Below are 115343 nucleotides of genomic sequence, written 5' to 3' on the forward strand. Positions count from 1 at the left end.
CGGCTGTAGAGCGTCTTGTGCGGACCATAGGCGGCAGGCGCATCCCGCCAGCGCAACCCATTGCGATTGATGAAGATAATCCCACTCAGAGCCCGCCTGTCATCAACCCGTGGCTTGCCGTGCGACTTCGGGAAGAAAGGGGTGAGCTTGGCCATCTGCTCGTCAGTCAGCCAGTAGAGGTCGCTCATGTCACCGCTCCATTTTCTGAGCCGTGAATCACGCCGTGCGACCAAAATCAATGCATCCTGATCCTAACGCCGCTTCAGCGATTGGCGGCGCGCCGGCAGCTGGTCGATGATCTCGCGTTGGGCGGCGGGGGCCATGCTGCCCCAGGATGCGATCTCGTCGAGGCTGCGGAAACAGCCCACGCACAGATCGCGCGTCTTGTGCATGACGCAGATGTTCACGCAGGGGCTGGGCGGGCTGTGCGGCGGGATCGCGCGACGATCAGACATGACCGCTTTGGCCCAGATGCCGCAGCCGATCCAGTGCGCCTTGCAGAATATAGCCTGCCGCGACCTGATCTATCACCTCGGCCCGTCTTGCGCGCGATGTGTCGGCCTCCAGCAGCGCGCGTTCGGCGGCGACGGTGGACAGGCGTTCGTCCCAGAACCCGATGGGCAGATCGGTCAGCCGCGACAGGTTGCGGGCGAAGGCGCGGGTGGATTGCGCGCGGGGGCCCTCTGACCCGTCCATGTTGCGCGGCAGGCCAAGGATCAGGCCGGTCAGACTGCGCTCTGTCACGATCTTTAGCAGGTCTTCGGCATCCAGCGTGAATTTGCGCCGCTTGATGACCTTCAGCGGCGAGGCGACGCTGCGCAGGCTGTCGCTGACCGCGACACCGATGGTCTTGGTGCCCAGATCCAGACCGGCCAGGGCGCCCATCCGGGGCAGGTTTTCGGCCATTTCGGTGATGTCTTCGAAGATCATTGGATCAGTCCAGCCTGTTCTGCGGCAGTGTTGATGGGGGCGATCGCCTCGGGGGCGTCGCCGAAACGGGATTGGGCCTCGGCATAGATCGCCCTGGCGCGGTCGGTCTGGCCCAGCACGGCAAGCGAGCCGATCAGCCGGGCCCATTCCTGCGGCGTGCCGCCCTGTTCGGCAAGCCGGCCTTCCAGCCGCGCGACCATGCCTTCGATCATCTGCTGACGATCCTGCGGCGACATGTCCTCGGCGGCCTGCATCTGATCGCCGTCGGGGCCGGGCAGCGCGGGCGCGGCCTCGGGCGGGACGTAATCGGGTTGGCCGGCCAGCCATGCCAGATCGCGGATGCTGGCCTGAATGGGCTGGTTCCAGGGCGCGTCGGGTGGGCCTTCTTCCAGCAGGCGGCGCCAGACGGGAAAGGCGCGGTCGGGACGGCCATTCTGCAATTGCAACAGGCCCAGCATATAGCGGCCCTGCGGCAGGCGCGGGTCCTTTTGCAGCGCCCGTGCCAACACCTCTTCGGCGTCGGGCGTGATCAGCCCGCCCGCGGCCTCGGTCATCAGCGCGGCCAGTTGCAGCAATTGCCCGGCCGACACCTTGTCGCCCAGATGATCGACCAGTTTCTGCTGTGCTTCGCGGGCGGCGGTCATGTTGCCCAGCCGCGCCTCGCTGGTGGCCAGCAATGTCAGGCCCTGCGGATCATCGGGGCGGGCCGCGACCGCATCGCGCAGATCCTGCACCAGCGTCGCGTAATCCTCGTCCACCTCGGGGGTGGGGACGGCCGGGGCGGCGGCCTCGGCGGCGGCCTGATCGGGGCGCGAGTCATAGGCCCGTTCGGCCAGCGCGATCCGGCGGGCGATGGGCAGGTCGGGCGATCCGGGCTGACCCTCGCGCAGATACAGCGCAAAGGTGCCCGCCAGCAGCAGCCCCAGCATCGTCAGCGCGGCCAGCGCGTTGCCGGTGCGGCGCCGGGTGGCATCGGTCTCCATGCGGCGATCGGCATCCAGAACCTTGCGGCCGATTTCGGTTTTCAGGCGTTGGGCTTCGTCAAGGCTGATGATGTCGCGTTCCAGATCGCGATCCACCTCGCGCAGCTGATCGCGATAGACCTGCAGATCAAAGGCGGCCGCCGAATCCTGTGCGTCGGTCGCGGCTCTGCGCAGCAGTGGCGCGGCGATGGCGGTACCGACCGCCAGCGTCAGGAATGCGCAGAAAAGCCAGAACATCATTCGCCCTCCGTGGTCTGCGCACGGGTTATCCGGTTTCACGCGACGGCGAAAGCCCAACGGGTCTGACAAGCCTGCGAGACGGTGTCGCATTTTGGCGTGATTAGGCCGCTTGACGTGTTGTCAGGTCGCGCGCGGGGCGGCATGGTTGCGACAAGTTTCGATGGGGTGATCATGCCGACAGCACCGCGTTCCGGCCGCTATTCCGTTTTTGCCATCGCCCGCGAGGCGTTGCGACAGCACACAGGCTGGCAGCGTGCCTGGGCCAGTCCCCAGCCGCGCGACAGATACAAGGTCGTGATCGTCGGGGCAGGGGGGCACGGCCTGGCGACGGCCTATTACCTTGGCAAGAATTTCGGCATCACCGATGTCGCGATCATCGAGAAGGGCTGGCTGGGCGGCGGCAATACCGGGCGCAACACCACGATCATCCGGTCGAACTATCTGCAGGACCCGTCGGCGGCGATCTATGACAAAGCGCTGAAACTGTATGAAAACCTGTCGCAGGACCTGAATTATAACGTGATGTTCAGTCCGCGCGGGCTGATCATGCTGGCGCAGACCGAACATGAGGTGCGCGGCTACAAGCGCACCGTCTATGCCAACAACCTGCAAGGCGTCAGCACCGAATGGGTCGATCCCCAACGCCTGAAGGAACTGGTGCCGATCATCAATCTGGACGGGCCGCGCTATCCCGTTCTGGGCGGGCTTTATCAGGAACGCGGCGGCACCGCGCGCCATGATGCCGTGGCCTGGGGTTATGCCCGTGCCTGTTCCGACATGGGCATGCATATCATCCAGAACTGCGAGGTCACCGGGGTCGAGACCGAGGGCGGGCAGGTCCGCGCCGTCAATACCAGCAAGGGGCGCATCGGCTGTGACAAGCTGGCGATGGTCGTGGCCGGGCATTCCAGCCAGCTGGCCGAAATGGCCGGGTTCCGCCTGCCCATCGAAAGCGTCGCCCTGCAGGCGCTGGTCAGTGAGCCGATCAAACCCTGCATGGATGTGGTCGTCATGGCGAACACCGTTCACGGCTATCTGTCGCAATCCGACAAGGGCGAGATGGTCATCGGCGGCGGCACCGACGGGTTCAACAACTTCACCCAGCGCGGCAGCTGGCACCATGTCGAGGAAACCGTCCGCGCGCTGGTCGAGACCTTTCCGATGATCAGCCGCCTGAAGATGCTGCGCCAATGGGGCGGGATCGTGGACATGACGGGCGACCGCTCGCCCATCCTGTCGACGACGCCGGTCGGCGGCATCTATGTGAATTGCGGCTGGGGCACGGGCGGGTTCAAGGCGATCCCCGGTTCTGGCTGGGCCATGGCCGAACTGGTCGCCAATGGCCGCCCCGGCCCGCTGGCCGAGGAATTTGGCCTGAACCGGTTCCGCGAAGGCCGCTTTATCGACGAATCCGTCGCCGCCGGCGTCGCGCATTAGGCACGGATCCGCCGAATGACCTCTGCGTGTGGAACTTGCCCCCTGCCTTCGGGATTGGTCGGACATCAAATGTTCAACCAAGAGGATCCCTCATGGCCGAAGGCAGCAATAACAACGGATTGTATTTCATCGTCGGCGGTATCGTCGTCGTCGTGGCGCTTCTTTTCTTCTTCATGTCCGGCGGTGACGTGGACACGGCGGCCGATGCCCCGGCTTCGGAAGAAACCAATGTCACCATCGACGCCGCACCCGAGGCCCCGGTCACAGATGCAGCACCGGCAGATGCCGCGCCTGCCGATGCGGGGACCGAACCCGCGTCGAACTGATCCGCATGCGCCGGGGACAAGCCCGGCCGCACCGAATGATTGCAAGGTCCGGGGGCGCCGCCCTCGGGCTTTTGCATGTCTGCGTCCGACAAGGACGCGCACGCCGACCACCATTTGCCCAAGGACGACGCCATGCTGATCCTGACATGCCCCTATTGCGGCGTTAAGGCCGAGGAAACCGAACTGCAACCGGGCGGCGAGGCGCATCTGAAACGGGTGGGGCCCGCAGGCTCGGACGATGAGTTCGAGGATTACATGTTCGCCCGCAAGAACGCCAAGGGCGTACATTTCGAACGCTGGCGCCATGCCTATGGCTGCGGCAAGTGGTTTCTGGCCGCGCGCGATACCGCCACGCTGCAGGTCTATGGCACCTATTCCGCCCAGACGCCGCACCCCCCCGCCCGGATCGTCGCGGCCATCCGCGATGTTCATCCCGACTGGCAGCCCGACTGGACCGAAACCGCAGGAGCCGACGCCGAATGAGCCATACGCCCCCTTTCCGACTGGCCCGCGGCGGTCGCCTGATCGATCGCGCCTTCCAGGTTCCGTTCCGTTTCGACGGTCGCCATCTGCGCGGGTTGCAGGGCGACAGTCTGGCATCGGCACTGCTGGCCAATGGTCAGATGCTGATGGGTCGGTCCTTCAAATACCACCGCCCGCGCGGCCCGATCGCCAGCGGCGCCGAGGAACCCAACGCCCTGTTCGGTCTGGGGCAGGGGGGGCGGTTCGAACCGAACCAGCGCGCCACCACCACCGCGCTGCTGCCCGGCATGATGCTGCGCAGCCAGAACTGCTGGCCGTCGCTGGATGCGGATATCGGGGCGGTCAACAGCTGGCTGTCGCCGATTTTCCCGGCGGGCTTCTATTACAAGACCTTCATCCACCCGCGCCCCTTCTGGAAGCATGTGTTCGAACCGATCATCCGTCACAGCGCGGGTCTGGGCCGTGCGCCGACCGATCCCGACCCCGATCGTTACGAACAGGCCTATGCCCATGTGGACACGGTCGTCGTGGGCGGCGGGATCGCGGGGCTGCTGGCTGCGCAGCGTGCGGCCGATCAGGGCGGCAGCGTTCTGGTTCTGGAACAGACTGCCATCTGGGGCGGGCGCACGCCGGTCGATCATCCGGGCGGTCAGGCGCGGATCGACGATCTGCTGGCCGATCTGCGCGGGCGCGGCAATGTCACCCTGCGCCGCAACACCATGGCGACGGGCCTTTACGATCACGGCTATCTTCTGGCGCGCGAGGCGCTGGCCGATCACGACCCCAATCAGGGCATCCCGCGTCAACGCCTGTGGCGCATCCGTGCCGGTCATGTCGTGACCGCCACCGGTGCGCTGGAACGCCCGCTGGCCTTTGCCTGCAACGATGTGCCGGGTGTTATGCTGGCCTCGGCGGTGCGCGACATGATCGTGGATTACGGCGTCGCGCCGGGTCAGCGGGTCGTGGTCGTGACGAATAACGACGATGCCTATCGCACCGCCCTGATCGCCGCCGATGCCGGTCTTGAGGTCAGCGTGATCGATGCCCGTCGTACCGCCGATGGCGACCTGCCGCAGGCGGCCCGCGCGCGCAATATTCCTGTGCTGATGAACACCGGCATCGCCAAGGTCAAAGGTGGCCGCCATGTCGAGGGCGTCGTGCTGTGCGACGCCGAGGGCGAGGGCAAGGCAACCGGCGGCATCGATTGCGACGTGGTCGCGATGTCCGGCGGCTGGTCCCCCGTTGTCCATCTATGGAGCCATTGCGGCGGCAAGCTGACCTGGGACGAGCCGCAGGCCATGTTCCGCCCGAACCCCGAACGTCCGCCCTTGGGGGCCGACGGTCAGGGCAATGTCAGCGCCACGGGTGCCGCCAATGGCGATCTGCGCTGTGCGGGTGATCTGGAACGCGCCGAACAGCCGACCATGCCCGTCTGGTGCATGCCGCGGAACGCGCCCTACAAGCTGCGGTCCAAGATGTGGCTGGATTTTCAGAACGACGTGAAGGTCAGCGATGTCGAACTGGCCGCCCGCGAAGGTTATGCCAGCGTCGAACATACCAAGCGCTATACCACGTTGGGCATGGCGACCGATCAGGGCAAGGTCAGCAATATCAACGGGCTGGCGGTCCTGTCCAAGGCGCTGAACCAGCCGATCCCACAGACCGGCACCACCACCTTCCGCCCGCCCTATACGCCGCTGACGCTGGCGACAATCGCCGCCGATGCGCGGGGCGAGGCGTTTCAGCCGCTGCGCAAGACGCCGATGCATGACTGGCACGCCCGCAATGGCGCGTCCTGGGAACCGGTTGGCCATTGGCGGCGGCCCTATTGCTATCCCAAGGGTGGCGAGGACCGTCACGCCGCCGTCAACCGCGAGATCCTGGCCGTGCGGCGCGGGGTCGGCACGCTGGACGCCTCGACCCTTGGCAAGATTCTGGTCAAGGGGCCGGATGCGGGGCGGTTCCTGGACATGATGTATACCAACATGATGTCGACGCTGCCGGTCGGAAAATGCCGCTATGGCCTGATGTGCAGCGAGAACGGCTTTCTGATGGATGATGGCGTCGTCGTGCGCCTGACCGAAGACAGCTGGCTGTGCCACACGACCACGGGCGGCGCAGACCGGATCCATGGGCATATGGAGGACTGGCTGCAATGTGAATGGTGGGATTGGCAGGTCTATACCGCCAACCTGACCGAACAATACGCCCAGATCGCCATTGCCGGTCCGAAGGCCCGCGAGGTTCTGGAACGCCTGCCGGGCAGCATCGACCTGTCGCAGGACGCGCTGCCCTTCATGACCTGGGCCGAGGGCGACATCGCGGGCATTCCCGCGCGGGTCTATCGGATCAGTTTTTCGGGCGAGCTTAGCTATGAAATCGCCGTTCCGACCAGTCGCGGGCTGGAATTGTGGGAACGTCTGCACGAAGCCGGGCGCGATCTTGGCATCACCCCCTACGGGACCGAGGCGATGCATGTGATGCGGGCCGAAAAGGGCTTCATCATGATCGGTGACGAAACCGACGGCACGATCATCCCGCAGGATCTTGGCCTTGGCTGGGCGATCAGCAAGAAAAAGACCGATTACCTGGGGAAACGCGCGCAGTCCCGCAGCCATATGAAGGATCGGTCCCGCTGGCAGCTTGTGGGTCTTGAAAGCCTTGACGGACGGGTGATCCCCGATGGCGCTTATGCGGTCGATGAGGGCGTGAACCCGAATGGCCAGCGCAAGACGCAGGGACGCGTCACCTCCAGCTATCATTCCCCGACGCTGGACCGTCCGATTGCCATGGCGCTGGTGCGGCATGGCACCGAAAGGATGGGGCAGGTGATCGAATTCCCCATGCCTTCGGGCGAGGTGCTGAAGGGCCGCATCTGCGATCCGGTGTTCTACGACAAGGAAGGAGCCCGTCTGAATGGCTGAGGCGCTTGCAACCGTGACCCGTGTCGACGGGCTGGGCATGATCTCCATTCGCGCCGATCTGGCGCGGGCAGGCGAGGCGATCGCCGACGCGGCGGGACTTGCCCTGCCGGACATGACCCGGATCACCACCGACGGCAGCCGCTGGTTGGGCTGGATGTCGCCGGACGAATTGCTGCTGATCCTGCCGGCACAGGACCACCGCGAGGCACAGACCGCGCTGGAACAGGCATTGGCGGGCGAACATGCCCTGGTGGCCGATGTGTCCGATTTGCGGGCTGTGTTCGATGTGATCGGACCACATGCCGATGATGTCATCGCAAAGCTTAGTCCCGCCGATCTGGCGGCGATGCCCGCGGATGGGTTGCGTCGCAGTCGGGCGGCCCAGACCGCGGCAGGGTTCTGGCGCGTCGAGGGCGGGTTTCGCGTGTTCGGCTTCCGCTCGACCGCGGATTACCTGCACCTGATCCTGCGGAACGCAGCCATTCCGGGCAGCCAGCTGGCCCCGCGCTAGGGCCGTCAGGGGCGGATATCCTGTGGCGGCAGCCCCGCGCGGCACCGTGCCACGGTCGTTGCATAGCCCGCCTCCAGTTTGCGGGTATAGCGGGCGGTGTCGAACAGGGGCGATGTGTCGCGGGCGGTCAAAACGCGCCCGCGCAGCGCGCGCAGGCGGTCTGGATTTCGCAGCAGGTCCCGGGCCTTGGCCTGGTAGTCGTCAACCGACCCGGCGATCAGATCGGGCAGGCCCGCCGCCGTCAGCAGGCTTGCCGAAACCCTTGCGGCAAATTGGCGACCCTGCAGCGTCAGGACAGGCAAACCCATCCACAGCGCATCGCTGGCGGTGGTGTGGGCCGTGTAATTGAAACTGTCCAGAAACAGATCGGCGTGCTGCTGCCGTTCCAGATGCGCCTGTTGCGGGACTTTGGGCGCAAAGATCAGGCGATCGCGGTCCAGCCCCCGCGCCGCCGCCTCGCGCCGCAGGTTCTGTTCGGCCCAGGGGTTCGACGCCAGCAGCCACAGGACAGTGTTCTGACTATCCCGCAAAAGCGCCGCCCAGATATCGAATTCGCGGGGTGACAGCTTGTAGGGGTCGTTGAAACAGCACAGCACGACCGCAGTGTCGGGCAGGCCGTGATCCGCGCGGCTGGTGGTCAGGGGCGGGGCCGCGCGGCGATTGTCGGTGGGCTGATAACTGTCGGGAAGGTAGATCACGGCCTCGTCATAGCATCCGCGCCAGTCTGGCGGGATCAGCACCGAATCGGCGATCAGGTAATCCCAGCCAGACCCGGCCAGCGTGCCCGGATAGCCCAGATAATTGATCTGCACCGGCGCGATACCGGTACAGAACAATTGCGGCCTTGCGTCCTGCGTGAACCCTTTCAGGTCCACGGCGATATCCAGATGCAGCCCGCGCAGCAGATCCAGAATCTGGTCATCTGACTGACCGTTCAACTGATGCACCCGTGTCGCAGCCATGGCGCGGCGCGTGATCGCGGCATTGTCGGGCGCGTTCAGCGCGATCAGATGCACCTCGAACCGGGACGGGTCGTGATGTTCCAGTACGCCGGTCAGCAGGTGCAGCGTGGCATGGTCCATCACGTCGCTGGTGACATAGCCCAGCCTGATCCGGCCATCCGCCGGGCGTGGCTGCGGTCTGTGGCGCAGGGTCGCGAAGCTGTCGGCATGGGCGCGGGCCTGCTGGCGGGCGGCTGCGGGATCATCGGCCAACGCCAGCAGGGACCAGGGATCGGCGGGCTTGCCGCAGGTCGCGCGATCCGCCCGCCACGCGCGGAAATCGTCATGGGCGGACCAGTCGGCAATTTTCTTTTTCAGGTAGATGCGGGTGGTCAGCAGGTCGTCATCCTGCGGATCCAGGCGGATCGCATGTTCGCAGGATCGCAGCGCCCTTGGGTAATCCCGCCGCGCCATATATGTCGACATCAGGTTCACCCGCGCAGGCAGATAATGCGGCGCCGATTTTGCCAAGGCCTGCCAGGTCGCCAGAGCCGCGTCCTTGTTCCCCATCGCATCCTGCACCACGCCCAGAAGGTTGCGCGGCACGGCCTCTTTCGGGTTCAGGCGCCGTGCCGTTTGCAGGGCCTGTTCTGCGGCGGGCAGATCGCGCAGGGTCCACAGCGCCAGGCCAAGCCCGGCATGATGCGCCGCATCGCGCGATTGCAGCACGCTTGCCTGCCGATAGCAGCGCACGGCAGCCTTGGGATCACCCTGCAACAGGCACAGCGCACCCAGTTGGGCATGGGCGGCGGCGTTGTCCGGCAACAGCGCGACCGCCTGAAGTGAAAAATTCATCGCCAGTTCCGCCGCGCCCAGCTGTTGTGCGGCAGCGGCGGCCAGATACCACAGGTCGCCATTTCCCGGCTGATCCGACAGCGCTGCATGGGCGCGGCTTAGCGCCAGCCGGAATTCCCCCGCGTTCAGAAGGTCGCGCAGATGATCCTGCATCGTCATGTCTGTGGCGGCCATTCGTAATCCCCTTCGCATCTGGCGCCAGGGTAATGTGCAAGGTTTAATCCTTGGTGAAGGGTCGGTCGATTGTCCGCGTGCCGGAACCTGCGTGCCCCCCTTGCGTTGAGGGCGCGAATGCGGGACTGTGCGCCCGACCTCAGAGGCTCAAACCTTTCAGAAAGGAGAGGAAAATGGCTTTCACCCTTCCCGATCTTCCTTACGCCCACGACGCACTGGCCGGTGCAGGCATGTCGAAAGAGACGCTGGAATACCACCACGACAAGCACCACAACGCCTATGTCGAGAAGCTGAACGAGCTGATCTCGGGCACCGAGTGGGAAGGCAAGTCGCTGGAAGATATCGTTAAAGGTACCTACCAGAAGGACGCCGTGGCGCAGAACGGCATCTTCAACAATGCCAGCCAGCATTGGAACCACGCCCAGTTCTGGGAAATGATGGGCCCGAACAACGCCGCCATGCCGTCCGAGCTGGAAAAGGCGCTGGCCGAAAGCTTTGGCTCGGTTGACGAATTCAAGAAGCAATTCTCGGCAAAGGGCGCGGGTCAGTTCGGTTCCGGCTGGGCATGGCTGGTCAAGAACGCCGATGGCTCGCTTGCCGTCACCTCGACCGAGAACGGCGTGAACCCGCTGTGCTTCGGCCAGACGGCGCTGCTGGGCTGCGATGTGTGGGAACACAGCTATTACATCGACTTCCGCAATGCGCGTCCGAAATACCTGTCGAACTTCCTCGACAACCTGGTGAACTGGGAAAACGTCGCATCGCGCATGTGATTGCGGATCGCCAGATCGTTTCAGGCCCGCCCACCCGTCGGTTGGCGGGCCTTTTCATGCGCTGACGGCAACCCTGCGCAAGATGTTGATGCGGCCAAAGCTTGCGGCATTGGCAATTCACGCGCACGCGGTATAAGACGGCGGACGACTTGCTAACGACCGGAAGGCGCCGATGGCCAACCAGAATGACAGCTTTATCGACGAGGTGACAGAAGACCTGCGCCGCGACCGCCTTTTCGCGGCCTTCCGCCGCTATGGCTGGATCGCGGGGGTGGTGATTGTCGGCATTGTCGGCGGCGCGATCTGGCGCGAGGTCAGCGTGGCGCGCGAAAAGGCCGCCGCGCAGGATTTCGGCGATGCGGTTCTGGCCGCCGAGGCCTCGGGCGATCCGGCGGCCTTGCTGAAGGTCGATCCGCAGGGATCAGAAGCGCGTGAAGCCCTGCTGCGGCTTCTGGCCGCCGGTGAATGGGCCGAGGCCGGTGGCACCGACGCCGCCGTCGAGGCGTTGCAGAACCTGTCCGACACGGGCGAGGGCGATCCGGTCCTGCGCGATCTTGCACAGCTGAAACTGGTGATGTTGCAGGGCGGCAAGATGGACCCGTCGCAGCGTGACCAGATCCTGTCGCAGCTGTCGCGCACCGGGGCCCCGTTCGAACTGCTGGCCCTTGAACAGAAGGCCATTGCCCTGATCGAGGCGGGCCGGACCGAGGATGCCATCAGCCTGATCCGTCAGATTCAACAGAAATCGGGCCTGAGCGAGCCCTTGCGTCGCCGTCTTTCCGAGATGATGATCGCGCTGGGTGTCGAACCAGACCTGACCGACAATCTGCCGTCGAACTGACGGCCAAGGACAAGACGCGAGGGAGAGCAAGGATGACCGCCACGCTTCGACTGACGATGGCTGTTTCGGCGTTGCTGGCCGTGGCCGCCTGCGGAGATCGTGAGATCATTCTGCCGGGCGAACGGCTGGACCCGCTTGCCGTGACCTCGCCCGATGGTCCCGCCGTCGAAGGCCCGGCGCCGGTCAGTTCGACCGCGCTGTCGCTGGCCGCGCCGCGCGGCAATGCCGAATGGACCCATCGCGGCGGCAATGCCGCGCATCAGCCCGGTCACGTTGCCCTGGGCGCGGGCACCCAGCGGATCTGGTCGGCCCCGATCGGTGCGGGGAATGGCAAGCGGCATCGCATCAGCGCCGATCCCATCGTGGCGGCAGGGCGCGTCTTTACGCTGGACAGCCGCGCGACGGTGACCGCGACCGCGCAGTCGGGCGGCACCGCATGGTCGACCGACATCACCCCTGCGGGCGAAAACGCCAACAGCGTGTCGGGCGGCGGCATCGCCTATGAGGGCGGGCGCGTCTATGTCACCACCGGCTTCGGCCAGCTGGTCGCGATGGACGCGGCCTCGGGCGCGGTGCTGTGGCGCCAGCGGGTCGAGGCCCCGATCGGTGGCGGTCCGGCGGTGCAGAACGGCGTCGTCTATATCGTGGCGCGCAACAATGTCGGCTGGGCGGTGCGCGCCTCGGACGGCAAGGTCCTGTGGCAGACGACGGGCACGCCGTCCTCGTCGGGGATCATGGGCGTCGCGGTGCCCGCGGTGCAGGGCGATACGGTGATCTTCCCCTTCTCGTCGGGACAGTTGCTTGCCGCCGATACCGAAACCGGCGAAACCCGCTGGACCGCGCAGGTCGCGGGCAAGCGGGTCGGCCGCGCCATATCGCTGATCCGCGATGTGACCGGGGATCCGGTGATTTCGGGCGGGCAGGTGTTCAGCGGCACCTCGTCGGGGCGAATCAGCGCCGTGGGGATGGCCGACGGGCTTAGCAGCTGGAACAGCCGCGACGGAGCCAATGGTCCCGTGGTCGTGGCAGGCGGGTCCGTCTTTGCCGTCAATGATCAAGCGCAGTTGATCCGTCTGGACGCCGCCACCGGCGGAGTCATCTGGCGGATCGAGCTTCCATACTATACGGACCAGAAAACCAAACGTCAGGACAAGATCTATGCCCATTACGGGCCGGTTCTGGCCGGGGGGCGGCTGTTCGTCGCATCCTCGGACGGTATCCTGCGTGCTTTCGATCCGGCCTCGGGCCAGCTTGTCGGGCAGGCCGCCATTCCGGGCGGCGCTGCGGCAGCGCCTGTCGTGGCCGGGCAGACCCTTTACGTCGTCTCTCGGGACGGCCAGTTGAACGCTTACAGATGACCTTTACTCTCGCCATCGTCGGTCGGCCGAATGTCGGCAAATCGACCCTTTTCAACCGCCTCGTGGGCAAGAAGCTGGCCTTGGTCGACGACCAGCCGGGCGTCACGCGCGACCTTCGCGAGGGTGCGGGCCGCCTGGGCGATCTGCGCTTTGTCGTGATCGACAGCGCCGGCCTGGAAATGGCCGAAGACGATAGCCTTCAGGGCCGGATGCGCCGCCTGACCGAACGCGCCGTGGACGAGGCCGATATCTGCCTGTTCGTCGTCGATGCGCGGGCCGGTGTTACCGCGGCAGATGAATATTTCGCCGATATCCTGCGCCGCCGCGCGAAACACGTGATCCTTGCCGCGAACAAGGCCGAAGGTCGCGCCGGTGAAGACGGCGCGATGGAGGCATTCGGGTTGGGACTGGGCGACCCGCTGCGCGTTTCGGCCGAGCATGGCGAAGGCATGGACGACCTGTATCGCGCGCTTGTCCCGCTGGCCGAGGTGGTCGAGGCGGAACGCCCCGCGCCCATCGCCGCCGAAACCGATGTCGAACTGTCCGAAGAGGATGCCGAAAGCGGTGAGGGTGCCGAGGACTGGCGGCCCAGTGCCGCGCGTCCGCTGCAACTGGCGGTGATCGGCCGTCCGAATGCCGGAAAGTCCACCCTGATCAACAAGATCATCGGCGAGGATCGTCTGCTGACCGGCCCCGAGGCCGGGATCACGCGCGATTCGATCAGCGTGACGACCCAGTTCATGGATACGCCCATGCGGATCTTTGACACGGCGGGAATGCGCAAGCGGGCCAAGGTCATCGACAAGGTCGAAAAGCTGTCGGTCGCAGACGGTTTGCGCGCCGTGCGCTTTGCCGAGGTGGTCGTGGTGCTGCTGGATGTGGCGATTCCGTTTGAACAGCAGGATCTGCGCATCGCCGATTTCGCCGAGACCGAGGGCCGTGCCGTCGTGGTCGCCGCGAACAAGTGGGATCTGGAAGACGACAAGCCGCACAAGCTGAACGAATTGCGCGCCAGCTTTGAAAAGCTGCTGCCGCAGTTGAAGGGCGCGCCCCTGGTCACGGTTTCGGCCAAGACAGGCAAGGGGCTGGATCGTCTGCACAACGCGATCCTGAAGGCGCATGAGGTCTGGAACCGGCGCGTGTCGACCGCCAAGCTGAACCGCTGGCTTGAGGCGATGACCGAAAGCCATCCGCCCCCGGCGCCGGGTGGCCGACGCATTCGTCTGCGCTACATGACGCAGGTCAAGACGCGCCCGCCCGCCTTCGTGGTCAAGGCGACGCATACCGACAAGATCCCAGACAGCTATCAGCGCTATCTGATCAACGGGTTGCGGCAGGATTTCGACATGCCGGGCACGCCGATCCGTCTGTTCCTGCGCGATCAGGGGACCGTGAACCCCTATCGGCACAAGGCCGACAAGATCAATCAGTCGGGTGCGCTGTCCAAGCACAAGAACCGGCAGAAGCCGAAAGGCAGCTAACTGGCTGCGTGAATCAGCACGATGGCCATTGCGGAAATCCCTGCAATGGCCGCCAGCGCGATGATCGGGTTGGTGCCCATCGTGGTCACGGCCAGCCCGCAGAACCCCCAGATCATCGCGGCGGGAAAGCCGATCGAGGGACCGATCTGTGCCTGAACGGCGATGCCAAGCGCGGCGCCGGGCAGGATCGCCATGATCGCGGCTTCGCCGATGGACAGCCCGAACATGGTGCCGACCAGTCCGGCCATCGCGGCGGTCACCACCCCGGTCGTCCAGCCTGCCAGAAAGCTGATTGCCGGACGCTGCCGTCGCCGCGCCTGTGTCGCGGCAAACAGGGCCGCCGCAAGCGCCCCGATGGCGACCAGCGTAGACAGCAGCGGCAGGTCGCGATATAGCCAGGGCCAGATCGCGCCCAGAACCAGCGTCGCCACCAGCGGCGCCCAGACCGGCGAGCTGTTCGGATCGGGATCGGCCGGGTCAAGCATCTGGCCCACCGCATCCAGCGCCACCACCGCCCACAGGGCAAACAGCAGCAGCCACATCAGCAGGTTCTGGGGACTGATATACAGTTGCGGCAGATCAATCGCGTTCTGCCACGTGCCGCCCGCGTCGCTGAACATCGACAGTGACGCGCTGGAGGGGGGCGACATGACCGCCTCGGCCCGCCGATCGTTCAGCAGGCCAAAGCCCAGACCGCTAAGCATGAAGGCGGCGGAGGCGGCAATGTGGACGATGTGGCGCGACTGTTTCATGTCGACCAACGCCGTCCCCGTCGAACAGGTTGCGCGGGCCTTGCGGCGGGGCCGCAAGAATCCGCGCAGCCGGTCAGATCAGGCGGCCATCGGCGCCCAGGACCGTCGCCCCGGCCAGATAGGGATGCAGGGCCGCAGGCAGGATCACCGACCCGTCGGCCTGCTGGCCGTTTTCCAGCACGGCGATCAACGCGCGTCCGACGGCCAGCCCGGACCCGTTCAGCGTATGCACGAATTCCGGCTTGCCGCCGCCGCCGGGACGATAGCGCGCATTCATGCGGCGGGCCTGAAAATCGCCGCAATAGCTGACACTGGAAATTTCGCGATAGGCGTTCTGACCGGGCAGCCACACTTCCAGATCATGGGTGATGCGCGCGCCAAAGCCCATATCGCCGGTGCATAGCGCGATGGTGCGATAGGGCAGGTCCAGCGCCTCCAGCACGGCTTCGGCGCAGGCGGTCATGCGGGCATGTTCCGCGACCCCGCCTTGCGCGTCGGTGATCGAGACCATCTCGACCTTTTCGAACTGATGCTGGCGCAGCATGCCGGTGGTGTCGCGCCCCGCGCTGCCCGCCTCGGACCGGAAGCACTGGCTGTGGGCGACCATGCGCCGGGGCAGGGTGGCCTGTTCGACAAGATCGCCATGAACGGTGTTGGTCAGTGTCACCTCGGCCGTGGGGATCAGCCACCACCCCTCGCGGGTCTGATAGCTGTCCTCGCCGAATTTCGGCAGCTGACCTGTGCCGCGCATCATGTCTTCCAGAACCAGAACCGGGGTCCAGGTTTCTTCCAGTTCGTGCTTGCTGACATGCAGGTCCAGCATGAATTGCGCCAGGGCCCGATGCACCCGCGCCACGCCGCCCTTCAGCAGCACGAAACGGCTGCCCGACAGCTTGGCCGCGGTTTTGAAATCCATGCCCGGCTGGACGCCCGCGATCTGGAAATGTTCGACCGGCTCGAAATCGAAGCTGCGTGGGTTGCCCCAGCGTTTCAGTTCGACATTGTCGTCCTCGTCCTTGCCGTCCGGCACCTGATCCAGGGGCAGGTTGGGAATTTCCATCAGCATTCTGGTCAGACGCTCGTCCATCTGCGCGGCTTCGGCCTGCAACTGGGCGATATCGGCCTTTTTCCGGGCCACCAGCGCGCGCAACCGTTCGAATTCGGCCTCGTCGCCGCGACCCTTGGCGGCGCCGACCTCTTTGCTGGCCTTGTTCTGTTCGGCCTGCGCGGTTTCGGCCTGCGCAATCCGCGCGCGGCGATCCGCGTCCAGCGACAGGATCTGCGAGGACAGCGGGTCCAGCCCGCGACGGGCAAGGCCACGATCGAAGGCTTCGGGGTTTTCACGGATGGCACGGATATCATGCATGACTGTCACCGTCGCAAAGAAATGGTCGGACAGTGCCTAGCGCAACGCGCAAGGCGACAAAAGCCCGAGGATGCCGATTGTCGTGTGAAAGGTCGATGGCGGACGATCTGCGCTAATTGGCGCAGAACAGCCGATACATCAGGCCGACCACCTCGGCCGCGCGCGGATCCGATACCGTATAAAGCCGCGCCTTGCCCGCGCGTCGGCTGCTGACCAGACCTTCGGCCCGCAGACGGGCCAGTTGCTGACTGACGGCGGCCTGCCGTTGTCCCAGCAGTTGTTCAAGCTGACCCACGGTTTTCTCGCCACCCGACAGGTGGCACAGGATCATCATGCGGCCTTCATGGGCCAGCGCCTTCATGAAGGATGCTGCCTCGGCGGCACGGTCAAGCATGTCTGCCGTGGCGATCTGTTCGCATTGCTGCCCCGGCGCATCGGCCGGTTCCCGTTGGTGCTCTGCCTCTGCTCTGTCTTGCACGTGGATCAACCCCCAAACCCCTTAGTCATATTCACTTGTGATACTCTATCCAGCATGTCGTCAATCAGCGGATAGAAATATTGCGCGCCCGGATATCCCTCCAGACGCGATATTTCCTGGCCATTTCGCAGCAGTATGAAGGTCGGCGTCATCGTCGGCCTGCGCGCCAGCGCCAGCCCGTCGGGCCAGGGACCGTCGATATCCACGCGCATCAGCGGCGCGCGGCGTCCTTCCTTGCTGTGATCATAGCCGGGACCGATTTCACGGTCCCATCTGGCGCAATAGACGCAGCCCCGCTGATCGATCATCAGCAATCTGACCGGCTGTTCCGTCCAGTTCGCCACGGTCATGTCCGGCGCCTGCGCACGCGCGGCGATCGGGCCGGCCGCAGCCCCGATCAGCAGCGCCAGAAAGAAAGCGCGAAGGTATTGGACAAAACAGTTTGACATTTTCGCAACTTAAATCGCTTTGCGGTATCGGGCAAGCTGGTGGAATAGCGCATTTTTTTCCGCCATGCTTTTCCAGCGCGACGAAATGCCGATAATTTCGCGCCTGCATCCGGGTCGGATTGTCGGGATAATTCGCGTGCAAGGCGCGAAACCGGGCGGGGTCTTGGCAATCGTCGCCGTGCTGACTAACCACGGGGGGCAGGGGCATCGCCGCCCCGACAGCGACGGAGTGTCATGGACGATCTTCTGCAGCCGCTGACCGAAGGGAACCGCCGCGCCTTGTCGCGGGCGATCACCCTGATCGAATCGACCCGCCGCGATCACCGCGCCCGTGCCGTGGACCTGTTGTCGCAACTGCCCGACCGTCAGGCGCTGCGGATCGGGCTGTCGGGCACGCCGGGGGTCGGGAAATCCACCTTCATCGAGGCGTTCGGCACGATGCTGACCGAACAGGGGCTGCGGGTGGCGGTGCTGGCGGTCGATCCGTCCTCGGCCCGGTCGGGGGGCTCGATTCTGGGCGACAAGACCCGGATGGAGCATCTGTCCCGCAATCCGATGGCCTTCATCCGGCCATCGCCCTCGAACACGGAATTGGGCGGGGTGGCGCGGCGGACGCGCGAAACCGTCCGCCTGTGCGAGGCCGCAGGCTATGATGTGGTCCTGATCGAGACGGTCGGCGTCGGACAGTCCGAAACGCTGGTCGCGGAAATGTCGGATCTGTTCGTCCTGCTGCTGGCGCCTGCGGGCGGGGATGAATTGCAGGGCGTCAAGCGCGGCATCATGGAAATGGCCGATCTGATTCTGGTCAACAAGGCCGATGGCGATCTGCTGGGCACAGCGCGGCGCACGGTCGCCGATTATGCCGGCGCATTGCGCCTGCTGCGCAAGCGCCTGCAGGATCCCGAAGGGTTTCCCAAGGCGCTGCCGGTTTCCGCGGTCGAAGAGATCGGCCTGGACACGGCCTGGGCAGAGATGACCACGCTGGCCGATTGGCGCCGCGATCACGGGCATTTCGACGCCAATCGTGCGGCGCAGGCGCGGCACTGGTTCATGGCCGAACTTCGCGCCGGATTGCTGGCGCGACTGGATTGGCCTGACGCCAGGGCGCGGCTGGCCGATCTGGGCGATGCGGTTGCGCGTGGCGATGCCGCACCCGGACAGGCGGCGGCCGACATGCTGGACTATCTGCGATCGACGCAGGTCACAAAACCGGATTAGACGCCCGTTTTCGCGCCCCATTCATCCATGGATCGGGTAAACCGGGTCATGGAAAGGAGGCCGCCATGCTTGGACTGCCCGATGATCAGATCCTGTATCGGGCGCTTGTCGCCCGCGATGCCGCCTATGAAGGGCGGGCGCTTGTCGGGGTGACGACGACCGGCATCTTCTGTCGTCTGACCTGTCCGGCCCGCAAGCCGCGACCGGAAAACTGCCGCTGGTTCCCCGACGCGGATTCGGCTGTCGCGGCAGGGTTCCGGCCATGCCTGCGCTGCTCACCGACCGGCACCTCGGCCTTGGGCGAGGCAAGCGTGGCCCGTCTGCTGCCCTTGCTGGAGGCCGATCCCGGTCGCCGCTGGTCCGAGGCGGATCTGCGCGATTTGGGGCTGGACCCATCGACCGTGCGCCGCGGGTTTCAGCGGCAATTCGGTCAAAGCTTCCTGCAGATGGCGCGGGCCGCGCGGCTGGGGCAGGGGTTGAAAACGGTATCGAAGGGGGCTGCCATGATCGACGCGCAACTGGATGCGGGCTTCGAATCGGCATCGGGCTTTCGTCAGGCCTTCGCCCGGCTTTTCGGCCACAAGCCATGCGAATTGCGCAAGGACGCCGATCTGCGCGCCGACTGGATCGATTCGCCGCTTGGCGGCATGATCGCGATTGCGGATCAGACGCATCTGCATCTACTGGAATTCGTCGACCGCAAGGCGCTGCCGGACGGGCTGCGCAAGCTGTCGGGCTTTGTCGAGGGGCGCATCGGTCTGGGCCGCAGCGCGGTGACCGACCGAACCGAGGCGTGGCTGGACGCCTTTTTCAACGGGCGGCAGGGTCAGGTTGATGTCACGGTGAAACTGCACGGGACCCCTTTTCAGCAACGTGTGTGGCAGCAATTGCAGCGGATTCCGGCGGGCGAGACGCGCAGCTATGCCGCCTTGGCGCAGGAAATCGACCGCCCCGGCGCGGTCCGGGCCGTTGCCCGTGCCAATGCCACGAACCGTCTGGCATTGATCGTCCCCTGCCATCGCGTTATCGGCGCGGATGGCAGCATGACCGGCTATGCCGGCGGGCTGTGGCGCAAGGAACGCCTGATCCAGATCGAGGCGCAGTATCGCCAAGGCACCGAAGCCGCCACGGGCGATTGCGGGGTTGACGGACAGTACCGGCTTGTGTAATCACCCGCGAACGGAATTTCCGGGCGCTGCCTCGCGGCGCCCTTTCACATTGGGTTGGACCCTCCCGCCGGGGACGCCCGTTACAAGCTGAGACGAAGGATAATCACATGTCGCGCGTCTGCGAACTGACCGGCAAAGGCCCGATGACCGGCAATAATGTCAGCCACGCCAACAACAAGACCCGTCGCCGGTTCCTGCCGAACCTGAACGAGGTCACGCTGACTTCTGAAAAAATGGGCCGCAGCTATGCGCTGCGCATTTCGGCCGCTGCCCTGCGCTCGGTTGATCACCGCGGTGGTCTGGACGAGTTTCTGGCAAAGGCGAAAGATGCCGAACTGTCGGATCGCGCCCTGAAGATCAAGCGCGAGATCGCCAAGAAAGAAGGCCCGGCCGAACTTCAGGCCTAAGCCTTTCGGCACGACCGGCATTGCGCCCCGCCTTGGCGGGGCTTTTGCATGTGTGTTGCCGTTTCCGTCCTGTCGTGAAAGGCTGCGCCGATGATGCTGCATGTGACCACGACCTGCCCCGATCTTGACAGCGCCCGATCCCTTGCGCGGGCGGCGCTGGATGCGCGTTTGGCGGCCTGCGCGAATATCAAGCCCGGTCTTGTCAGCCTGTTTCACTGGCAGGGCAGGATCGAAGAAGAGGCCGAGGTTCAGCTGGTTCTGAAAACCAGCGACCTTCGCCGCGCCGGGTTGGTCGCGCTGATCGAGGCGCAGCACCCCTATGATGTGCCGGTGATCACATGGGACGCCGTTGCCACGACGCAGGCTGCGGCAGATTGGCTTCTGGCCGAAACTCTGTGATCGGATAGCCTGCACCGATGACCCCGCTGCTGCGCCTTTCCCTGATTCTTGTCCTGATGCTGACCGGCATCGGGCTGGGCGCTGCGCGTGGAACGGTGCAGATCGGCGGGCGGGTGGTCATCTGCACGGGCGAAGGCGTGGTCACGCGCCAGATCCCCGGCGCACCGGCACCGGTTTCCCATGTCTGCCCGGATATGGCGCTTGCGCTGATGGCCGGTTTGGCGCCCGAACAGCCGCAGCCCATGGCGCGGCGTGGTACGACAGACATCCAGTTCACCCTTGGCGACGATCACGGTCATTCCCGGCCTGTTCCGTCCTCGCGGGCACGTGGCCCGCCCGCCATTGCGGTGCCCGACGACATATCCCTGATTTGATGAACTGGAAGAAACCGATGAAATTTTTCGCTATTCTGGCGACTGCTGCCGTTCTGTCGCCCATCGCCGCCGTCGCCCATGATGCCATCGACGTCGTCGATGCCTATGCGCGCGGGGCCAATCCCAAGGCCGGAGCCGCCTTCATGGTTCTGGACAACCACCGCGAGGTTGCCTGCACGCTGGTCGGTGTGTCCTCGGACGCGGCGGCCAAGACCAAGCTGCACACCCATACCGAGGTCGAGGGCGTCATGAAGATGCATGCGATCGAAGGCGGGATCGAGGTGCCGCCCGGGTCAAAGCACGCGCTTCAGCGTGGTGGCGATCACGTCATGCTGATGGGCCTGACCGCACCGCTTGAGGATGGCATGACCGTCGCCCTGACGCTGGATTTCGGCGATTGCGGCACGCAGAAGATCGATGTGCCGGTCGATAATCAGCGTGCGGATGATCACGCGCAGACGCCGCATGACGATCACGCGGCCCATGAGGGGCATGAGGGCCACGAAGGCCACGCGGATCACTGATTTCCGGCGCGGCGGTTCCCGGATCGCCGCGCAGCCCCGCGCGGGATTGTGACCTGATCGCACCCAACTTGGCGTGAACTGTCCGGCATTGTTGCGGTTGAGTTGCCATCTGACCGCTATTCGCGGTATTTATGGACCAAACAGGAACACGAGTAGTTAGCAGGACAATCCGATGAACCGTCGTCAGTTGATGTCGCTGGCCTTGCCGCTGATCGCAGCCCCGTCGCTGGCGCTTGCGCAGGTCGAACAGGTCACTCAGGCCGCCGCCACCCGCGATCCCTATGCCCCGACCGAAGTCTCGATCCGCAAGGATTTTGAAGTCGGCAGTATCGTGGTCGTCAGCAAGGATTTCTTCCTGTACCACGTGATCGCGCCGGGCCGGGCTATCCGTTATGGCGTGGCCGTAGGCCGCGATGAGCTGGTCTGGAAGGGCAAGGCCACGATTGGCCGCAAGACCGAGTGGCCGGGTTGGACCCCCACGCAGTCCATGATCGAACGGAATCCCGGTGCCTATGCGAAATGGGCCAATGGGATGCCCGGCGGTCCGCGCAATCCCCTGGGCGCGCGCGCCCTGTATCTTTATGACGCCAAGGGCCGCGATACCGCGATCCGCATTCATGGCACGACCGATCCCGGTTCGATTGGCCGCGCGGTCTCGAATGGTTGCCTGCGGATGCGCAACGAGGCTGTCATGAGCCTTTATGACAAGGTGCCGGTCGGCACGCCCGTCTACGTTTATTGAGGCGGGCTTGAAGGTCAGCAGCGTCACGGACCCCGCATTCGCGGGGTTCGACGACATTATCGACGTTCGTGCACCGTCCGAATTTGCCGAAGATCACCTGCCCGGCGCGATCAATCTGCCGGTGCTGGATGATGCAGAGCGAGCGTGCGTGGGCACGATCTATAAACAGGTCTCGCCTTTCGATGCGCGCAAGGCCGGCGCAGCCCTGGTTGCAGCAAATGCGGCCCGGCATATCGCGGGTCCCTTGGCGGATCGCGATGGCGGCTGGAAGGCGCTGATCTATTGTTGGCGCGGCGGTCAGCGGTCGGGCAGCTTCAGCACCATCCTTGGTCAGATCGGCTGGCGCGTGCAGCGGCTGGAGGGTGGCTACAAGGCGTGGCGCGGGCTGGTGGTGGATCTGGTCCAGAACGGATCGATCGCCGCGCCGGCGGTGGTACTGGATGGCAATACCGGTAGCGCAAAGACCGCGATCCTGCACCGCCTTGCGGCGCGTGGCGTCCAGATTCTGGACCTGGAGGGGCTGGCCCGGCATCGTGGCAGTCTGTTCGGCGCGGTCGAGGGAGGTCAGCCCAGCCAGAAGATGTTCGAGGGTCGGTTGGCGGTTGCGATGCAGCAATTGGACCCGGCGCGACCTGTGGTGATCGAGGCGGAAAGCAGTCGTATCGGGCAGGTGACGGTGCCGAAGGCGGTGTGGAAATCGCTATGCGAGGCGCCGCGGATCCGGTTGGAAATTCCGGTCGAGGCGCGGGCCGAATATTCGGCCCATGATTACGCCGATGTTGCGGCCGATCCGGCACGTTTGCAGGATATCATTGCGTTACTGGCGCCACTGCATCCGCGCGACAGGATCGACGCCTGGCAGGATCTGGCCCGCGAGGGCGCGTGGCGCGAACTGGCCGAAGATCTGATGCGCATGCATTACGACCCGCGCTATCTGCGGCATCGGTCCCGCTATGCCGCGCGGGAAAAGGCCGTGGTGCGCCTGCATGATCTGCGCGATCTGGAGGCGGCGGCGGGGCAGGTCGAAGGCGCGATGTCGCGCGTGATCTGCGGCTGACATGCGAAACCGCCGGGGCAGGGCCTCCGGCGGGGGTATTTCGGCAAAGAAGAAGCGGTCAGCCGTCGCGGAGAAAACGACGCAGCACGGCCTCGAGTTTCGACGCGCCGATCGGGGCCATGGCCTTGGTATGGTCATGGCTGATCGATTCGTCGCTGAGCCCCGCGCCCATATTGGTGATCACGGAAATCGCGGCACAGCGCAGGCCGAGGAAGCGGCCAAGGATGATTTCGGGCACGGTGGACATGCCGACCGCATCCGCGCCAAGGGTGCGGGCCGCGCGGATTTCGGCTGGGGTTTCGAAACTGGGGCCTGAAAACCAGCAATAGACGCCATCGGGCAGCTGAATGTTTTCAGCCAGGGCCGCGGCGGTCAGCGCGTCGCGCATCTGGCTGTCATGGGCCTGCGTCATCGGCACGAAACGCGCGTCGGATCTTTCGCCGATCAGGGGATTGGTTCCGGCGAAGGCGATGTGATCGCTGAGCAGCATCAGATCGCCCGGCGCGATATCGGGGCGCAGGGATCCGGCGGCATTGGTCAGGATCAGCTTGTCGGTGCCAAGCGCGGCCAGCACCTCGAGCGGGAGGCGCATGGCGTCGGCGCGACCGGATTCGTAATAATGCGACCGTCCGCCGAACACGGCCACCCGGCGGCCTTCCAGTGTGCCGATGACAAGCTGGGGCACGTGGCCCGACACGCCTGCATGCGGAAAGCCCGGGAGATCGTCATAGGGGATCGCGACGCCGTCGATCTGGGCGGACAGGTGTCCGAGGCCCGATCCCAGGATCAGGCCGTATTCGGGGGCGTCCGATCCGGCGCGGTCGCGGATCAGTTGGGCAAGCTCAGCGCTCTTTGACATAGGGCTCTCCTCCGGCGCGCGGGGGAATGGCGCGTCCGACGAAACCGGCCAGGATGATGACCGTCAGGATATAGGGCAGGGCGTTCATGAACATCGAGGGGATGGTGATGACGCCCAGATCGAGATTGGGATAGCGGTTGGCGATGGCCTCGAGCAGGCCGAAGAGAAAGGTCGCGCCAAGTGCGCTGACCGGGCGCCATTTGGCGAAGATCAGCGCGGCCAGGGCGATGAAACCGCGACCGGCGGTCATTTCCTTGACGAAGCCCGCCGAGAGGCCGGTTGCCAGATAGGCCCCGGCCAGGCCACACAGCACGCCCGCGATGATCACCGCGACAAACCGCAGGCGCGTCACCGAGACACCGGCGGTATCGACCGATGCGGGGTTTTCGCCGACCGCACGCAGGCGCAGGCCGAACCGGGTCCGGAACAGCACCCACCATGTCAGCGGAACGCAGAGGAATGCGACATAGACCAGGATCGTGTGACCCGAGATCAGGTCGGCATAGATCGGTCCAAGCAGCGGCACATCGCGCAGCGTTTCCGCGAAGGGCAGGGTGATTTCACCGAAACGGCCGCCCCCGGTCAGCGCCGGGGTCCGCCCGCCAAGGCCGAAGATCTTGATGCCCAGCAGCACCGTCATGCCTGAGGCAAGAAAGTTGATCGCCACGCCCGAGATCAGCTGATTGCCGCGGAAGGTGATCGAGGCCAGCCCGTGGATCAGCGACAGCAGCATTGCCCCGCCGATCCCCGCAAGAAGACCCAGCCAAGGGCTGCCGGTGACAAAGGCGATCGAGGCCGAGGTGAAGGCGGCCATCAGCATCTTGCCTTCCAGCCCGATATCGAACACGCCCGAGCGTTCCGAATACAGCCCGGCCAGACAGGCCAGCAGCAGCGGCGTCATCAGGCGGACGGCGGAATCCAGGATCTGGATGATCGTCGGGAAATCCATCAGCCATTCCCCAGTTTGCGCATCGACAGGAAGATCCGTTCCAGAGGCATGCGCACCATGTTGTCCAGCGCGCCGGTGAACAGGATGACCAGAGCCTGAATGACGACGATCAGTTCACGCGGGATCGAGGTCCACAGCGCAAGCTCGCCCCCGCCCTGATAGAGAAAGCCGAACAGCAGCGCCGCAAGGAACACGCCGAACGGGTGATTGCGGCCCATCAGCGCCACGGCGATGCCGATGAAGCCCGCACCCTCGACCGCGTTCAGGACCAGACGCTCGGCCTCGCCCATGACATTGTTGATGGCCATCAGACCGGCCAGCGCGCCCGAGATCAGCATGGTGATGACGATGATGCGAACCGGGTTGATGCCCGCATAGCGCGCGGCGGGTTCGGACCGGCCGAAGGCGCGGATCTCATAGCCCAGACGCGTGCGCCAGATCAGCAGCCAGACCAGGACGCAGGCCAGCATCGCGATGAAGAAGGTGATGTTGACCGGCGTGTTCTTGCCCCATTCGATGCCGAGCCCGGCTGCCATGTCGGCAAGCGAGGGCAGGTGCGCACCCTCGGGAAAACGGGCCGAGGCGGGGTCCATGCTGCCCACGGGGCGCAGGATGTTGACCAGGACATAGTTCAGCAACGCGGCGGCGATGAAGTTGAACATGATGGTCGTGATCACGATATGGCTGCCGCGCTTGGCTTGCAGCCAGGCGGGGATCAGTGCCCATAGCGCGCCGAACAGGGCCGCGCCGATCATCGCGGCGGGCAGGGCGATGCCCCAATGCGGCCAAGGCAGCGCCAGTGCGACCAGCGCCACGCCAAGGCCGCCCAGCATCGCCTGACCCTCGCCGCCGATATTGAACAGGCTGGCGTGATAGGCGACCGCGACCGCGAGACCGGTGAAGATAAAATTGGTGGTATAGTACAGCGTGAAGCCCCAGCCATAGCTGGAGCCAAGCGCCCCATCGACCATCGTCTTCAGGGCCTCGGTCGGGCTTTCCCCGATCGCCAGGATCACCAGCGCCGAGATCGCCATCGCCAGCACCAGCGAGATCAGCGGCGTCAGGATGACATCGGCCCATTTCGGCATCTTGTCCATCAGCGCGGCTCCTTGGGCAGGTCTTCGACATGGTTCTGTTCGGGCGGGATGCCGTCGCTGGCAGGGTGATTTTCCGTATCCGTCACCCCGGCCATCAGCAAGCCCAGCTCGCCGGTCGTCGTTTCGGCGGGCAGGCGTTCGCCCATGATGCGTCCGTCGAACATCACCGCGATGCGATCCGACAGGGCCAGAATCTCGTCCAGTTCGACGCTGACCAGCAGCACGGCCTTGCCGGCATCGCGCAGCTCGACGATGCGTCTATGTATGAATTCGATCGCGCCGATATCGACGCCGCGTGTCGGCTGCCCGATCAGCAGCAGATCGGGGTTTCGCTCGATCTCGCGGGCGACGACGATCTTTTGCTGGTTGCCGCCGGAAAAATTGCGTGCCGCCAGATGCGTGTTGCGCGGGCGGACGTCGAAATCCTCGAAGTACTTTTCCGCATCCGCCTTGATGCGGGCGTTGTCCATCAGCAGGCCGCCCTGATATTCGGGCTGATCGTGATAGCCGAACGCGACGTTTTCCCAGGCCGCGAAATCCATGATCAGGCCTTCGACCTGACGATCTTCGGGGACATGGCCGATGCCGCGTTCGCGACGGGTGCGGGCGTCGGATCTGGTGCCGGTCAGGTCAAGTTCCTGACCATTCATGCGGATGCTGCCACTGACCGTCGCGCCTTTTTCGGGGTAACCGCCCAGCAGTTCCAGCAGCTGTGTCTGGCCATTGCCGCTGACCCCGGCGATGCCGAGGATTTCGCCCGCGCGGATGTCGAAGCCGATGCCGCGCAGGCGTTCGACGCCCTCGTCATCGACCAGCTTCAGGTCGCGCACCTCCAGAACCGGTGCCTGAGGCGCGGCCGGGGCCTTTTCGACATTCAGGATGACCTTGCGACCGACCATCAGCTCGGCCAGTTCTTCGGGGCTGGTCTCGGCCGTCTTGACCGAGGCGACCATCTGGCCGCGCCGCATCACGCTGACATTGTCGGTGATGTCCATGATTTCACGCAATTTATGCGTAATCAGGATGATGGTCTTGCCCTCGGCCTTGAGGCCTTCGAGGATGCGGAACAGGTGGTCCGCCTCGGCCGGGGTCAGAACGCCGGTGGGCTCGTCAAGGATCAGGATATCGGCCTGGCGATACAGGGCTTTCAGGATTTCGACGCGCTGCTGATGGCCGACCGACAATTCGTCGATCGTCTCATCGGGGTCGACGTTCAACTGATATTCCTGGGCCAGCTGTTTCAGCACATCGCGGGCCTTCGACAGCGAGGGCCGCAGCAGCGCGCCGTCTTCGGCGCCGAGGATGATGTTTTCCAGGACGGTGAAATTCTGCACCAGCTTGAAATGCTGGAACACCATGCCGATGCCCGCGCGGATCGCGGTCTGACTGTCGGCGATGGTGATGGGCTGTCCATCGATCAGGATCTGGCCCGCATCGGGTTTGTAGAACCCGTACAGGATCGACATCAGCGTGGATTTCCCCGCGCCGTTCTCGCCGATGATGCCGTGGATCGTGCCGCGCGGCACGCGCAGGTCGATATCCTTGTTGGCCTGCACCGGCCCGAAGGATTTCGAGATCCGCTTCAACTCGATGGCATAGGGGGCAGCCGTTTCCGGCCGCCCCCCCTGTTTCGCTGCGGCAGCCATTATTCGACCGGGCAGGCGTTGTCGGTCATGTAATCATGGACCGCGATTTCACCCGAGGCGATCTTGGCCTTGGCTTCATCCACGGCGGCCTGCATTTCGGCGGTGACCAGATCGGCGTTGTTCTCGTCGATGGCGACGCCCACACCGTCGGCGGCCAGATCCATGATCTTCACGCCCGGCACCATGTCGGTGCCTGCGACAAAGGCGTCATAGACGGCATTGTCCACACGCTTGACCATCGAGGTCAGCATCTGGCCCGGATGCAGGTGGTTCTGGTTGCTGTCCACACCGACGCCCAGCTTGCCCGCATCGGCCACGGCCTGCAGCACGCCGATCCCGGTGCCGCCTGCGGCCGCATATACCACATCGGCGCCCTGGCTGATCTGGGCCTTGGCCAGTTCGCCGCCCTTCACCGGGTCATTCCACGCGGCCGGGGTGGTGCCGGTATAGTTGATCAGCACCTTGCCTTCGGGCTGGGTCGCCTTGAAGCCCTGCGCATAGCCGCATTCGAATTTGTGGATCAGCGGAATGTCCATGCCGCCGATAAAGCCCGCCACGCCGGTTTCCGACGCCATGCCGGCCATCACGCCCGCCAGATAGCTGCCCTGTTCCTCGGTGAAGACGACTGACTGCACGTTGGGCTGATCGACGACCATGTCGATGATCGCGAATTTGGTGTCGGGATAGTCGGGTGCGATCTTGTTCAGCACGTCACCGAAGGCAAATCCGGTCATGACGATCGGGTTCGCGCCGGTTTCCGCCAGTCGGCGCAGCGCCTGTTCGCGCTGTGCCTCGGACTGCATTTCCAGTTCCTTGTAGCTTCCGCCGGTTTCCTCGACCCAACGGGTCGCGCCGTTGAATGCCGCCTCGTTGAAGGACTTGTCGAACTTGCCGCCCAGATCGAAGATCAGGGCCGGGTCGGCCAATGCGGCGCCTGCCGTCATGGCGGTCACGGCGCATCCTGCCAGAAGCGTTTTTTTCAAGGTCATGGTCAGCCTCATCCTGTTTGAGCAGGCGATTCAAGCCGCCTGCGCTGATGGCCCGATTAGGGCGCATCGACCTCGGGTGGTCAACCGTCTTCTGCGTGATTTCAAAGCCCAAGCCGCAGGATCAGCGCATCTGTCGTCGGTCCGTAATAGCGCGGTCGCCGTCCCGCGATGCGCCAGCCCTGGGCCAGATACAAGGCCTTGGCCGCATCATTGTCGGCGGCGACCTCCAGAAAGGCCTCGCAGGCCTGCATCCGGCGTGACGTGGCGGCAAATTCGGCTGTCAGCGCCCGGCCAAGCCCGTCGCGGCGATGTTCGGGCGCGACCGCCAGAGTCAGCAGCTCGGCCTCGTCCGCGATCACCCGGGCCAGCAGAAACCCCGCGCCCCGTGTCAGCAAGAAGCAGCGGGGCGAGGCAAGAAGTTCCGCGAACTCATCTGCGTTCCAGGGGCGCGGCACGGTAAAGCAACGCGCGTGCAGGGCGGCAAGGTCGTCAGGTGTCATGGCGGGTCAGGGCAGGATGACGGGGGCGGGCATCGATGAGGGCGCGGCGTCGGCAGGGCGCAGATAGATCGGCGCCGGTCGCGGCTGCGGGCGGTCCATGCGCGACAGCGCCAGCCGCGCGATCCCCGTGGCCAGCGGAACCGCCGGCGCAGCCGGCGCGGGGCCGGGCGGCAGCTGGCCGGTCACAGCCTGCTGTGGCCGGCTCGCCCGTTCGGGACAATCCTCGGCGTCGAAATCTTCCCAGATCACCTGATCTCGACGGCCTTCGATGACCACGCGGCACGGCCGGGGCAGATCGCAGGCCGTGGCCTCGGTCACGCTGATCCCGATGGCGGGGCATCCCAAGGACAGGGACAGCCCGCGTGCCGCGGCAACGGCCACGCGAATGCCGGTGAAATTGCCCGGTCCCGTCCCGACGCCGATCACATCCAGATCCGCCCATGCCAGACCGGCCTCGGCCAGCATCTGTTCCAGCATCGGGAACAGCCGCTCGGCCTGACCTTTGGTCATGTGCTCAAGGCGCTCTGCCAGCACCTGCCCGCCGCACAGCAAAGCGGCCGCGCAATGCGCGGCCGATGTGTCAAAGCCCAGGGCGACGCGATCAGGCAACAGGCCGGACCTCGACGACCTCGGGGATATAGTGGCGCAGCAGGTTCTCGATCCCCATCTTCAGCGTCAGGGTCGAGGACGGGCAGCCCGCGCAGGCGCCCTGCATGTGCAGATAGACGACACCGCGATCAAAGCCGTGAAAGGTGATGTCGCCGCCGTCCTGTGCAACGGCGGGGCGGACGCGGGTGTCCAGCAATTCCTTGATCTGCACGACGATCTCGGCATCGGGGCCTTCGTGATGGGCGTGGCCGCCGCTGTCCTGCCCGGCATCGCCTTCGATGGCCGCCGCGCCGGACTGGAAATGCTCCATGATGGCGCCAAGGACCGAGGGTTTCAGGTGATCCCAGGGCGTATCATCCGCCTTTGTGACGGTGACGAAATCGCGGCCCAGAAAGACGCCGCTCACCCCCTCGACCGCAAAGATGCGGCGGGCCAGCGGCGATTTGGCAGCCGTGTCCGCATTGGGGAAATCGGCGGTGCCGCTGCCCAGAACGGTCTCGCCGGGCAGGAATTTCAAAGTCGCCGGGTTCGGCGTGGTTTCGGTCTGAATGAACATGGCGCGCTCCTTTGCGCTTGATATGGCGATCGGACCCTGCCGGGTCAAGCAGCACGGCCGCCGCGCCGGGGCGGGGCCTCAGGTGATGGCTTCCAGACGTTCCTTGGACATTTCGCCGGGAACGATGGTGATCGGGCAGGCCAGCGTTCCGGCCTCGCGCATCAGCCGGGTCAGGACCGGGTTTGCCGCGGACTTGTCGCTGTTCAGGCCCAGAACGACGACGCCGATCTGCGGGTCGTCAGAGATCTGCGAGATCAGTTCCTCGGCCGGATCGCCCTCGCGGATCACCAGTTCGGGTTCGACCTTGGGCTTGGCGCGCATCCATTTCGCGAACACCTCGAAATGCGCCTCGATCCGTTCCTGTGCCTCGGCGCGCATGACATCGGCGACGCCAAAGCCGTGCTGGATGTCCTCGGCCGGGATGACCGACAGGATGACCACGGCCCCTCCGGTATTGGCGGCCCGCATCGCGGCAAAGCGCATCGCGTTCAGGCATTCGCGGCTGTCATCCAGCAGCACCAAGAATTTGCGTGTTCCCACAGGGTTCCCAAAGCTTGTTTCTTCGTCGGACAGTGGCCGAATTGCCATGCTTGTGCAAGAGATTGCGCATGCCGCGGGCCGGTCTGTTCACTTGCGCCGGCCGATGTGTTAGCCCCGTTGACGCGCTGTAACTCGTTGACCGGATGGCATTGTGACGATTCACCATGACTGGGACAAAGCCGAGGCATCGCGCCTGACTACTCTGCAAATGCCGAAGATGGCATGGTTCATGGGTGAGGCGTCAGGTGGCAAGGTGACGGCCATGCCGCTGTCTAAGCGATTGTTTGACGTGTGTTTTGCGACGCTGCTGTTGCTTCCGCTGTCGATCGTCATGCTGGGGGTCGCGCTGATCCTGCTGGTCGCGCAGGGTCGCCCCATCCTTTACAGCGCCGAGCGGATGAAATCGCCGGGTGATTCGTTCAAACAGCTGAAATTCCGCACCATGCTGTTGCAGGAAGATGATTTTGGCGCCACCGGCGCACATAAACATTGGCGGATCACGCCGATCGGCCGGTTCCTGCGCCGTTCGCGCATCGATGAGCTGCCGCAGCTGTTCAATATCCTGCGCGGCGACATGAGCTTTGTCGGCCCGCGCCCGCCCCTGCGCGAATATGTCGAGCGTTTTCCCGCGATCTATGGTCAGGTTCTGCAAAGCCGTCCGGGTGTGACCGGGCTGGCGACGCTGATCTATCATCGCCACGAGGACCGCATTCTGGCCGATTGCCGCAGCGCCGAGGCAACCGAGGCCGCCTATTACCGCCGCTGCCTGCCGGCCAAGATGAAGATCGACCTGATCTATCAAAAGCACCGCGACACCGGGCTGGATCTGTGGATCCTTCTCAGCACGGTGATGATCGTCGTCTCGCGGCGCGACGAACGTCCGCGCCGCCGCGGACGCCGCTAGACATCCTTTGCCCAACCATGACGCGTCTTGTCAGCCGCCCTGGCGGTGGCGCTCGGCGATGGTGAATTCGATGCTGATGCGCAGACCGTCGGCATTGGTGTGGATGTTCAACTCTCCCTGCAACTCGGCCGAGATGACGGCGGCGATCTGCATGCCCAGCCCGCCATCGCTGCTGTCGGCCAGATCGGGCAGGCCGATGCCGTCATCCTCGCAGATCAGGCAGATCGTATCGTCCTGACTGCCGCGTTCGGCGGTCACGCGCACGGTGCCCTCTTGCCCGTCGGGGAAGGCGTGCTTGAAGGAATTCGCGACGAATTCATTGATCAGCGTGCCGACCGCGACCGCCTGTGCCGAGGCGACGGGCAGCTTTTCCGTCTGGACCTTCACCGCGACATTCGCGGGCGCCAGCTTGGCCAGATGCCGGGTCAGGTTCTCGATGTAATGGCCCAGATCCACGACCGGCCCGGCATCGGTGCGATACAGTTCCTCGTGCAGGCGCGCGACGGCATCGATGCGGGAATTCAGCGTCGACAGCGCCTCGACCGTTTCCTCATGCTTGGCGCGGCGCGATGCCAGCCGCACCAGAGAGGACAGCGATTGCAGCGAATTCTTGACCCGGTGATCGACCTCGTGGCGCAGCATCGCCGCGTGGTTCAGCGCCTTGCGCAGTTCTAGCCGCGACATGATCTGTCCCGCCAGAACCCGCAATGTGTCGCGCTGCAACGGTGTCAGTTCACCCGGTTTGCGATCCAGGACGCACAGCGTTCCGATCGGCAGATTGTCCGGGGTTATCAGCAGGGCGCCGGCGTAAAAGCGCAGCCCGTCCTCGCCCTGGCACAGCGGGTTGTCGGCGGTCCGTGGATCGGCCAGCGTGTCGGGAATTTCCAGAAAATCGTCGGTCAGCAGCGCGTGCGAGCAGATCGACTGCGACAGTGGCGTCTGCGGAACGCCCAGCCCCTGTTCGGATTTGAACCACTGCCGATCCTTGTCCACCAGACTGATCAGGGTGATCGGCTTGCCGCAGATCGCCCCGGCAAGGCGCACGATCTCGTCGAATTCGCGCTCGGGATCGGTGTCCAGCACCTCATAGGCGCGCAGCGCGGCAAGACGCTCGCTTTGAAGCGGGTGGGGGGCGGCAGAAACCATCGGGGCAGTATTTCATCCTGTCATGTGCGGGGGCTTCTATACATCGAAACCCGGGCCTGTCGCCGCTAATTTTTGATATTCCTTCGGGGTTACTGGATTTCGGCCAGAAAAATATAGCCTGCGCCATAGATCGTCTTGATCAGGCGCGGGTTTTTAGGATCTTCGCGCAGCTTGGTGCGCAGGCGCGAAATACGCACATCCATTGCCCGATCAAAGCTGTCGCCCGCCGCCCCGCCCAGGGTTTCCAGCATCTGGGCGCGGGTGATCAGGCGGCGGGGATTGTCGGTGAACATGCGCAGCACCTCGGCCTCGGCGTGCGACAGGGGGGTCTCGCTGCCATCGGGGGCGGTCAGGCTGTAGCGGTCGAAATCGGCGGTCCATCCGGCAAAGCGCAGGGTGGTCGCACCGCTGCGGGGGGATTGGGCCGGGCGGCGCAGGCGGGCGCGGATACGGGCCACGACCTCGGCCGGTTCAAAGGGCTTGATGATATAGTCGTCGGCGCCCAGTTCCAGGCCGGTCACCCGATCCTGCACCTGCGCCCGTCCCGAGATGATGATGATCGCCGCGCCCGATTCCGTCGCCAGCCGATGCACCAGCGCCAGCCCGTCGCGGTCGGGCAGGCCCAGATCGATCAGGCAGGCTTCGGGGGTGATGCGGCGCAGCGCGGCTTCGAATTCGGTGGCGCGCGAAAAGCTTTGGGTGCGAAAGCCCGCCTGTTCCAGCGCTTGCGACAGAAGGCGGCGGATTTCGGGTTCGTCATCCAGAATGGCGATCAGCGGGGCATCGGTCATGGGGCATCCTTGGCGGCGCAGGCAAGGGCGGTGGCAAGCCGCGCGGGGGTGAAGGGTTTCGTCAGCACCGGACCCGTGGCACGTTCGCGCAACGGATCGCCCGGCGGCAGCGATGTCATCAGCACCGTGGGCAGATCGGCGGCCAGATCCAGACCCAGACCGTCGCCCAGCTGGATATCGGACAGGACTAGGGTCAGCCCCGGCAGGTCGGTCAGGGCGCGGGCCTCGGCCAGGCTTGCGGCCTCGATCACCGCATGGCCAAGCGCGATCAGCATGTCGCGGGCATCGGCGCGGATGGTATCGTCATCCTCGACCAGCAGCACCATCTGACGGCTGACCGGGCGCAGCGGCAGGCGCAGCGTGACCCGCGCGCCGGTGTCGCCGTTTTCCAGCCGCATCGTGCCGCCCACCAGCTTGGTCTGGTCATAGACCATCGACAGCCCCAGCCCCGATCCCTGACCCTTCTTGGTGGAAAAGAACGGTTCGGTCCCGCGGCGCAGCGCCTCGGGGGTGAAGCCGGGGCCGGTATCCTCGATCAGCAGCTCGATCCATTCGCCCGAGATGCGGGCGGTCAGCGTGATCCGCCCCGGTCCGGCCATCGCGGCGTTGGCGTTCAGGATCAGGTTCAGCGCGCTGTCCTGCAAAGCGCCGGGATCCAGCAGCAGAGGGTCCGATTGCAGGTCGATCCGCATGTCCAGCACGACACCATCGCCCAGGCTTGGCCGCGCCAGAACCGCCAGATCGCGCAGCAGCGCGGGCAGATCGGTCGGCTGCAACGACACGTCGCGCGCGCCGCTGATCTGTGCCAGACGGTTCAGCAGATCGGCCCCGCGCCGTGCGGCGGCCAGCGTCGCCTGAACATCCTCGGCCGCGCCCTGTGGCAGGTCTTGCGCAGCCAGCCGACCCTGAAGGCCAAGGATGATGGTCAGCAGATTGCCGAAATCATGCGCCATGCCAGATGTCAGCTGCGCGGCAAGGCTGCGCTTGCCGGCATGGGACAGCGCCTCGCGGGCCTGCACCTCGGCGCTGACATCGGTGGACAGCACATAGACGCCATGTTCGGCCCCGTCAGGCGTCAGCGCGATGCGGATGCGCCGCCCCGATGTGGGATGCGTGATCTCGAACACCTGCGGTTCGCCCGACAGGGTGGCGTCGATATGGGGTTTCAGCGTGGCCCATGTCGATGCGCCAAGCGCCTGTTCGACGGTCAGCCCGACGATCGGATCGGACGCCCCCGGAAAAATCGAGGGCAGCCTGCGGTTCGAAAAGCTGTAGCGATAATCGCGGTCGATATGGGCGATATGGGCGGGGACCATTTCGGTGACCTGCCGGGTACGCGCCTCGATCCGGGTCAGGACGCGCTGCGCCTCTTGCAGGGCGGCGTTGCTGGCGGCCAGTTCCCTGTTGGTGGCGGCCAGACGTTCGGCATTTTCCAGAACCTGCTCGGACAGTTCGGCCGAGCGTGCGCGCAGCAAGGCTTCCTGCCGCTTGATATCGGTGATGTCGGTATAGACGGTGATCCAGCCGCCTTGCCCAAGCGGTGCGCCCTCGACCCCGATCCAGCGCCCATTGGCACGCTGGCGTTCGAAATAATGCGGCTGAAAGGCGCGGGCCTGATCGACGCGCAGGGTCACGGCCTGATCGGGGTCGTCCTGCGGACCGTATTCGCCACGCGCGACCAGATAGCGGATCGTCTCTTCGAAGCTGGTGCCGGGACGGGTCAGGCAATCGGGCAGGTCGAACATCGCCTGGTACTGACGATTGGCCACCGCCAGTCGAAGGTCGGCGTCGAAAATCGACAGCGCCTGACCGATCAGATTGATGCCTGACCGCATCAGCTCCGCGCTTGGATCACGCGCCCCTACCATCGCCACCCGTCGGTTTCCATCTGATGCCTCCTGCTGCCCGTCTTGCCTAGCATCGGGCGCAGCGGGGCAAAAGCGCTGAAACATTTCGTTGGATTCTGGCAAAACTGCGGCAAAGATTGGCGGCAAAGGTCAAGGTATTCGGGACACGGAGGAGGTGGCCCGGATGACGCGGGCAACGACCCGCGACAGGGGAGGAAACATGACGGACCCGCAGGCGCCGCAGGGCGAATTGCATTCCATACCCGCGCTGCTGGCGCGGAACGTGGCCCGTTTCGGCCAACGGCCCGCCTATCGCGAAAAGGAATTCGGGATCTGGCAAAGCTGGACCTGGGCGCAGGCTGCCGAAGAGATTCGGGCCCTGGCCCTGGGCCTGTTGGCACTGGGGCTGAAACCGGGCGATTACGTGGCCATCATCGGTCGCAACCGGCCCGCCCATTACTGGGGCATGATCGCGGCCCAGATGTGCGGCGCGATTCCCGTGCCGCTGTATCAGGACGCCGTCGCCGAAGAGATGGCCTATGTGCTGGGCCATTGCGGCGCGCGCTTTGTCCTGTGCGGCGATCAGGAACAGGTCGACAAGGTGCTGGAGGTCGAAGAGACCGTCACAGGCATCGACCAGATCATCTATACCGACAAGCGCGGAATGCGGAAATACGACCATTCCCGCATGAACGCGCTGTCGGACGTGCAGTCCGAAGGCCGCGCCGCCGCGCAGCGTCTGGCCCCCGAACTGGACGCCCGCATCGCCGCGCTGGATTACGACAGCACCTGCGTGATGCTGTATACCAGCGGCACCACCGGCAAGCCCAAGGGCGTCGTGCTGTCGAACCGCAACATTATCGAAACCTCGAAGAATACCGCCGAATTCGACCATCTGACCCATCGCGAAGAAATCGTGGCCTATCTGCCGATGGCGTGGGTCGGCGATTTCATCTTCTCGGTCGGGCAGGCGATCTGGTCGGGCTTCACCGTCAACTGCCCCGAGGGCGCGCATACGATGATGACCGATATGCGCGAAATCGGCCCGACCTATTTCTTTGCCCCGCCGCGCGTCTTCGAAGGTCAGCTGACCACCGTGATGATCCGGATGGAGGATGCGGGCCGGTTCAAGCGCTGGCTGTTCAACCGCTTCATGAATGTCGCCCGCCGCGTCGGTCCCGATCTTCTGGACGGCAAGCCCGTCGGTTTCGCCGACAGGATGTCCTATGGGTTGGGCAAACTGTTCGTCTATGGCCCGCTGAAGAACACGCTGGGCTTCAGCCGCATCCGCGTCGGCTATACCGCGGGCGAGGCGATCGGCCCCGAAATCTTTGATTTCTATCGCAGCCTCGGGATCAACCTGAAACAGCTTTACGGCCAGACCGAGGCCTCGGTTTTCATCACCCAGCAGCCGGACGGGCAGGTCCGTTCCGATACGGTGGGCGTGCCCAGCCCCGGCGTCGAGGTGAAGATCGCCGAGAATGGCGAGGTGTTCTATCGCAGCCCCGGCACCTTCGTCGAATATCTGAACAACCCCGACAGCACCGCCAGCACCAAGGACCCCGAAGGCTGGGTCGCGACAGGCGATGCGGGCTTCTTCGAAGAGGCGACCGGCCATCTGCGCATCATCGACCGCGCCAAGGATGTCGGAAAGATGGCCGATGGCAGCATGTTCGCGCCCAAATATGTCGAGAACAAGCTGAAGTTCTATGCCAACATCCTTGAGGCCGTCGTGCTGGGCAATGGTCGCGATTACTGCACCGCGATGATCAATATCGACCTGAACGCCGTGGGCAACTGGGCGGAACGCAACAACATCGCCTATGCCAGCTATCAGGAGCTTGCCGGCCATCCGCAGGTCTATGCCACGATCAGGGACCATGTCGAGGCGGTGAACAGATCCGTCGCCGAAGACCCGATGCTGGCGGGCTGCCAGATCCACCGTTTCCTTGTCCTGCACAAGGAACTGGACCCCGATGACGGCGAAATGACCCGCACCCGCAAGGTGCGCCGCGCGGTCATCAACGAGAAATTCGCCGATCTCGTTGACGCGCTCTATGACGGATCGGGCAGCATCTACACCGAAACCGAGGTGACCTACGAGGATGGCCGCAAGGGCCAGATCAAGGCGACGCTGCAGATCGCCGATGTCCAGGTCTTCGGCGATGCCGGACAGCAGAAGGTGGCGGCAGAATGAACCAGCTTGCAACAGAGGAAGGTTACGTCACCGCGGATGGCCGCCAGATCGGCGGCACCCTGATGGAGATGAAGAACATCACCCTGCGCTTTGGCGGCGTGGTCGCGATCAAGGATATCAGCTTCGACATCCGCCAGGGCGAGATCCGCGCGATCATCGGCCCGAACGGGGCGGGCAAATCCTCGATGCTGAACGTGATTTCGGGCTTCTATGTCCCGCAGGAAGGCGAGGTCTGGTTCAAGGGCTATCGCCGCGGCCCGATGAAACCCTACGAGGTCGCCCGGCTGGGCATCGCCCGGACCTTCCAGAACATCGCCCTGTTCGACGGGATGAGTGTGCTGGACAATATCATGACCGGGCGACTCAATCGCATGAAGGCTGGGTTTCTGTCGCAGGCGCTGTGGTGGGGTGCGGCCGAGCGCGAGGAGATCGCCAATCGCGAACAGGTCGAAAAGATCATCGACTTCCTCGAAATCCAGAACATCCGCAAGACCCCGGTCGGCCGCTTGCCCTATGGCCTGAAGAAACGCGTTGAGTTGGCCCGGGCGCTGGCGGCCGAACCGCAATTGCTGCTGCTGGACGAACCGATGGCCGGCATGAATGTCGAGGAAAAAGAGGACATGAGCCGCTTCATCCTGGATGTGAACGACGAATTCGGCACCACCATCGCCCTGATCGAACACGATATGGGCGTGGTCATGGACCTCAGCGACCGGGTGGTCGTGATGGATTATGGCCGCAAGATCGGCGACGGCACCCCTGACGAGGTGCGCAACAACCAGGAAGTCATCGACGCCTATCTGGGGGTGTCCCATGACTAGGAAGGGAATGGCGTGATGGATCAACTTGTCTTCGCCGCCGAGGTGTTTCTGAACGGTCTGATGACCGGGGTGATGTATGCGCTTGTCGCGCTTGGCTTCGTTCTGATCTTCAAGGCCTCGGGTGTCTTCAACTACGCGCAGGGCGTGCTGGCGCTGTTCGCCGCGTTGACCCTGGTCGGGATTCAGCAGGGGCAGGTGCCGTTCGCCCATCTGATCAACGCGATGCTGGGCACCCATATCAGCAGCTTCGGCTGGACGGTGCCTGCGCTGCTTGCGATCCTGCTGACCGCCGGCGTGATGGTGCTTTTGGCCTTCCTGATCGAAAAGCTGGTGCTGCAACATCTGGTCGGGCAGGAGCCGATCATCCTGTTCATGGCAACGATCGGCCTTGCCTATTTCCTTGAAGGACTGGGCGATGTGATGTGGGGCGCGGATATCAAGACATTGGATGTCGGCCTTCCGCAGGGCATCTCGGACGGCATCGAGGCTGTCACCGGCGAATGGTTCGGCTATGGCTTCTTCATCGACCGACTGGATATCTGGGCCACGATCATCGCCGCCCTTCTGGTCGCCGCCCTCGTCGCCTTCTCGCAATACACGAAACAAGGCCGAGCCATGCGCGCCGTGGCCGACGATCACCAGGCCGCATTGTCGGTGGGCATCAGCCTGCGTTTCATCTGGGTCATGGTCTGGTCGATCGCGGGCTTCGTCGCCTTGGTCGCGGGGATCATGTGGGGCACCAAGTCGGGCGTGCAGTTCAGTCTGTCGCTGATCGCACTGAAGGCGCTGCCGGTTCTGATGCTGGGCGGTTTCACGTCGATCCCCGGCGCCATCATCGGCGGACTGATCATCGGGGTGGGTGAAAAACTGTTCGAATTCCTGATCGGGCCGATGGTCGGCGGCGCGACGGAGAACTGGTTTGCCTATGTGCTCGCCCTTCTGTTCCTCGTCTTCCGGCCCCAAGGCCTGTTCGGCGAGCGCATCATCGAACGGGTGTGACGATGGGAACCTATGATGCCTCCGGCAGGGGTATTTGGACAAAGAAGAATTCTGGCCCCAGCGCGCTTCTTCTTTGGGAAAATACCCCGCGGGGGTGCGGGGGCGCGAAGCCCCCGGTGCGAAACGCTGAAAAGGAGCGCCGCGATGCTGTATCGTGAGGCAGGGGATTTCAAGACAAGCTACCGCGACGACGGACAGACCTTTCCGATCCGTCTGGACCGCTGGGGATATTATATCGTGCTGGCGGTGGCGTTCGGGATCATTCCCTTCATCATCAACGACTATTGGGCCAGCGCGGTCTTTGTACCCTTCCTGATCTATGCGGTCGCGGCCCTGGGACTGAATATTCTGACCGGTTATGCGGGTCAGGTCAGTCTGGGGACGGGGGGGTTCATGGCGGTTGGGGCCTATGCCGTCTACAAGCTGATGACCGCTTTTCCCGATGTCAGCATCGTGATCCACATCCTGCTGGCGGGGGGCGTGACGGCCATTGTCGGAATGCTGTTCGGCCTTCCCAGCCTGCGGATCAAGGGGTTCTATTTGGCGGTCGCCACACTGGCGGCACAGTTCTTTCTGGTCTGGCTGTTCAACAAGGTGCCGTGGTTCTACAACTATTCCGCCTCGGGCCAGATCAACGCGCCTGAACGTACGGTGCTGGGTTGGGCGGTGACCGGGCCCGCGACCAGTGCGACGGCGAAATATCTGATCTGCCTGTGCTTTGTGGTGGCACTGGCCTGGGTTGCGCGCAATCTGACGCGCGGGACGCTGGGTCGGAAATGGATGGCCATTCGCGATATGGACATCGCGGCCGAGATCATCGGCGTGAACCCTTTGACCGCGAAACTGTCCGCCTTTGCCGTCAGCAGTTTCTTCATCGGCGTCGCCGGGGCCCTGCTGTTCGCGGTTTATCTGGGCGCCGCCGAAGTCGGTGAGGCCTTCGGCATCAACAAGAGCTTTCTGGTGCTGTTCATGATCATCATCGGTGGGCTGGGCAGCATCTTTGGCGCCTTTGCCGGGGCGGCCTTCATGGTGATGTTGCCGGTGTTGCTGAAGAATGTGCTGGTTGGTTCGCTTGGCTGGCCGACCGATCTGGCGGCGCATATCGAACTGATGATCGTCGGGGCGCTGATCGTTATCTTCCTGATCGTCGAGCCGCATGGGCTGGCACGCCTTTGGGCGCTGACGAAGGAAAAGCTGCGGCTGTGGCCGTTCCCGCACTGAAGCTGAAAAAGACCGGGCAACCGGCGCATTTGAACCTTGGGGAGGAGACCCGAATGAAGACCAAGCTAACTGCCCTTGTCGCAGCCGGGATGATGGCTGCGGCCCCCGCGATGGCCGATCTGGTCGTGCCCAATCTCAGCTATCGCACCGGGCCTTACGGCGCGAACGGCACCCAATATGCCGATGGCTTCAACGACTATTTCGCGCTGCTGAACGAACGCGACGGTGGCATCGGCGGCGAGATGATCCAGGTGCCGGAATGCGAAACCGCCTATAATACCGAAAAGGGGGTCGAATGTTACGAATCCACCAAGGACAGTGGCGCGCTGGTCTATAACCCGCTGTCGACCGGCATCACCTATCAGCTGATCCCGAAGGTCAGCGTCGACAAGAAGGTGCTGTATACGCCGGGCTATGGCCGCACCTCGGCCAAGAATGGCAAGGTGTTCGAATGGGTTTTCAACGCGCCCGCGAACTATTGGGACGGGGCGTCGGTCGCGATCAAGTATCTGCTGGACGAAAATGGCGGAGATCTGTCGGGCAAGAAGGTCGCGCTGGTTTTTCACAACAGCGCCTATGGCAAGGAGCCGATCCGCACGCTGGAAGGCCTGGCCGAAAAGCATGGTTTCGAACTGAGCCAGATCCCGGTCGATGCACCGGGCCAGGAACAGAAGTCGCAATGGCTGCAGATCCGCCGCGACAAGCCCGATTACGTCATCATGTATGGCTGGGGCGTGATGAACCAGGCCGCCATCCAGGAGGCCGCCAATATCCGCTTCCCGATGGAGAATTTCATCGGCATCTGGTGGTCCGGTTCGGAGGTCGATGTTCTGCCGGTGGGTGAAAAGGCGAATGGTTACAAGGCGCTGACCTTCAACGGTGTGGGCATGGACTATCCGGTCTATGACGACATCAAGACCCACCTGATCGAGACCGGCAAGGCCTCGCAAGGGGGCGAGCATGTCGGTTCGGTGCTGTATTCGCGCGGCATGTATGCGGCGGTCGTGATTTCCGAAGCGATCCGCAAGGCACAGGAAGTCGCCGGCACCTCGGCAATCAGCCCCGAACAGCTGCGTGAGGGTTTCGAACAGCTTGAAATCACGCCGGAACGTCTGGCGGAAATCGGGCTGCCGGACTTTGGCCCCGAAATCAAGATGAGCTGCGACAACCACGGCGGCAGCGGCATGGCCCGTCTGCAGCAATGGGACGCCAGCGCCAAGCAGTGGAACCTGATCACCGAGTTCACCGAGCCCGATCAGGAAATCATCGCGCCGCTGATCCAGCAGGACAGCGAAGCCTATGCCGCTGAATCCGGCATCACGCCGCGCGATTGCTGAGACCCGGCCACCGGCGGCATCCGTCGCCGGTGGCACCCATGAACCGGAGATCCGCCATGTTCGACGCCGAGTCCCGCGAGACGCTGCTGGAAGTCAACAATATCGAGGTGATCTATAATCACGTGATCCTTGTCCTGAAGGGCGTCAGCCTGTCGGTCCCCAAGGGCGGCATCACCGCGCTGCTGGGCGGCAATGGTGCCGGCAAGACCACGACCCTGAAGGCCATTTCCAACCTTCTGGCCAGCGAACGCGGCGAGGTTACCAAGGGCAGCATCACCTATCGCGGCAGCCGTGTGGCCGATCTGAACCCCGCCGCCCTGGTCAAGCGGGGCGTCATTCAGGTGATGGAAGGCCGCCATTGTTTCGAGCATCTGACCGTCGAGGAAAACCTGCTGACCGGCGCCTATACCCGCAGCGACGGGCAGGCGGCGATCAAGCGCGATCTGGAAATGGTCTATGATTATTTCCCGCGGCTGCGCGAACGCCGCAAGTCGCAGGCAGGCTATACCTCGGGTGGGGAACAGCAGATGGTGGCGATGGGCCGTGCGCTGATGTCGCGGCCGGAAACGATCCTGCTGGACGAACCCTCGATGGGGCTTGCCCCGCAGCTGGTCGAGCAGATCTTCGAGATCGTCAAGGCGGTCAACGAAGGCGAGGGCGTGACCTTCCTGTTGGCGGAACAGAACACCAATGTCGCGCTGCGCTATGCCCACTACGGCTATATCCTGGAAAATGGCCGTGTGGTGATGGATGGTCCCGCCGCTGCGCTGCGCGAGAACCCCGATGTGAAGGAATTCTATCTGGGCATGTCCGACGAAGGCCGCAAATCCTTCCGCGATGTGCGCAGCTATCGCCGGCGCAAGCGCTGGCTGGCCTGAGGAACGCGTCATGACCTATTTCGACGAACTGGAAACCCGTGACCACGAGGCACGGGCCAAGGCTCTTGCATCCGATCTGCCGGCTGCGTTGCAGCGGGCGCGCATGGCCCCGGCCTTGGCGCGGTTGCTGCGCGAGGTCGAGCCCGATCAGGTCCGCGACCGGGTCGCGTTGGCGCGGCTGCCGGTGATCCGCAAGGCCGAACTGTCCGAGGCGCAAAAGAAGTCACCGCCTTTCGGCGGCTATGCCACGCGCCGAGCGTCGGAATTCGATCATATCTTTCAAAGCCCCGGCCCGATCTATGAACCGGGTCGTCGCGATCAGGACTGGTGGCGGCTGGGGCGGTTTCTGCATGCCTCGGGGGTGGGGCGGGGCGATATCGTCCAGAACTGCTTTGGCTATCATCTGACACCGGCGGGGATGATGTTTGAAAGCGGGGCGCGGGCGGTCGATGCGGCGGTGCTGCCTGCCGGGACCGGCCAGACCGAGCTGCAGGTGCGCGCCGCGGTCGATATCGGCACCACCTGCTATGCGGGGACGCCCGATTTCCTGAAGGTGATCTTGGATCGCGCCGATGAGATGGGCGAATCCTTGTCCCTGACCAAGGCCGTGGTCGGCGGCGGTGCACTGTTTCCGTCGCTGCGTCAGGCCTATGCCGACCGCGGGATCGTGACCCGGCAATGCTATGCCACCGCGGATCTGGGCAATATCGCCTATGAGACCGATGCGGTGGACGGGATGATCGTCGATGAGGGGGTGATCGTCGAGATCGTGCGCCCCGGCACCGGCGATCCGGTTCCCGATGGTGAGGTGGGCGAGGTTCTGGTCACCACGCTGAACCCTGATTATCCGCTGATCCGCTTTGCGACGGGCGATCTGTCGGCGGTGCTGTCGGGCGACAGCCCTTGCGGGCGCACGAACATGCGTATCAAGGGCTGGATGGGCCGCGCCGATCAGACGACCAAGATCAAGGGCATGTTCGTGCGCCCCGAACAGGTCGCCGCCTTGGTATCGCGCCATCCCGAAATCGCCCGCGCCCGCGTGATCGCCGACCGCGAGGGCGAGATGGACGTGCTGACGGTGCAGTTGGAATCCCCCGCCGACAGTGGCGATGCCTATGCCGCCAGCGTCGCCGATACATTGAAGATGAAGGGGCGCGTCCAGATCGTGCCGCCCGGCAGCCTGCCCAATGATGGCAAGGTGATCGAGGATCGCCGCAGTTATGACTGAATAGGGCGCATTTGATGCGTTAACTTGTTTCATTTCCGCGGTGCCGCGACATTCAGGGTCACATTGGAATCGCGGGGGACATCATGGCTGCGGGAAATGGCCCTCAGGGGTCGACCATTATCATCAAGCGCAGCACGGGTGGCGGCGAACACGGTCATCACGGCGGGGCCTGGAAGGTTGCCTATGCGGATTTCGTGACCGCGATGATGGCATTCTTTCTGCTGATGTGGCTGCTGAACGCGACCACTGAAAAGCAGCGTTCCGGGCTGGCCGACTATTTCAATCCCACCGTGGTCCAGCAACCCGGCGCGTCGGGGGACGGGGTCGAGGCCGGTGTGCGTCACGCGGTCCGGCAGGACCTGACCGACGCGCAACGCGCGGCCGAGTTCGACGATATCGCCCGGCAGATCCAGTCGCAGCTGACCGGAACGGGCGCCGAATCGATGCAGATGACCAATATCCTGCGCCATGTCGTGACCCGCATGACGGATGAGGGGCTGGTGATCGAATTGGGCGATCTGACCGACGCGCCGCTTTTCGTGGATGACACCGCCCAACCACATCCGGCCCTGAAGGAACTGACCGCAATCGTGGCACGTGTGCTGGCCCATACGCGCAATGATCTTGCCATATCGGGTCATGTGCGTTCTTTCCCCGAGATCCTGAAATCCTCGCCGGTCTGGGCCTTGTCGGATGCGCGTGCCCATACGGTCCGCAACCTTCTGGAACGCGGTGGTCTGCCGGACCAGCGCGTTCAGCGGGTCAGCGGCTATGCCGATCGCAAGAACCGGTCGGGCAATCCGATGGATGCCGCGAACAACCGGATAGAAGTGATTTTACTGAGATAGCATTGGAGCCGGGGCCGCCATTAGGCGAATCTTAAGCTGTCGCAGGCAAGGATCGGACCAAGAATTCATTCAGAAAGGTTCGCTTCTATGTCGATGTCTTCCGCGATGAGCGCCGGTGTCTCTGGTCTGGCCGCGAACTCTACCCGGCTTGCCACGATCTCTGACAACATCGCGAATTCGGGTACCTATGGCTACAAGCGCATGGAGACCGAGTTCGACAGTTTCGTGCTGAACCAGAACCGGCAGGCGGGGCTGTATTCGGCGGGCGGTGTCCGCGCCTCGACCCATCGCGTGATCGAAGAGGATGGCGCCCTGGTGCCGACCTCGCATCCGATGGATATCGCGATTTCGGGTCGGGGTATGCTGCCTGTGACCTCGGCCGTTGATCTGGATAACGGGTTTGAAACGCTGCCGATGATGATGACCCGGACGGGGTCGTTCCGCACCGATTCGGACGGCATCCTGCGGACCGAATCCGGGCTGGTTCTGCTGGGCTGGCCCGCGCAGGCGGATGGCAGCGTCCCCACGATGCCGCGCGATACGATGGGGACGCTGGAACCGGTGCAGATTGCCGCGAACCAGACCGCAGGCGACCCGACGACCCGCGTCAATCTGGGTGTGAACCTGCCTGCGACGGAAACCGAACCGACGGCATCCGGCGACCCCCTGACCCTGAAGGTCGAATATTTCGGCAATCTCGGAACCTCGGAATCGCTGGATATCACCTTTATCCCCGATACCTCTGATCCGACGGGCATGTCGCATACCTGGACGCTGGAAATTCGCGATTCCGCGTCCGATCCGGCCGCGAACCTGATCGGTACCTATCAGATCGAATTCGATTCATCGATGGCGAGTGGGGGCAGCATCCTGTCGGTCAATCCGCCGCTTGGCTATAATGCGACGACCGGAAATCTGGCGTTGAATGTCGCGGGTGGACCGATGGACCTGTTCATCGGCGTGCCCGGCGGCACCACGGGCCTGCGCCAGCTTTCCGCCAGCTTCGCACCGACCAACATCACCAAGAACGGATCGCCTGTCGGCAATCTGACGGCGGTCGAAATCGATGAGAACGGCTATATCAACGCAACCTATGACACCGGCTTCATCAAGACGCTGTATCAGGTGCCTTTGGTAGATGTGCCGAACCCCAATGGCCTGATGTCGGTCGACGGGCAGGCATTCAAGATCTCGCCCACCTCGGGCAATTTCTTCCTGTGGGATGCGGGCGATGGACCGACCGGCGCGGTGCAGGGCTACGCGCGCGAGGCATCGACGACCGATGTGGCCGAGGAACTGACCCATCTGATCCAGACCCAGCGGGCCTATTCCTCGAACGCCAAGATCATCCAGACGGTCGATGAGATGTTGCAGGAAACCACCAATATCAAGCGCTAAGCCCGAAGCAAGAGGACAACGGATATGAGCATCGCGAAGGCGTTATCGAATGCCGTTTCGGGGCTGACGGCGACAGCGCGCGGGACAGAAACGGTCGCCTCGAACCTGGCGAATATCATGACGCCGGGATATGCGCGGCGCGAAATGGCCGTCAGTGCCCAGACCATGGGCGGGGCTGGCGGCGGCGTGCGGATCGACGGCATTACGCGGGTCGTGAATGCCGGTCTGATGGCAGAAATGCGTGCCGCCGGTTCCGCGCAGGCCGAAGCCGCGACCCGGCTGCAGTTTCTGAACGCAGCCGAGGACCTGATCGGTCTGCCGGGCGAGGCCGGCGGCCTGGGTTCGGCGCTGTCGGGATTTCAATCCGCGTTGCTTGAAGCCGGGGCGCGTCCGGATGACGAACTGCGTCTGGCGAATGTCCTGTCCTCGGCGCAGGGGCTGGCGTCACGATTGAATGCGGCATCCGATGCCGTTCAGGCCATGCGCGGCGAGGCCGATCATGCCATTGCCCGCGATGTCGCAGCCCTGAACACGGGGCTGGAGCGGGTGGCCTATCTGAACAAGCGCATCTCGATCATCACCGCCGAGGGGAACGATCCGTCTTCTCTGGTCGATGAAAGGCAGGCCGTGATCGACCAGATCAGCACGATTGTCCCCGTGCAGGAAATCGCACGGGAACATGGCAAGGTCGCGCTGTTCACGACCGAAGGCGCGACGCTGTTGGACGGCAGCACCCCGGCACAGTTCGGCTTTGCCGAAATGCCGCAGATCGCGGCCGGACAGACGCCGGACAATTCCTTGATGAGCCGTCTTGTCGTCAACGGCGCGGAACTGTCGGCCAGCCAGATGCGGCTGTTTGCAGGCGGCTCGTTGCAAGGGCATTTTTCGGTGCGTGATGAGCTTGCGCCCCAGCTGCAACAAGAACTTGATACGCTGGCACTGGATCTGCACGACCGCCTTGCAAGCGCGGCTGCGGATCCGACCATCGGGGCGGGCGGCGCGGGGTTCTTTACGGATGGCGGCAGCCGCGCGGATTTGTCCACGGTGGTCGGCCTGGCGGGCCGGCTGTCGGTCAATGCGGCGCTGGATCCGACCCAAGGTGGCGATCTGTGGCGTATCCGCAGTGGCACCGGGGCCGCCACCGCCGGACCAGCGGGCGATACTGCGCAGCTGAACCGTCTGACTGCGGCGCTGGACAAGGCGCAGGCTGCGCCCGCGACCGGGGTCCTGTTGGGAAACGCTACCCTGGCGCAGCGGATCGCAGGGCTTGAATCGCTGACTTCGACCCGCCGTGTCTCGGTCGAGGCAGACAGCGCCATCCGCAACAGCCGGTACGAGACGATCTCGGGGCGGTTCATGGCCGATGGCGTCGATAGCGATGCCGAGATGCAAAAGCTTCTGGAATACGAACAGGCCTATGCCGCGAATGCGCGCGTCATTCAGGCGATCGAAGAAATGATGGATCAGATTCTGAGGTTGTGAACATGGCACTACACTCGATCGGAGATCAGGCGCGTGCCTTCGCGATGAAAACCGCGACCACCCGCGTGAAAAATCAGCTGGATGTGCTGACCAAGGAATTGTCCAGTGGCGAGGTCGCCGATCTGGGACAACGTCTGGGCGGCAATACCAAGGCGATCAACCAGATCGAAACGCGGCTGACGACACTTGCGCAGATGCGGCAGAACGGCGCCGAGATCGCGGCATATACAACGGGGCTGCAGGATGTTCTGGGAAAGCTGCACAGCGATACTTCGGCGCTTGCGGTGGCTTTGCTGACCGAACCTGTGTCCCCGACCCCCGACCTGCTGGCCACCCGTTCGGCCGAGATTGGCGACAGTTTTGCGACGACGGTCAGTCGTCTGAATGGGGAGGTCGCGGGTCAGTTCCTGTTTTCGGGCCTGAACACGCAACAGGCGCCGCTGGACAGCAGCGAAGCGATGCTGGCCAGCTTGGTGACGCTGACCGCAGGCCTGACAACCGCGGCGGATGTCGCACAGGCAGTCAGCGATTGGTTCGACGCGCCTGTGGGCGGCGGCGGATTTCTGGACAATGCCTATCACGGCACCGTCGGTGCCGAGCGTCAGATCACCGTGGGCGAAAATCGTCAGGTCTCTGTTTCCACGGACGCCGCATCGCAGGGTGTTCGCGATGCGTTGAAGGGGATGGCGATGGGCGCGCTTGTTTCCAAGGGTATTCTGGCCGGTCAATATGATCAGCAGCTACAGCTGATGTCCCGTGGTGCGGAAACCCTGCTGAACAATGAAACGCGGCTTCTGTCCGAGGTCTCCAGCGTCGCGCAGGCGCAGCAAAGCATCGAGAACGGTCAGACCGAAACGGCGGCCAGCAGTTCGGTCCTGACGATCGCCCGGAACGAAATTCGCAGCGCGGATCCTTACGAAACTTCGCTGGCGCTGAAGGAAACCGAAAGCCAGCTGGAACAGATCTACGCCATCACCGCCCGCCTTTCGAACCTGAAGCTGGTGGAGTATCTGCGGTGAGGCGCTGGCTTGTCCTGCTGCTGTCGCTGTGCATTGCCGGCAGCGTTGCCGCCGCGCCGGTTCGGATCAAGGACATGGCCGATTTCGACGGGGTGCGTGGCAACGATCTTGTCGGCTATGGTCTGGTCGTGGGTCTTGACGGCACGGGCGACAGTTTCCGCAACGCCCCCTTCACCGAAGAAATGCTGGCTGGCCTGCTGGAGCGTCTGGGCGTGAATGTCACAGATGATGCGTTGCGGTCGAAGAATGTTGCCGCCGTGGTGGTGACCGGCGTGCTGCCTGCTTTCGCAAGGTCGGGTAGCCGTATCGATGTCGGCGTCTCGACCATTGGCGATGCGTCCAGCCTTCTTGGCGGAACCCTGGTGATGACCCCGATGAAGGCGGCGGACGGAAATATCTATGCGGTCGCCCAGGGCTCGATCATCGCGGGCGGCGTTGCGGTCGAAGGCGAGGCCGCGCGTGTTGTCGAAGGCGTGCCCACCGGCGGCGCCATCCCGTCAGGCGCGCGGGTCGAACGCGAGGTCGATTTCGACTTTTCGCAGATCCAGAACATCCGCATTGCCCTGCGCACGCCCGATTTCACGACCGCGACCAGGATCGAGGATGCCATCAACCGCGACTTCAACCGACAGCTTGCCGTCACGCAGGACAGCGGCACCGTGGTCGTCGAATTTCAGGATCTGGGCGAGGTGAACCCTGCGCGGGTGCTGGGCCGGATCGAGAATTTGACCGTGCAGCCCGAGGATCGCGCGAAGGTGGTCATCGACCACAAGGCCGGAACGATCGTCATGGGCGAACGCGTCCGCATCTCGCGTGTTGCGGTGTCGCAGGGCAATCTGACCCTGCGTGTCAGCGAGGCGCCGGTCGTGTCACAGCCCAACCCGTTTGCCGAAGGTGAAACCGTGACCGTGCCGCGGACCTTTGCCGAGGTCCGGGAAGAGCCCGGCATCGGTTTTGCCGAGATCGCCGATGAAACCTCGCTGAGCGATCTGATCGAGGGGCTGAATGCCCTTGGCGTCGGGCCGCGCGACATGATCGACATCCTGAAATCCATCCATGCGGCAGGTGCGCTGCACGCCGAACTGATCATCGAGTAGTGCATGTGTGGCGCCAACGGCCGATCTGGGGCGGCGTCGAATGGGCCTTCGAAGATCGGGCAGAGTGGCCTATAGACGGATCACACTCTGCCCTATCCCGTTGCCCCGAGGTCCCACATGTTCGCCTGGTTCGAGCGGCGCATTGCCCCATACCCCGACGATGCGCCCGCGATGCCGCCAAGGACTTTGCTGCGCTTTGTGCTGCATTACAGCCATGGCGCGCTGCCATGGCTGATCCTGCTGGCGCTGGGTTCGGGCCTGATCGCGGTGATCGAGGTGATGCTGTTTGGCTGGCTGGGCGAATTGGTTGATCGCCTTTCCGACACCCCGCGAGAGCTGTTCTGGTCACAGGAAGGCCGGCGTCTGGCGATGATGGCCGTGCTGCTGCTGATCGGTCTGCCCTTGCTGAACCTGGTCAGCTCGTTGATCCTGCACCAGTCGCTGATGGGGAACTTTCCCCAGCGGATCAGATGGCAGGCACATCGCTATCTGCTGCGCCAATCCATCGGCTATTTCCAGGACGAGTTCGCCGGGCGCATCGCGCAACGCCTGATGCAGACCGCGCTTGCCGTGCGCGAGGTGGCGATGAAGATCATGGATGTGGGCAGCTATGTCCTGATCTATTTCGTCGGTGCGCTGGCCCTGGCGGCGTCGCAGGATTGGCGTCTGGCCCTGCCGTTCGCCGCATGGGCCGCGGCCTATGGCGTGATGCTGTGGCAGATCGTGCCGCGCCTGGGCAAGGTTGCTCAGGATCAGGCCGATGCGCGTTCGGCCATGACCGGGCGCGTCGTTGACAGCTATACCAATATCGCGACGGTCAAGCTGTTCTCGCATTCGACCCGGGAAGAGCAGTGGATGCGCGACGGCATGGACGGGTTCTTGCAAACGGTATACCGGCAGATGCGGTTAAGCTCGATCCAGGATATCACGCTGAACCTGATCAATGTGCTGTTGGTCGCGTCGGTGACCGGGGTCGGTCTGTGGCTTTGGTCGGCCGGTCATGTCGCGGTCGGTGCGGTCGCGATCGCCGTGCCCCTGGCCCTGCGCCTGAACAATATGGCACATTGGATCATGTGGGAGTTCGCGTCCCTGTTTGAAAATATCGGCACGGTGCGGGACGGGATCGCCAGTCTGTCACTGCCGCGTCAGGTGATCGACGCGCCTGATGCCACGCCATTGCAGAGCGGTCCCGGCGCCGTCAGCTTTGACCATGTGACATTTCGATATGGCGGGGTCGCGGGGGCAAAGCCCTTGGCCGTTCTGGACGATCTGACCTTGCAGATCAGGGCAGGGGAAAGGGTTGGCCTTGTTGGTCGTTCGGGGGCGGGCAAGTCGACCCTGATCAACCTTCTGCTGCGTTTCCACGATATTGAACATGGGCAGATCACCATCGACGGGCAGGATGTCAGCCGCGTGACGCAGGACAGCCTGCGCGCCGCAATCGGGGTGGTGACGCAGGACAGTTCCCTGCTGCACCGTTCGGTGCGGGACAATATCGCCTATGGTCGGCCCGATGCGACCGAGGAACAGATTGCCGATGCGCTTGAAATGGCCGAGGCGCATGGCTTTGTGCCGGGGCTGTCGGACAGCTATGGGCGGCGCGGTCTTGATGCCCATGTGGGCGAGCGGGGGGTCAAGCTGTCGGGTGGTCAGCGGCAACGGATCGCGATTGCGCGGGTTGCGCTGAAGGATGCGCCGATCCTTGTTCTTGATGAGGCGACCAGTGCGCTGGACAGCGAGGTCGAAGCCGCGATCCAGTCGCGTCTGAGCCTGCTGATGCAGGGAAAGACCGTCATCGCGATTGCCCATCGCCTGTCGACGATCGCCGCGATGGACCGTTTGATCGTGATGGATCTGGGACGAATTGTCGAACAGGGCACCCATGCCGAGTTGCTTGCACAAGGCGGGCTTTATTCGCGGCTGTGGAGCCGCCAGTCCGGTGGTTTTCTGGATCTGGACGCGGCGGAATAAAGTGCCGTTTGCCGCCCTGTTGTGGCGGCACCCGGCTTGGCTGATTGTCGCAGGCCGGGGCTGACGCGCCCCGGCGGTGCAGGTCTAAAGGCCTGATGACAGCTCGGCCTTGACCTTGTGCAGAATCGCGCGGACATGGGGCAGGAAGCTGCGCCAGACATCCATGCGAAAGCTGTCTTGTCCGTCGCGCCACAGGATCACGGTGGCGCTGTCGAAAACGGTCCGCGCAGCGTTCCCGATGGGCAGCGATCCCAGATCGCGCGGGCAGCCAGCCGCCAGCGCGGTCAGGGCCTGCGGCCCCGACAGGCGCAGGGTGATGTCGCGGTCGCTGATCTCGCACAGGCTATGGGGCGTGGCCGCATAGGCCTCGGCGCTTGCCGCCATCAGGTCATCGCGTCCCTGCGCGGGCACAAGGATCAGCCATTCATCTGGACCAAGGCACAACAACTCGGTCTTGTCGGTCACGCTGCGGTGGCCGATGCGGGACGGCAGGTCCAGCCCGAGGGATCGGGCCAGCGTTTCGCGGTGCTGGGGGCGCACACGCAGCGAAAGGCGCGGGGACCAGGGCCGTTCCTCGATCAGGAACGGGGCGGCGGTGAAATCATGGTCATGCGTGGTCATGGCGCGCTCCTCAGGCTTTCAGCCGTTCGCCGTCAGGGTCATAGAAATTGGTCGAAGTGATCTGCGCCCGGATCGTGCCCTGCGGCATGGGGATATGCACGGTTTCGCCCATGCGGCCATGGCCGCCGGTGATGACCGCCATCGCGATCGGGCGGCCAAGCGCGTCCGATGCGTAGGACGAGGTCACGTGTCCGGCCATCTTCATCGGCACGTCCTGGTTCGGATCCAGCACGATCTGGGCGCCTTCTTCCAGTCTGCTGCCATCCTCGGTCAGCAGGCCGACCAGCTGCTTGCGGTTGGGATCGACGATATCGGGCCGTGACAGCGAGCGTTTGCCCACGAAATCCGCCTTGGCCTTGCCGATGGCCCAGCCAAGCCCCGCATCCTGCGGCGTGACGGTGCCGTCAGTATCCTGACCCACGATGATATAGCCCTTTTCGGCCCGCAGCACATGCATGGTTTCGGTGCCATAGGGGCAGATGTCATAGGCCTTGCCGCTTTCCATCAAGGCGTTCCACAGCGTCAGGCCGTGACGCGCGGGGACGTTGATTTCAAAACCAAGTTCACCGGTGAAGGACAGGCGGAACAGCCGGGCGGGCAGTCCCGCGACGCTGCATTCGGCAACCGACATATGCGGAAAGGCGGCGTCCGAAAGGTCCAGCCCTTCGACCAGCGGTTCCAGCACCTTGCGGGCATTGGGGCCGTTCAGGGCGATGGTGGCCCATTGTTCCGTTGTCGAGGTCAGCCAGACATTCAGATCGGGCCATTCGGTCTGAAGATAATCCTCCATCATGTTCAGAACCCGCGCGGCGCCCCCGGTGGTGGTGGTCACGTGGAACAGATCGGGTGACATTCGGCCGATCACACCGTCGTCGCGGATGAAACCATCCTCGCCCAGCAGCAGGCCATAGCGGCACCGGCCCGGCGGAAGTTTGGTCCAGGGGTTGGTATACATGCGGTTCATGAACTCGACCGCGTCGGGGCCGGCGACCTCGATTTTGCCAAGGGTCGAGGCGTCGAAGATCCCCACCGATGCGCGGGTCGCGCGGCATTCGCGGGCCACGGCCTGATGCATGTCCTCGCCCGGCCGGGGGAAATACCAGGCCCTGCGCCACAGCGAGACAGGCTCGAACACCGCGCCATGTGCCTCGGCCCAGGGGTCGATCGGGGTCTTTCGCGTCAGTTCGAAGGTGGCGCCCCGGTGATAGCCCGCGAAGGCCCCGAAGCTGGTCGGCGTATAGGGCGGGCGGAAGGTCGTCAGCCCGACCTGCGGGGGTTCCTTGCCAAGCGCGTCGGCGGCGATCATCAGGCCATTGATATTCGACATCTTGCCCTGATCGGTGGCCATGCCGTTCGTCGTGTAACGTTTGACATGCTCGATCGAGCGCATGCCCTCGCGCACGGCCAGACGGATATCCTTTGCCGTCACATCATTCTGGTAGTCGACGAAAGCCCTGGCCTTGCCCGCGCTGCGGTCGGTGGGCAGTTCTTTCTGGCTGCTGCCGGTGCCGGGCCGATCGCCTTCGACCCGCGCAGAGGTGGCGACCGCGCTGCGACCGATTTCGGTGATGGCGGCCATTCCGGCGGTGACACCATCCGCCAGCACCTCGGCATAGCCCCAAAGGCCGCGACCCGCACCGGCGATCTGGCAGGCTTCGGTCTTGTGCCGGGGCAGGAAGGTCTGGCTGTCGGCATCCCAGGTCAGCGACCCCTTGGTGTGCGAGAACAGGTGCAGCGACGGCGTCCAGCCACCCGACACCAGCAGCGCATCGCAGGAGATCCTGCGCCCGCTGCCGACGCGTCCGTTGCGGACAGGGTTCACGCGGATGGAGCTGATGCGCAGGCGACCGCCCGTCGCGGTGACGGTGTGGCCCGTCAACAACTGGATGTCCCGGCTGCGGGCGGCGTCGGCCAGGTCGGGCCGAACCTGATCGCGGGTATCGACGATGACCGCGACGCGCCCGCCCGCATCGACCAGATCGAAGGCGGCGTAATAGGCGCTGTCATGGCAGGTGACGACGGCAGCATTGTCGCCCACCTTCACGCCATAGCGGTTCAGATAGGTCTGCGCCGCACCCGCCAGCATCACACCGGGGCGATCGTTGCCGTCAAAGACCAGCGGCTTTTCCAGCGCGCCCTGCGCAAGGATCACCTGCCGTGCGCGGACCCGCCACATCCGTTCGCGCGGGGCGTCCTGCGGCGGCTGGTCCAGATGGTCCGTCAGGCGTTCGACAAGGCCGACCATGTTCTGGTGATAATAGCCGATGGCGGTCGTGCGTGTCATCAGCGTCACGCCCGCCGCCCGCAGCTGCGACAGCTGATCGGCCAGCCAGGCCCAGGATCCGCGCCCGTCGATCCGCACCGAGGGATCGGACAAAAGCGCGCCGCCCATTTCGGGGTTTTCGTCGACCAGCGTGACCTTGGCGCCCGACTGCGCCGCGGCCAGCGCCGCCGCAATGCCCGCCGCACCACCGCCGACCACCAGCACATCGGTATGCAGATAGCGCGAGGCATAGGTGTCGGGGTCGGCTTCGGTCGGCGATTTGCCCAGACCTGCGGCGGCACGGATGAAGGGTTCGTAGACCTTGTCCCAGAAGCTGCGCGGCCACATGAAGGTCTTGTAGTAGAAACCGGCCGAAAACAGCATATAGGCGCGATCGTTCACGGCCCCGATGTCAAAGGACAGGCGCGGCCATTTGTTCTGGCTTTCGGTGACCAGCCCTTGGCGCAGTTCTTGCACGGTGGCGCGGGTGTTGGGTTCGAACCGGCCCGGCCCGCGCGAGGTGCCGATCAGGGCATTCGGTTCCTCGGACCCGGCGCTGATCGGGCCGCGGGGGCGGTGGTATTTGAAAGATCGCCCCATCAAGTGCACGCCATTTGCCAGCAGGGCCGATGCGACGGTATCGCCGCGCAGGCCGGTATAGCGGCGGCCATCGAAGGTAAAGCTGACCGGGGCGGCAGGATCGACGCGACCCATGCCGGGGATACGATAGCGGCTCATTCCGCGGCCTCCAGGGGGGTGAGGACCGGACGCGGTTCGTCGATCCTGTAGGTTGTGACAAAGCGGTCGGTGACCGTGTCGCGCAGCGCGTTGAAAAAGCGGCCGCAGCCATGGACATGCCGCCAGCGTTCGTAATGCGGCCCGCGCGCATTGGTGCGGATGAACAGGTAGTCGCGCCATTCTTCATCCGTCAGGGCCGAGGGGTCGGCGGGGCGTGCGATATGGGCTTCGCCCGCATAGGCGAATTCCACTTCCGGCAGGGTTTCATCGCAGTAGGGGCAATGGATCAGCAACATGGGTCTGGCTCCTCAATGCGCGACGGCGGCGGCGGCGGCTTCGTCGATCAGTCGGCCGGTGGTAAAGCGTTCAAGGGTGAAGGGGGCGTTGATCGGGTGGGGCTCGTCCCTGGCGACGGTCCAGGCCAGGGTATGGGCCGCGCCCGGCGTGGCCTTGAACCCGCCCGTGCCCCAGCCGCAATTGACATACAGCCCCTTGACCGGGGTCTTGCCCAGAATGGCGCTGCGATCGGGGGTGACATCGACGATGCCGCCCCATTTCCGCAGCATCCGCATGCGGTTGAAGATCGGAAACACCTCGCAGATCGCGGCGACGGTGTGTTCGATCAGCGGCAGGCCGCCCCGCTGGCTATAGCTGGTATACTGGTCGGTCCCCGACCCGATCACCAATTCGCCCTTGTCGGACTGACTGATATAGGCGTGGACGGTGTTCGACATGACCACGCAGGGAAAGATCGGCTTGACCGGTTCGCTGACCAGCGCCTGCAACGGATAGCTTTCAAGCGGCATCCGTACACCCGCGCTGTCCATGACGACGCTGGTATTGCCCGCTGCCGATACGGCGACCTTCTTTGCCCTGATAAAGCCCTTGGCGGTATCGACCCCTTCGACCGCGCCATCCGCGCCGCGCCGGATCGCGATGACCGGGCAGTTCTGGATGATATCGACGCCCCGCGCCGCCGCCGCGCGGGCATAGCCCCAGGCCACGGCGTCGTGCCGCGCGGTTCCGGCCCGCATCTGCAAGGCCGCGCCCATCACCGGATAGCGGGCATCGGGGCTGATATTCAATGGCGGGCAGAAGGCCTTGGCCTCTTCCTTTGTCAGCCAGCGATTGTCGACGCCGTTCAGGCGGTTGGCGTGGATATGGCGCTGAAACGACTGCACGTCATGGACGTTGTGCGCCAGCATCATCACGCCGCGCTTGGAATACATGACGTTGTAATTCAGATCCTGCGACAGGTTTTCCCACAGATCCAGCGCGTGATCGTAAAGCCGCGCGCTTTCGTCATAGAGATAGTTCGACCGGATGATCGTCGTGTTCCGCCCGGTATTGCCACCGCCCAGCCAGCCCTTGTCGATGACCGCGACATTGGTGATGCCATGTTCCTTGGCCAGGTAATAGGCCGCGCCCAGCCCGTGCCCGCCCGCGCCGACGATCACCACGTCATATTCGGCCTTGGGCTGGCTGTCGGGCCATTGTTCGCGCCAGTTCTTGTGACCCGTCAGCGCGTTCTTTAGCAGGGACATGGCAGAGAAACGTTGCATGGGGTTGGCCCTCTTCCTGGAAGCTGGCCGTCACATTACGGTTTCATGACCTGCGCTGTTTGTAGAATTGCGCCAGCCATCATGTAGGATCGCGTCATGACCATGCCTGCCGCCACCGCCCAGAAACGCCTGCGTGTCGCCTTTCTTCTGGCGGATCAGTTTACCTTGTCGGCCTTTGCGAATTTCGTGGACGTGCTGCGGCTGGCTGCGGATGACGCCGACAAGTCGCGCCCGATCCTGTGCGACTGGACGGTACTGTCGGACCGGATGGATGCGGTGCGGTCCAGTTGCGGGGTTCGGGTGCAGCCCGATCTGCCGCTGCGCCGCGCGGGCGGGTTCGATTATCTTGCCGTCGTGGGCGGGTTGATCAGCGACCGCGCGATGTTTGGCGATCAGGCGATTGCGTTCATGCGCGACACGGCGGCGCGGGGTATCCCGATCGTGGGGCTGTGTACCGGCGTCTTTACCCTGCAGGCGGCGGGCCTGCTGCAAGGCTATCGCTGCTGCGTCAGCTGGTTTCACCATCAGGATTTCATCGACCGGTTCGACAATGAAACGCCGGTATCGGACCAGATCTTCGTGGTAGATCGCGATCGGCTGACCTGCTCGGGCGGGCATGGGGCGTCGCATCTGGCGGCCTTTCTGGTGCAGCGCCATGTCGGCCAATCGGCTGCGGCGAAAAGCATGAATATCATGATGATCGAAGATGCGCTGGGCGGCCAGCGCGCCCAGCCGGGGCAGATGCTGGCGCGTCAGGCACGCGACCAGATCGTCAAACGCGCGGTGCTGAAGATGCAGCAGAATATCGAGGTGCCGCTGGGTATCGACGACCTTGCCGAGGCACTGGGTACGGCAAGGCGGACGCTGGAGCGCCGGTTTCAGGCCGATCTGGGCCAGTCGCCGCGCCGCATCTATCTGGAAATCCGGCTGGATCGCGCGACGGCGCGGCTGCATCGCACCGATCAGACGGTGACCGAAATCGCGCTGGCCTGCGGGTTTTGCGATGCGCCGCATCTGGCGCGGTCCCTGAAGGCCGAGCGTGGCATGACACCGGGCGAGATCCGCAGCGCCCGTCCCGACGGCGATCAGTCGTCCGGTCGGTAACCGCGGCAAGGTGATGCGGGGCATGGCGACAGAAAAATTGCGCCATCGCCGCATCGGGGCTACCACAGGGGGCAGACGCATATCTGGGGTTGCCTGCCGCCGATGACGATCGTGTCCCTTCCCGCATCACCCCGGATCCCGGCATCGCGCGGTTCGCGTCGTCTGCCGGACCAGCCGCGCCTTTCGGTGGGCTTTATTCTGGCGCGGCGCTTTACCCTGTGTGCCTTTGCCAATTTCGTCGATGTGCTGCGGCTGGCGGCGGATGAAGGGGATCGCAGCCGCCCGATCCTGTGTAACTGGACGGTCCTTTCCGAGAATATGGAGCCGGTGACCTCAAGCTGCGGGATCAGTGTTCATCCGAAAGAGCGCCTGGGCAGTCCGGCGCGGTTCGACTATATCGTCGTGATCGGCGGGCTGATCGAGGACGAAGCCACGCTGCCCCCCGCCTATCACCGGTTCCTGCATGACGCCGCCGCGCAGGGCGTGCCGCTGGTCGGGGTCTGTGGCGGGGCGTTCCTGTTGCATCGGGCAGGGTTGCTGCGCGGCTATCGTTGTTGCGTCAGCTGGTTTCACCACCCCGAATTTCTGGAACAGTTCGAGGGGCTGGACCCGGTCGCCGATCAGATCTTCGTCGTGGATCGCGACCGCCTGACCTGTTCGGGCGGTGCCAGCTCGGCCCATCTGGCGGCCTATCTGGTCGACAAGCATGTCGGCCGCGCGCAGGCCAGCAAAAGCCTGCATATCATGATTATCGACGAGCCGTTGCAGGCCGACAAACCGCAGCCGGGCATCACGATGAACTTCAAAACCCGCGACCCGATGGTGCTGCGGGCGCTGCTGATGATGCAGCAGAATATCGAACAGCCCTTTACCGTGACCGAGATCGCGCGCCGCATCGGCCACAGCAAGCGTCAGTTGGAACGCCACTTTCAGGCCGCGCTTGGCACCTCGCCGCAGGCGGCGTTCCTGGACATGCGGCTGTCGCTGGCCCATCACCTTGTGACCAGTGGCGAGCGGTCGATCTCGCAGATCGCGCTGGAATGCGGCTTCTGCGATTCGTCGCATCTTGGGCGGATGTTCCGCCGCCGCTATGGGCAGACGCCACAGGCGCTGCGGCAGGCCGGGGGCTGACGCAAAGCTGCTGGTCCCGCGTCGCAAATGTTCAAGCGGGCGCGGGGGCTTCGCGATAGGGGTGGTGGCCTAGGGCGGTCATGACCGCCATGCCCTGCCGTCCCCCTGGCCGGTGGGTTTTCCCGAAAGCGCAGGCGACAAGGACCGTGCCCATGCCCCATCTGATCCTGACAGTATCCTGCCCCGTGCGGACGGGCATCGTGGCGACGATATCTTCGTTTCTTGCGACGGCGGGCTGCAACATTCATGACAGTTCCCAATTCACGGATCTCGACAATGACCGCTTCTTCATGCGGCTCAGCTTCGTGTCGGAGCAGGGCAAGACGCGCGATCAGCTGGATCAGGAATTTCGCGCGGCGACCGAGGGCATGTCGATCGACCATGCCTTCCACGATCCCTGCGAGAAGATGAAGGTGGTGATCATGGTCAGCCGGTTCGGGCATTGCCTGAACGACCTTCTGTACCGGTCGCGGATCGGGGCGCTGCCCATCAAGATCGTGGCGGTGATCAGCAATCACATGGATTACCAGAAGGTGGTGGTGAACCACGACATCCCGTTTCACTGCATCAAGGTGACACGGGACAACAAGGTCGAGGCCGAGGCCGAACAGATGCGTATTCTGCGCGACACGGGGGCCGATCTGGTCGTGCTTGCACGCTATATGCAGGTTCTCTCCGATGAGATGTGTCAGAAGATGTCGGGCCGGATCATCAATATCCACCACTCGTTCCTGCCCAGCTTCAAGGGCGCGAACCCCTATAAGCAGGCCTATGAACGTGGCGTGAAACTGATCGGCGCGACCAGCCACTATGTCACCGCCGATCTGGACGAAGGCCCGATCATCGAACAGGACATCGTGCGCGTCACCCATGCGCAGAGCGCTTCGGACTATGTCAGCCTTGGCCGCGATGTCGAAAGCCAGGTGCTGGCCCGCGCGATCCATGCCCATATCCATCGCCGCGTCTTTGTCAGCGGCGACAAGACCATCGTGTTTCCCGCCAGCCCGAACGAATACGCGTCCGAGCGCATGGGCTGAGATCCGCGACGATCGCCGGGTCGCCGGGGTTTCCGGCCTTTGCCCGCGGAAACTGCGGGCTGGCGCGCGAAGTGGCGGATTGACCGCTTGACGCCATGCGGCGCAAGCCATATGAGGGCCGGGCTGCAGGGGTATAGCTCAGTTGGTAGAGCATCGGTCTCCAAAACCGAGGGTCGTGGGTTCGAGTCCCTCTGCCCCTGCCAGGCCCGTTCCTTCGGGAACGTCAGTCTGAATGAACGGTCGCCGCACCATGACACTTTCCATTCATCTTGGTGTCCACAAGACCGCGACCACGCATCTGCAGCATTCCGTCCGCCGTATCGAACAAGACCTGCTGGATGCCGACCGCATCTTTCTGGGCCCCGACAGCCTGCGCGACGCGCCGCTGGATTTGCGCGCGCTGCTGAACAGGCCTCAGGCGACGCCGAAACGCGCCACGCTGGCGCGCGATCTGTTGCGCAGCCTGCGCGATGAACATGCGGCGCTGACCTTGTCGGATGAGCTGATTTTGGGCGGCCTTGGGCGGGAACGTATGCTGGCCGACGACGGGTCCTTCTATCGCGATGCGCAGATGCGGCTGGGCAATCTGCTGGACCTGCTGGGCACGCGGGATGTGGATCTGTTTCTGGCGCTGCGCGCGCCGGCCAGCTTCGTGACCTCGGTGCACGGCGAACTGACCCGCCAGGGCGGTGCGGGGAGCTTGCAGGATTATCTGGGCGATTTCGATGTCGGCACCGCGCAATGGCAGCCGCTGGTCATGCGGCTTTTGTCGGTCATGGGGCAGGGGCGGCTGACCATCTGGCGCTTCGAGGATACCGCCCGCGTCCGGGACCGGCTGCTGACCCGGATGCTTGGGGCGGAACTGGCCGCATTGGTGCCGAACCCGCCGCCGTTGCGGGTCGGTCTGTCGGCTGCGGCCTATCGGCATCTGGAAAAGGCGGGGCAGGGCGCCTCGCAGGATGATCGCAGACGTCAGGCCGAGATGGCCCTGCGGCAGCATCCGCAACGCAGGCCGGATCAGCGGCTGCGCCTTCTGGATGACGCGGTCCATGACCGCAGCGCCGCGACCTATGATCGGGATTGCGACCGGATCGCCGCCCTGCCGAAGGTCGATTTCCTGCGCCCCGGCGATGGCGATGCGGCGCAGGGTTGAAAGCCGGCCCCCGCTTGGTTAGATGAACGCTGCAATCGCGAAGGAGCCGTCCGTGGCCAATCCCGTTCAGTTCATCAATCAGGTGCGTGCCGAGGCCGCAAAGATCACGTGGCCGACCCGCCGTGAAGTGATGACCACCACGATCATGGTGTTCATCATGGCCGCGCTGACCAGCGTGTTCTTTTTCCTTGTCGATCTGGTGATCCGCTTTGGCATCACCGAGGGTCTGCAGGCGATCGCGGGCTGATCGGGGCTTGCATTTCGCGGTCCGCGACGGTAATTGGCGCGGACTATCCGGCAGACGGCGTGCATCGAAAGCGCATGCGCGCCGATTTCGATTTTGTCGGTTCAATCTGAATTCAATGGGTTAGCACCTTTGCTGGTGCGATTCCCTTCCAGACGAGCAGGGGTCGATCGAGACATGGCAAAACGTTGGTATTCGGTCAGCGTCCTGTCGAACTTCGAGAAGAAGGTCGCCGAAGCGATTCGCCAGGCGGTCGCCGAGAAGGGGCTAGAGGACGAAATCGACGAGGTGCTGGTCCCGACCGAAGAGGTCATCGAGATCCGCCGCGGCAAGAAGGTCACGTCCGAGCGTCGTTTCATGCCGGGCTATGTTCTGGTCCACATGGACATGTCGGATCGGACCTATCACCTGGTGAACTCGACCAATCGGGTCACCGGGTTCCTGGGCGCGCAGGGCAAGCCGATGCCGATGCGCGACGAGGAAGTGAACACCATCCTTCACCGTACCGGCGAAGGGGACGAGGTTGCTCCGCGCAACCTGATCCGCTTTGACGTGGGTGAGAAGGTCAACGTGACCGACGGGCCGTTCGAGGGCTTTTCGGGCATGGTTGAAGAAGTTGACGAGGCGGCGGCCCGCATCAAGGTCACCGTGTCGATCTTTGGCCGGCCCACGCCGGTCGAACTGGAATTCACGCAGGTCGCCAAGACCGCGTGATTGGTCGCGGGAGGTCGTTTGGACCGAACCGCTAAGTCGGCCCTGCAGCCCAATCACGGGCGGGGCGTGATGATGAAGGAGAAGGCCCTATGGCCAAGAAAGTCGTCGGGCAGCTGAAGCTGCAGATCAAGGCGGGTCAGGCAAACCCGTCGCCCCCCGTTGGCCCCGCACTGGGTCAGCGCGGCATCAACATCATGGAATTCTGCAAAGCGTTCAACGCCAAGACGCAGGAAATGGAACAGGGTGCCCCCGTTCCGGTCGTGATCACCTACTATGCCGACAAATCGTTCACTTTCGTGACGAAGACGCCCCCGGCGTCGTTCCTGCTGAAAAAAGCTGCCGGTCTGAAGCCGGTCGGCAAGCGGAACCGCACGAAGGGTTCGGAAAAGCCCGGTCGCGCAACTGCTGGTACCGTGACGGTCAAGCAGGTTCGTGAGATTGCCGAAGCCAAGATGCAGGATCTTTCCGCCAATGACATCGATCAGGCAATGAAGATCATCCTCGGCTCGGCCCGGTCGATCGGTATCGAGGTGAAAGGCTAAGCCATGGCGAAGATCTCCAAGAAAAAAGCTGCCGCGCGCGCTGCCTTCGCGGGCAAGGACAACCTGACCGTCGAAGACGCGGTCAAGCTGGTCAAGGGCGCCGCTTCGGCCAAGTTCGACGAAACCGTCGAAATCGCGCTGAATCTGGGCGTCGATCCGCGTCACGCAGACCAGATGGTCCGCGGCGTTGTGACCCTGCCCGCAGGCACCGGCAAGGACGTTCGCGTCGCCGTGTTCGCCCGTGGTCCCAAGGCTGACGAAGCCAAGGCTGCCGGTGCGGATATCGTCGGTGCGGAAGACCTGATGGAAACCATCCAGTCGGGCAAGATCGACTTCGATCGCTGCATCGCGACGCCGGACATGATGCCGCTGGTCGGCCGTCTGGGCAAGATCTTGGGCCCGCGCAACCTGATGCCGAACCCCAAGGTCGGCACCGTGACCATGGACGTGACCGCCGCGGTCAACGCTGCCAAGGGCGGTGAGGTCCAGTTCAAGGCCGAGAAGGCCGGCGTCGTCCATGCCGGTATCGGCAAGGTCAGCTTCGACGAAGACAAGCTGGTGCAGAACCTGCGCGCCTTCGTGGATGCCGTGAACAAGGCCAAGCCTTCGGGCGCGAAAGGGACCTACATGAAAAAGGTCTCGATCAGCTCGACCATGGGTCCGGGCGTGTCGGTTGACGTTCTGTCGGCAACCCAGGCCTGATCTGCATTCCTTTGCAGGCAATTCGAAGGCGGCGCATTTGCGCCGCCTTTTTCATGTCCGGGGGTCAGTCGGTCCTTGCGCCCTTGAACGCGGATTGTTTCCGGCCATGCGCCAGCACCGCCAGCTTGCGCGCAATCTTGAAACCAAGCCGTCCCGCACGCCCTGATCCCTTGGCAAGTTTCTTGCTGGCATAGGTCAGGCGCAGCAGCCGCCGCAATCCGCGTGCCGGATCGTTGGGATCGACGTTGTGAATCGGCTGCGCGATATAGTCAGGATGAACGACGCTGTATTTGCCCCGGCTGAGGATCCAGCAGGCCAGCCGTTCCTGGACGAAGGTTCTCAGCGGATAGTGGGTCGCGGGCCCGATGTAGAAGGTCGCCCGATTATCTGCCGCGTCCGGGCCTTGCGCGCGGGTATAATCGACATAGGCGCGCGCAAGCTGTCGCCATTCCTGCCAGAATGCAGGCCTTGCAACGATGAAGTTGGAAAACACCGAATCCCGAAAATCGCCGATCTCGCGGCGCAGATCCGGTTGGTGCCCAAGGCTGCGCAGGAACTGTTCGGCGCTGTCGATCAGGCCGGGATGAAACGCCTCTCCCTAGGTCCAGACATTGTCGAACCACAGCAGATACAGCCACCGTGACGAAAACAAGGCGACATCGGCCTGGGGATCGGCGGCGATCAGCGCGGTCACATCTGCCAGTTCCAGATTGGCCTTTTCGGGAAACTTGGGCGACACGAAGCCATACCACGCCTTGGGGTCAAGTTCGTGCGTTTCCAGAAAATTCAGGATCGGCATCAGCTCGAACCAGCCGTTTCGATTGTCCAGCGGCAGGTAGGGTGGGGCGATGGCCTTGAAGGACGCCTCGTCGTAATAAATCTTGTAGAGATTGATCGCTTCCAGTGACACCGGGTGTTCCTTGTGACGTAAAGGGCGCGTGTTTGCAGGCTTAGTGGATCGGCGCGGTCAGGTGGTGCGTTTTTTTATGTGTGCACCCGACAGAACTTGGCATCTTTGCTCTTCACAATCTTCGGCAAGATATGTAGAAGACCGGCTTGATACGCGCGCAGGTCACGATCTGCGCGTTTATCGATTCGTCCGAGACGGCGGGTGCTGACGTGTCAGCTTAATCTCCTGCCTGAGATGGGAACAAGCATTTTTCCGAAGGCTCGGCCTTCGGGCGGTCTTGTCCCTTGCGGACTCGCCCCGGTTCCCAGGAGCCGGGACAAAGTGAGAGCCGGGGGGAAACCCCCACATTGGAGTGAAACCGTGGATAGAGCACAAAAAGAACAGGTGGTCGAAGAACTCGGCCAGATCTTTGAAAGCTCTGGCGTCGTGGTGGTTGCCCACTACGAGGGAATGACGGTTGCGCAAATGCAGGACCTCCGCTCGCGCATGCGCGCAGCGGGCGGTGCCGTGCGTGTTGCCAAGAACAGGCTCGCCAAGATCGCCCTCGAGGGTAAGCCGTGCGCCAGCATTGCTGACTACCTGACGGGCATGACCGTGTTGTCCTATTCGGAAGACCCCGTGGCTGCGGCCAAGGTCTGTGACGAATACGCCAAGGGGAACGACAAGTTCGTGATCCTGGGCGGTGCGATGGGCGACTCGGCGCTGGATCCGGCCGGTGTGAAAGCTGTCGCCGCTATGCCGTCGCGTGAAGAGCTTATTGCTTCGATCGTCGGCTGCATCGGTGCACCTGCTTCGAACATCGCCGGTGCGATTGGCGCGCCTGCTAGCAACATCGCGGGCATCCTCAGCACTCTGGAAGAGCGCGAGGCTGCTTGAAGCAACCCTTTCCCGACTGGTGGTTGAAGACCCGACGTTGGAACACTAACTGAAAGAAACGGAAAAATGGCTGATCTGAAGAAACTCGCCGAAGAAATCGTGGGCCTGACCCTGCTGGAAGCCCAGGAACTGAAAACCATCCTGAAAGACGAATACGGCATCGAGCCGGCCGCTGGCGGCGCCGTCATGATGGCTGGTCCGGCTGCTGGTGCAGCTGAAGCTGCCGAAGAAAAAACCGAATTCGACGTCGTTCTGACCGACGCCGGCGCCAACAAGATCAACGTGATCAAAGAAGTGCGCGGCATCACCGGTCTGGGCCTGAAAGAAGCCAAGGACCTGGTCGAAGCCGGCGGCAAAGTCAAAGAAGGCGCGTCGAAGGACGAAGCCGAAGAAATGAAGAAAAAGCTCGAAGCGGCTGGTGCCAAGGTTGAGCTGAAGTAATCAGCTTTACAGCTGACTGATTGAGGCAGGGTCCGGATTTTCCGGTCCCTGCCGAACCTGTCTTGAAGGGCGGTTTGGGCAAGGCCCGCTTTGCAGACCTTCCTTCAGGGCATGTTCGAGGTTCGGGAGTCGCGCGGTGGGACGGGCGACAGGAATGGAACCTCACCCTGCATTCGTAGTCCGCGTTCCGGGGGCCCCGACCTGGAATGCGCGCGATGACGAAAGGTGACGAGACTCCATGGCGCAATCCTATGTCGGCCAGAAGCGCATCCGCCGCTATTATGGCAACATCCGCGAAGTTCTGGAGATGCCGAACCTCATCGAGGTTCAGAAATCCTCCTATGATCTGTTCCTGAATTCGGGTGAGGGCACCGGCCATCACGATGGCGAGGGCATTCAGGGCGTTTTCCAGTCGGTTTTCCCGATCAAGGATTTCAACGAGACCGCGACGCTTGAATTCGTGAAATACGAACTCGACCGTCCGAAATACGATGTCGAAGAATGTCAGCAGCGCGACATGACCTATGCCGCACCGTTGAAGGTGACGCTGCGCCTGATCGTGTTCGATGTCGATGAAAATACCGGCGCGAAGTCGGTCAAGGACATCAAGGAACAGGACGTCTTCATGGGCGACATGCCCCTGATGACCCAGAACGGTACGTTCATCGTGAACGGAACCGAGCGTGTCGTCGTGTCGCAGATGCACCGTTCGCCGGGCGTGTTCTTCGACCATGACCGCGGCAAGACCCATTCCTCGGGCAAGCTGCTGTTCGCCTGCCGCATCATCCCCTATCGCGGCAGCTGGCTGGACTTTGAATTCGACGCCAAGGATCTGGTTTTCGCACGGATCGACCGTCGCCGGAAACTGCCGGTCACGACGCTGCTTTATGCCCTGGGCATGGATCAGGAAGGCATCATGGACGCCTTCTACGAAACCGTCGACTACTCGCTGCGCCGCGAGGGTCGTTCGGCTGGCTGGGTCACCCGCTTCTTCCCCGAGCGTGTGCGCGGCACCCGTCCCACCTATGATCTGGTCAATGCCGAAACTGGTGAAGTGATCACCAAGGCCGGTGAAAAGGTCACCCCGCGTCTGGTCAAGAAGCTGCAGGAATCGGGCGAGCAGGTGAACCTGCTGATCCCGTTCGACCGCGTCATCGGCCGCTTTGTCGCCAAGGATATCGTCAATGATGAAACCGGCTTCATCTATGCCGAGGCCGGCGACGAGATCACTGCGGAATACGACAAGGAAGGCGATCTGTCGGGCGGTCTGCTGAAGACCCTGCTGGACAATGATATCACCGACATTCCGGTTCTGGACATCGATCACGTCAATGTCGGCCCCTATATCCGCAACACGATGGCGGCCGACAAGAACATGAACCGCGAACAGGCGCTGATGGACATCTATCGCGTCATGCGTCCGGGCGAGCCGCCCACCGTCGAGGCCGCCTCGACCCTGTTCGACAGCCTGTTCTTCGACGCCGAGCGGTACGACCTGTCCGCAGTGGGCCGCGTCAAGATGAACATGCGTCTGAATCTGGATGCGCCGGACACCCAGCGGACGCTGCGTCCCGCCGATATCGTGGCCTGTGTCCGCGGTCTGGTGGAACTGCGCGACGGCAAGGGCGAGATCGACGATATCGACCACCTGGGCAACCGTCGTGTCCGTTCGGTCGGCGAACTGATGGAAAACCAGTATCGCGTCGGCCTGCTGCGTATGGAGCGTGCCATCCGCGAGCGGATGTCGCAGACCGAGATCGATACGGTCATGCCTCAGGATCTGATCAACGCCAAACCGGCGGCGGCCGCGGTTCGCGAATTCTTCGGCAGCAGCCAGCTGTCGCAGTTCATGGACCAGACCAACCCGCTGTCGGAAGTGACGCACAAGCGTCGCCTGTCGGCCCTTGGGCCGGGCGGTCTGACCCGCGAGCGCGCAGGCTTTGAGGTTCGCGACGTTCACCCGACCCACTATGGCCGGATGTGCCCGATCGAAACCCCGGAAGGTCAGAACATCGGTCTGATCAACAGCCTCGCGACCTTTGCCCGCGTCAACAAATACGGCTTCATCGAAACCCCGTACCGCAAGGTGATCGAGGGCAAGGTGACCGATGACGTGGTCTATATGTCGGCCACCGAGGAAATGCGTCACACGGTCGCCCAGGCGAACGCGACGCTTGATTCCGAGGGCAACTTTGTCGACGAACTGATCAGCACCCGCCAGGCGGGCGACTTCATGCTGAACCCGGTGGATGCGATCGACCTGATCGACGTGTCGCCCAAACAGCTGGTCTCGGTCGCTGCGGCGCTGATCCCGTTCCTTGAAAACGACGACGCCAACCGCGCTCTGATGGGCTCGAACATGCAGCGTCAGGCCGTGCCGCTTCTGCGCGCCGAGGCCCCCTTCGTGGGCACCGGCATGGAAGCGACCGTGGCCCGCGATTCCGGCGCCGCCATCATGGCGCGTCGCGGCGGCGTGATCGACCAGGTCGATGCACAGCGGATCGTGATCCGGGCCAATGAAGGTCTGGAAGCGGGCGATGCCGGCGTGGACATCTATCGTCTGCGCAAGTTCAAGCGTTCGAACCAGTCCTCGACCATCAACCAGCGTCCGATCGTGAAGGTCGGCGACACCGTGGTCCGCAACCAGATCATCGCCGACGGTCCCTCGACCGATCAGGGTGAACTGGCCATCGGCCGCAACGTGGTCGTCGCGTTCATGCCCTGGAACGGCTATAACTACGAAGACTCGATCCTGATCAGCGAGCGGATCCACCGCGACGACGTGTTCACCTCGATTCATATCGACGAATACGAAGTGGCGGCCCGCGACACCAAGCTTGGGCCCGAGGAAATCACCCGCGACATCCCGAATGTCGGCGAGGAAGCCCTGCGCAACCTCGACGAGGCCGGTATCGTCTATATCGGCGCCGAGGTCGGGCCGGGCGACATCTTGGTGGGTAAGATCACCCCCAAGGGCGAAAGCCCGATGACGCCGGAAGAAAAGCTTCTGCGTGCCATCTTCGGTGAGAAGGCTTCGGATGTCCGCGACACCTCGCTGCGTCTGCCGCCGGGTGCCTATGGCACGATCGTCGAAGTGCGTGTCTTCAACCGTCATGGTGTCGACAAGGACGAACGCGCGCTGCAGATCGAGCGCGAGGAAGTCGAGCGTCTGGCACGCGACCGCGACGACGAGCAGGCGATCCTGGACCGCAACATCTATGCCCGTCTGAAGACGCTGATCCTCGGCAAGACCGCGGTGAAGGGTCCGAAAGGCATCAAGGCGAACAGCGAGATCAACGAGGATCTGCTGGGCACCCTGTCGCGCGGTCAGTGGTGGCAGCTTGCCGTCAGCGAAGAAGAGGTCGCCAAGGAAGTCGAGGCGCTGAACCATCAGTACGATGCGCAGCGCAAGGCCCTGGAAGCCCGCTTCGAGGACAAGGTCGAGAAGGTCCGTCAGGGCGACGACCTGCCGCCGGGCGTGATGAAGATGGTCAAGGTGTTCGTTGCCGTGAAGCGCAAGCTGCAGGCAGGCGACAAGATGGCCGGTCGTCACGGCAACAAGGGTGTCGTGTCCAAGGTCGTCCCGATGGAGGACATGCCGTTCCTTGCGGACGGGACCCCGGTCGATCTGGTGCTGAACCCTCTGGGCGTGCCTTCGCGTATGAATGTCGGTCAGATTCTGGAAACCCATATGGGCTGGGCATCGCGCGGCCTGGGTCTGAAGATCGACGAGGCTCTGGAAGAGTATCGCCGCAGCGGCGACATGACCCCGGTGCGCGAGGCAATGAAGATCGGTTACGGCGATGAGCTGTATGCCGAAACCTTCGAAGGTCTGGATGACGAGACGCTGCGCGAGCATGCGGGCACTGTCCGCACCGGCGTTCCCATCGCCACGCCCGTTTTTGACGGCGCGAAAGAGGCCGATGTGAACGATGCGCTGCAGCGCGCGGGCTTTGACAGTTCGGGTCAGTCGGTTGTCTTCGATGGCCGGACGGGCGAGCAATTCGCCCGGAAAGTCACCGTCGGTACCAAGTACATCCTGAAGCTGCATCACCTTGTCGATGACAAGATGCACGCCCGTTCGACCGGTCCGTACAGCCTTGTGACCCAGCAGCCGCTGGGTGGTAAGGCTCAGTTCGGTGGTCAGCGTCTGGGTGAGATGGAGGTCTGGGCGCTGGAAGCCTATGGCGCCGCCTACACCTTGCAGGAAATGCTGACGGTCAAGTCGGACGACGTCGCGGGCCGCACCAAGGTCTACGAATCGATCGTCAAGGGCGAAGACAACTTCGAGGCCGGCGTGCCGGAATCGTTCAACGTGCTGGTCAAGGAGGTCCGGGGTCTGGGCCTCAACATGGAACTCCTGGATGCGGAGGAAGAGGAGTGAGGGCTGCGGCCCTCATTTCCGCCCACCCCGCGCCCTTCAACAGGATTGAAAAATGAACCAGGAACTTGCCACAAATCCCCTGAACCCGCTGACTCCTCCGCGGCAGTTCGATGAAATCAAGATCTCGCTGGCCTCGCCCGAAGAAATTCTGGCCTGGTCCTTCGGCGAGGTGAAGAAGCCCGAAACCATCAACTACCGCACGTTCAAGCCCGAACGTGACGGTCTGTTCTGCGCGCGCATCTTTGGTCCGATCAAGGACTACGAATGCCTGTGCGGCAAATACAAGCGCATGAAGTATCGCGGCCTCGTCTGCGAGAAATGCGGCGTGGAAGTCACGCTGCAGAAGGTCCGCCGCGAGCGCATGGGCCATATCGAGCTGGCCGCGCCCGTCGCGCATATCTGGTTCCTGAAGTCGCTGCCCTCGCGCATCGGCCTGATGCTGGACATGACGCTGCGCGATCTGGAACGCATCCTGTATTTCGAAAACTACGTGGTGATCGAACCCGGTCTGACGGACCTGACCTATGGTCAGCTGATGACCGAGGAAGAATATCTGGACGCGCAGGACAACTTCGGTGCCGACGCCTTCACCGCCGATATCGGCGCCGAGGCGATCCGCGCCATGCTGGCCAATATCGATCTGGCCGCAACTGCCGAGCAGCTGCGCGAGGATCTGAAGGAAGCCACGGGCGAGCTGAAGCCGAAGAAGATCATCAAGCGCCTGAAGATCGTCGAAAGCTTCCTGGAATCGGGTAACCGTCCGGAATGGATGATCATGACCGTGATCCCGGTCATTCCGCCGGAACTGCGTCCGCTGGTTCCGCTGGATGGCGGCCGCTTCGCGACCTCGGATCTGAACGATCTGTATCGCCGCGTGATCAACCGGAACAACCGTCTGAAGCGCCTGATCGAGCTGCGCGCGCCCGACATCATCGTCCGCAACGAAAAGCGGATGCTGCAGGAATCGGTCGATGCGCTGTTCGACAACGGCCGTCGTGGCCGTGTCATCACCGGGAACAACCGTCGCCCGCTGAAGTCGCTGTCGGACATGCTGAAGGGCAAGCAGGGCCGCTTCCGTCAGAACCTTCTGGGCAAGCGCGTCGACTTTTCGGGTCGTTCGGTCATCGTGACCGGCCCCGAACTGAAGCTGCATCAGTGCGGTCTGCCGAAGAAGATGGCGCTCGAACTGTTCAAGCCGTTCATCTATTCGCGCCTTGAGGCGAAGGGCCTGTCCTCGACCGTCAAGCAGGCGAAGAAGCTGGTCGAAAAGGAACGCCCCGAGGTCTGGGACATCCTGGACGAGGTGATCCGCGAGCATCCGGTCCTGCTGAACCGTGCGCCGACGCTGCACCGTCTGGGCATTCAGGCGTTCGAACCGACGCTGATCGAAGGCAAGGCGATCCAGCTGCACCCGCTGGTCTGTTCGGCTTTCAACGCCGACTTTGACGGCGACCAGATGGCAGTTCACGTCCCGCTGAGCCTTGAGGCGCAGCTGGAAGCCCGCGTTCTGATGATGTCGACGAACAACGTTCTGTCGCCCGCCAACGGCGCGCCGATCATCGTTCCGTCGCAGGATATGGTTCTGGGCCTTTATTACACCTCGATGATGCGCGAGGGGATGAAGGGCGAGGGCATGGCCTTCTCGAATATCGAGGAAGTCGAACACGCGCTTGCCGCAGGCGAGGTGCATCTGCACGCCAAGATCATGGCCCGCATCCGTCAGATCGACGATGACGGTCAGGAAGTCGTGCGTCGCTTTGAAACCACGCCGGGCCGTGTCCGTCTGGGCGCGCTGCTGCCGATGAACGCCAAGGCTCCGTTCGAGCTGGTGAACCGTCTGCTGCGGAAGAAGGACATCCAGAACGTCATCGACACCGTCTACCGTTATTGCGGCCAGAAAGAGTCGGTCATCTTCTGTGACCAGATCATGGGTCTGGGCTTCCGCGAAGCCTTCCGTGCCGGCATCAGCTTCGGCAAGAACGACATGGTGGTTCCCGACAACAAGTGGACCATCGTCGAGGAAGTGCAGGAACAGGTCAAAGAGTTCGAACAGCAGTATCTGGACGGCCTGATCACCCAGGGCGAAAAGTACAACAAGGTTGTCGATGCGTGGTCGAAATGTAACGACCGCGTCACCGAGGCCATGATGTCGACGATCTCGGCCACCAAGACCGATGAGAACGGCGCCGAAATGGAACCGAACTCGGTCTACATGATGGCCCATTCGGGCGCGCGTGGTTCGACCAACCAGATGAAACAGCTGGGCGGGATGCGCGGCCTGATGGCCAAGCCGAACGGCGAGATCATCGAGACGCCGATCATCTCGAACTTCAAGGAAGGTCTGACCGTTCTTGAATACTTCAACTCGACCCACGGTGCCCGGAAGGGTCTGTCGGATACCGCGTTGAAGACGGCGAACTCGGGTTATCTGACCCGTCGTCTGGTCGATGTCGCGCAGGACTGCATCATCCGCGAGCATGATTGCGGCACCGAGCAGTCGATCACCGCATCCGCGGCGGTCAATGACGGCGAGGTCATCTCGCCCCTGTCCGAGCGTATTTTGGGCCGTACCGCGGCAGAGGATGTGTTCGTTCCGGGCACCGACGAGATCATCGTGCGCCACAACGAACTGGTGGACGAGCGCAAGGCCGACGCGATTGAGCAGGCCGGCGTTCAGACCGTCCGCATCCGTTCGGCCCTGACCTGCGAATCCGAGGATGGCGTCTGCGCGCTGTGCTACGGTCGCGACCTGGCACGCGGCACGCTGGTGAATATCGGTGAGGCTGTCGGCATCATCGCCGCGCAGTCGATCGGTGAACCGGGGACCCAGCTGACGATGCGGACCTTCCACATCGGCGGTATTGCACAGGGCGGTCAGCAGTCGTTCCAGGCTGCGGCCCAGGAAGGCAAGATCGAGTTCCGCAACGAAAGCACGCTGACCAACGCCAATGGCGAAATGGTCGTGATGTCGCGCAACATGCAGCTGGTCATCGTCGATGAACAGGGGCAGGAACGCGCCAGCCACAAGCTGTTCTACGGCAGCAAGCTGTTCGTGACGGAAGGCGAGCGCGTCATCCGCGGCACCAAGCTGTACGAATGGGACCCCTATACCCTGCCGATCATCGCGGAAAAGGGCGGTGTGGCGAAGTTTGTCGACCTGACCACGGGCCTGTCGGTTCGCGATGAGACCGATGACGCGACCGGGATGACGCAGAAGATCGTGACCGATTGGCGCAGCGCGCCGAAAGGCAACGAGCTGAAGCCCGAGATCATCATCATGGACGCCAATGGCGAGCCGGTGCGCAACGATCAGGGCAACCCGGTCAGCTATCCGATGTCGGTCGATGCCATTCTGTCGGTTGAAGACGGTCAGGACGTTCGTCCGGGTGATGTCGTCGCGCGTATCCCGCGTGAAGGCGCCAAGACCAAGGACATCACCGGGGGTCTGCCCCGCGTGGCGGAACTGTTCGAGGCACGTCGCCCCAAGGATCACGCTATCATCGCCGAGATCGACGGCTATGTGCGCTTCGGCAAGGACTACAAGAACAAGCGCCGCATCGCCATCGAGCCTTCGGAAGAGGGTGGCAGCCCGGTCGAATACATGGTGCCGAAAGGCAAGCACATCCCGGTGCAGGAAGGCGACTTCGTGCAGAAGGGTGACTACATCATGGACGGCAACCCGGCTCCGCACGACATTCTGCGGATCATGGGGATCGAGGCGCTGGCCGATTACCTCATCGACGAGGTGCAGGACGTTTATCGACTTCAGGGTGTGAAGATCAACGACAAGCACATCGAGGTGATCGTTCGCCAGATGCTGCAGAAGATCGAGATCATCGACAGCGGCGATACGACCCTGCTTAAGGGCGAGCATGTCGAGCGCGACGAGTTCGAGGAAGAGAACGCCAAGATCGAAGCCAAGGGTGGCCGTCCGGCCACGGGCGAGCCGGTGCTGCTGGGCATCACCAAGGCATCGCTGCAGACCCGCAGCTTCATCTCGGCCGCATCGTTCCAGGAAACGACCCGCGTGCTGACCGAGGCGTCGGTTCAGGGCAAGCGTGACAAGCTGGTCGGTCTGAAGGAAAACGTCATCGTCGGCCGTCTGATCCCGGCTGGTACCGGTGGCGCGACCACCCGCGTGCGTCGCATCGCCGCCGAGCGTGACAACGAGGTCATTCAGGCCCGCAAGGCCGAGGCGGAAACCGCCGCAGCCCTTGCCGCGCCCGACATGACCGACAGCGCGCCCGCAACGGACAGTGTCGTCATCGACATGCCCGAAGGAAACGGCGACGCGTGATCGCGACCCATTGAAAACATTGGAAAGGCCCGGCAAGAATGCCGGGCCTTTTCTTTTGGTGGCAACGGGGGAAGTGATGCGCGTTCAGGTTCTGGGATTGTGCCGGTTTTCCCTGCTGTCGACCAATTCCTTTCAGACCACCGGCTTCGATCTGACGGAGAACCGTCGCATCCTTTACGATCCGGCCCGGATGGATTTGCGGATGCGCTGGTTCGAAAACCTGTGCCTTCCGCCGCTGTTGTGGCAAAGCGACCCGGATTTCACCCTGATCATTGCCACCGGCGAGGATCTTCCGCAGCCGTGGCTGGGGCGGTTGCAGGACCTGGCGGCGGCGGTTCCCCAGATCCGGTTGGAGCAGGTCGCCCCCGGTCCGCATGGCAAGGTCTGTTCCGAACTTCTGGCCAAACATACCGAGCCGGGTGCCGATATCGTCGCGCAGTTCCGCATCGACGATGACGACACCGTGGCCTCGGATTACGTGGATACGGTGCGGCGGGACTATCACCGCTTTGGTCCCGGTCTGGGCAGGGATGCCGTCTTTGCCGTCGATTATGCGCGCGGCCTGACCCTGACCCAGCAGGGCGACCAGCATGAATTGCGGTGTGAGCTGGCGCGGCTGTGGGGCTGCGGGCTGACCATGTATTTCCCGAATGACCGGCCCCGCTCGATCATGAATTATCGGCACGACTGGCTGTGGCGGCTGGCGGATGTCATCAGCATCCAGAACCGCATCATGTGGGTGCGTGGCGTGCATGGCACGAATGACAGCCCGCGCGACAGGTACCGTCCCGTGCTGGTCGATATGCCGCAGGACAGGATCGACGCCGCGCTTGGCAAGCGCTTTGGCCTTGACCGCAGGCTGCTGACGGATTTGCTTGCGGGGAAGGGGCCCTGTCCCGAATAACCTGCGCATGAGGAAAGGTCAGGTCATGTCACCAAGATCCGCCGTGATCCTGCAAGGCGCGTTCTGATGCGGGTGCAGATGCTGGGTCTGTGCCGGTTTTCCTATGTGGGCTTGCGTGGCTATCAGACCCGCCATGACAGCTATGACGAAAGACGGGCCTATCTGTATGAACCGGGTCGGCTTGCAAGGAGATGGTTCTGGTTCACCCAGGTCGCGCTGCCCGCCTGGCAGGCGCAAAGCGATGCCGATTTCACCTTGGTTGTGATGACCGGGCCGGATCTGCCCGAGCCCTATTTGTCGCGCCTGCAGCAGCTTTGCGAACAGATGCCCCAACTGCGGCTGGAACTGGTCCCGCCTATGGAACGGCATCTGCAGGCCTGCCACGCGGCGATTGCCCCGCATCTGGACCGGTCGGCCGATGTTATCGGCCATTTCCGCCATGATGACGACGATGCGGTCGCGGTCGATTATATCGACCGGACGCGGCGCGATTTCCGCAAGGTCAAGGGCCTGTGGAAGGCCGAGGGGCGATTGTCGCTGGACTATTCGCGCGGCCTGATGATGCGGCTGGACGGGCAGGGGATGCAGGTGACGCCGCGTCTGTGTCACAACATGGGGGTGGCGCTGACGGTGTTCCTGCGGCCCGACGCGCCCGAAACCGCGCTGCATTTCGACCATTCCAAGATCGGGATGTGGATGCCCGGCGTCGCGGTGACCAAGCCGCTGATGTTTGTTCGCTCGATCCACGGGGACAGCGATTCCGGCGATATGGGGCCGGGGCAGGGCTGGCAGATGACGCCGGAACAGATCGACAGGCAGCTGTGGCAGCGGTTTCGGCTGCGGCGCGACGGGCTTGAACAGGCGGCGCGGGCATTGCCGGGCTAGGTCGCCGGTTCTGTTGACACGGTCCCGGAATCCTCTTATACGCCCGTCACTCGGCGGGTAACTGCCTTGATATGCCAGAACCTATGTGGTCACGATCCGGGCCCTAAACATGCCTCGATCCTCTGGAATTTCCCCATCCACCCTTGTAAGGGCCGGATGGGTTTGGCGTTTTGCGATTCGCGCAAGATGCCGTCGAGAAGTGGCGCAGCCGAAAGGCTGCGAGTATTGACAGAGCAAGACGGGGAACCGAATGCCGACGATTCAACAGCTGATCCGCAAGCCGCGGCAGCCGAAGGTGCAGCGCTCGAAGTCGCAGCACCTGCAGGGATGCCCGCAGAAGCGTGGCGTCTGCACGCGCGTCTATACCACGACGCCGAAGAAGCCGAACTCCGCTATGCGTAAGGTGGCCAAGGTCCGCCTGACGAATGGCTTCGAGGTCATCTCCTACATTCCGGGCGAAAAGCACAACCTGCAGGAACACAGCGTCGTGCTGATCCGCGGCGGCCGTGTGAAAGACCTTCCGGGTGTCCGTTACCACATCCTGCGCGGTGTGCTGGATACCCAGGGTGTCAAAGATCGCCGTCAGCGTCGTTCGAAATACGGCGCCAAGCGTCCGAAGTAAGGAGAGACATCGATGTCCCGTCGTCACGCCGCTGAAAAGCGCGAAATCCTGCCCGACGCCAAATATGGCGATCGCGTGCTGACCAAATTCATGAACAACCTGATGGTTGACGGCAAGAAATCGGTTGCCGAGCGCATCGTCTACAACGCGCTGGAGCGCGTCGAAGGCCGCCTGAAGCGCGAACCGATCGAAGTTTTCCACGAAGCGCTGGACAACGTGAAACCCTCGGTCGAGGTTCGTTCGCGCCGCGTTGGTGGTGCCACCTACCAGGTTCCGGTTGAAGTTCGTCCGACCCGTCGTGAAGCGCTGGCAATCCGCTGGCTGATCACTGCGGCGAAGAACCGCAATGAAAACACGATGGAAGAACGCCTCGCCGGCGAACTGGCCGATGCCGTCAACGGCCGCGGCACCGCCGTGAAGAAGCGCGAAGACACCCACAAGATGGCCGACGCGAACAAAGCGTTCAGCCATTACCGCTGGTAAAGCGAAAGGACACCATCCATGGCACGCGATTATCCGCTGCAGCGTTATCGCAACTTCGGCATCATGGCGCACATCGATGCCGGCAAAACGACGACGACCGAGCGCATCCTTTTCTATACTGGCAAGTCGCATAAAATCGGCGAAGTGCATGACGGCGCCGCGACCATGGACTGGATGGAGCAGGAACAGGAGCGCGGCATCACGATCACGTCTGCCGCGACCACCACGTTCTGGCAGCGCCAGGAAGATCCGACTGCCGACGGCACCTCGGACACCAAATACCGCTTCAACATCATCGACACCCCGGGTCACGTGGACTTCACCATCGAGGTGGAACGTTCGCTGGCCGTTCTGGATGGCGCGATCTGCCTTCTGGACGCCAATGCCGGTGTCGAACCGCAGACCGAAACCGTGTGGCGTCAGGCTGACCGCTATCAGGTTCCGCGGATCGTGTTCGTCAACAAGATGGACAAGATCGGCGCCGACTTCTTCAACTGCGTGAAGATGATCAAGGACCGTACCGGCGGCACCCCGTGCCCGATCGCTTTCCCGATCGGCGCCGAGGACAAGCTGGAAGGTATCGTCGACCTGATCAAGATGGAAGAATGGGTCTGGATCGGTGAAGATCTGGGCGCAAGCTGGGTTCGCCAGCCCATCCGCGACGAGCTGAAGGACCTGGCCGACGAATGGCGTTCGAACATGATCGAGCTGGCCGTCGAGCAGGACGATGAGGCCATGGAAGCCTATCTGGAGGGCAACGAGCCCGACGAGGCGACCCTGCGTCAGCTGATCCGCAAGGGCACCCTGTCGCTGTCGTTCTTCCCGGTCACTGCAGGTTCCGCGTTCAAGAACAAGGGCGTGCAGCCCCTGCTGAACTCGGTCATCGACTTTCTGCCCGCGCCGATCGACGTTCCGGTCCTGAAGGGCTTTGCCCCCGATGACGAGACCGAAACCCGCAACATCGAGCGTCCGGCAGACGATTCGGCGCCGTTCTCGGCGCTGGCGTTCAAGATCATGAACGACCCGTTCGTCGGCTCGCTGACCTTCAGCCGCATCTATTCGGGCGTTCTGAAGAAGGGTGACTCGATCATCAACTCGACCAAGGGCAAGCGCGAGCGCATCGGTCGTATGATGATGATGCACTCGATCAGCCGCGAAGAGATCGAAGAAGCATTCGCAGGCGACATCATCGCGCTGGCCGGTCTGAAAGAGACCACCACCGGTGACACCCTGTGCGATTCGTCCAAGCAGGTCGTTCTGGAAACCATGACCTTCCCGGATCCGGTGATCGAGATCGCCGTGGAACCCAAGTCGAAGGCCGACCAGGAAAAGATGGGCCTGGCCCTTCAGCGCCTGGCAGCCGAAGACCCCTCGTTCCGCGTCGAAACCGATCTGGAATCGGGTCAGACGATCATGAAGGGCATGGGCGAACTTCACCTCGACATTCTGGTCGACCGGATGAAGCGCGAGTTCAAGGTCGAGGCCAATATCGGTGCGCCCCAGGTGGCCTACCGTGAGACCATCAGCCAGCCGGCCGAGATCGACTACACCCACAAGAAGCAGACCGGCGGTACGGGTCAGTTCGCCCGCGTCAAGCTGCAGATCGATCCGACCGAGCCGGGCGAAGGCTATAGCTTCGAGTCGAAAATCGTCGGCGGTGCGGTTCCGAAGGAATACATCCCGGGTGTCGAAAAGGGCATCAAGTCGGTCATGGACTCGGGTCCGCTGGCAGGCTTCCCGGTGATCGACTTCAAGGTCGCCCTGCTGGACGGTGCGTTCCACGACGTCGACTCGTCGGTGCTGGCCTTCGAAATCGCCTCGCGCGCAGCAATGCGTGAAGGTCTTCGCAAGGCAGGTGCAAAGCTGCTGGAACCGATCATGAAGGTCGAAGTCGTGACGCCGGAAGAATATACCGGTTCGATCATCGGCGACCTGACCAGCCGTCGCGGCATGGTCCGCGGCCAGGACAGCCGTGGCAACGCGAACGTCATCGACGCCGCCGTGCCGCTGGCCAACATGTTCGGCTACATCAACAACCTGCGTTCGATGTCCTCGGGTCGTGCGGTCTTCACCATGCAATTCTCGCATTATGAAGGCGTTCCGCAGAACATCTCGGACGAGATCCAGAAGAAATACGCATAAGGGCGGTGCGCGGTCCGCGCACCCTACCACCCCCCGTAGGGTGCGTGCCTGCACGCACCGTCACTCAAGAAGGAGCCAGTTATGGCAAAGGCAAAGTTTGAACGGACGAAACCGCACGTCAACATCGGGACGATTGGTCACGTTGACCACGGCAAGACGACGCTGACGGCTGCGATCACGAAGTATTTCGGCGATTTCCGCGCCTATGACCAGATCGACGGCGCGCCCGAGGAAAAGGCACGCGGCATCACGATCTCGACCGCGCATGTGGAATACGAGACCGAAAGCCGTCACTACGCGCATGTCGACTGCCCGGGCCACGCCGACTACGTGAAGAACATGATCACCGGTGCCGCGCAGATGGACGGCGCAATCCTGGTGGTGAACGCTGCCGACGGCCCGATGCCGCAAACGCGCGAGCACATCCTGCTGGGCCGTCAGGTCGGCATTCCGTTCATGGTCGTCTACCTGAACAAGGTCGACCAAGTGGATGACGAAGAGCTGCTGGAACTGGTCGAGATGGAAGTCCGCGAGCTGCTGAGCTCGTATGACTATCCGGGCGACGACATTCCGATCATCAAGGGTTCGGCGCTGGCCGCTCTGGAAGGCCGCGACGAGGAAATCGGCGAGAAGTCGATCCGCGCGCTGCTGGAAGCCGTCGACAGCTACATCCCGACGCCCGAGCGCGCCGTGGACCAGCCGTTCCTGATGCCGATCGAAGACGTGTTCTCGATCTCGGGTCGTGGTACGGTCGTGACCGGCCGCGTCGAGCGTGGCGCTGTCAACGTGGGTGACGAACTGGAAATCGTGGGCACCCGCGACACCAAGAAAACCACCTGCACCGGCGTGGAAATGTTCCGCAAGCTGCTGGATCGTGGGGAAGCTGGCGACAACATCGGCGCGCTGCTGCGCGGTGTCGACCGTGACGGCGTCGAGCGTGGCCAGGTCCTGTCGAAGCCGGGCTCGGTGACCCCGCACACCCAGTTCGAGGCAGAAGCCTACATCCTGACCAAGGAAGAAGGCGGCCGCCACACCCCGTTCTTCGCGAACTACCGCCCGCAGTTCTACTTCCGCACGACGGACGTGACCGGCACGGTGAAGCTGCCCGAGGGCACCGAGATGGTGATGCCGGGCGACAACCTGAAGTTCGAGGTCGAGCTGATCGCCCCGATCGCCATGGAAGAAAAACTGCGCTTCGCCATCCGCGAAGGCGGCCGCACCGTCGGCGCTGGCGTGGTTTCGAAAATCATCAAGTGATCCCATCAGGGATATCGTGAGATGAAGGCCCGCACCAAAAGGTGCGGGCCTTTTTCATGACCCGAACCCGCTTGAGCGTGTCACGGCTTTGTCATAGGGACAGGCCATGCGGATACTTTTCCTTGGCGATGTCATGGGTCGGGCGGGACGCCGGGCCATTACCGAAAAGCTGACCGGGCTGCGTGCCCGGTTGAAGGCCGATTTTGTCGTTGTGAACGCGGAAAACACCAGCGGTGGCCGCGGCATCACGACCGGTCACGCGCAACTGCTGCTGAATTCCGGCGCCGATTGCCTGACCCTTGGCGATCATGCCTTCGATCAGAAGGACATGATGGCCTATATCGACAAAGAGCCGCGGATCATCCGCCCGCTGAATTTCGCCAAAGAGGCGCCCGGCAAGGGGTTCGGCGTCTTTGCGGATGCGCGCGGGCGCAAGGTTCTGGTCACCCAGGCGTTGGGTCAGGTTTTCATGTCGCGGCCCTATGACGATCCGTTTTCCGCGCTGGATGCCGTGCTGCGGGCCCATCCGCGCGGCGGGCTGGTGCAGGCCGCGCTGGTCGATATCCATGCCGAGGCGACCAGCGAGAAGATGGGCGTCGGGCATTTCTGCGACGGTCGGGCCAGCCTTGTGGTCGGCACCCATACCCATATCCCCACCGCCGATGCGCAGATCCTGCCGCGCGGCACGGGCTATCTGTCCGATGCCGGGATGTGCGGCGATTATGACAGCGTGATCGGCATGGAAAAGACCGAACCCCTGCGCCGCTTCGTCACCGGCATGGTCCGCGACCGGTTCAGCCCGGCCGAACAAGAGGCCACGATCTGCGGGGTATTGGTCGAAACCGACGACCGCAGCGGTGCGGCCACCCGGATCGAGGCGGTGCGCGACGGCGGGCGTCTGGCCCAGACCCATCCGGCCTGATCCCTGCGCCTTGACGCGGCGCGGCCACCGCGTCGCGAAGGCCCCGTGGCGATGCTTGCTTGCCGTCGCGGTTTCTGCGCATGATGCGCCGAATGTGCCGCCCCGGCGGCCAATTTTGCGAGAGCTGAATGTTCGGAATTGAACTAAGCGGAACCCCGGCGGCGATCGCCACGATCTTCATTATCGCCGGGATGCTGACCCTTTTCATCCGCGAAACCTATCCCCCCGAAGTGACGGCGATTCTGGGTGGCGTGGCGTTGCTGTCGGTGGGTATTCTGGAACCCTCGCATGTGGCGGGGGTGCTGTCGAACCCCGCGCCCTGGACCATTGCCTTCATGTTCATCATCGTCGGCGGGCTGGTGCGAACCGGCGCGCTTGACTGGATCGGGCAACGGGCCGCACGCCACGCAGGCGCGCGGCCTTTATTGACGCTGGGACTGGTGTCCTGCGTGGTCTGCGCGATGTCGGCCTTTGTGAACAACACCCCGCTGGTCGTGGTGATGATGCCGATCTTCATGCAGCTTGCCAATGAGATGAAAAGCTCGCCCTCGAAGCTGTTGATCCCCTTGTCCTATCTGTCGATTCTGGGGGGCACGATGACGATGATCGGCACCTCGACCAATCTGCTGGTCGATGGTGTTGCCCGCTCCAGCGGGATGGAGCCGTTCTCGATCTTCGAGATCACGCCTGTCGGCCTGCCAATGGCGATCGTCGGCGTGATCTATCTGCTGCTGGTGGCGCCGCGCCTGTTGCCGGAACGCGACTCGATGTCCCAGCTGATGTCGGGGCGGTCCAAGGCCAAGTTCTTTACCGAGGTTGCCATCCCCGAGGATTCGGCCCTGATCGGCAAGGCGCTGGACGAGGTGGACATCTTCACCCGCGACACGGCGCGCGTGATCGACGTTCTGCGCGGCGATGCCTCGCTGCGCCGCGACCTGTCCTCGGTGCGCCTTGAGGCGGGCGATCGCGTCGTTCTGCGCACCCCCATGTCCGAGGTTCTGGGCCTGCAGACCCACAAGGATCTGCGCATGGTCGACAAGCTTAGCTCGGTTCAGACCTCGACGGTCGAGGTGCTGATCACGCCGGGTTGCCACATGGTCGGGCGCAGCCTTGGTTCGATGCGCCTGCGTCGGCGCTATGGCGTCTATGTGCTGGCGGCCCATCGCCGGAACCAGAATATCGGCCGCCAGCTTGACGATCTGGTCGTGCGCGTCGGCGACACGCTGTTGTTGGAAGGTGCCCCGGCAGATATCCAGAAGCTGGCCGCCGATATGGAGATGGTTGAGGTCAGCCAGCCTTCGGACCGTGCCTATCGCCGCAAACATGCGCCGATCGTGGTCGCGACGCTGGTCGGGGTGGTCGCGCTGTCCGCCTTCGAGGTTGCGCCGATCCTGCTGTTGGCCTTTGTCGGGGTGGCGATCGTGCTGGGCACACGCTGCATCGACGCGGACGAGGCGCTTGGCTTTGTCGATGGGCGGTTGATGGCGCTGATCTTTGCCATGCTGGCGGTTGGGGCGGGGCTGGAAAATTCCGGCGCGGTCGAACTGATCGTGACCTATGTCGCGCCCTGGCTGTCCGAGGTGCCGCATTGGGGGCTGGTGCTGGCGGTCTATCTGCTGGCGACCGCGCTGACAGAGACGGTGACCAACAATGCCGTCGCGGTGATCGTGACGCCGGTGGCGATTTCGCTTGGCACCCAACTGGGCGTCGATCCGCGTCCCCTGGTCATCGCGGTGATGATGGGCGCATCGGCCAGTTTCGCCACGCCCATCGGCTATCAGACGAACACGCTGGTCTATGGTCCGGGCGGCTATCGCTTTGCCGATTTCATCCGCGTCGGCCTGCCGTTGAACCTGCTGATGGCCGTCGTGGCCTCGATGGTGATCCCGATCTTCTGGCCCCTGTGACGGTCAATCTGCTTGCTGCAACTGCAATGCTGCCATGCAGCATTGCAGGTTGTCGCCTGCCGCCATTGCCCCGATATAGGACGCAAGGGAGGAAACAAATTGTGTCTGACAAGGAGTTTCCACATGGCCGGAACCGCAACCGTTTCCAACACCGCCCCCAGCCTGGGCAAAATTCTGGCAGCGCCGTTCGTGGCGACCTTCCGCTTTCTGGTGCTGTTGGCTGAAGCCAGCCCCACCATGCGTCAGCTGAATCAGCTGAGCCAGACGTCCGACGAAGAATTGGCCAAGCGCGGCGTTTCGCGCGAGGACGAGGTTCGTCGCATCATGGGTGTCAACTCGGCCCTGTAAGGGCGTTGACGATCCATCCGCAAGGGCGCGCACCGCAAGGTTGCGCGCCTTTTGCGTATCGGGGGGGGGCGTCCTATAGCGGCCAGACGATCAGCAGCATCGGGATCGAGACGACCAGCACGATGATTTCCAGCGGCAGGCCCATCCGCCAGTAATCGCCAAAGCGATAGTTGCCGGGGCCAAGGATCAGGGTGTTGTTCTGATGTCCGATGGGGGTCAGGAAGGCACAGGCCGCCGCAACCGCCACGCCCATCAGGAAGGCGTCGGGTTCGACCTGCAATTGTTCGGCCAGGCGAATGCCCACCGGGGCGGCAATGATCGTGGTCGCGTTGTTGTTCAGGATATCCGACATGAACATCGTGCTGACCATCAACAGCGCCAGTCCCGCCCAGGCCGGATAGCCTTGGGTCAGGCTGGCGATCCATCCCGCGATCAGCGCGGTCCCGCCCGTGCTGTCAAGCGCAAGACCCAGCGGGATCATCGAGCCCAGCAGCACGATCACCGGCCAATCGACATGGTCGTAAAGCTCATTGATCGACAGCACCCCGGTCAGCACATAGGCGATGACGACGCAGCCAAGTGCGATGGGCATGGTGACCCAGCCAAGGCTGGTTGCCAGAACCGCCAGAACGAACAACCCGATGGCGGTGCGCATATGGCCTTCGCGTTGAACCGGCAGGCTGCCGCCATCCAGACGCAGCAGCCCCGAGGCTGACAGCACATCCTCGACCCGGCTTTCGGGGATCAGCACCAGCAGCAGGTCGCCCGCGACGATCTCTTGCCGGGGCAGGGCCTCGCGCAGGGCGATGCCGCGCCGGCGCATGCCGATCAGCACGCTGTCATAGCGGTTGACCAGCCCGAAGGATTGCGCGCTGCGGCCGATGATATCCGCGCCCACCGGGACCAGCAGCTCGATCAGTGACTGGCCTTCGGAATCCTTGCGGGCGCGGGGTTCCAGCCGGCCATCGGGGAAGGACAGTTTGCTGGCCGATCGAAACTCATCCAGCGCGGAAGGATTGGCCCGCAACAGCAGCACATCGCCCGCGGTGACGGTCTGGTCGTCCAGCGGACCTTCCAGCGCGTGGCCGTGGCGGATCACACCCACCAGCCGTGCCCCGGCTTTCAGCGCCTGTTCGCGGATCTGGCTGACGGGTTCGTCGGTCAGGCTGCTGGCCTCGGTCACGACCAGCCGCGCCAGATAACGGCGGGGCCGTTCGGGTGCGTCGCCTGCGCCCTCTTGTCGCGATTGCGGGATCAGACGCCATCCGATCAGCGCGATGAAGACCATGCCCGCAACCGCGACCGCGCTGCCCACCGGCAGAAAATCGAACATGCGATAGGGTTCGCCCAGCACTTGTTGACGATAGCCCGACACGATCAGGTTCGGGGGCGTGCCGATCAGTGTCAGCATCCCGCCAAGGATGGTGGCGAAGGCCAGCGGCATCAGCGTCAGGCCGGCACGTCGGCGGGCCTTCTGGGCGGCTTGCAGGTCGATGGGCATCAGCATGGCCAGCGCCGCGATATTGTTCATGAAACCCGACAGCAGCCCGCCGACGCCGCCGACCACCGCGATGTGACGGCTGACGGATCGGTCGCGATCGGCCAGAAGGCGGGCCATCGACGACACCGCCCCCGATCGGGTCAGCCCGGCGGTCGCCACAAGGATCAGCGCGACGACCATGGTCGTGGGATTGCCGAAACCGGAAAAGGCCTGTTCCTTGGGGACGACGCCCAGCAGCACCGCGGCCATCAGCCCGGCAAAGGCCACCAGATCGTGGCGCCAAGGCCCCAGAAACATCAGCCCCATGATGGCGGCGAAGATGGCGAAAAGGATGATCTGGTCGATACTCATGCTGTCCCGCGTCCTGTCAGGCCTTATTCTGGCCTCAATCCCCTTGTAACGCCACAGAAGGGTGCCGGGTTCGGCTTGCGATGGGGCGCTGCTGTGGACTACAAGCAGCCGAATCCGGATTTCATGAATTGCGAAGGGCGACGACCATGGCAGGTCATTCCAAATGGGCCAATATCCAGCATCGCAAGGGCAGGCAGGATGCCGCGCGCTCGAAGTTGTTTTCCAAGCTCTCGAAGGAGATCACGGTCGCGGCCAAGATGGGTGACCCCGATCCCGAAAAGAACCCGCGTCTGCGTCTGGCGGTGAAAGAGGCCAAGTCGAATTCGGTCCCCAAGGACGTGATCGACCGCGCGATCAAGAAATCGCAGGGCGGTGACGCCGAGAATTACGAAGAGATCCGCTACGAAGGTTATGGCCCGAACGGGATCGCGTTGGTCGTCGAGGCGATGACCGACAACCGCAACCGCACCGCGTCGAATGTGCGCAGCTATTTTGCCAAGTCGGGCGGTGATCTGGGGCAGTCCGGTTCGGTCAGCTTCATGTTCGACCGCGTGGGCGAGATCATGTACCCGGCCTCTGCGGGCGATGCGGATGACGTGATGATGGCCGCGATCGAGGCGGGGGCATCGGATGTCGAAAGCGACGACGAGGGTCACTGGATCTATTGCGCGGATACCGATCTGAACGAGGTGTCCACGGCGCTGGAAGCAAGCCTTGGCGAATCCGAGACGGCCAAGCTGATCTGGAAGCCGCAGGCCCCGACCGAGATCACCGATCTGGAAACGGCGCAGAAGCTGATGAAGCTGATCGACACGCTGGAAGATGACGATGACGTGCAGAATGTCACCGGCAATTTCGATCTGGCCGATGCGGTGGCCGCACAGCTGTAAGCTGCGCGGCGCCTTGCCGGGGGCGGTGGCGGGGGGCCAGCCCCCCGATCGCTGACGCGATTCCCCCCGATGTCGCGCCAGATCCGTTCGGACGCCGCCTAGGACCGCAACTGGTTCCGGGCGGCTTTTTTGATCGCCTGCGTCAGCGGGGCGAGGGCCGGCGCGGTCAGGCGGGCGATCTGCCAGACCAGCGGCACGTCCAGCGGCAGTTGCGGCGCGAGGTCGATCAAGCTGCCGCTTTCCAGATCGCGGGCTACCATCACCTCGGGGTTCATGCCCCAGCCAAGGCCAAGCCGGGCGGCCTCGGCGAAGGCCTGGGATGAGGGGATGCGATGCAGTGGCAGCGCCAGCCTGCGGCCGACGAGTTGCTGCGTCCAGCGGTTTTGCAGCCCATCCTTGGCATTGAAGCTGAGCGAGGGCGCCCGCGACAGGCTGTCGGCATCGACCCCGTTCGGCATGTGCCGCGCCATGAATTCGGGCGAGGCGGTCGCGCGATAGCGCATCTTGCCAAGCGGCACGGTATCGCAGCCGGTCACGGGGCGGCTGTCGCTGGTGATGGCGGCGCTGACCTGACCGGATTTCAGCCAGTCCTGAGCGTGGTCCTGATCGTCGATGATCAGGTCGATCAGCCCCGGCGTCCGCACCAAAGGGGGCAGGGCCCATGTCGCCAGACTGTCGGCATTGACGGCGATGCCGATGACCGGCGGCCCGGAACGCGGTGCCGGGGACAGCTGCGTTTCCAGCAGGCGCACCTGTTGCAGATGCGCGGCCAGCCGCAACCCGGCTTCGGTGCCGCGCAGGGGTGGGCCGCGATCGACAAGCGCGGTGCCGTGGCGATCTTCAAGCCCCCGGATCCGCTGCGAAATGGCTGAAGGCGTGACCGACAGCGCCTGCGCGGCGGCTTCGAACGAGCCGCGGCGCAGGACTTCGGACAGGGCTAGAAGGGCAGGGTAGTCCAGCATTAGGCAAGCTTCATCAACGTTAGGCGAATTAATTTTACTTAAATCTGCGCGCCTGCCATCAGCAAGACCGGAGGTGCGTATGACGGTTTTTCTTGCGGGTATGGGGACGGGGCTGTCGCTGATCATGGCGATCGGCGCGCAGAACGCCTTTGTCCTGAAGCTGGGACTGATGCGGCGGCATGTGTTGCCGGTGGTGCTGTTCTGTGCGCTGTCGGATGCGATCCTGATCGGGTTTGGCGTCGGCGGCATGGAGGTCGCGGGCCAGCGGTTGCCCTGGCTTGCCCCCGCGATGCGCTGGGGTGGCGTCGCGTTTCTGCTGTGGTATGGCGCACGATCCTTTCTTGCGGCCTGGCGCGGGGGCGAGGCGCTGCGCCCGGATGCCAATGGGCACGGGTTGGGCAAGGCCCTGCTGACGATTGCGGCGCTGACATGGCTGAACCCGCATGTCTACCTGGATACGGTCGTTCTGCTGGGGGCGATTTCGGCGCAATGGGCGCAGCCCTGGGTGTTCGGCGCGGGCGCGATGGTGGGATCTTTCCTGTTCTTCTTTTCGCTTGGCTATGGTGCGCGGCTTCTGGCACCGGTCTTTGCGCGGCCGCGATCCTGGCAATGGCTGGAATTCGCGGTGGGCTGCGTGATGTGGCTGATCGCGGCAAAGCTGGCTTTGGGATGAGGGGGCTTGCGCCTGTCGGCAAAATCGGCCGATATGCAGCATATGCAACTTGATCTGGAAACGCGCCGCGACCTGATCGGGATCGGCTGGATGCTGATCACGGGGCTTTGCTTTGTCGCCGTGAACGGCATCGTGCGCGGTCTTGATGGGGCGCTGCCCGCCCCGCAGGCTGCCTTCATCCGCTTTGTCTTTGGCCTTGTCTTTCTGGTTCCGGTCCTTGCGCCCGCGCTGCGCCGGGGATTTTCGCGCCGTGTCTGGGGGCTGTTCACGCTGCGCGGGGGCTTGCATGTGATCGCGGTGACGGCGTGGTTCTATGCCATGTCGCGGATCACCGTGGCCGAGGTGACGGCCATCGGCTTTCTGAACCCGATCATGGTGACCGTCGGCGCGGCGCTGTTCATGGGCGAAAAGCTTGCCGCGCGGCGTATCGCGGCGGTTCTGGTGGCGCTGTGCGGGGCGCTGATCGTGTTGCGGCCCGGGCTGCGGGAACTGGATCCGGGGCATATCTCGCAGGTCGGGGCGGCGATCGCCTTTGGCGCGTCCTATCTGGTGGCCAAGCGGCTTAGCGATGATGTGCCTGCATCGGTCGTCGTCGCCATGATGTCGCTGACCGTGGCGATCGGGCTGCTGCCGCTGGCCATCGCGGTCTGGCAGCCGCCCAGCCTGTCACAGATCGGCTGGCTGGGGCTGGTCGCGGTCTTTGCGACGCTGGGTCACTATACGATGACCCGCGCCTTTGCCGCCGCGCCGCTGACGGTGACCCAGCCGGTCACTTTCCTGCAACTGATCTGGGCCAGCATGTTGGGCGTCTTCGTGTTCCACGAACCGCTGGATGGCTGGGTCATCCTGGGCGGCGGGCTGATGATTGGGGCGATCACCTATATCACCTGGCGCGAGGCGCAAAAGCGCGCCCGAACGCAGACCCCGCCCGTCAACGCCACCAAGGCATAGGGGACGGGTCCCGGCGCCCTGCGACCGGGACCGCGCCCGAGATCAGCGATTGGGCCACAGCGTCGCGTGGCGATTCACATCCTTGTACAGCAGATAGCGGAACCGGCCCGGCCCGCCCGCATAGCAGGCCTGCGGGCAGAAGGCGCGCAGCCACATGAAATCGCCGGGGCCGACCTCGACCCAGTCGCGGTTCAGGCGATAGACCGCCTTGCCTTCCAGAACGAACAGCCCGTGTTCCATCACATGCGTTTCCGCAAACGGGATCGAGCCTCCGGGCTGGAACGTGACCACGGTGATATGCATGTCATGGCGCAGATCTGCGGGATCCATGAAGCGCGTCGTGGCCCATGCGCCATCGGTGTCCGGCATGGGCGAGGGCGCGATATCCTGTTCATGCGTGACGATCGGGTCGGGGCGGTCCACGCCTTGCGCGGGCTGCCAGCGTTTGCGCCACCAGTGAAAGCCGGTCTCGCTGTCGCTGTCGTTGCGGATGCTGAACGCCGTTCCCGCGGGAACATAGGCGAAGCCGCCGGGCATCAGCAGATGCGACTGGCCGTCGATGGTGACGCGCAGTTCCCCCCCGGTCACGAAGATCGCGTGCTGCACCTCGGGGTCGTCATCGGGCTGGTCGCTGCCGCCGCCGGGGGCCAGTTCGACGATATACTGGCTGAAGGTTTCGGCAAATCCCGACAGGGGACGCGCCAGCATCCACATGCGCATGCCCTGCCAGCCCGGCAGGAACGAGGTGACGATGTCGCGCATCACCGTGCGGGGAATTACGGCATAGGCTTCGGTAAAGACGGCGGTATCGGTGGTCAGGCCGGTCTGCGGCGGCAGGCCCGCCACGGGACCGGCATAGGGCGAAGTCTGCTGCGGCTGGATGATGGTGGCAGGATCGCCGGTCGGGGCGCCTGCGGGGCGGTTGTCTGTCATTTCAGGGCTTCTTTCAGGCGAAGTTCGGCAATGCGGGTGACCTGGCGTTCCGCCTCGGCGCGTTCGGTCGGGGTGTCGTTGTCGATGCGGGCCTGCATGGCGGCAAGGATGCCGGCCTTGTCATGGTCGCGCACGGCGATGATGAAGGGAAAGCGGTGCTTGGCGGTATAGGCATCGTTCAGGCGGGTGAATTCGGCGCGCTCGGCATCGGTCAGCGCATCCAGTCCGGCGCTGGCCTGTTCCGAACTGCTGTCCGCCGTCAGGCGTTTGGCCTGCGCCAGCTTGCCTGCAAGATCGGGATGCGCCGTCAGCACCCCAAGGCGTTCGGTGTCCGAAGCCGCGCGAAAGATCTGCGCCATCCGCATCGACAAGCCCGTCGCGCTGTCATGGACCGCGCCCATTTCGGCGTCCCAGACCCGTTCGGCGATGAAGGGCGAATGTTCGTAGATCCCGCCAAACGCCGCCACGAATTCCGCACGATCCATCTGCGAGGGGCGGGTCCGCGGCCGATAGGGATGGGTTTCGGCCCAGTGCCGCGCGATATCCAGCCGCGAGGCGAACCACACGCCCTCATGTGCGCGGGCATGGTCCAGAAACCGCTGGATCGCCCTGGCGCGGCCCGGCCGGCCCGCAAGCCGGCAATGCAGGCCGATGGACATCATCTTGGGCGCGCCGGCCTGACCTTCGGCGTAAAGCACGTCGAAACTGTCGCGCAGATAATCGAAGAACTCGACCCCGGTGCCAAAGCCCTGACCGCTGGAAAAGCGCATGTCATTGGCGTCCATCGTATAGGGCACCATCAGCTGCGGGCGGTCCTTATGCACATGCCAATAGGGCAGGTCATCGGCGATGGTGTCGGCAAGATAGGCAAAGCCGCCTTCCTCGCAGCCCAGTTCGACCGTGTTCATCGACGTGCGGCCCTGATAAAACCCATAGGGCCGTTCGCCCGTGATCTGGCGGTGTAGCTGGATCGCGCGGGCGATGTGGTCGGCCTCGACCTCGCGCGGGATGTCACGATAGTCGATCCATTTCAGGCCATGCGTCGCGATTTCCCAGCCTGCCTCTTGCATCGCGGCCACCTGTTCGGGTGCGCGTTCCAGCGCGGTCGCGACGCCATAGACGGTGATCGGCAGATCCTTCAGCATCCGGTGCAACCGCCAGAAGCCCGAGCGCGCGCCGTAGTCATAGATCGATTCCATGTTCCAGTGCCGCTGGCCGGGCCAGGGCTGGGCGCCGATGATTTCGGACAGGAATGCCTCGGATGCCGCGTCGCCGTGTTCGATGCTGTTTTCGCCGCCTTCCTCGTAATTCATGACGATCTGAACGGCGATCTTCGCGCCTCCGGGCCATTTCGGGTCCGGGGTGCGTTCGCCATATCCTCGCATGTCGCGGCTGTATCGCATCGGCTTGCTCCTGTCGGTCGGTTTGATGCAGAAGACCCCTGTTCCGCGCGCACGACAAGCCGCGAACGGCAGAATGGTGTTTCATGAAATCGGCAAAGATCATCTGGTGCTTTCAATTTTCCGTTGAAAGACTTACCGAGCGGCCCAAGTTGTCCGCTTTTGGTCTGGCCCCCTAAGCTGACGCCAAAGTGGCCGAACAGCGCCGCGCCGCACGGAGGTATCCCATGGAAAGATTTTTCAGGCTGTCCGAACATGGCAGCAATGTCCGCACCGAGGTGATCGCCGGGATCACGACATTCCTGACGATGGCCTATATCATCTTCGTCAATCCCGACATCCTGTCATCGACGGGCATGGACCGCGACGCCGTATTCATCGCGACCTGCCTTGCGGCGGCGATCGGGTCGGCGGTGATGGGGCTTTGGGCCAACTGGCCCATCGGCATGGCGCCGGGCATGGGGCTGAACGCGTTTTTTGCGTTTACCGTCGTGGGCGCGATGGGCTTCACCTGGCAGCAGGCACTGGGCGCTGTGTTCATTTCGGGGATCATCTTCCTGATCCTGTCGATCACCGGCATCCGGCGATGGCTGATTGCGGGGATCCCGACCTCGATGCGTAGCGGCGTGGCCGCCGGGATCGGCATGTTTCTGGCGATCATCGCGATGCAAAGCTCGGGTCTTGTGGTTGATAATCCGGCGACGCTGGTCGGGCTGGGCGATCTGACCAATACCGGCACGCTGCTGACCATCGCGGGGTTCTTCCTGATCGTCGCGCTGGACGCGCTGCGGGTAAAGGGCGCGATCCTGATCGGTATTCTGGTCGTGACATTTGCCGCGATCACGCTGGGCGTCAGTGAGTTCACGGGCATCGTGTCGGCGCCGCCCTCGATCATACCGACGCTGCTGCAACTGGATCTGGTCGGGGCGCTAAGCTATGGCATATTTCATGTCATTCTGGTGATGGTCCTGGTCGAGGTGTTCGACGCGACCGGCACCCTGATCGGGGTGGCCAAACGCGCGGGCCTGCTTAGCGAAGGTCCGGCGCATCAGAACAAGGGGCTTAGCCGGGCGCTGATGGCGGATTCCACCGCGATCACGGCGGGGTCGCTGCTGGGTACGTCTTCGACTACTGCCTATGTCGAAAGCGCATCGGGCGTGCAGGCGGGCGGACGCACGGGGCTGACCGCGCTGGTCGTGGCGGGCCTGTTCCTGCTGGCGATGTTCTTCGCGCCGCTGGCAGGCGCGGTGCCGGCCTATGCCACTGCGCCCGCGCTGCTGTATGTCGCGACGCTGATGATGCGTGAACTGGCTGAAATCACCTGGGACGACGTGACCGAGGCCGCGCCCGCCGTGCTGACCGCGCTGGCGATGCCGCTGACATATTCCATCGCGAACGGCCTTGCCTTCGGCTTCATCAGCTATGCGGTGATCAAGCTGCTGACGGGCAAGGCGAAACAGGTTCACGCCGCAACCTGGATCGTCGCGGGGCTGTTCGTGGTCAAGTTCGCGCTGTTCGGCAGCCACTGATCCTGCAGGAAACGCGGCGTCGGGCAAAGGCCCGGCGCCGTTTGCCGACGTTTCGCGGCGCGCGCGCAGGGCGTGCTTGCCCGCAGACGTCCAGGCACCTAAGACTGCCAAGACAGTCCACGCATAGGTGCCAGCTTGACCTTTTCGACGCCTTCTCTGGCCGCTATCTCAGGGCTTTATAGCCGCATTCCCAGCGGTTGGACGGCGGGTGTGGATCTTTATGCCCGCGCACGCGCCGGACGCCGCAGGCCGGGACGGCTGGATGTCATGACCTCGTATGGCGGTCGCGATCTGGATGTGGTGCAGGTGCTTTTGCAGTCCCTGTCCGAGACGCATGCGCAGGATCATATCATGTTCTGGCTGCTGGAACTGCGCGTGCCCGCCGTGGATATTCAGGCGCTGTCCCGGTTCTGCGATCAATTGCCCAATGTCACGCTGAACGTCATCAAGGTGGCGGATCGCGAGGCTTTCGACCAGCTGCGAAAGCTGGGCGGCAAGCCAGACAGCGCGCGCTTTCTGTGGCTTGCGGCGCATCGTCACCTGCCTGCCGATCTGGACCGCGTGATCTATCTGGATGCCCTGGACATTATCGTTGCCGATGATCTGATGCCGATGATGCACCATCCCTTCATGGGAAAATATCTTGTCGCCTGCCGCGAGCTGGTCCACCTGCCGCCCGTTCTGATCGGCCCGGCGCAGCGTGCCCATCAGCGTTGGGCGCCAGATGCGCTGATCCGGCAGGTTTCGCGCGGGATAATCAACAGTGGGTCAATCGTGGTCAATCTGGCTGCCATGCGCCGGGATGACGTGGATATGGCACAGTATCTGAAGGCCGCGGAATGGGCCAGCGGGCAGGGTCTGGGCTTTGGCGATCAGGGGCTGTTCTCACTGACCCATGGCAGCCATTATGTACGGGCCCATGACCGCTATAACCATCGTTTTTCCAGCGAGACCGATGGCCGGGCGCGGGCCGTGCGCCGCCCCGCAGTGATTCACTATGCCGGGCGCGTGCCCAAGCCCACCCGCTGGCACCTGACGCCCGAGCTGGAGCAGGCGATCAGCGACCATCTGGATCACCGCGGCGAATCCGAGCTGGTTCTGGGCAGCGTCACGCGTATCAGGCCGGCGGATTTCGCCTATTTCCGCAGGTGGTGGGACACCTGTGCGCGGACCCCCTGCCACGCGCGCATCGCCCCCCTTGCGACGGAACGCACGCTGCGCACGCTTGAAACGCTGGGCGTGCGGACCGGCTGACGGTCAGCCGCCCATCTTCTGGGTCAGATCGGCCGCCGCCGCAGCCACGACCGCGCCAAGCGTCTTGACATGTTCGGACCCGATCCGATGGGTCGGGCCGCTGACCGAAATGCCCGCCACCGCCTCGCCGGTCAGGTCGAAGACGGGTGCCGCGATACAGCGCATGCCGCGGGTCCGTTCCTCGTCATCAAAGGCAAAGCCACGGGCACGAATGCGGGCCACGTCGTCCCGCAATTCCTGCGGCTGGGTCAGTGTCTTGTCGGTAAAACGCTGCAATGGGGCCTGGGCCAGGGTCTGGTCCAGAGTTTGCGGCCGTCCGAAAGCCAGCAGTGCCTTGCCGATCCCCGAGGCATGCAGCGGGGAACGCGTGCCCGGCGGAAAGAAGGCGCGGATGGTTTCCTGTGTTTCGGCCTGACTGATGAACAGCACGCACTCGCCGTTCAGGATGCCCAGATTCGCGGTTTCGCCGGAATGTTCCATCAAGGCGCGCAGCACGGGGCGGGCGCGTTCGACGATCCCCGAGCGGCGCATGAACGCCGAGCCCAGCCGAAAGGCCGCCGGTCCGATCTGCCAGCTTTGGGTCGCAGGATCGCTTTCCACCACCCCGCGCGAGGCCAGCGTGTGCAGCACCCGGTGCACGGTCGAGGGTGATTGCTGCATCTTGTCGGCGACCTCGGACAGGGTCAGGCCGCTATGCCCGGCCAGCATGTCCAGAATATCCAGCGCGCGTTCCAGCGACTGAATCGTTCCTGCGCTGTCGGCGCCGCTGCGGGGGCGGCCACGGCGGCGGCTGGGCTGGGGCATCTGTCTTCTCCCTTTGGTTCGGTGCCGTTCTTGCGGATGTGGCGCCGCCGCGGCAAGCCGGAAAATGCTTTCAGGCGTCGGTTGAAGCAGCTTCAAATGCAAAGGCGATTGACCCGCGGACAGGTCTTGCAACGCCGCGCGATTGTGCCTGATTTCAGGTCACTACCATTTCATATAGGCGGCAGCATTGCCCGGTGCCGCGACGGATCAAGGGCCTCGCCGCGCTGTTGCCCCAGAACGACCTTGACAGATTTCGACTTTCGCACGGCATAATTGTGACAGGAAAAATCGACGCAAGTCATGACCCTAGACCGGGCAACAGAAGCCGCCAACCGGCCACCGCCCGCCTGACAACAGAGAGAATCCCCGTGAGCCATTCATCCCTCGGCACGCCCGCACAATTGCGCGATCCGAACTTCACTCCTCCGCTGTGGAAGGCGGTTCCATTGGGAATTCAGCATGTGCTGGCGATGTTCGTGTCGAATGTCACCCCCGCGATCATCCTTGCCGGTGCGGCGGGTTTTGGTTTCGGCTCGAACAGCCCGGATTTCCCGGAACTGTTGTATCTGATCCAGATGTCGATGCTGTTTGCCGGCATCGCGACGCTGTTTCAGACCATCACGCTTGGCCCGGTCGGCGCGGCGTTGCCGATCGTGCAGGGGACATCCTTCGCTTTCATCCCGATCATGATCCCGCTGGTGGCCGGAAAGGGCGTCGACGGTTTGGCTGCCTTGTTCGCCGGGGTGTTTCTGGGTGGGCTGTTTCACGCCCTGCTGGGAACTGTGATCGGCAAGATCCGCTTTGCCCTGCCGCCACTGGTCACGGGGCTTGTGGTCACGATGATCGGTCTGGCGCTGGTCAAGGTGGGTATCGAATATGCCGCAGGCGGGGTGCCCCTGAAGGCGCAGGGCTCGGAGGCTTATGGCGATCTGGCAAGCTGGTCGGTCGCGCTGCTGGTGATCGTTGTCACGCTGGGGCTGAAATTCTTTGCCCGTGGGATGCTGTCGATTTCAGCGGTGCTGATCGGGATTTTCGTCGGCTATGTCTATTGCATCCTTGTCGGCAAACTGCCGGTCGAGGCGATCTCGGGCAGCTGGCAGAACGCCGCCGCCTTCGCGCTGCCGACGCCGTTCAAATACGGGTTCGAGGTCTCGCTGGCGGCGGTCATCGGCTTCTGTCTGATGGCCTTCGTCTCGGCGGTGGAAACGGTCGGCGACGTGTCGGGCATCACCAAGGGCGGGGCAGGGCGCGAAGCCACCGACAAGGAAATCGCCGGGGCGACCTATGCCGATGGGGTCGGCACGGCCATTGCAGGGGCCTTTGGCGGCTTGCCCAACACCTCGTTCAGCCAGAATGTCGGCCTGATCGCCATGACCGGGGTGATGAGCCGCCATGTCGTGACCATCGGCGCGATCTTCTTGATCGTCTGTGGTCTGGTTCCCAAGATCGGCGGCGTGATCCGCACCATCCCGATCGAGGTGCTGGGCGGCGGCGTGATCGTGATGTTCGGGATGGTCGTCGCGTCAGGTATCTCGATGCTGTCGGATGTGACATGGAATCGCCGCAACATGGTGATCTTTGCCGTCGCGCTGTCCATCGGGCTGGGCCTGCAGCTTGAGGCGATGGGAACCGCGCCCGGCGGCGTCGATGCGTTGCAGCATCTGCCGGAAACGCTGCGCGTGCTGGGGGCTTCGGGGATCTTGCCCGCCGCCTTGATCGCGATCGTGCTGAACCTGCTGCTGCCCGAGGAACTGGCCGAGGAATCGACCGAAGAAGTCTCGGGCGGGTTGCAGGGGCACGGGGCCGGCCTGCGGCAAAAAGACGGCGGCCACTGATGTGACCGCCGCGATCCGAACCCGAAAGGCGGCCAGGCATTGGCCGCCTTTTGCATCTGTGGCCTAGCTGCCGCGATAGGTCGAATAGCCGAAGGGCGAAATCAGCAGCGGCACATGGTAGTGATCTTGCTGCGACATGCCAAAACGGATCGGGATCACGTCCAGAAACCGCGGGCTTTCGGGGGCGACGCCGGTTGTGTCCATCCACTTTCCGGCGTGGAATTCCAGTTCATAGCAACCGGTTGCGAACTCGCCCTCGGGCAGGATCTGGCGATCGGTGCGCCCGTCTTCATTCGTGTGCAGGCGCGCAAGTTCGTGCCGCTGATCGCCGACAAGACGATACAGCACGACCTCCATCCCCTGCGCGGGTGTGCCCCGCGCCGTGTCCAGAACATGGGTGGTCAGATAGCCCGGCATGGTCAGCCCCTTTGTCATTCACGCTGGCCCCTTGATAACCGATCCCTGCCGCAAAGTGAGCGGGCGACAGCGATAGGCAGTCTATTGAAAATCAGAATAATCGAACCGGATTTCACGGATCTGCCGCAAATGCGTGTGTGGCCCCGTCATCCGGCATCGCAAAGGGCGGGCAAATCACGGATGCGGATTTTTTCCTTTGCGTTTTCTTGGTTTGGGTCCCATCATCTGCGTCAATGAACTGCAAAAGGGGCCCCGATGGCCACGGAAAATGCGCCGCTTCTGATCAAGCGCTACGCGAGCAGGCGGCTCTATAATACGGAAACCAGCGACTATGTGACGCTGGAGGATATTTCGACCTTCATCCGCGACGGGCGAGAGGTCAAGATCGTCGATCTGAAATCGGGCGACGATCTGACGCGGCAATACCTGCTGCAAATCGTGGCCGAGCATGAAAGCCGCGGCGAGAATGTCTTGCCGATCGACGTGCTGACCGATCTGGTGCGAAGCTATACCACCAGTGCGAATTCGGTCGTGCCGCAATTTTTGGCCGCCAGCTTCGAGATGCTGCGCAACAGCCAGTCGAAGCTGATGGAAAACATGGCCTCGATGCCGAACCCGATGTCCAATGTTCCGGGCTTCGAGGCGATGCAGCGACAGCAACAGATGTTCCTGCGCGCCATGATGGGCGGCTGGCGCGGCACCGGATCTGGTCCCGAATTCGAAGGTGAAGAGGGGGCCGATCAGCCCGCAGCCACACCTGCGTCGCAAGAGCCCTCGACCGAGGCGCAGGACATGGAGGAAATCCGCCGTCAGCTTGCGGAATTGCAACAAAGGATTTCCAAGCTCTGACCTTGCGGTTCCCGCAGGCACAGGCTAGACCAACGCAGACGGAGCGGTGGCCGAGTGGTCGAAGGCGCACGCCTGGAAAGTGTGTAGGCGGGAAACCGTCTCGAGGGTTCGAATCCCTCTCGCTCCGCCACTTGCCCTCGCGAAAGCGTTCTCCCGATCCGGCTGCGGCCGGATTTTTCCGTTGTTTTCGAGGGTTATGCGGGAGGGGCTGAGCACCGAAGCCAAGGGCACGTGGCCCGAAAGGGGTCTCTCAGGGCCGATCTTCTCCGGACCTCATGACTGCATGAATTTGGTGAATAGCTTTCAAGCATCTGGAATAGCGAAGTTTTTCCGAGACCAGTGCTGGACACTTCGACGCCGGTGGCATTCGCAAGATGGAACATAAATCGAACTAGTACCATCAGAACAGTTCGGTACTTCCGTCGTCGCGGATGCGCACAGCCGATCCAGCACGAGCATAAGCCGTTGATCCGTCTGCAAACCGCCTCCGGATCCCCTGAGAGTGTTCGAAATTCAGCAGGGTGAATGCAGCGGACTCCGTGGGACCATCCGCCGATAGACCTGCGCCGATCATTATCCCGCCAAGGTCTGTCAGAACGAAGCGGTCGTGGAAGTCTTCACCTCCTCGTATCTGCGACCATGCATAGAGCTCCAAACAATAGCCGGGTGGTAGCAGTCCCTTAACTTGAGCGGCTCCGTCTCGGGCGAGGAGCGCAGGCGGGGGACGAGAATTGTGATCACGGAAGTGGATTCTGATCGCCTTGGACGACCCAAAACCACCGGCAAGCCGAGCAAGCAGGCAGACCAGTGGAGCGAGATAGTTGCCCTCCGTTGGTCGAAGGTCGAAAAACGGGTCGACGATATCGACCTCCTTGGACACCGCAGTGATGGTGTAAAGGGCGCCGGCAATTTCATCTGCCGTCCTGATCACGTCACAACTGGTCACTGCTCCAAAGAGCGGATGCCCATCTGAGCAATCGTCTGGCTGCATGGCCTCGGCGCAGGCCGTCCTGCCAGCGTCGCATATGATCGCCTTGAAGGGTCGATTGGCGTGTTCGCGTAGGGCGTTGCCTAACCAGTCCGCATCGTGGTCATAGGTGCGGTTGAAATCGACGACCTTGTGCTTCGAGTCGCGCAAACGTTCGACAATGTCAGTCATTCGAACGTCGGGAACGCCGGCTTCTCGTGCTGCCTGTATGACCTTCCTTTCCCATTTTGCTGGGAGGCGAGAGATTAGCCGACCCTTGTCAGCACCGAAGCGATCGATCAGGTCCTTGAAGGTTCGCCAGTCCGAGCCGATGGCTGCAGGCTCTACCGCGTATTCCGACAGCATCAGAACAGTTCCTCGGCCCGTTCCGCGAAGAAGCCGTGCGGCCATCGGTCTACGAAATCACCGTCTGGGCTCACGCGAAGGGGCCGGAAGCGCACACCCTCAACCGAAGACTCGACGTAGATCACGGAAAGGTCGTTGGGCGTCAGTCCGAGCACGCCGGGCGGCACCTCACCCTCGGTCTGCTCCCGCACGCGGCGAAGAAGCCGCAGCATGATGTGCTCGCTGTGTGTCTCAATGAGCAGGGTCTTTCCGGAGGTAAGCTTGTCCTCGTCGCCAGTCGCGGCCTTGATGAACAGGTCGCCCATGCCAACCTGGATGGCGGGATGAACATGAAGCTCCGGCTGTTCGATCCCGAGAACGCCGTCCTGCTTCCGCAATGAAGCGACGATCACCGGGACCATCTGCGAGATGCCGACGCCCACGTCGCCCGGTGCAACCAGGATACCCTTCTCGAAGTCCCGCAGTGCGATCTCTGTTCGCGTAGCGAGGCTGAGGTAAAGCTCCTGCAACTCGCCGATGTCGTCGTCGTTGAGGCCGCGCTCAAACATCTGGTGCATGGCGCTGGGGACCGGGATTTCTTTGAATTCCACCCGCTCCAGCCGGTATGTGGTTCTCAGCCGCTCTTCTCCGGAGAGCCAGGCGTTGACCTCGTCCATGAGATCGCCGCGACGGTCGTTGTAGAGCAGATCCCAAGCAGCCAGACCATGCGCCCAGCGAGCCTCATCCGGCGTCACCTGCGGGCGATAGCTGCGGGTCGGGATATCGCGCAGCGGGCCAATATAGGTCATCTGCATCAGGTGATCGCGGACAAGCCGAGCCGGGCCGAGGATCATTTCGGAGAGAAGCGCCCGTAGGCCGTTGACGCGCGGCGTCCGCTCTTCCAGCTCGGCCTTCCTCACGTCCGGGTCGCGGATATCGAGGATGAGGTCGCGATCCAGCGGAGGCAGTGCGCCCTGCTCGGTGCCAACGGCGATGCGCAGTTGGTCATCGGGCGTGTCTGGCGTCGAACGGTCGGCGGCGGCTTCGCGTGCGAGCGACCAGATCTCGTCCTCGAGTGGGGATCCCATGGAGAGGTCTTCATCGCCGTCCTCGGGCATATCGTCCGGAAGCACGGCGCGCCGCAGGAGCGGGTGGGCAAAGTTGAAGTCGGTCAGCTGTGCCCGGCCCTCTATAGGGGGCGAAACGATGGCTGCGAGAGGTTCGCCGTCCAACTCGATCGCGAGACGCGAGACGTAAGCCGCCTGCTCGAGCGCGCTCCAGCGGATGTCGACTTCAAGGCCGACGTCCTGGACGATGGCGTAGTCGCGATAATCGTCGCTTTCGCCAATCAGGTAACGGACGGGGAGTTCGCCGAACTCGGCATCTCCCATCGAGAGACCGGCGTTCAGCGGCAGGATGTCGGAGCCCTGTTCATCCGAGAGGTCAAGAACGACCTTTAGGATCACGGGGCGGTCGAGCTCGTGGTTGTGGACAAGCGTTGCGAAGCCTCCCAGGTCGATGAGCCCGCCAGCGATCGTCCGATCGGGATCAACGTTTCCGCGTTCGAGGATTTCGCGCAGATAGTGCAGCGCCTGAAGGATCGTGCTCTTACCTGCGCTGTTTGGGCCGAAGAGCAATGTAATGGGCCGCAGGTCAATCCTCTGCCGCACCCCGATGCCTTTGAAGTTCTCAATCTCGATCCGGGTGAAACGCATGACCGACCCTCAAAGCTCACCACGAAAAGCGCTCGTGATGAGCGAGTCGAAAAATGCGTTGCAATCTCTCTGTGACTCTTCCAAGCGCCCGCCAAGCGACGTCGTTCGCGAAAAGAAGTTCCCAAAATCACGCTGCTCCTCGGGAGACGGTTTAAGAAATTTGATCTCTTGGAACTTCCCCTTGCTCACCATTCCCTTCATCGAGTTGGTCGAAGCAGCCTGAACAAGGCTCTTCGAGACAAGGAACTGACAATAGAGGAAGAAGGGATCAGTCTCGTGGCCTGGGATCACAGCGTTAATTTGCTGGTTGAATGCGACTTCTCTGTCGGCCAACGCGGCATTTCCTATCACACTAGGGCTCCCAGCGATGCACGTCACAAGAGTGGAGCCAGCTGGAGCTGTCCGACCAATTTTTCGCCCGACTTCGCTGAGCCACTCCTCTGCGGGCGTCAAAAAATGGCTCGGAGTATTGATGTTGTCAGATTTAATCCACTCAATATTTTTGCCAAAGTTCGATGGGTTCTTTCGCGGCGGGGTGTTTCCCGTGACTACTTTCCCAAATTCTTTGATCGGCGCGGTCGGCAGTTTCTTGGGATTTGTTGCGGCATTTCCGAATCTGGAAACGAACTCTGACACAATCAATTCATGCAGAGACTGAAGCGAAAGTGAGCGTTTCCGCTTTACATTATCTGCCTTGTCCAGGATTGCTGCTAAGCGTTTCTGCTGCCCAATATCCGGGATGCTTGGAAGCAGAATTTCCCTAAGCCCTGAAAGTGTAAGCGCTTTTTGGGTTGCGCCGGTGCAACGTTTGTCCTTTTCGAATTGAAATTGGGGGCTTCTTAGGAACCAGAAAAGGAATCTGGAATCCAGAACATCTCGCTTCGCGCGGAGATTGAAGAAGCCAGTTGAAAAAATGGCGCTTTCGGTCCTACAGTTCACATGCACCACTTTGTCGGTCGCTTGCATCTTTGCAAACAGAACATCATTTTGCTGTGCAACCAAGTTTGCACGAGATGGGCGACCATCGAACGTTACCTCTGTCCCGTCTAGGAGGTCAGATCCGTTGACGTCTGCAGTAGCAAAGTACTGCTTTGTGCCAGCGAACTCAGCTGGTCCGCTCGCTACGGCATCCGCAACGTCAAGAATGGGGACACTCTTCATACTAGCAGCGCCTCGATATCAGAAATTTCTGACGCAATTTCTTCGTTCAGTTTGATGATTCGATCGAGGATTAACTGCGGTGCCTCACGCTCCTCCTCTTCATGCGGCCTGTCAAAGTACCGTTTGAACGATAGGTCATAGCCGTTCTGGCGAATTTCGTCTGCAGGCACGAAGAAAGCCTGCGAGCTTCGATCCCCATCAACTTGAGGATCACGAGACCGCCAGCGGGCGAGGCAGTCCGGCAGATCATTCTCTGCTACCGGTTCCCTTTTGTCGTCGAGGGATAGACCATCGGCCTTGAGGTCATAGAAGAATACATTGTCGGTCCGCCCACCTTTGGTGAAGACCAAGATGCCGGTGGACACGCCTGCATATGGCTTGAACACGCCGCTGGGCAGCGAAATCACGGCCTCCAGCTGGTTCTGGTCCACCAGGAGCTGACGCAGCTGACGATGCGCGCCAGAGGAGCCGAACAAGACACCGTCGGGCACGATGGTCGCTGACCGGCCGCCGGTGTTCAGCATACGTAGGATCAGCGCGATAAAGAGCAGCTCGGTCTTCTTCGTCTTGACCTGACGGAGGAGTCCCGAGTGCACATCCTCGAAATCGAGGCTGCCCTTGAAGGGCGGGTTGGCGAGGATGACGTCGAAACCCTCGCTCGCCTGCCTCGGAAACTTGTCCGTGAAGCCGGTGCTCAGCGTGTCCTGATAGTGGATGTCAGGATCGTCGACACCGTGCAGCATGAGGTTCATCGCCGCGATCCGCAGCATGGTGGCGTCGAAGTCGAAGCCATGGAACATGCTGCTTCGGATGTGCTCACGTTGGTCCTCGAGCAGGTCGCCGGTGAAGATCTTCTCGACCGCGCCGGTCTCGGGGTCCTTCTCCTCGATCACCGCCTCGGGCGAGGTATAGGTCTCGAGCAGATACTCCATGACGCTCACGAGGAAGCCGCCGGTGCCGCAGGCGGGATCGCCGATCACGTCGGTCGGCTTGGGCTCCAGCATGTCGACCATCAATCGAATGATGTGCCGCGGCGTGCGGAACTGCCCGTTGATGCCGGCCGTGGTCAGCTTGCTGAGCAGGTACTCGTAGAGGTCGCCCTTCGTGTCGCCCTCAGTCAGCGGCAGTTCGTGGATCATGTTCACGGCCTTCACCAGAAGTCCGGGCTTCTGGATCATCAGCTGCGCGTCCTTCATGAACTCGGCGAAGGCCGTGCCGCTGGCGACAGTGGTGCGGAAGTGCGGGAAAACCTTGTCGCGCACGAGGGGAAGCATCCGCTCGGATCCCAGGTGCCGGAACTGCGACCAGCGCAGGTGCTGCTCGTCCTCCTTGAAGCGGCGCTGGAAAGGTTTGCCCGTCCGCTTCTGGCGGTTCTCGTCCCGCGCCTCGTTGATGTCGAGGAGGCGCGCGTACATCAGGAACGTGATCTGCTCGATCACCGTCAGCGGGTTGGTTATCCCGCCCTGCCAGAATTCCGTCCAGAGCGCGTCGACGCGCCGCTTGAGCTCACCCGTGACCATTTATGATTTCCTCTCGTTCGGGTTGTCGTCCGGGCGCTCCTCGGCCAGAGGGCCGAAGGAGCGCACGATGTTGATGAGATCGGTGAGGTCGGCCTCGTCCTCGAACACGCCGTCCGGTCCGTCGGCGTCGACCACAGTGAAAGGATCGTCGTAGAGCCGCTCGACCTCGATGGTGCCGTACCGCGCGATGTGGTTTTGAAGCAGTGCGAGGAAGCGTGTCTGCTTCGCGCTCAGCTTTGGATGCTTCTGGACGAAGGCGGTGAACTTCTCTCGCACCGCCTCGGGATCCATCCCGACGATCATCCGGATAGCGAGATAGAGCGGACCAGCGGTCTCGCTGAAGAACTCCTCAAGGTGCTCGCGCCGCACGTCCGGGTGCTGCGTCAGAATGAGCGACACGAGCGAGTCGATTTCGCGGTCGGACACGGCCTCGCCGGCGCGGATCTTCTTGAGGACCGGGTTGGTCTCGAAGTGCTTTTTGAGCTCCGCTTCGACGATCTGCTGGTAGGCTTTCATGTCGACAGATTTCAGGCTTGCCGAGCGACGAGCGTACTGCATCTGCCCGGCATCCTCGGTAATATCGACCACCTTCGGGGGAATGCCCTTCGAGCCACCCCTGGCGCGATGATGCATGATCTCACGAAGCTGGAGGCGTGCATCCTCCAGATCAGCGACCGTTACATCCTGCCAGAAGACATCAGACTTCACGCGCTTGATGACTTCGGCCTTCTCGCGCACCGGGTTCAAGTGCATCTGGAGAGATGCCAGGCGGTCAAGGAGTTCGATCTTCAGATCGGAAATCTCACCCGAGCCACGAAGCACCGCAATCTGCATGCGCGCGATAAGTAGGTCGAGTGCAAGGGCGTCACCAAAGCCACGAATGTTTCGCCATTGCATCAACGGGGCGATCTCTTGGCGCAGCCTGGCGACCGTCGCTGGGGCAAATGCCTTTAATACCTCAGGACGAGATAGCGCGCGCTTCTCCTTCCATTTCTCCCGAACCGCGATGGATTCTTCCGGCAGGGCATTCATGTCTTGCTCCACCAGCTTGATGACAGCGTCGAAGGCCGCGATTTCGCTTTTCTGAAGGGCGATCTCCGCAACGTTCAGCCGCTCCTCGAAGACCAACTGAGCAAGCGGCTTGCCCTGCGTGGGCTCGGCAGGGCGATAGCCCATCTCGAAGCGAGCAAAATTGCCCCAATGGTCGAAGATGCGGAACACGGTCTTGTGCTGGCCGAGGCCGAACAGGTCCGGACAGAGACGCGTGCCTCGGCCAATCATTTGCCAGAACTTCACTGGCGATTTGACGGGCCTCGCGAAAACCAGGTTCACGATCTCCGGGATGTCGATCCCGGTATCGAGCATGTCGACCGAGATCGCGATGGTCAGATCGTTGTTGGTACCTTCGCCCTTGAAATCGTCGATCAACTGCTCGGCACGCGGATCGTAGTTGTCGATCACCTGGCAGAACTTGCCGGCGTACTGCGGATACATTTCATCGAAGAGCTGACGCATCAGCATCGCATGCTGATGGTTGCGTGCAAAAATGATGCTCTTTCCTAGGATTTGTCCGGTCGCATCCTTGATCCCGTTTTCCATCAGGTTTCGGAGGATCGCGCGGTTGGTGTCCTTGTTGTAGATGACCTTGTCGATCTGCTCTGACGAGAAGTCATACTGCGCCGGGTCCTCCCCCTGGTCTTCGAGCTCCTGGATCTGCTGCGGCGACAGGCCATCGAGGGTGATGCCGTCGCGGAGAAACTGCGTCGTGTGCTCATAGACCTCGAATGGGGTCAGGTAGCCTTCCTGAACCGCCTGTTCGAGATCGTAATTCGACGTGGGAAGCTGCCCTTCGCACCCAAAGAGGCGGAAGGTGCTCCTCGTAACGAAGTCGACCGGCGTCGCGGTAAGCCCCACCTGATGACAGTCGAAATAGTGAAAGATGTCTCCGTAGACGTTGTAGATGCTTCGATGAGATTCATCCGCGATGATGAGGTCGAAGAAGCCAGGGTCAAAAGACTGGAAGACCTTTTGCATCGCGGGGTAGGTCGCAAGGAAGACGCGCTCACTGGCGTTCGTCCTCACGCGTGATGTGATGATCCGCGTGGGCTCCGAAAGGAAATCGTTGAAGGCGTTCTTGGCCTGCTTCCTGAGTTCTTTGCGATCGCAGAGGAAGAGGACCCGCTTGACCCAACCGGCTTTGATCAGAAGGTCCGTCAACGCGATCGCAACGCGTGTCTTGCCTGTACCAGTGGCCTGAACCACCAGCGCCCGACGGTGCTTCTGTGAGAACCGCTCAGAAACTCTTTTGATCGCTTCGAGCTGGTACAGCCGATCCACGATCTGATCGCTGATCGCGACTGTGTCGAGGGGCTGTTTGTTGTGCCGCTGGTAGTTGGCCAGATGCTGAAGGCTGTCCTTGGAGTAGAAGCCATAGAGCTTCCGCGGAGGAAAGTCCTGCGCGTCGTCCCAAATCCAGATGTCAAAGCCGTTCGTGTAGAAGATGACCGGGCGGTGCCCATACCGCTTTTCAAGGCTATCGGCATAGAGTTTCGCTTGATGCCGACCAAGCTCGGCATCGGTCGAGGTCTTCTTCGCCTCGATCACGGCCAGCGGGTTCCCGTTGTCATCCCACAGCACGTAATCGGCGTAGCCGATGCCCGTAGCCGTAGGTTGTCCGTCGACCTCGACTTCCTTGCCCACTTGGGTCGTGTTCTTGACGCCTTCTGCGATATCCCAGCCGACGCTCGCCAACATGCTATCGATGAGGCGCGTTCGGGTTTCTGCCTCGCTGAACTGAAGTTCATCGGCCGCTGCCTGTGCCGAGCTTGCTAGCTGCTTGAGCTCAGCCGCTTTCTTCTGGGCGGCGGTTGCTTTCGAGCGCGCTTCTTCGAGCTCCGAAAGCAGCGCGTCCATCTGCGCTTCCTGCGCCGCCAGTTTTTCGAGGACCTGGCGCCGTTCCCGCTCCTCAACCTGACCGGGAATGGCCGGCTGCTGGAAGACGGGAAGTTGGTCTGCTTTCGCTTTCCCATACCGAACACACATCCAGCGAGCGAGATCGTGTGCCTCCTTGAGCAGCCATAGCGCGTGTTGGCTCCTTACAGGTTCGCCATGCGCGGCTTTGTTGCCGTGCATCCGCAAAGCGTGGAGTTTGTCGAGCACAACCTTCGGCGTGATTGCAATGAAGGCGTCGTTCTTCAAGAGATCGACGAATGTGGGCAAGTCAGGCTTTGGCAGCCGGAGCTCGCGGTAGATATCCTTCGTCAGATTTTCTGCGAAGAGCCGAAGCTTGACGAGTGCGCTGGCAGGATCAGCGTGAGCATATGCTTCTGCAAAGGCGCCAAGACCTGCAAGTTCAGGCCAGCCGTCACGAAGGATCTCGAAATTGACAGACTTCATGCCATTGCCTCCGCGAGCGCGGCGTCAAAGGCAGCGCGGTTGGCGACCACGACCGGGACTTCGTGGGGGTTGTCCAGCTTGTCTGCGACATCTAAACGGAGACGCTTCAGGAAGTAGTAGAGCAGCGCCTTTCGCACCATGACTTCGGTGCGCCCGTTCGTCATTTCATAATCTTGAGCGATGATCGATCGCTGGCTCTCGCTCAGGGCTGGATTCGGTGCGAGCGCCACCACGAAGCGATCATGCCAAAGCTTGTCGTCATTCGCGGACGCGCCGGATAGTCCTTGCTTTCGGGTCTTCATGCATCGCGAGAGGATGAAGTCCTTGAACTTGTGGTCGATGTGACAGAAGGCACGGATATGCCAGCGCAGTCCGTCATTGCCGAGAGCGTGGGGAGAAATCCGCCTCCACTCGGGGCTGGGCTTCTTGGCACTCATCGACTGGTAGAAGACCTCGATGGAATGGCCTTCTCTAATGGCCTTGAGCACATCGCGAAGGACGTCGGCCTCCACGCGCCGGTGTGGGATAGGCAGGGCATCATGCTCGGGCGCCGATGCAAGCCAGGCTTCGGTTACACCAGACGCTCCTCCGTTAGTCTCGCGCAGATGCGCGAGGTACGTGGATGCATTGGGCTGCATGAAAACAGGCTTGAAATCGTCCGCCGCTTTGTAGCGCTTGGCGCTCTTGTCGTAGATCAGATTTCCCGGTGCCTTCTCCTCGTAGAGTGTCAGGTCCTTTGAGGCCTGGGGCACGGACACGCCGAACTGGTCCACGATGTCGGCACGGTTGATCCCCCCCTCCCAAAAGAGGCGGAATTCAATGAACTCCAACCGTTTTTCGACACCCCAGCGCATTGCAGGTCCTCGTTGAGCAGGTGGGACGAGAGCGCCCACCAGAATCGTTTGATGATGGGTATATAAACTATACGAATTTTGGCGATCAACCCCTCGCGTGAACTTTTCAGGTGGAGTTCAAGCGTCGGTGTCGACCTGAAGGCGCTGAAGCTGCTCGTTCCACGCTGCAGGACAAGGTTCCAGCACGCGCGCCAGCGTCAACTCCGGCCCCTGCTTCCCATCCAGGATAGCCTCAACGATGTCGGGCGCGAGAAGTGTCAGGCGCAGGACGCGGGTCATGTAGGAGGGCGCGATGCCCTCCCGCTCGGCCAGTTCGGCGATGGTAGCGTACTCACCCGACTCCAGCATCCGTTTCCAGCGGAACGCGCGTGCCAGCGCCTTGACGAGCGTGTTGTCCGTTCGCCGCGGTTGCGCGGCACCCTCCGGCAACTGCATCTCCTTCCGCCCGCCGCGCTTCACGATGCGGAACGGGACGTGGAGTGTCACGGTGTTGGGGACTGGCGCGCCGCGTGTCACGCAGCTTCTCCAATTCCACCTACCAGCATCTCGCGTGCTAGACCGCCGAGGCCGTCGACGCGCAGCCGGACGTTCAACCCGTTTGTGCCGATGTCGACGCGCTCGACCAGCAATGTCACGATGCGTGCCTGCTCGGCGGGGAAGAGTTCGTCCCACAGCGGATCGAGCTGCTGCAAGGCCATGCGAGCGTTGGCTTCGGTGATGTCGTCGGCGTGGGTACGCGCTGCCTTCCATGTCCCTGCAACAATCTCCGGCTGGCGGAAGACGGCCTGCAACTGATCAATGACGGCCGCCTCGATCTCGCCTGCGGGCACGCGGCCGACCGAGCAAGATCCAGCGCCGTGCTTCAGCACCGTCTGGCTGACGTAGTAGCGGTAGAGCCTGTCGCCCTTGCGCGTGTGCGTCGGCGAGAAGGCCGCGCCATCTGGCCCGTATAGCAGCCCCTTCAGCAGCGCCGGCGTCTCGGCGCGTGTGCGGGCCGCGCGTTTGCGCGGGCTTTCCTGCAGGATCGCGTGCACCCGGTCCCACGTCTCGCGATCGATGATCGCGTCATGCTCGCCGGGATAGCTGTCGCCCTTGTGGACCGCCTCGCCGATGTATGCGCGGTTACTGAGCATCCGGTAGATGTATTTCTTGTCGATGCGGTTGCCGCGCGGCGTCCGAATGCCGCGCGCACCGACCTCGCGCGCCAGTTCCGTGCAGGAGCCGATCTCGAGGAAGCGGGCGAAGATCCAACGCACATGCGCGGCGGCCTCTTCGTCAATGACCAGCTTCCGGTTCTCGACGCGATAGCCGTAGGGCGGGACGCCGCCCATCCACATACCCTTCTTGCGGCTGGCGGCGACCTTGTCGCGGATGCGCTCGGCAGTCACCTCGCGCTCGAACTGGGCGAAGCTGAGCAGGATGTTCAGCGTCAGCCGCCCCATCGACGTGGTGGTGTTGAACGACTGCGTGACCGAGACGAACGTCACGCCGTTCCGGTCGAACACCTCGACCAGCTTGGCGAAGTCGGCGAGCGACCGGCTGAGGCGGTCGATCTTGTAGACCACGACCACGTCGACCAGCCCGTCCTCGATGTCCTCCAGCAGCCGCTTCAGGCCGGGCCGTTCCAGCGTGCCGCCCGAGATGCCGCCGTCGTCATACTGATCGCGGACCAGCACCCAGCCCTCGGACCGCTGGCTGGCGATGTATGCCTCGCAGGCCTCCCGCTGGACGTGGAGCGAGTTGAACTCCTGCTCCAGTCCTTCCTCGGAGGATTTCCGGGTGTAGACGGCACACCGCAGCTTGCGGACGACCTTCGATTTTTCCGGCGACTTCGTCATGTCCGCCCCCTGTGGTTCTTCAGCCCGAAGAAGGTCCACCCATTCCAGCGCGTGCCGGTGATGGCGCGCGCGATGGCGGACAGCGACTTGTACGGCCGACCTTGCCACTCGAAGCCGTCGGTCGTGACGGTGACGACCTGCTCGACACCCTGCCATTCGCGCAGCAGCCGCGTGCCGGTGATCGGGCGGTCGCGGTCGAGACGTATGCCGCGCTTCTTCTTTTCGCCGCCGTCGAGTTCCTCGCCCAGCCGCTCCAGCCGCCGGATCGTCTCGGGCTTCAACCCGCCATAGGCCAGTTCCTGGATGCGGTAAGCCAAGCGGCTTTCCAGGTAGCGCCGGTTGAACGGCGGCGGCTCGCTGTCGAAAAGCTCGCGCCACTGGCTCTTCAGGTCGGGCGTCGGCGTGGTCTTCAGCGCGGCGAGGCGCGCGGGGATGGGATCGGGCTTGTTCATGCGTTTCTCCGTTGAGTTGGAGTTGCATGACGGCATTGGTCGGGCGGATAGTGTAGGCAACTTTCTCCAGTATCGTCAGATACTTCGCCCTTCTCCCGCATGCGCAACCGAACAAGCCCGAGCGCCAACAGGCCGCAGAGCTCGGCGCGGCGCTCGGCGGGCGTCATGTGGTCGGGAGGGAGCGGGTTCGGGCGTTTCATGTCTCGGTGGCTATGCTCGGTGGTGTCGTTACCGATCAAAAGCCACCCAGCCGCCCGGGACAGGACATCTCAGACGAACGGAATGCAGAAATGCGAACAGGGAGAGAACATCAGGGCTTGCCGATCACGGATATGTCCATGATTATCGTGGGTTGAATCAATCGAGAGCAGTTGTTCATTGAGGTGAGTTCATGGCGCGGAGGAAGAGCGAATTCGGACCGAACCTCGGGAGTATCCTTCAGGGCGCCCCCGCTGCGCTGGTCCGGCAGTTTCTCGCCAGCTTCAAACGGCCCGACGACACTCTTCTCGCTCCCCCCGAAATCACTGAGGGCACGACCGATGATCAGGGCAAGGCAGCGCTGAGTGCGTACCTGCGTTCGGAGGACAAGGAAATCATCGGGCTACTTGAGGGCATCGCTGGCGCTCTGCTCGACATGGGCCAGGACAAGGGAGCGACCTCACTCGAAACGGTTGCGGGCCAACGGCTGCAGAATGTCGACTACGACCAGTATGAGTCCCAGCCTGACCTGCTGTGTAAGAGCATCTGGATGCGCACGGTCTTCCCGATGCACTTCCACGACGCCCAGAGCTTCTATGCCGCGCGGCGCTATCGAGAACGGCGGACGTACTACACATGCTGCGAAGTGGACTTCGACCACGCTTCTGTTGCCGACACAGACGGAATTCCTGACGAGAAGCTCTGTGACGCTGTTCAGGAAGCTCTGGGACTGAAGGGCAAGGTCACCGCGTCCGTCCTCGAATTGCCCGAGACCGCCAACTATCCGCCGTCCTTCATGGTCGCCCTGCGCCATCCCGGGCCCCTGTCGAGTATCGACAATCATCGCGAGGAAGGGGGCTGGACCGTCCATTACTACAGGCCCTCGCATGAGGCTGTCCTGATCTACACACCCCAGCTGAAGAAAATCGAGGTCGCGTCTGCCAGCAGCGACGTTCGCGAAAAGACCTCTAAGGTCTTCGCGGAGGTCGTTCTAGGGCGCCCGCCGTCGGCCAAGCCGTTGACCCGCCGGGAATTCAACCTCGAACGCTTCAGGTCTTCCTTCGATCTGGATTGTCCGGATCTCGAGGACGTCGAGATCACGATGGCGGCGGTAGTCGAGGCCGAGGTCCGCCTCGGCTCGTGGGGCCGAAGACTGAATATCAAGGTGACCATAAAGGACAAGATGGAGGACGTTGTCCGGAAATACGTCTCCAATTCAGCCAACCTAATCCGGAGTTTCGGCTTCACAAAAATCGCCATCGCAATTGGTTACACCCGTCGATCGGACGGAAAGGAGGGAACCTTCCGGGTCTCGATCTCGGATGGCAGCAGTTCGGACGTGCAGAGCATGCGCGATCCGTTCCTTCGGGACCTCGGGTTCCGACTGCTCGAACACTGGGGTCTTACGCAGAACCTGCGGACACTCACCGATCAGGAACGGGCGCAGTGGTTCGGCTTTCTGCTGTCGCTGTACGACCTGCCCGGCGACACTGTCGCAGGTTCTTTCTTCAACTCCGCGGGCGTCGATCCAGCGCGCCTGGTCAGTGCGAGATTGATTGCCCGCAAAGGGCGGCAGGTGATTGGGCTCGCCGAGGATGACGATGAGGTTGTCGAAGTTGAGCAGCAAACGGGTCCGGAGCCAGGGACGGTTCGACAAACCGGTTCCTTTGGGGAGGCGGACGGATTGCGTCTTGACACCAATGCGATCGAGTACGGGATTGATCGAGCATGGCTCGCCGAAACCATCCTCAAGGCGATAGCTGGCTCTCTCGGCATCAGGAACATCGAAACCATCAATGAGTTCCTCGTCTCGCTTGGGTCGATGGCACTGGGTGAGCGAAAGGTCCCGCTTTACCTCGCGCGCCGCCTTGCCGATCTGAAAGCCCGCGAGAGTGTGGAGACTACGCTTCGGTCGCGGCATACAGCGGGTCCCGGTCTCGTACTCGCCGTTTCCGATGAGCCGCCGCAATTCCTCGGGCCGAACGTCGTTATCGCGCTGCGCGACCTGCTGCTGAACGACGGAAGCCTCGGCGATCTGGACCGAGAGGAAATGGCCCGGCGCTTCGAGGCAAACCGAACGCTGGCGACCTCTGCGCAAGTCGCTCAGGTTGTGCGACACACGCCTCGCTCTGCGACGCTCATCATCCCTGGTCTCGAGCCGCTCCCGCTCGACGGCGCGGGCCAGATCCAACTCTTCGAAAGCCTTGTTGAAGCGGCGACCGATGGCACAGGCCAGCGGCTGACCAAGGTCCTGATGGACGGGATGGGGTCCGACAATCCCAGACAGCTGTTCTCTTCCGGCGCATGGGCGAAGGCGCATCCGACTTACATCCGGCACGGCTCAAGCAATCGCTATTGGCGTCTCGGCGAGGCGACCGACACCGCGTGATCTAGAGTTCATCTAGGGTTTCGGGCGGGACGGTCTAACAAACCGCTGATTATTGGAAGGGCTCCACATCAGAGGAGCACTTCCATGCCGACTCCCTTTCCCTTGCGCCAGGCAGCCCCGACGAGCTGGGCCGGCGCCGCGACGACCAAACCCACCACCACCAACTCGGAATGGCGCTGCACGCGCTGTGAAAAGCTGCTCGGCGTCTGCCGGGACGGCCGCATGCACCTGCGCTTCGCGCGGGGGCACGAGTATCTCGTGGGCTTCCCGGTTCAGGCCACCTGCCGCGGCTGCGGCACGCTGAACAACGCGACCGCACCCGCGCGCTGAGGCGCACATTCACCCAACCCCCTGAAATCGCAGAGACGCGCGACGTCCTGACCTGGCCACGAGAAGGCGCCGGACGCCTGGCCGCAAGGCAGGCGTCCGATGTCCTTCGCGTGGCACGAGATCCGTGATCACCTCATGCATTCATCCACGAACCTTCACTTCCAGCGCAGTTTCGACGCCGTCCGGCGTGCGCAGACCGCCCTCGCACCGTTCCGGGATCCGGCGGCCCTGCTGGACGGGCTGCACCGCACGCCCGGCGATCCGGCCCGAAAGAACGTGATCCTCTCCGCGCTGGTCGGGGCGGCTCAGGGCGACGGGCCCGCGTCCGACTGCGCCCTGACGCTGCTGTTGCTGGCGCTCTGGCCCGGCCTCGACGCCATACGACGCCGGTCGCTCTGGCGCAGGCTCGGCAGCGCCGACGAAGTCGCGTCCGACGTACTGGCGCGCACCACCGAGGCTGTCCGCGGACTCGACCTCGGCCGCGTCAACTGGATCGCGGCCACGGTGCTGCGCAACGTCGAGCGCGACATGATCCGCGTGCGCCAGCGCGACCAGGCACGCGAACAGCTCGCCAGCGGCGCCGACCCCGACGAGGTGGCGGACAGCGGCGACAGCGGGATCGGCGCGGACGGGTACGCACGGCTGAACGGCGCCGTGCGGAAGCTGCTCGGCGATGACGCCCTGCTGGTGATCCGCGTGGCGATCGAGGGTTTCTCGCAAGCCGAGGCGGGAGCCGAACTGGGCCTGACCGAGGCCGCAGCCCGCAAGCGGTACCAACGCGCGATGCGCCGCCTGCACGACGCCCTCCAGGAAATCCCCTGAGCCGATGTCCCGATCCGGCGCCGCTGGTGGCTTTTCCCATTCGAGCGCCCCGAGCGCCTTCCCTCCAACCGAAAGCAGACACGCATGAACCGCACTGCCGATCTGTCGCTCGAGGATTTCAGGCGTCTTCCGGGGCTCTATCGCCGCTGGGAGCTGACCGAGGTCTGCGAGCCCAACCGCAACTATCAGATCGAGGACGCCGGCACCCACGCCGACGGGACGCCGCTCCTGGCGATCTACGTCGCCGAGCCCGCGCCCGACGTCCGCGAGGCCGCCTGATGCGCCTCCTCGATCACCTCATCCCACGGAGAACCGCCATGCCGGACCAGCCGGACGACATCACCCGTCTTCGCGCGGCGAGCTACGCCCTCGAAGACCTCCCCGAAACCATCGCCTTCCCGCAACGCCCCGGTGACGAGCCGCGCGAGCCGCTGCCGGTCGCCGAGGCGACCGTCGACGAGATCGCCTTCGCGATCGTGGAGGCGGAGCGCGAGAGCACGGCCGCCTACCGACGCGCCGATGCGCTGAAGCGGCTCTACAAGCTCGCCCGCGAGGCGGGGTGCATCGGCGCCGATCGCGCCGCCACGGCGGTGATGAAGAAGGAGGGCCAGTGATGGCCCTTCCCATCATCGGCGCCGACGAACGGCTCGCGCAACGCAAGGGCATCAAGGGCGTCATCTTCGGCCGGTCCGGCATC

At 63.2% G+C, this 115343-nt stretch carries 108 protein-coding genes and 2 tRNA genes (1 of these 110 running past the window's edge); 68 read left to right on the forward strand and 42 right to left on the reverse strand.

Going from position 1 to position 115343, the window contains the following annotated elements:
- From BMX67_RS10760 to ccmI, 4 genes are all read right to left on the reverse strand, one after another.
- The coding region (locus BMX67_RS10760; RefSeq protein ID WP_139206495.1) for a transposase at positions 1-188 on the reverse strand (188 nt) is incomplete at its 3' end.
- A gap of 63 nt (positions 189-251) precedes the next feature.
- On the reverse strand, positions 252-455 hold the full coding sequence (locus tag BMX67_RS10765; protein ID WP_090734804.1) for a DUF1289 domain-containing protein: 204 nt from the start codon (positions 453-455) through the stop codon (positions 252-254).
- Positions 448-930, reverse strand: a complete 483-nt coding sequence (ruvX, locus tag BMX67_RS10770; protein WP_090734805.1) for a Holliday junction resolvase RuvX — start codon at positions 928-930, stop codon at positions 448-450. Before ruvX ends, BMX67_RS10765 begins: the two co-directional genes overlap by 8 nt.
- On the reverse strand, positions 927-2153 hold the full coding sequence (ccmI, locus tag BMX67_RS10775; protein WP_245739424.1) for a c-type cytochrome biogenesis protein CcmI: 1227 nt from the start codon (positions 2151-2153) through the stop codon (positions 927-929). The genes ruvX and ccmI overlap by 4 nt, the downstream gene beginning before the upstream one ends.
- A 171-nt stretch (positions 2154-2324) precedes the next feature.
- On the opposite strand from ccmI, the gene BMX67_RS10780 reads away from it, so the two are divergent.
- The 5 genes from BMX67_RS10780 to BMX67_RS10800 all read left to right on the forward strand — a co-directional run bounded on the left by BMX67_RS10780 (position 2325) and on the right by BMX67_RS10800 (position 7834).
- Positions 2325-3590: a sarcosine oxidase subunit beta family protein gene (locus BMX67_RS10780; protein WP_090735065.1), complete on the forward strand. Its 1266-nt coding sequence runs from the start codon at positions 2325-2327 to the stop codon at positions 3588-3590.
- A 92-nt stretch (positions 3591-3682) separates the two neighbouring features.
- Positions 3683-3916, forward strand: coding sequence for a hypothetical protein (locus BMX67_RS10785; protein ID WP_090734807.1), 234 nt, complete (start codon positions 3683-3685; stop codon positions 3914-3916).
- A gap of 132 nt (positions 3917-4048) precedes the next feature.
- Complete coding sequence (locus BMX67_RS10790; protein ID WP_090734809.1) at positions 4049-4399, forward strand: sarcosine oxidase subunit delta; 351 nt, start codon at positions 4049-4051, stop codon at positions 4397-4399.
- Positions 4396-7323 carry a sarcosine oxidase subunit alpha family protein gene (locus BMX67_RS10795; RefSeq protein WP_090734810.1) on the forward strand — a complete coding sequence of 976 codons (2928 nt, stop codon included), beginning with the start codon at positions 4396-4398 and terminating at the stop codon, positions 7321-7323. Before BMX67_RS10790 ends, BMX67_RS10795 begins: the two co-directional genes overlap by 4 nt.
- Positions 7316-7834, forward strand: coding sequence for a sarcosine oxidase subunit gamma (locus BMX67_RS10800; protein ID WP_090734812.1), 519 nt, complete (start codon positions 7316-7318; stop codon positions 7832-7834). Before BMX67_RS10795 ends, BMX67_RS10800 begins: the two co-directional genes overlap by 8 nt.
- A gap of 5 nt (positions 7835-7839) precedes the next feature.
- Here BMX67_RS10800 and BMX67_RS10805 read toward each other — a convergent pair whose 3' ends face one another.
- The gene (locus BMX67_RS10805; RefSeq protein ID WP_175479878.1) at positions 7840-9804 is read right to left on the reverse strand and encodes an O-linked N-acetylglucosamine transferase, SPINDLY family protein; all 1965 of its coding nucleotides are present in this window, start codon (positions 9802-9804) and stop codon (positions 7840-7842) included.
- A 173-nt stretch (positions 9805-9977) separates the two neighbouring features.
- Here BMX67_RS10805 and BMX67_RS10810 point away from each other — a divergent pair, with 173 nt between their 5' ends.
- The 4 genes from BMX67_RS10810 to der all read left to right on the forward strand — a co-directional run bounded on the left by BMX67_RS10810 (position 9978) and on the right by der (position 14257).
- Positions 9978-10577 (forward strand): superoxide dismutase, encoded by a 600-nt coding sequence (locus BMX67_RS10810; RefSeq protein ID WP_090734815.1) that lies wholly within the window; start codon positions 9978-9980, stop codon positions 10575-10577.
- 172 nt (positions 10578-10749) lie between these two features.
- Positions 10750-11418, forward strand: coding sequence for a tetratricopeptide repeat protein (locus BMX67_RS10815; protein ID WP_090734816.1), 669 nt, complete (start codon positions 10750-10752; stop codon positions 11416-11418).
- A 32-nt stretch (positions 11419-11450) separates the two neighbouring features.
- On the forward strand, positions 11451-12776 hold the full coding sequence (locus BMX67_RS10820; RefSeq protein ID WP_090734818.1) for a PQQ-binding-like beta-propeller repeat protein: 1326 nt from the start codon (positions 11451-11453) through the stop codon (positions 12774-12776).
- The gene (gene der, locus BMX67_RS10825) at positions 12773-14257 is read left to right on the forward strand and encodes a ribosome biogenesis GTPase Der (protein ID WP_090734819.1); all 1485 of its coding nucleotides are present in this window, start codon (positions 12773-12775) and stop codon (positions 14255-14257) included. The genes BMX67_RS10820 and der overlap by 4 nt, the downstream gene beginning before the upstream one ends.
- On the opposite strand, the gene BMX67_RS10830 is transcribed toward der, so the two are convergent.
- The 4 genes from BMX67_RS10830 to BMX67_RS10845 form a co-directional block, all read right to left on the reverse strand.
- Positions 14254-15009, reverse strand: a complete 756-nt coding sequence (locus BMX67_RS10830; RefSeq protein ID WP_139206497.1) for a hypothetical protein — start codon at positions 15007-15009, stop codon at positions 14254-14256. The genes der and BMX67_RS10830 overlap by 4 nt on opposite strands.
- A gap of 73 nt (positions 15010-15082) precedes the next feature.
- A complete protein-coding gene (serS, locus tag BMX67_RS10835) occupies positions 15083-16375 on the reverse strand; it encodes a serine--tRNA ligase (RefSeq protein WP_090734822.1) in 1293 nt (430 codons plus the stop codon).
- A gap of 112 nt (positions 16376-16487) precedes the next feature.
- Positions 16488-16853, reverse strand: a complete 366-nt coding sequence (locus tag BMX67_RS10840; protein ID WP_411957693.1) for an ArsR/SmtB family transcription factor — start codon at positions 16851-16853, stop codon at positions 16488-16490.
- A 5-nt stretch (positions 16854-16858) separates the two neighbouring features.
- Positions 16859-17302, reverse strand: coding sequence for a thioredoxin family protein (locus BMX67_RS10845; protein ID WP_245739425.1), 444 nt, complete (start codon positions 17300-17302; stop codon positions 16859-16861).
- 234 nt (positions 17303-17536) lie between these two features.
- Here BMX67_RS10845 and meaB point away from each other — a divergent pair, with 234 nt between their 5' ends.
- The 8 genes from meaB (at position 17537) to mnmH (ending at position 23192) form a co-directional block, all read left to right on the forward strand.
- On the forward strand, positions 17537-18520 hold the full coding sequence (meaB, locus tag BMX67_RS10850) for a methylmalonyl Co-A mutase-associated GTPase MeaB (RefSeq protein ID WP_090734826.1): 984 nt from the start codon (positions 17537-17539) through the stop codon (positions 18518-18520).
- Between the two features lie 65 nt (positions 18521-18585).
- Positions 18586-19689 (forward strand): bifunctional transcriptional activator/DNA repair enzyme AdaA, encoded by a 1104-nt coding sequence (locus BMX67_RS10855; RefSeq protein WP_090734828.1) that lies wholly within the window; start codon positions 18586-18588, stop codon positions 19687-19689.
- Positions 19690-19796: 107 nt separating this feature from the next.
- Positions 19797-20096, forward strand: a complete 300-nt coding sequence (gene rpmB, locus BMX67_RS10860) for a 50S ribosomal protein L28 (RefSeq protein WP_090734829.1) — start codon at positions 19797-19799, stop codon at positions 20094-20096.
- 90 nt (positions 20097-20186) lie between these two features.
- Positions 20187-20495 (forward strand): divalent-cation tolerance protein CutA, encoded by a 309-nt coding sequence (cutA, locus tag BMX67_RS10865; RefSeq protein WP_245739426.1) that lies wholly within the window; start codon positions 20187-20189, stop codon positions 20493-20495.
- Positions 20496-20512: 17 nt separating this feature from the next.
- Entirely contained in the window at positions 20513-20869 is a 357-nt protein-coding gene (locus BMX67_RS10870) for a hypothetical protein (RefSeq protein WP_090734831.1), read from the forward strand.
- A 17-nt stretch (positions 20870-20886) separates the two neighbouring features.
- Positions 20887-21393, forward strand: coding sequence for a copper chaperone PCu(A)C (locus tag BMX67_RS10875; RefSeq protein WP_090734833.1), 507 nt, complete (start codon positions 20887-20889; stop codon positions 21391-21393).
- Positions 21394-21565: 172 nt separating this feature from the next.
- On the forward strand, positions 21566-22135 hold the full coding sequence (locus BMX67_RS10880) for a L,D-transpeptidase (RefSeq protein WP_090734835.1): 570 nt from the start codon (positions 21566-21568) through the stop codon (positions 22133-22135).
- A gap of 7 nt (positions 22136-22142) precedes the next feature.
- On the forward strand, positions 22143-23192 hold the full coding sequence (mnmH, locus tag BMX67_RS10885) for a tRNA 2-selenouridine(34) synthase MnmH (RefSeq protein WP_245739427.1): 1050 nt from the start codon (positions 22143-22145) through the stop codon (positions 23190-23192).
- A 58-nt stretch (positions 23193-23250) separates the two neighbouring features.
- On the opposite strand, the gene BMX67_RS10890 is transcribed toward mnmH, so the two are convergent.
- The 9 genes from BMX67_RS10890 to BMX67_RS10930 all read right to left on the reverse strand — a co-directional run bounded on the left by BMX67_RS10890 (position 23251) and on the right by BMX67_RS10930 (position 30985).
- A complete protein-coding gene (locus BMX67_RS10890; RefSeq protein WP_090734839.1) occupies positions 23251-24051 on the reverse strand; it encodes a purine-nucleoside phosphorylase in 801 nt (266 codons plus the stop codon).
- Positions 24035-25000, reverse strand: coding sequence for an ABC transporter permease (locus BMX67_RS10895; protein ID WP_090734841.1), 966 nt, complete (start codon positions 24998-25000; stop codon positions 24035-24037). The genes BMX67_RS10890 and BMX67_RS10895 overlap by 17 nt, the downstream gene beginning before the upstream one ends.
- Positions 25000-26097 (reverse strand): ABC transporter permease, encoded by a 1098-nt coding sequence (locus BMX67_RS10900; RefSeq protein ID WP_090734843.1) that lies wholly within the window; start codon positions 26095-26097, stop codon positions 25000-25002. The genes BMX67_RS10895 and BMX67_RS10900 overlap by 1 nt, the downstream gene beginning before the upstream one ends.
- Positions 26097-27743, reverse strand: coding sequence for an ABC transporter ATP-binding protein (locus BMX67_RS10905; RefSeq protein WP_090734845.1), 1647 nt, complete (start codon positions 27741-27743; stop codon positions 26097-26099). The genes BMX67_RS10900 and BMX67_RS10905 overlap by 1 nt, the downstream gene beginning before the upstream one ends.
- Complete coding sequence (locus BMX67_RS10910) at positions 27743-28732, reverse strand: BMP family lipoprotein (RefSeq protein ID WP_090734846.1); 990 nt, start codon at positions 28730-28732, stop codon at positions 27743-27745. Before BMX67_RS10910 ends, BMX67_RS10905 begins: the two co-directional genes overlap by 1 nt.
- Before the next feature lie 101 nt (positions 28733-28833).
- Positions 28834-29232 (reverse strand): GNAT family N-acetyltransferase, encoded by a 399-nt coding sequence (locus tag BMX67_RS10915; protein WP_090734848.1) that lies wholly within the window; start codon positions 29230-29232, stop codon positions 28834-28836.
- A 6-nt stretch (positions 29233-29238) separates the two neighbouring features.
- On the reverse strand, positions 29239-29844 hold the full coding sequence (tsaB, locus tag BMX67_RS10920) for a tRNA (adenosine(37)-N6)-threonylcarbamoyltransferase complex dimerization subunit type 1 TsaB (RefSeq protein ID WP_425438980.1): 606 nt from the start codon (positions 29842-29844) through the stop codon (positions 29239-29241).
- On the reverse strand, positions 29834-30397 hold the full coding sequence (locus BMX67_RS10925) for a NifU family protein (RefSeq protein WP_090734852.1): 564 nt from the start codon (positions 30395-30397) through the stop codon (positions 29834-29836). Before BMX67_RS10925 ends, tsaB begins: the two co-directional genes overlap by 11 nt.
- Positions 30398-30475: 78 nt before the next feature.
- On the reverse strand, positions 30476-30985 hold the full coding sequence (locus tag BMX67_RS10930) for a universal stress protein (protein WP_090734854.1): 510 nt from the start codon (positions 30983-30985) through the stop codon (positions 30476-30478).
- Between the two features lie 160 nt (positions 30986-31145).
- On the opposite strand from BMX67_RS10930, the gene BMX67_RS10935 reads away from it, so the two are divergent.
- Positions 31146-31841 carry a sugar transferase gene (locus BMX67_RS10935; RefSeq protein ID WP_245739428.1) on the forward strand — a complete coding sequence of 232 codons (696 nt, stop codon included), beginning with the start codon at positions 31146-31148 and terminating at the stop codon, positions 31839-31841.
- A 30-nt stretch (positions 31842-31871) separates the two neighbouring features.
- Here the strand turns inward: BMX67_RS10935 and BMX67_RS10940 are convergent, their stop codons facing one another.
- From BMX67_RS10940 to BMX67_RS10950, 3 genes are all read right to left on the reverse strand, one after another.
- Entirely contained in the window at positions 31872-32987 is a 1116-nt protein-coding gene (locus tag BMX67_RS10940) for a histidine kinase dimerization/phosphoacceptor domain -containing protein (RefSeq protein WP_090734858.1), read from the reverse strand.
- 89 nt (positions 32988-33076) lie between these two features.
- Complete coding sequence (locus BMX67_RS10945; RefSeq protein ID WP_090734860.1) at positions 33077-33778, reverse strand: response regulator transcription factor; 702 nt, start codon at positions 33776-33778, stop codon at positions 33077-33079.
- The gene (locus BMX67_RS10950; protein ID WP_090734862.1) at positions 33775-35646 is read right to left on the reverse strand and encodes a PAS-domain containing protein; all 1872 of its coding nucleotides are present in this window, start codon (positions 35644-35646) and stop codon (positions 33775-33777) included. Before BMX67_RS10950 ends, BMX67_RS10945 begins: the two co-directional genes overlap by 4 nt.
- 199 nt (positions 35647-35845) lie before the next feature.
- On the opposite strand from BMX67_RS10950, the gene BMX67_RS10955 reads away from it, so the two are divergent.
- The 13 genes from BMX67_RS10955 to BMX67_RS11015 all read left to right on the forward strand — a co-directional run bounded on the left by BMX67_RS10955 (position 35846) and on the right by BMX67_RS11015 (position 52121).
- Entirely contained in the window at positions 35846-37822 is a 1977-nt protein-coding gene (locus BMX67_RS10955) for an AMP-binding protein (RefSeq protein ID WP_090734863.1), read from the forward strand.
- The gene (locus BMX67_RS10960) at positions 37819-38643 is read left to right on the forward strand and encodes an ABC transporter ATP-binding protein (protein WP_090734865.1); all 825 of its coding nucleotides are present in this window, start codon (positions 37819-37821) and stop codon (positions 38641-38643) included. Before BMX67_RS10955 ends, BMX67_RS10960 begins: the two co-directional genes overlap by 4 nt.
- Before the next feature lie 12 nt (positions 38644-38655).
- Entirely contained in the window at positions 38656-39642 is a 987-nt protein-coding gene (locus tag BMX67_RS10965) for a branched-chain amino acid ABC transporter permease (RefSeq protein ID WP_175479879.1), read from the forward strand.
- Between the two features lie 144 nt (positions 39643-39786).
- Positions 39787-40863: a branched-chain amino acid ABC transporter permease gene (locus BMX67_RS10970; RefSeq protein ID WP_090734868.1), complete on the forward strand. Its 1077-nt coding sequence runs from the start codon at positions 39787-39789 to the stop codon at positions 40861-40863.
- A 53-nt stretch (positions 40864-40916) separates the two neighbouring features.
- Positions 40917-42200 carry an ABC transporter substrate-binding protein gene (locus BMX67_RS10975; RefSeq protein ID WP_090735070.1) on the forward strand — a complete coding sequence of 428 codons (1284 nt, stop codon included), beginning with the start codon at positions 40917-40919 and terminating at the stop codon, positions 42198-42200.
- Between the two features lie 56 nt (positions 42201-42256).
- Complete coding sequence (locus tag BMX67_RS10980) at positions 42257-43078, forward strand: ABC transporter ATP-binding protein (protein WP_090734870.1); 822 nt, start codon at positions 42257-42259, stop codon at positions 43076-43078.
- 10 nt (positions 43079-43088) lie between these two features.
- Positions 43089-44306 carry a phenylacetate--CoA ligase family protein gene (locus BMX67_RS10985; protein ID WP_090734872.1) on the forward strand — a complete coding sequence of 406 codons (1218 nt, stop codon included), beginning with the start codon at positions 43089-43091 and terminating at the stop codon, positions 44304-44306.
- An 83-nt stretch (positions 44307-44389) separates the two neighbouring features.
- The gene (locus tag BMX67_RS10990; protein ID WP_090734874.1) at positions 44390-45154 is read left to right on the forward strand and encodes an OmpA/MotB family protein; all 765 of its coding nucleotides are present in this window, start codon (positions 44390-44392) and stop codon (positions 45152-45154) included.
- Between the two features lie 87 nt (positions 45155-45241).
- Complete coding sequence (locus tag BMX67_RS10995; RefSeq protein WP_090734876.1) at positions 45242-46552, forward strand: flagellar hook protein FlgE; 1311 nt, start codon at positions 45242-45244, stop codon at positions 46550-46552.
- A gap of 24 nt (positions 46553-46576) precedes the next feature.
- Positions 46577-48034: a flagellar hook-associated protein FlgK gene (flgK, locus tag BMX67_RS11000; RefSeq protein ID WP_090734878.1), complete on the forward strand. Its 1458-nt coding sequence runs from the start codon at positions 46577-46579 to the stop codon at positions 48032-48034.
- A gap of 2 nt (positions 48035-48036) precedes the next feature.
- Positions 48037-49053 (forward strand): hypothetical protein, encoded by a 1017-nt coding sequence (locus tag BMX67_RS11005; RefSeq protein ID WP_090734880.1) that lies wholly within the window; start codon positions 48037-48039, stop codon positions 49051-49053.
- Positions 49050-50150 (forward strand): flagellar basal body P-ring protein FlgI, encoded by a 1101-nt coding sequence (locus tag BMX67_RS11010; protein ID WP_090734881.1) that lies wholly within the window; start codon positions 49050-49052, stop codon positions 50148-50150. Before BMX67_RS11005 ends, BMX67_RS11010 begins: the two co-directional genes overlap by 4 nt.
- Positions 50151-50267: 117 nt before the next feature.
- A complete protein-coding gene (locus tag BMX67_RS11015; protein WP_090734883.1) occupies positions 50268-52121 on the forward strand; it encodes an ABC transporter ATP-binding protein in 1854 nt (617 codons plus the stop codon).
- 84 nt (positions 52122-52205) lie between these two features.
- Here BMX67_RS11015 and BMX67_RS11020 read toward each other — a convergent pair whose 3' ends face one another.
- Genes BMX67_RS11020 through BMX67_RS11035 form a run of 4 tightly spaced genes read right to left on the reverse strand, consistent with a single transcriptional unit; the run spans position 52206 to position 57305 of the window.
- Positions 52206-52742, reverse strand: a complete 537-nt coding sequence (locus BMX67_RS11020) for a sarcosine oxidase subunit gamma (RefSeq protein WP_090734885.1) — start codon at positions 52740-52742, stop codon at positions 52206-52208.
- Between the two features lie 10 nt (positions 52743-52752).
- Positions 52753-55743, reverse strand: coding sequence for a sarcosine oxidase subunit alpha (locus BMX67_RS11025; protein WP_090734887.1), 2991 nt, complete (start codon positions 55741-55743; stop codon positions 52753-52755).
- Entirely contained in the window at positions 55740-56039 is a 300-nt protein-coding gene (locus BMX67_RS11030; protein WP_090734889.1) for a sarcosine oxidase subunit delta, read from the reverse strand. The genes BMX67_RS11025 and BMX67_RS11030 overlap by 4 nt, the downstream gene beginning before the upstream one ends.
- A 12-nt stretch (positions 56040-56051) precedes the next feature.
- Complete coding sequence (locus BMX67_RS11035; protein ID WP_090734891.1) at positions 56052-57305, reverse strand: sarcosine oxidase subunit beta family protein; 1254 nt, start codon at positions 57303-57305, stop codon at positions 56052-56054.
- A 96-nt stretch (positions 57306-57401) separates the two neighbouring features.
- On the opposite strand from BMX67_RS11035, the gene BMX67_RS11040 reads away from it, so the two are divergent.
- The 9 genes from BMX67_RS11040 (at position 57402) to rplA (ending at position 63932) form a co-directional block, all read left to right on the forward strand.
- Complete coding sequence (locus tag BMX67_RS11040; RefSeq protein ID WP_217645838.1) at positions 57402-58409, forward strand: GlxA family transcriptional regulator; 1008 nt, start codon at positions 57402-57404, stop codon at positions 58407-58409.
- Between the two features lie 111 nt (positions 58410-58520).
- Entirely contained in the window at positions 58521-59540 is a 1020-nt protein-coding gene (locus BMX67_RS11045) for a GlxA family transcriptional regulator (protein WP_425438978.1), read from the forward strand.
- A 152-nt stretch (positions 59541-59692) separates the two neighbouring features.
- Complete coding sequence (purU, locus tag BMX67_RS11050; protein ID WP_090734895.1) at positions 59693-60577, forward strand: formyltetrahydrofolate deformylase; 885 nt, start codon at positions 59693-59695, stop codon at positions 60575-60577.
- Between the two features lie 127 nt (positions 60578-60704).
- Positions 60705-60780, forward strand: a tRNA-Trp gene (locus tag BMX67_RS11055).
- Positions 60781-60827: 47 nt separating this feature from the next.
- Complete coding sequence (locus BMX67_RS11060) at positions 60828-61730, forward strand: hypothetical protein (protein WP_090734897.1); 903 nt, start codon at positions 60828-60830, stop codon at positions 61728-61730.
- A gap of 22 nt (positions 61731-61752) precedes the next feature.
- Complete coding sequence (gene secE, locus BMX67_RS11065) at positions 61753-61977, forward strand: preprotein translocase subunit SecE (protein ID WP_090734899.1); 225 nt, start codon at positions 61753-61755, stop codon at positions 61975-61977.
- 174 nt (positions 61978-62151) lie between these two features.
- Positions 62152-62688, forward strand: coding sequence for a transcription termination/antitermination protein NusG (nusG, locus tag BMX67_RS11070; protein ID WP_090734901.1), 537 nt, complete (start codon positions 62152-62154; stop codon positions 62686-62688).
- A gap of 89 nt (positions 62689-62777) precedes the next feature.
- Positions 62778-63230: a 50S ribosomal protein L11 gene (gene rplK, locus BMX67_RS11075; protein ID WP_090734903.1), complete on the forward strand. Its 453-nt coding sequence runs from the start codon at positions 62778-62780 to the stop codon at positions 63228-63230.
- 3 nt (positions 63231-63233) lie between these two features.
- Positions 63234-63932: a 50S ribosomal protein L1 gene (gene rplA, locus BMX67_RS11080; RefSeq protein ID WP_090734905.1), complete on the forward strand. Its 699-nt coding sequence runs from the start codon at positions 63234-63236 to the stop codon at positions 63930-63932.
- A 64-nt stretch (positions 63933-63996) separates the two neighbouring features.
- On the opposite strand, the gene BMX67_RS11085 is transcribed toward rplA, so the two are convergent.
- Positions 63997-64425, reverse strand: a complete 429-nt coding sequence (locus BMX67_RS11085) for a hypothetical protein (RefSeq protein ID WP_090734906.1) — start codon at positions 64423-64425, stop codon at positions 63997-63999.
- A gap of 105 nt (positions 64426-64530) precedes the next feature.
- Positions 64531-64842: a hypothetical protein gene (locus BMX67_RS11090; protein ID WP_090734908.1), complete on the reverse strand. Its 312-nt coding sequence runs from the start codon at positions 64840-64842 to the stop codon at positions 64531-64533.
- Positions 64843-65202: 360 nt separating this feature from the next.
- On the opposite strand from BMX67_RS11090, the gene rplJ reads away from it, so the two are divergent.
- The 13 genes from rplJ (at position 65203) to BMX67_RS11155 (ending at position 84310) form a co-directional block, all read left to right on the forward strand.
- On the forward strand, positions 65203-65718 hold the full coding sequence (gene rplJ, locus BMX67_RS11095) for a 50S ribosomal protein L10 (protein WP_090735074.1): 516 nt from the start codon (positions 65203-65205) through the stop codon (positions 65716-65718).
- 66 nt (positions 65719-65784) lie between these two features.
- Positions 65785-66159, forward strand: a complete 375-nt coding sequence (gene rplL, locus BMX67_RS11100; protein WP_090734910.1) for a 50S ribosomal protein L7/L12 — start codon at positions 65785-65787, stop codon at positions 66157-66159.
- A 238-nt stretch (positions 66160-66397) separates the two neighbouring features.
- Positions 66398-70543, forward strand: coding sequence for a DNA-directed RNA polymerase subunit beta (gene rpoB / locus BMX67_RS11105; RefSeq protein WP_090734912.1), 4146 nt, complete (start codon positions 66398-66400; stop codon positions 70541-70543).
- Between the two features lie 52 nt (positions 70544-70595).
- Positions 70596-74840: a DNA-directed RNA polymerase subunit beta' gene (rpoC, locus tag BMX67_RS11110; protein ID WP_090734914.1), complete on the forward strand. Its 4245-nt coding sequence runs from the start codon at positions 70596-70598 to the stop codon at positions 74838-74840.
- 76 nt (positions 74841-74916) lie between these two features.
- Positions 74917-75744 (forward strand): glycosyltransferase, encoded by an 828-nt coding sequence (locus tag BMX67_RS11115; protein WP_139206499.1) that lies wholly within the window; start codon positions 74917-74919, stop codon positions 75742-75744.
- Positions 75745-75810: 66 nt separating this feature from the next.
- On the forward strand, positions 75811-76629 hold the full coding sequence (locus BMX67_RS11120) for a glycosyltransferase (protein WP_090734918.1): 819 nt from the start codon (positions 75811-75813) through the stop codon (positions 76627-76629).
- Positions 76630-76879: 250 nt separating this feature from the next.
- Positions 76880-77251, forward strand: a complete 372-nt coding sequence (rpsL, locus tag BMX67_RS11125) for a 30S ribosomal protein S12 (RefSeq protein WP_022705687.1) — start codon at positions 76880-76882, stop codon at positions 77249-77251.
- A 12-nt stretch (positions 77252-77263) separates the two neighbouring features.
- A complete protein-coding gene (rpsG, locus tag BMX67_RS11130; RefSeq protein WP_090734920.1) occupies positions 77264-77734 on the forward strand; it encodes a 30S ribosomal protein S7 in 471 nt (156 codons plus the stop codon).
- An 18-nt stretch (positions 77735-77752) separates the two neighbouring features.
- Entirely contained in the window at positions 77753-79876 is a 2124-nt protein-coding gene (gene fusA / locus BMX67_RS11135) for an elongation factor G (protein ID WP_090734922.1), read from the forward strand.
- A gap of 81 nt (positions 79877-79957) precedes the next feature.
- On the forward strand, positions 79958-81133 hold the full coding sequence (gene tuf / locus BMX67_RS11140) for an elongation factor Tu (RefSeq protein WP_090734924.1): 1176 nt from the start codon (positions 79958-79960) through the stop codon (positions 81131-81133).
- 106 nt (positions 81134-81239) lie between these two features.
- Positions 81240-82055, forward strand: coding sequence for a TIGR00282 family metallophosphoesterase (locus BMX67_RS11145; protein WP_090734926.1), 816 nt, complete (start codon positions 81240-81242; stop codon positions 82053-82055).
- 128 nt (positions 82056-82183) lie between these two features.
- Positions 82184-83962, forward strand: coding sequence for an SLC13 family permease (locus BMX67_RS11150; RefSeq protein WP_090734928.1), 1779 nt, complete (start codon positions 82184-82186; stop codon positions 83960-83962).
- Positions 83963-84085: 123 nt separating this feature from the next.
- Positions 84086-84310: a DUF1127 domain-containing protein gene (locus BMX67_RS11155; RefSeq protein ID WP_090734930.1), complete on the forward strand. Its 225-nt coding sequence runs from the start codon at positions 84086-84088 to the stop codon at positions 84308-84310.
- A 73-nt stretch (positions 84311-84383) separates the two neighbouring features.
- On the opposite strand, the gene BMX67_RS11160 is transcribed toward BMX67_RS11155, so the two are convergent.
- The gene (locus BMX67_RS11160; protein WP_090734932.1) at positions 84384-86162 is read right to left on the reverse strand and encodes an SLC13 family permease; all 1779 of its coding nucleotides are present in this window, start codon (positions 86160-86162) and stop codon (positions 84384-84386) included.
- A 146-nt stretch (positions 86163-86308) separates the two neighbouring features.
- Between BMX67_RS11160 and BMX67_RS11165 the strand changes: the two genes are divergently transcribed.
- Positions 86309-87052 (forward strand): YebC/PmpR family DNA-binding transcriptional regulator, encoded by a 744-nt coding sequence (locus tag BMX67_RS11165; RefSeq protein ID WP_090734934.1) that lies wholly within the window; start codon positions 86309-86311, stop codon positions 87050-87052.
- A gap of 98 nt (positions 87053-87150) precedes the next feature.
- Here the strand turns inward: BMX67_RS11165 and BMX67_RS11170 are convergent, their stop codons facing one another.
- The gene (locus BMX67_RS11170) at positions 87151-88014 is read right to left on the reverse strand and encodes a LysR family transcriptional regulator ArgP (protein WP_090734936.1); all 864 of its coding nucleotides are present in this window, start codon (positions 88012-88014) and stop codon (positions 87151-87153) included.
- 79 nt (positions 88015-88093) lie between these two features.
- On the opposite strand from BMX67_RS11170, the gene BMX67_RS11175 reads away from it, so the two are divergent.
- Together BMX67_RS11175 and BMX67_RS11180 are read left to right on the forward strand one after the other, a co-directional pair.
- Positions 88094-88687: a LysE/ArgO family amino acid transporter gene (locus tag BMX67_RS11175; protein ID WP_090734938.1), complete on the forward strand. Its 594-nt coding sequence runs from the start codon at positions 88094-88096 to the stop codon at positions 88685-88687.
- Positions 88688-88720: 33 nt separating this feature from the next.
- On the forward strand, positions 88721-89638 hold the full coding sequence (locus BMX67_RS11180) for a DMT family transporter (protein WP_425438979.1): 918 nt from the start codon (positions 88721-88723) through the stop codon (positions 89636-89638).
- Positions 89639-89680: 42 nt separating this feature from the next.
- Here BMX67_RS11180 and BMX67_RS11185 read toward each other — a convergent pair whose 3' ends face one another.
- Both BMX67_RS11185 and puuE read right to left on the reverse strand, forming a co-directional pair.
- Positions 89681-90571, reverse strand: coding sequence for a bifunctional allantoicase/(S)-ureidoglycine aminohydrolase (locus BMX67_RS11185; protein ID WP_090734940.1), 891 nt, complete (start codon positions 90569-90571; stop codon positions 89681-89683).
- Positions 90568-91974 carry an allantoinase PuuE gene (puuE, locus tag BMX67_RS11190; RefSeq protein ID WP_090734942.1) on the reverse strand — a complete coding sequence of 469 codons (1407 nt, stop codon included), beginning with the start codon at positions 91972-91974 and terminating at the stop codon, positions 90568-90570. Before puuE ends, BMX67_RS11185 begins: the two co-directional genes overlap by 4 nt.
- On the opposite strand from puuE, the gene BMX67_RS19580 reads away from it, so the two are divergent.
- From BMX67_RS19580 to BMX67_RS11200, 3 genes are all read left to right on the forward strand, one after another.
- On the forward strand, positions 91955-92101 hold the full coding sequence (locus tag BMX67_RS19580) for a hypothetical protein (RefSeq protein WP_175479881.1): 147 nt from the start codon (positions 91955-91957) through the stop codon (positions 92099-92101). The genes puuE and BMX67_RS19580 overlap by 20 nt on opposite strands.
- 97 nt (positions 92102-92198) lie before the next feature.
- Positions 92199-93500 carry an NCS2 family permease gene (locus BMX67_RS11195; protein ID WP_090734943.1) on the forward strand — a complete coding sequence of 434 codons (1302 nt, stop codon included), beginning with the start codon at positions 92199-92201 and terminating at the stop codon, positions 93498-93500.
- 135 nt (positions 93501-93635) lie between these two features.
- On the forward strand, positions 93636-94754 hold the full coding sequence (locus tag BMX67_RS11200; protein WP_139206501.1) for a glycosyltransferase family 8 protein: 1119 nt from the start codon (positions 93636-93638) through the stop codon (positions 94752-94754).
- Between the two features lie 3 nt (positions 94755-94757).
- Here the strand turns inward: BMX67_RS11200 and bhcR are convergent, their stop codons facing one another.
- Complete coding sequence (gene bhcR, locus BMX67_RS11205; protein ID WP_090734947.1) at positions 94758-95558, reverse strand: HTH-type transcriptional regulator BhcR; 801 nt, start codon at positions 95556-95558, stop codon at positions 94758-94760.
- Between the two features lie 368 nt (positions 95559-95926).
- Here bhcR and BMX67_RS11210 point away from each other — a divergent pair, with 368 nt between their 5' ends.
- Positions 95927-97393, forward strand: a complete 1467-nt coding sequence (locus BMX67_RS11210) for a uracil-xanthine permease family protein (RefSeq protein ID WP_090734948.1) — start codon at positions 95927-95929, stop codon at positions 97391-97393.
- A 63-nt stretch (positions 97394-97456) separates the two neighbouring features.
- On the opposite strand, the gene uraH is transcribed toward BMX67_RS11210, so the two are convergent.
- A complete protein-coding gene (gene uraH, locus BMX67_RS11215; protein ID WP_090735078.1) occupies positions 97457-97810 on the reverse strand; it encodes a hydroxyisourate hydrolase in 354 nt (117 codons plus the stop codon).
- A gap of 255 nt (positions 97811-98065) precedes the next feature.
- Here uraH and phaR point away from each other — a divergent pair, with 255 nt between their 5' ends.
- A complete protein-coding gene (gene phaR, locus BMX67_RS11220; protein WP_090734950.1) occupies positions 98066-98659 on the forward strand; it encodes a polyhydroxyalkanoate synthesis repressor PhaR in 594 nt (197 codons plus the stop codon).
- Positions 98660-98699: 40 nt separating this feature from the next.
- A tRNA-Ser gene (locus BMX67_RS11225) sits at positions 98700-98789 on the forward strand.
- A 270-nt stretch (positions 98790-99059) separates the two neighbouring features.
- Here BMX67_RS11225 and BMX67_RS11230 read toward each other — a convergent pair.
- The 9 genes from BMX67_RS11230 to BMX67_RS11270 all read right to left on the reverse strand — a co-directional run bounded on the left by BMX67_RS11230 (position 99060) and on the right by BMX67_RS11270 (position 110907).
- Positions 99060-99992, reverse strand: a complete 933-nt coding sequence (locus BMX67_RS11230) for a hypothetical protein (RefSeq protein ID WP_090734952.1) — start codon at positions 99990-99992, stop codon at positions 99060-99062.
- Complete coding sequence (locus tag BMX67_RS11235; protein ID WP_090734954.1) at positions 99992-101686, reverse strand: AAA family ATPase; 1695 nt, start codon at positions 101684-101686, stop codon at positions 99992-99994. The genes BMX67_RS11230 and BMX67_RS11235 overlap by 1 nt, the downstream gene beginning before the upstream one ends.
- Before the next feature lie 9 nt (positions 101687-101695).
- Positions 101696-102847, reverse strand: coding sequence for a restriction endonuclease subunit S (locus BMX67_RS11240; protein WP_090734955.1), 1152 nt, complete (start codon positions 102845-102847; stop codon positions 101696-101698).
- On the reverse strand, positions 102844-104367 hold the full coding sequence (locus BMX67_RS11245) for a type I restriction-modification system subunit M (protein WP_090734957.1): 1524 nt from the start codon (positions 104365-104367) through the stop codon (positions 102844-102846). The genes BMX67_RS11240 and BMX67_RS11245 overlap by 4 nt, the downstream gene beginning before the upstream one ends.
- Entirely contained in the window at positions 104368-107763 is a 3396-nt protein-coding gene (locus tag BMX67_RS11250) for a DEAD/DEAH box helicase family protein (RefSeq protein ID WP_090734959.1), read from the reverse strand. It lies immediately after the preceding gene.
- Positions 107760-108617, reverse strand: a complete 858-nt coding sequence (locus BMX67_RS11255) for a BrxR family helix-turn-helix transcriptional regulator (RefSeq protein WP_090734960.1) — start codon at positions 108615-108617, stop codon at positions 107760-107762. Before BMX67_RS11255 ends, BMX67_RS11250 begins: the two co-directional genes overlap by 4 nt.
- Positions 108618-108734: 117 nt before the next feature.
- Positions 108735-109133 (reverse strand): hypothetical protein, encoded by a 399-nt coding sequence (locus BMX67_RS11260; RefSeq protein ID WP_090734962.1) that lies wholly within the window; start codon positions 109131-109133, stop codon positions 108735-108737.
- Positions 109130-110455 (reverse strand): recombinase family protein, encoded by a 1326-nt coding sequence (locus BMX67_RS11265; RefSeq protein WP_090734963.1) that lies wholly within the window; start codon positions 110453-110455, stop codon positions 109130-109132. The genes BMX67_RS11260 and BMX67_RS11265 overlap by 4 nt, the downstream gene beginning before the upstream one ends.
- On the reverse strand, positions 110452-110907 hold the full coding sequence (locus tag BMX67_RS11270) for a DUF2924 domain-containing protein (protein ID WP_090734965.1): 456 nt from the start codon (positions 110905-110907) through the stop codon (positions 110452-110454). The genes BMX67_RS11265 and BMX67_RS11270 overlap by 4 nt, the downstream gene beginning before the upstream one ends.
- A gap of 391 nt (positions 110908-111298) precedes the next feature.
- Between BMX67_RS11270 and BMX67_RS11280 the strand changes: the two genes are divergently transcribed.
- The 6 genes from BMX67_RS11280 to BMX67_RS11305 form a co-directional block, all read left to right on the forward strand.
- Positions 111299-113494 (forward strand): hypothetical protein, encoded by a 2196-nt coding sequence (locus BMX67_RS11280; RefSeq protein ID WP_090734966.1) that lies wholly within the window; start codon positions 111299-111301, stop codon positions 113492-113494.
- 84 nt (positions 113495-113578) lie between these two features.
- On the forward strand, positions 113579-113824 hold the full coding sequence (locus BMX67_RS11285; RefSeq protein ID WP_090734968.1) for a hypothetical protein: 246 nt from the start codon (positions 113579-113581) through the stop codon (positions 113822-113824).
- Between the two features lie 99 nt (positions 113825-113923).
- The gene (locus tag BMX67_RS11290) at positions 113924-114646 is read left to right on the forward strand and encodes an RNA polymerase sigma factor (protein WP_090734970.1); all 723 of its coding nucleotides are present in this window, start codon (positions 113924-113926) and stop codon (positions 114644-114646) included.
- A gap of 84 nt (positions 114647-114730) precedes the next feature.
- Positions 114731-114925 (forward strand): hypothetical protein, encoded by a 195-nt coding sequence (locus tag BMX67_RS11295; RefSeq protein WP_090734972.1) that lies wholly within the window; start codon positions 114731-114733, stop codon positions 114923-114925.
- A 38-nt stretch (positions 114926-114963) separates the two neighbouring features.
- Complete coding sequence (locus BMX67_RS11300; RefSeq protein ID WP_139206502.1) at positions 114964-115260, forward strand: hypothetical protein; 297 nt, start codon at positions 114964-114966, stop codon at positions 115258-115260.
- Positions 115260-115343, forward strand: partial view of an ATP-binding protein gene (locus BMX67_RS11305; protein ID WP_090734976.1) — the start only. The gene runs 792 nt beyond the window's last position; the window shows 84 of its 876 coding nt (coding positions 1-84); its start codon is at positions 115260-115262; its stop codon lies off the right edge, out of view. Before BMX67_RS11300 ends, BMX67_RS11305 begins: the two co-directional genes overlap by 1 nt.

The sequence above is a fragment of the Paracoccus homiensis genome (assembly GCF_900111675.1).
Classification (GTDB): Bacteria; Pseudomonadota; Alphaproteobacteria; order Rhodobacterales; family Rhodobacteraceae; genus Paracoccus; species Paracoccus homiensis.

Bases quoted from the DNA above. Each gene is read 5' to 3' on its own strand.
- BMX67_RS11245 (WP_090734957.1), bottom strand. From the start codon at position 104,367: ATGGTCACGGGTGAGCTCAAGCGGCGCGTCGACGCGCTCTGGACGGAA.
- BMX67_RS11150 (WP_090734928.1), top strand. From the start codon at position 82,184: ATGTTCGGAATTGAACTAAGCGGAACCCCGGCGGCGATCGCCACGATC.
- BMX67_RS11060 (WP_090734897.1), top strand. From the start codon at position 60,828: ATGACACTTTCCATTCATCTTGGTGTCCACAAGACCGCGACCACGCAT.
- BMX67_RS19580 (WP_175479881.1), top strand. From the start codon at position 91,955: ATGTCGCGGCTGTATCGCATCGGCTTGCTCCTGTCGGTCGGTTTGATG.
- BMX67_RS11025 (WP_090734887.1), bottom strand. From the start codon at position 55,743: ATGAGCCGCTATCGTATCCCCGGCATGGGTCGCGTCGATCCTGCCGCC.
- BMX67_RS10875 (WP_090734833.1), top strand. From the start codon at position 20,887: ATGAAATTTTTCGCTATTCTGGCGACTGCTGCCGTTCTGTCGCCCATC.
- BMX67_RS10980 (WP_090734870.1), top strand. From the start codon at position 42,257: ATGTTCGACGCCGAGTCCCGCGAGACGCTGCTGGAAGTCAACAATATC.
- flgK (WP_090734878.1), top strand. From the start codon at position 46,577: ATGAGCATCGCGAAGGCGTTATCGAATGCCGTTTCGGGGCTGACGGCG.
- rpoB (WP_090734912.1), top strand. From the start codon at position 66,398: ATGGCGCAATCCTATGTCGGCCAGAAGCGCATCCGCCGCTATTATGGC.
- BMX67_RS10855 (WP_090734828.1), top strand. From the start codon at position 18,586: ATGCTTGGACTGCCCGATGATCAGATCCTGTATCGGGCGCTTGTCGCC.
- BMX67_RS11040 (WP_217645838.1), top strand. From the start codon at position 57,402: ATGACCATGCCTGCCGCCACCGCCCAGAAACGCCTGCGTGTCGCCTTT.
- BMX67_RS10800 (WP_090734812.1), top strand. From the start codon at position 7,316: ATGGCTGAGGCGCTTGCAACCGTGACCCGTGTCGACGGGCTGGGCATG.
- BMX67_RS10970 (WP_090734868.1), top strand. From the start codon at position 39,787: ATGCTGTATCGTGAGGCAGGGGATTTCAAGACAAGCTACCGCGACGAC.
- BMX67_RS10780 (WP_090735065.1), top strand. From the start codon at position 2,325: ATGCCGACAGCACCGCGTTCCGGCCGCTATTCCGTTTTTGCCATCGCC.
- BMX67_RS10975 (WP_090735070.1), top strand. From the start codon at position 40,917: ATGAAGACCAAGCTAACTGCCCTTGTCGCAGCCGGGATGATGGCTGCG.
- BMX67_RS11175 (WP_090734938.1), top strand. From the start codon at position 88,094: ATGACGGTTTTTCTTGCGGGTATGGGGACGGGGCTGTCGCTGATCATG.
- cutA (WP_245739426.1), top strand. From the start codon at position 20,187: ATGATGCTGCATGTGACCACGACCTGCCCCGATCTTGACAGCGCCCGA.
- BMX67_RS10790 (WP_090734809.1), top strand. From the start codon at position 4,049: ATGCTGATCCTGACATGCCCCTATTGCGGCGTTAAGGCCGAGGAAACC.
- BMX67_RS10805 (WP_175479878.1), bottom strand. From the start codon at position 9,804: ATGGCCGCCACAGACATGACGATGCAGGATCATCTGCGCGACCTTCTG.
- BMX67_RS11285 (WP_090734968.1), top strand. From the start codon at position 113,579: ATGCCGACTCCCTTTCCCTTGCGCCAGGCAGCCCCGACGAGCTGGGCC.
- BMX67_RS10820 (WP_090734818.1), top strand. From the start codon at position 11,451: ATGACCGCCACGCTTCGACTGACGATGGCTGTTTCGGCGTTGCTGGCC.
- BMX67_RS11290 (WP_090734970.1), top strand. From the start codon at position 113,924: ATGTCCTTCGCGTGGCACGAGATCCGTGATCACCTCATGCATTCATCC.
- bhcR (WP_090734947.1), bottom strand. From the start codon at position 95,558: ATGCCCCAGCCCAGCCGCCGCCGTGGCCGCCCCCGCAGCGGCGCCGAC.
- tuf (WP_090734924.1), top strand. From the start codon at position 79,958: ATGGCAAAGGCAAAGTTTGAACGGACGAAACCGCACGTCAACATCGGG.
- purU (WP_090734895.1), top strand. From the start codon at position 59,693: ATGCCCCATCTGATCCTGACAGTATCCTGCCCCGTGCGGACGGGCATC.
- BMX67_RS10810 (WP_090734815.1), top strand. From the start codon at position 9,978: ATGGCTTTCACCCTTCCCGATCTTCCTTACGCCCACGACGCACTGGCC.
- BMX67_RS10910 (WP_090734846.1), bottom strand. From the start codon at position 28,732: ATGACCTTGAAAAAAACGCTTCTGGCAGGATGCGCCGTGACCGCCATG.
- rplK (WP_090734903.1), top strand. From the start codon at position 62,778: ATGGCCAAGAAAGTCGTCGGGCAGCTGAAGCTGCAGATCAAGGCGGGT.
- rpsG (WP_090734920.1), top strand. From the start codon at position 77,264: ATGTCCCGTCGTCACGCCGCTGAAAAGCGCGAAATCCTGCCCGACGCC.
- BMX67_RS10915 (WP_090734848.1), bottom strand. From the start codon at position 29,232: ATGACACCTGACGACCTTGCCGCCCTGCACGCGCGTTGCTTTACCGTG.
- rplA (WP_090734905.1), top strand. From the start codon at position 63,234: ATGGCGAAGATCTCCAAGAAAAAAGCTGCCGCGCGCGCTGCCTTCGCG.
- BMX67_RS10890 (WP_090734839.1), bottom strand. From the start codon at position 24,051: ATGTCAAAGAGCGCTGAGCTTGCCCAACTGATCCGCGACCGCGCCGGA.
- BMX67_RS10930 (WP_090734854.1), bottom strand. From the start codon at position 30,985: ATGGCAATTCGGCCACTGTCCGACGAAGAAACAAGCTTTGGGAACCCT.
- BMX67_RS10945 (WP_090734860.1), bottom strand. From the start codon at position 33,778: ATGACCGATGCCCCGCTGATCGCCATTCTGGATGACGAACCCGAAATC.
- ruvX (WP_090734805.1), bottom strand. From the start codon at position 930: ATGATCTTCGAAGACATCACCGAAATGGCCGAAAACCTGCCCCGGATG.
- BMX67_RS11300 (WP_139206502.1), top strand. From the start codon at position 114,964: ATGCCGGACCAGCCGGACGACATCACCCGTCTTCGCGCGGCGAGCTAC.
- rplL (WP_090734910.1), top strand. From the start codon at position 65,785: ATGGCTGATCTGAAGAAACTCGCCGAAGAAATCGTGGGCCTGACCCTG.
- BMX67_RS11180 (WP_425438979.1), top strand. From the start codon at position 88,721: ATGCAGCATATGCAACTTGATCTGGAAACGCGCCGCGACCTGATCGGG.
- BMX67_RS11160 (WP_090734932.1), bottom strand. From the start codon at position 86,162: ATGAGTATCGACCAGATCATCCTTTTCGCCATCTTCGCCGCCATCATG.
- BMX67_RS11185 (WP_090734940.1), bottom strand. From the start codon at position 90,571: ATGACAGACAACCGCCCCGCAGGCGCCCCGACCGGCGATCCTGCCACC.
- BMX67_RS10950 (WP_090734862.1), bottom strand. From the start codon at position 35,646: ATGGTAGGGGCGCGTGATCCAAGCGCGGAGCTGATGCGGTCAGGCATC.
- BMX67_RS10900 (WP_090734843.1), bottom strand. From the start codon at position 26,097: ATGGACAAGATGCCGAAATGGGCCGATGTCATCCTGACGCCGCTGATC.
- fusA (WP_090734922.1), top strand. From the start codon at position 77,753: ATGGCACGCGATTATCCGCTGCAGCGTTATCGCAACTTCGGCATCATG.
- BMX67_RS10895 (WP_090734841.1), bottom strand. From the start codon at position 25,000: ATGGATTTCCCGACGATCATCCAGATCCTGGATTCCGCCGTCCGCCTG.
- BMX67_RS10795 (WP_090734810.1), top strand. From the start codon at position 4,396: ATGAGCCATACGCCCCCTTTCCGACTGGCCCGCGGCGGTCGCCTGATC.
- BMX67_RS10880 (WP_090734835.1), top strand. From the start codon at position 21,566: ATGAACCGTCGTCAGTTGATGTCGCTGGCCTTGCCGCTGATCGCAGCC.
- BMX67_RS11165 (WP_090734934.1), top strand. From the start codon at position 86,309: ATGGCAGGTCATTCCAAATGGGCCAATATCCAGCATCGCAAGGGCAGG.
- BMX67_RS10995 (WP_090734876.1), top strand. From the start codon at position 45,242: ATGTCGATGTCTTCCGCGATGAGCGCCGGTGTCTCTGGTCTGGCCGCG.
- BMX67_RS10985 (WP_090734872.1), top strand. From the start codon at position 43,089: ATGACCTATTTCGACGAACTGGAAACCCGTGACCACGAGGCACGGGCC.
- serS (WP_090734822.1), bottom strand. From the start codon at position 16,375: ATGCATGATATCCGTGCCATCCGTGAAAACCCCGAAGCCTTCGATCGT.
- nusG (WP_090734901.1), top strand. From the start codon at position 62,152: ATGGCAAAACGTTGGTATTCGGTCAGCGTCCTGTCGAACTTCGAGAAG.
- BMX67_RS11005 (WP_090734880.1), top strand. From the start codon at position 48,037: ATGGCACTACACTCGATCGGAGATCAGGCGCGTGCCTTCGCGATGAAA.
- BMX67_RS11120 (WP_090734918.1), top strand. From the start codon at position 75,811: ATGCGGGTGCAGATGCTGGGTCTGTGCCGGTTTTCCTATGTGGGCTTG.
- BMX67_RS11020 (WP_090734885.1), bottom strand. From the start codon at position 52,742: ATGACCACGCATGACCATGATTTCACCGCCGCCCCGTTCCTGATCGAG.
- BMX67_RS11295 (WP_090734972.1), top strand. From the start codon at position 114,731: ATGAACCGCACTGCCGATCTGTCGCTCGAGGATTTCAGGCGTCTTCCG.
- BMX67_RS11230 (WP_090734952.1), bottom strand. From the start codon at position 99,992: ATGCTGTCGGAATACGCGGTAGAGCCTGCAGCCATCGGCTCGGACTGG.
- BMX67_RS10955 (WP_090734863.1), top strand. From the start codon at position 35,846: ATGACGGACCCGCAGGCGCCGCAGGGCGAATTGCATTCCATACCCGCG.
- BMX67_RS10845 (WP_245739425.1), bottom strand. From the start codon at position 17,302: ATGTCAAACTGTTTTGTCCAATACCTTCGCGCTTTCTTTCTGGCGCTG.
- BMX67_RS11255 (WP_090734960.1), bottom strand. From the start codon at position 108,617: ATGCGCTGGGGTGTCGAAAAACGGTTGGAGTTCATTGAATTCCGCCTC.
- BMX67_RS11170 (WP_090734936.1), bottom strand. From the start codon at position 88,014: ATGCTGGACTACCCTGCCCTTCTAGCCCTGTCCGAAGTCCTGCGCCGC.
- BMX67_RS11035 (WP_090734891.1), bottom strand. From the start codon at position 57,305: ATGCAACGTTTCTCTGCCATGTCCCTGCTAAAGAACGCGCTGACGGGT.
- BMX67_RS11235 (WP_090734954.1), bottom strand. From the start codon at position 101,686: ATGCGTTTCACCCGGATCGAGATTGAGAACTTCAAAGGCATCGGGGTG.
- phaR (WP_090734950.1), top strand. From the start codon at position 98,066: ATGGCCACGGAAAATGCGCCGCTTCTGATCAAGCGCTACGCGAGCAGG.
- BMX67_RS10830 (WP_139206497.1), bottom strand. From the start codon at position 15,009: ATGAAACAGTCGCGCCACATCGTCCACATTGCCGCCTCCGCCGCCTTC.
- BMX67_RS10815 (WP_090734816.1), top strand. From the start codon at position 10,750: ATGGCCAACCAGAATGACAGCTTTATCGACGAGGTGACAGAAGACCTG.
- BMX67_RS10935 (WP_245739428.1), top strand. From the start codon at position 31,146: ATGCCGAAGATGGCATGGTTCATGGGTGAGGCGTCAGGTGGCAAGGTG.
- meaB (WP_090734826.1), top strand. From the start codon at position 17,537: ATGGACGATCTTCTGCAGCCGCTGACCGAAGGGAACCGCCGCGCCTTG.
- rpsL (WP_022705687.1), top strand. From the start codon at position 76,880: ATGCCGACGATTCAACAGCTGATCCGCAAGCCGCGGCAGCCGAAGGTG.
- rpmB (WP_090734829.1), top strand. From the start codon at position 19,797: ATGTCGCGCGTCTGCGAACTGACCGGCAAAGGCCCGATGACCGGCAAT.
- BMX67_RS11265 (WP_090734963.1), bottom strand. From the start codon at position 110,455: ATGACGAAGTCGCCGGAAAAATCGAAGGTCGTCCGCAAGCTGCGGTGT.
- secE (WP_090734899.1), top strand. From the start codon at position 61,753: ATGAACGCTGCAATCGCGAAGGAGCCGTCCGTGGCCAATCCCGTTCAG.
- uraH (WP_090735078.1), bottom strand. From the start codon at position 97,810: ATGCCGGGCTATCTGACCACCCATGTTCTGGACACGGCGCGGGGCACA.
- BMX67_RS11030 (WP_090734889.1), bottom strand. From the start codon at position 56,039: ATGTTGCTGATCCATTGCCCCTACTGCGATGAAACCCTGCCGGAAGTG.
- BMX67_RS10940 (WP_090734858.1), bottom strand. From the start codon at position 32,987: ATGGTTTCTGCCGCCCCCCACCCGCTTCAAAGCGAGCGTCTTGCCGCG.
- BMX67_RS10785 (WP_090734807.1), top strand. From the start codon at position 3,683: ATGGCCGAAGGCAGCAATAACAACGGATTGTATTTCATCGTCGGCGGT.
- puuE (WP_090734942.1), bottom strand. From the start codon at position 91,974: ATGCGATACAGCCGCGACATGCGAGGATATGGCGAACGCACCCCGGAC.
- BMX67_RS11155 (WP_090734930.1), top strand. From the start codon at position 84,086: ATGGCCGGAACCGCAACCGTTTCCAACACCGCCCCCAGCCTGGGCAAA.
- BMX67_RS11015 (WP_090734883.1), top strand. From the start codon at position 50,268: ATGTTCGCCTGGTTCGAGCGGCGCATTGCCCCATACCCCGACGATGCG.
- der (WP_090734819.1), top strand. From the start codon at position 12,773: ATGACCTTTACTCTCGCCATCGTCGGTCGGCCGAATGTCGGCAAATCG.
- BMX67_RS10925 (WP_090734852.1), bottom strand. From the start codon at position 30,397: ATGTTCATTCAGACCGAAACCACGCCGAACCCGGCGACTTTGAAATTC.
- BMX67_RS11270 (WP_090734965.1), bottom strand. From the start codon at position 110,907: ATGAACAAGCCCGATCCCATCCCCGCGCGCCTCGCCGCGCTGAAGACC.
- BMX67_RS10905 (WP_090734845.1), bottom strand. From the start codon at position 27,743: ATGGCTGCCGCAGCGAAACAGGGGGGGCGGCCGGAAACGGCTGCCCCC.
- BMX67_RS10870 (WP_090734831.1), top strand. From the start codon at position 20,513: ATGACCCCGCTGCTGCGCCTTTCCCTGATTCTTGTCCTGATGCTGACC.
- BMX67_RS11240 (WP_090734955.1), bottom strand. From the start codon at position 102,847: ATGAAGAGTGTCCCCATTCTTGACGTTGCGGATGCCGTAGCGAGCGGA.
- BMX67_RS11280 (WP_090734966.1), top strand. From the start codon at position 111,299: ATGGCGCGGAGGAAGAGCGAATTCGGACCGAACCTCGGGAGTATCCTT.
- BMX67_RS10990 (WP_090734874.1), top strand. From the start codon at position 44,390: ATGGCTGCGGGAAATGGCCCTCAGGGGTCGACCATTATCATCAAGCGC.
- BMX67_RS11195 (WP_090734943.1), top strand. From the start codon at position 92,199: ATGGAAAGATTTTTCAGGCTGTCCGAACATGGCAGCAATGTCCGCACC.
- BMX67_RS10960 (WP_090734865.1), top strand. From the start codon at position 37,819: ATGAACCAGCTTGCAACAGAGGAAGGTTACGTCACCGCGGATGGCCGC.
- BMX67_RS10765 (WP_090734804.1), bottom strand. From the start codon at position 455: ATGTCTGATCGTCGCGCGATCCCGCCGCACAGCCCGCCCAGCCCCTGC.
- BMX67_RS11115 (WP_139206499.1), top strand. From the start codon at position 74,917: ATGCGCGTTCAGGTTCTGGGATTGTGCCGGTTTTCCCTGCTGTCGACC.
- rpoC (WP_090734914.1), top strand. From the start codon at position 70,596: ATGAACCAGGAACTTGCCACAAATCCCCTGAACCCGCTGACTCCTCCG.
- BMX67_RS11250 (WP_090734959.1), bottom strand. From the start codon at position 107,763: ATGAAGTCTGTCAATTTCGAGATCCTTCGTGACGGCTGGCCTGAACTT.
- BMX67_RS11145 (WP_090734926.1), top strand. From the start codon at position 81,240: ATGCGGATACTTTTCCTTGGCGATGTCATGGGTCGGGCGGGACGCCGG.
- ccmI (WP_245739424.1), bottom strand. From the start codon at position 2,153: ATGATGTTCTGGCTTTTCTGCGCATTCCTGACGCTGGCGGTCGGTACC.